The sequence below is a fragment of the Gluconobacter sp. Dm-74 genome, from assembly GCF_018256135.1.
GTDB lineage: Bacteria > Pseudomonadota > Alphaproteobacteria > Acetobacterales > Acetobacteraceae > Gluconobacter > Gluconobacter cadivus.
In genome coordinates this window covers 286,645-398,529 of sequence record NZ_JAERLX010000003.1, presented here as the reverse complement: position 1 = coordinate 398,529, position 111,885 = coordinate 286,645, and the positions used below count along the sequence as shown (strand labels likewise).

112 protein-coding genes, 3 tRNA genes and 1 pseudogene (2 of these 116 cut by a window edge) are annotated in these 111,885 nt (G+C 61.5%); 45 read left to right on the top strand and 71 right to left on the bottom strand.

The annotated features are described in order from the left end of the window. Nucleotides 1–2,140: the 3' portion of a glucans biosynthesis glucosyltransferase MdoH gene (gene mdoH / locus JK208_RS07370; protein WP_211575177.1), read on the top strand. The gene continues 47 nt to the left of window position 1, outside the view; 2,140 of the gene's 2,187 nt are visible here — the last part of the coding sequence; its start codon lies off the left edge, out of view; it ends in the stop codon at nt 2,138–2,140. An 84-nt stretch (nt 2,141–2,224) separates the two neighbouring features. Here the strand turns inward: mdoH and JK208_RS07365 are convergent, their stop codons facing one another. Next, a complete protein-coding gene (locus JK208_RS07365; RefSeq protein ID WP_194266898.1) occupies nt 2,225–2,716 on the bottom strand; it encodes a DUF2501 domain-containing protein in 492 nt (163 codons plus the stop codon). A gap of 196 nt (nt 2,717–2,912) precedes the next feature. Here JK208_RS07365 and JK208_RS07360 point away from each other — a divergent pair, with 196 nt between their 5' ends. Then, nucleotides 2,913–5,024 (top strand): S9 family peptidase, encoded by a 2,112-nt coding sequence (locus JK208_RS07360; RefSeq protein WP_211575176.1) that lies wholly within the window; start codon nt 2,913–2,915, stop codon nt 5,022–5,024. A 133-nt stretch (nt 5,025–5,157) separates the two neighbouring features. On the opposite strand, the gene JK208_RS07355 is transcribed toward JK208_RS07360, so the two are convergent. From JK208_RS07355 to JK208_RS07335, 5 genes are all read right to left on the bottom strand, one after another. Further along, nucleotides 5,158–6,012: a hypothetical protein gene (locus JK208_RS07355; protein WP_211575175.1), complete on the bottom strand. Its 855-nt coding sequence runs from the start codon at nt 6,010–6,012 to the stop codon at nt 5,158–5,160. A gap of 200 nt (nt 6,013–6,212) precedes the next feature. Beyond that, nucleotides 6,213–7,163, bottom strand: a complete 951-nt coding sequence (locus tag JK208_RS07350) for an HlyD family secretion protein (RefSeq protein WP_062027419.1) — start codon at nt 7,161–7,163, stop codon at nt 6,213–6,215. Nucleotides 7,164–7,202: 39 nt separating this feature from the next. Continuing rightward, nucleotides 7,203–7,403 (bottom strand): DUF1656 domain-containing protein, encoded by a 201-nt coding sequence (locus JK208_RS07345; RefSeq protein WP_062027417.1) that lies wholly within the window; start codon nt 7,401–7,403, stop codon nt 7,203–7,205. Beyond that, nucleotides 7,397–9,406 (bottom strand): FUSC family protein, encoded by a 2,010-nt coding sequence (locus JK208_RS07340; RefSeq protein ID WP_211575174.1) that lies wholly within the window; start codon nt 9,404–9,406, stop codon nt 7,397–7,399. The genes JK208_RS07345 and JK208_RS07340 overlap by 7 nt, the downstream gene beginning before the upstream one ends. 167 nt (nt 9,407–9,573) lie before the next feature. After that, nucleotides 9,574–10,011 carry a hypothetical protein gene (locus JK208_RS07335; RefSeq protein WP_211575173.1) on the bottom strand — a complete coding sequence of 146 codons (438 nt, stop codon included), beginning with the start codon at nt 10,009–10,011 and terminating at the stop codon, nt 9,574–9,576. Between the two features lie 215 nt (nt 10,012–10,226). Here JK208_RS07335 and ykgO point away from each other — a divergent pair, with 215 nt between their 5' ends. From ykgO to JK208_RS07320, 3 genes are all read left to right on the top strand, one after another. After that, nucleotides 10,227–10,352: a type B 50S ribosomal protein L36 gene (ykgO, locus tag JK208_RS07330; RefSeq protein ID WP_007281615.1), complete on the top strand. Its 126-nt coding sequence runs from the start codon at nt 10,227–10,229 to the stop codon at nt 10,350–10,352. Nucleotides 10,353–10,369: 17 nt separating this feature from the next. Further along, on the top strand, nt 10,370–11,023 hold the full coding sequence (locus JK208_RS07325) for a tetratricopeptide repeat protein (protein WP_249201991.1): 654 nt from the start codon (nt 10,370–10,372) through the stop codon (nt 11,021–11,023). Between the two features lie 92 nt (nt 11,024–11,115). Continuing rightward, the gene (locus tag JK208_RS07320; protein WP_194266908.1) at nt 11,116–11,358 is read left to right on the top strand and encodes a hypothetical protein; all 243 of its coding nucleotides are present in this window, start codon (nt 11,116–11,118) and stop codon (nt 11,356–11,358) included. An 11-nt stretch (nt 11,359–11,369) separates the two neighbouring features. On the opposite strand, the gene JK208_RS07315 is transcribed toward JK208_RS07320, so the two are convergent. Next, entirely contained in the window at nt 11,370–13,610 is a 2,241-nt protein-coding gene (locus tag JK208_RS07315; protein WP_211575172.1) for a primosomal protein N', read from the bottom strand. Nucleotides 13,611–13,655: 45 nt separating this feature from the next. Between JK208_RS07315 and JK208_RS07310 the strand changes: the two genes are divergently transcribed. Together JK208_RS07310 and JK208_RS07305 are read left to right on the top strand one after the other, a co-directional pair. Next, nucleotides 13,656–14,609, top strand: a complete 954-nt coding sequence (locus tag JK208_RS07310) for a tyrosine recombinase XerC (protein WP_211575285.1) — start codon at nt 13,656–13,658, stop codon at nt 14,607–14,609. Then, a complete protein-coding gene (locus JK208_RS07305) occupies nt 14,606–15,520 on the top strand; it encodes a retroviral-like aspartic protease family protein (RefSeq protein WP_211575171.1) in 915 nt (304 codons plus the stop codon). Before JK208_RS07310 ends, JK208_RS07305 begins: the two co-directional genes overlap by 4 nt. Before the next feature lie 15 nt (nt 15,521–15,535). Here JK208_RS07305 and JK208_RS07300 read toward each other — a convergent pair whose 3' ends face one another. From JK208_RS07300 to JK208_RS07280, 5 genes are all read right to left on the bottom strand, one after another. Continuing rightward, nucleotides 15,536–16,120: an NMCC_0638 family (lipo)protein gene (locus JK208_RS07300; protein ID WP_211575170.1), complete on the bottom strand. Its 585-nt coding sequence runs from the start codon at nt 16,118–16,120 to the stop codon at nt 15,536–15,538. Nucleotides 16,121–16,310: 190 nt separating this feature from the next. Continuing rightward, nucleotides 16,311–16,856, bottom strand: coding sequence for a hypothetical protein (locus JK208_RS07295; protein ID WP_211575169.1), 546 nt, complete (start codon nt 16,854–16,856; stop codon nt 16,311–16,313). 73 nt (nt 16,857–16,929) lie between these two features. Further along, a complete protein-coding gene (locus JK208_RS07290; protein ID WP_194253873.1) occupies nt 16,930–18,204 on the bottom strand; it encodes an ammonium transporter in 1,275 nt (424 codons plus the stop codon). Continuing rightward, nucleotides 18,204–18,542 (bottom strand): P-II family nitrogen regulator, encoded by a 339-nt coding sequence (locus tag JK208_RS07285; protein WP_174694216.1) that lies wholly within the window; start codon nt 18,540–18,542, stop codon nt 18,204–18,206. The genes JK208_RS07290 and JK208_RS07285 overlap by 1 nt, the downstream gene beginning before the upstream one ends. A 138-nt stretch (nt 18,543–18,680) precedes the next feature. Beyond that, a complete protein-coding gene (locus JK208_RS07280; protein WP_194261225.1) occupies nt 18,681–19,904 on the bottom strand; it encodes a mechanosensitive ion channel family protein in 1,224 nt (407 codons plus the stop codon). A 267-nt stretch (nt 19,905–20,171) separates the two neighbouring features. Here JK208_RS07280 and JK208_RS07275 point away from each other — a divergent pair, with 267 nt between their 5' ends. Genes JK208_RS07275 through cysE form a run of 3 tightly spaced genes read left to right on the top strand, consistent with a single transcriptional unit; the run spans nt 20,172 to nt 22,897 of the window. Continuing rightward, nucleotides 20,172–20,849: a hypothetical protein gene (locus tag JK208_RS07275; RefSeq protein WP_211575168.1), complete on the top strand. Its 678-nt coding sequence runs from the start codon at nt 20,172–20,174 to the stop codon at nt 20,847–20,849. A 54-nt stretch (nt 20,850–20,903) separates the two neighbouring features. Further along, complete coding sequence (locus tag JK208_RS07270) at nt 20,904–22,121, top strand: UbiH/UbiF/VisC/COQ6 family ubiquinone biosynthesis hydroxylase (RefSeq protein ID WP_211575167.1); 1,218 nt, start codon at nt 20,904–20,906, stop codon at nt 22,119–22,121. Then, nucleotides 22,118–22,897, top strand: a complete 780-nt coding sequence (cysE, locus tag JK208_RS07265) for a serine O-acetyltransferase (RefSeq protein ID WP_211575166.1) — start codon at nt 22,118–22,120, stop codon at nt 22,895–22,897. Before JK208_RS07270 ends, cysE begins: the two co-directional genes overlap by 4 nt. Nucleotides 22,898–22,940: 43 nt before the next feature. On the opposite strand, the gene JK208_RS07260 is transcribed toward cysE, so the two are convergent. Then, the gene (locus JK208_RS07260) at nt 22,941–24,101 is read right to left on the bottom strand and encodes an aldose epimerase family protein (protein ID WP_211575165.1); all 1,161 of its coding nucleotides are present in this window, start codon (nt 24,099–24,101) and stop codon (nt 22,941–22,943) included. Between the two features lie 316 nt (nt 24,102–24,417). Between JK208_RS07260 and JK208_RS07255 the strand changes: the two genes are divergently transcribed. Together JK208_RS07255 and JK208_RS07250 are read left to right on the top strand one after the other, a co-directional pair. Continuing rightward, entirely contained in the window at nt 24,418–25,236 is an 819-nt protein-coding gene (locus JK208_RS07255; RefSeq protein ID WP_211575164.1) for a VacJ family lipoprotein, read from the top strand. A 10-nt stretch (nt 25,237–25,246) separates the two neighbouring features. Beyond that, on the top strand, nt 25,247–25,840 hold the full coding sequence (locus tag JK208_RS07250) for a phospholipid-binding protein MlaC (protein WP_194261220.1): 594 nt from the start codon (nt 25,247–25,249) through the stop codon (nt 25,838–25,840). 54 nt (nt 25,841–25,894) lie between these two features. Here the strand turns inward: JK208_RS07250 and JK208_RS07245 are convergent, their stop codons facing one another. From JK208_RS07245 to JK208_RS07235, 3 genes are all read right to left on the bottom strand, one after another. Next, nucleotides 25,895–26,392, bottom strand: coding sequence for a GNAT family N-acetyltransferase (locus tag JK208_RS07245; RefSeq protein ID WP_194261219.1), 498 nt, complete (start codon nt 26,390–26,392; stop codon nt 25,895–25,897). A gap of 75 nt (nt 26,393–26,467) precedes the next feature. Next, the gene (gene ettA, locus JK208_RS07240; protein WP_099285702.1) at nt 26,468–28,147 is read right to left on the bottom strand and encodes an energy-dependent translational throttle protein EttA; all 1,680 of its coding nucleotides are present in this window, start codon (nt 28,145–28,147) and stop codon (nt 26,468–26,470) included. Nucleotides 28,148–28,225: 78 nt separating this feature from the next. Beyond that, nucleotides 28,226–28,299: transfer RNA gene (locus JK208_RS07235), tRNA-Ile, on the bottom strand. 218 nt (nt 28,300–28,517) lie between these two features. Here JK208_RS07235 and JK208_RS07230 point away from each other — a divergent pair. The 4 genes from JK208_RS07230 to JK208_RS07215 all read left to right on the top strand — a co-directional run bounded on the left by JK208_RS07230 (nt 28,518) and on the right by JK208_RS07215 (nt 33,742). Next, nucleotides 28,518–30,686 (top strand): FUSC family protein, encoded by a 2,169-nt coding sequence (locus JK208_RS07230; protein ID WP_211575163.1) that lies wholly within the window; start codon nt 28,518–28,520, stop codon nt 30,684–30,686. A 146-nt stretch (nt 30,687–30,832) separates the two neighbouring features. After that, on the top strand, nt 30,833–31,234 hold the full coding sequence (gene adhS, locus JK208_RS07225) for an alcohol dehydrogenase subunit III (protein WP_011252329.1): 402 nt from the start codon (nt 30,833–30,835) through the stop codon (nt 31,232–31,234). A gap of 174 nt (nt 31,235–31,408) precedes the next feature. After that, entirely contained in the window at nt 31,409–31,930 is a 522-nt protein-coding gene (gene ppa, locus JK208_RS07220; protein ID WP_211575162.1) for an inorganic diphosphatase, read from the top strand. A gap of 225 nt (nt 31,931–32,155) precedes the next feature. Further along, complete coding sequence (locus JK208_RS07215) at nt 32,156–33,742, top strand: carbohydrate porin (RefSeq protein WP_194266942.1); 1,587 nt, start codon at nt 32,156–32,158, stop codon at nt 33,740–33,742. A gap of 177 nt (nt 33,743–33,919) precedes the next feature. On the opposite strand, the gene JK208_RS07210 is transcribed toward JK208_RS07215, so the two are convergent. Together JK208_RS07210 and JK208_RS07205 are read right to left on the bottom strand one after the other, a co-directional pair. Next, a tRNA-Gly gene (locus tag JK208_RS07210) sits at nt 33,920–33,994 on the bottom strand. 125 nt (nt 33,995–34,119) lie between these two features. Next, a tRNA-Gly gene (locus JK208_RS07205) sits at nt 34,120–34,194 on the bottom strand. 282 nt (nt 34,195–34,476) lie between these two features. Here JK208_RS07205 and JK208_RS16200 point away from each other — a divergent pair. The 4 genes and pseudogenes from JK208_RS16200 to JK208_RS07190 all read left to right on the top strand — a co-directional run. Next, nucleotides 34,477–34,701 (top strand): annotated as a pseudogene (locus JK208_RS16200) (thioredoxin family protein); the annotation flags it as partial. Between the two features lie 87 nt (nt 34,702–34,788). Continuing rightward, the gene (locus tag JK208_RS16195) at nt 34,789–35,319 is read left to right on the top strand and encodes a tetratricopeptide repeat protein (RefSeq protein ID WP_408872103.1); all 531 of its coding nucleotides are present in this window, start codon (nt 34,789–34,791) and stop codon (nt 35,317–35,319) included. 4 nt (nt 35,320–35,323) lie between these two features. Beyond that, entirely contained in the window at nt 35,324–36,010 is a 687-nt protein-coding gene (locus tag JK208_RS07195) for an LON peptidase substrate-binding domain-containing protein (RefSeq protein ID WP_211575160.1), read from the top strand. Between the two features lie 2 nt (nt 36,011–36,012). Continuing rightward, entirely contained in the window at nt 36,013–36,192 is a 180-nt protein-coding gene (locus tag JK208_RS07190) for a Trm112 family protein (RefSeq protein ID WP_194261215.1), read from the top strand. Nucleotides 36,193–36,194: 2 nt separating this feature from the next. Here the strand turns inward: JK208_RS07190 and JK208_RS07185 are convergent, their stop codons facing one another. Further along, on the bottom strand, nt 36,195–37,763 hold the full coding sequence (locus JK208_RS07185; RefSeq protein WP_194266948.1) for a globin-coupled sensor protein: 1,569 nt from the start codon (nt 37,761–37,763) through the stop codon (nt 36,195–36,197). A gap of 100 nt (nt 37,764–37,863) precedes the next feature. Then, a complete protein-coding gene (locus JK208_RS07180; RefSeq protein WP_211575159.1) occupies nt 37,864–38,232 on the bottom strand; it encodes a hypothetical protein in 369 nt (122 codons plus the stop codon). 106 nt (nt 38,233–38,338) lie between these two features. Here JK208_RS07180 and JK208_RS07175 point away from each other — a divergent pair, with 106 nt between their 5' ends. Next, the gene (locus tag JK208_RS07175; RefSeq protein WP_211575283.1) at nt 38,339–39,001 is read left to right on the top strand and encodes a tyrosine-protein phosphatase; all 663 of its coding nucleotides are present in this window, start codon (nt 38,339–38,341) and stop codon (nt 38,999–39,001) included. 11 nt (nt 39,002–39,012) lie between these two features. Here the strand turns inward: JK208_RS07175 and JK208_RS07170 are convergent, their stop codons facing one another. From JK208_RS07170 to JK208_RS07150, 5 genes are all read right to left on the bottom strand, one after another. Next, nucleotides 39,013–39,495 (bottom strand): helix-turn-helix transcriptional regulator, encoded by a 483-nt coding sequence (locus JK208_RS07170; protein WP_235993316.1) that lies wholly within the window; start codon nt 39,493–39,495, stop codon nt 39,013–39,015. 155 nt (nt 39,496–39,650) lie between these two features. Then, nucleotides 39,651–41,165 carry an apolipoprotein N-acyltransferase gene (lnt, locus tag JK208_RS07165; protein ID WP_211575158.1) on the bottom strand — a complete coding sequence of 505 codons (1,515 nt, stop codon included), beginning with the start codon at nt 41,163–41,165 and terminating at the stop codon, nt 39,651–39,653. Nucleotides 41,166–41,241: 76 nt separating this feature from the next. Further along, nucleotides 41,242–42,072, bottom strand: a complete 831-nt coding sequence (locus JK208_RS07160) for a GNAT family N-acetyltransferase (RefSeq protein WP_174694226.1) — start codon at nt 42,070–42,072, stop codon at nt 41,242–41,244. 71 nt (nt 42,073–42,143) lie between these two features. Beyond that, entirely contained in the window at nt 42,144–42,677 is a 534-nt protein-coding gene (locus JK208_RS07155) for a Fur family transcriptional regulator (protein ID WP_211575157.1), read from the bottom strand. A 105-nt stretch (nt 42,678–42,782) separates the two neighbouring features. Continuing rightward, nucleotides 42,783–43,190, bottom strand: a complete 408-nt coding sequence (locus JK208_RS07150; RefSeq protein WP_062029993.1) for a MucR family transcriptional regulator — start codon at nt 43,188–43,190, stop codon at nt 42,783–42,785. A gap of 87 nt (nt 43,191–43,277) precedes the next feature. Here JK208_RS07150 and JK208_RS07145 point away from each other — a divergent pair, with 87 nt between their 5' ends. Continuing rightward, the gene (locus JK208_RS07145) at nt 43,278–43,520 is read left to right on the top strand and encodes a sulfurtransferase TusA family protein (protein ID WP_211575156.1); all 243 of its coding nucleotides are present in this window, start codon (nt 43,278–43,280) and stop codon (nt 43,518–43,520) included. Here the strand turns inward: JK208_RS07145 and JK208_RS07140 are convergent. The 6 genes from JK208_RS07140 to JK208_RS07115 all read right to left on the bottom strand — a co-directional run bounded on the left by JK208_RS07140 (nt 43,507) and on the right by JK208_RS07115 (nt 48,048). Further along, the gene (locus JK208_RS07140; protein WP_349291967.1) at nt 43,507–43,950 is read right to left on the bottom strand and encodes a GNAT family N-acetyltransferase; all 444 of its coding nucleotides are present in this window, start codon (nt 43,948–43,950) and stop codon (nt 43,507–43,509) included. The two genes, JK208_RS07145 and JK208_RS07140, sit on opposite strands and share 14 nt — an antisense overlap. Beyond that, nucleotides 43,947–44,585, bottom strand: a complete 639-nt coding sequence (tsaB, locus tag JK208_RS07135; RefSeq protein WP_349291966.1) for a tRNA (adenosine(37)-N6)-threonylcarbamoyltransferase complex dimerization subunit type 1 TsaB — start codon at nt 44,583–44,585, stop codon at nt 43,947–43,949. Before tsaB ends, JK208_RS07140 begins: the two co-directional genes overlap by 4 nt. Continuing rightward, complete coding sequence (locus JK208_RS07130; protein WP_211575155.1) at nt 44,576–45,196, bottom strand: malonic semialdehyde reductase; 621 nt, start codon at nt 45,194–45,196, stop codon at nt 44,576–44,578. Before JK208_RS07130 ends, tsaB begins: the two co-directional genes overlap by 10 nt. Nucleotides 45,197–45,199: 3 nt before the next feature. Continuing rightward, nucleotides 45,200–45,763 carry a NifU family protein gene (locus tag JK208_RS07125; protein WP_211575275.1) on the bottom strand — a complete coding sequence of 188 codons (564 nt, stop codon included), beginning with the start codon at nt 45,761–45,763 and terminating at the stop codon, nt 45,200–45,202. 117 nt (nt 45,764–45,880) lie between these two features. Further along, on the bottom strand, nt 45,881–47,257 hold the full coding sequence (locus tag JK208_RS07120) for an ATP-binding protein (protein ID WP_249202017.1): 1,377 nt from the start codon (nt 47,255–47,257) through the stop codon (nt 45,881–45,883). Between the two features lie 20 nt (nt 47,258–47,277). Then, a complete protein-coding gene (locus JK208_RS07115) occupies nt 47,278–48,048 on the bottom strand; it encodes a response regulator (protein ID WP_099285864.1) in 771 nt (256 codons plus the stop codon). Between the two features lie 171 nt (nt 48,049–48,219). On the opposite strand from JK208_RS07115, the gene fbaA reads away from it, so the two are divergent. Then, entirely contained in the window at nt 48,220–49,296 is a 1,077-nt protein-coding gene (fbaA, locus tag JK208_RS07110) for a class II fructose-bisphosphate aldolase (protein ID WP_211575154.1), read from the top strand. Nucleotides 49,297–49,360: 64 nt separating this feature from the next. Here the strand turns inward: fbaA and JK208_RS07105 are convergent, their stop codons facing one another. After that, entirely contained in the window at nt 49,361–50,938 is a 1,578-nt protein-coding gene (locus JK208_RS07105) for an efflux transporter outer membrane subunit (RefSeq protein WP_211575153.1), read from the bottom strand. A 98-nt stretch (nt 50,939–51,036) separates the two neighbouring features. On the opposite strand from JK208_RS07105, the gene JK208_RS07100 reads away from it, so the two are divergent. Then, the gene (locus tag JK208_RS07100; RefSeq protein WP_211575152.1) at nt 51,037–51,705 is read left to right on the top strand and encodes a TetR/AcrR family transcriptional regulator; all 669 of its coding nucleotides are present in this window, start codon (nt 51,037–51,039) and stop codon (nt 51,703–51,705) included. Here JK208_RS07100 and JK208_RS07095 read toward each other — a convergent pair. The 4 genes from JK208_RS07095 to JK208_RS07080 form a co-directional block, all read right to left on the bottom strand. After that, a complete protein-coding gene (locus JK208_RS07095; protein ID WP_211575151.1) occupies nt 51,699–53,276 on the bottom strand; it encodes a DHA2 family efflux MFS transporter permease subunit in 1,578 nt (525 codons plus the stop codon). The two genes, JK208_RS07100 and JK208_RS07095, sit on opposite strands and share 7 nt — an antisense overlap. Beyond that, the gene (locus JK208_RS07090) at nt 53,273–54,379 is read right to left on the bottom strand and encodes an HlyD family secretion protein (protein WP_062029973.1); all 1,107 of its coding nucleotides are present in this window, start codon (nt 54,377–54,379) and stop codon (nt 53,273–53,275) included. The genes JK208_RS07095 and JK208_RS07090 overlap by 4 nt, the downstream gene beginning before the upstream one ends. Nucleotides 54,380–54,539: 160 nt before the next feature. After that, the gene (locus tag JK208_RS07085; RefSeq protein ID WP_211575150.1) at nt 54,540–56,024 is read right to left on the bottom strand and encodes a UdgX family uracil-DNA binding protein; all 1,485 of its coding nucleotides are present in this window, start codon (nt 56,022–56,024) and stop codon (nt 54,540–54,542) included. After that, nucleotides 56,021–57,253 (bottom strand): putative DNA modification/repair radical SAM protein, encoded by a 1,233-nt coding sequence (locus tag JK208_RS07080; protein WP_211575149.1) that lies wholly within the window; start codon nt 57,251–57,253, stop codon nt 56,021–56,023. Before JK208_RS07080 ends, JK208_RS07085 begins: the two co-directional genes overlap by 4 nt. A 178-nt stretch (nt 57,254–57,431) precedes the next feature. Between JK208_RS07080 and JK208_RS16070 the strand changes: the two genes are divergently transcribed. Together JK208_RS16070 and JK208_RS07070 are read left to right on the top strand one after the other, a co-directional pair. After that, complete coding sequence (locus tag JK208_RS16070; RefSeq protein ID WP_211575148.1) at nt 57,432–58,940, top strand: flagellin; 1,509 nt, start codon at nt 57,432–57,434, stop codon at nt 58,938–58,940. 135 nt (nt 58,941–59,075) lie between these two features. Continuing rightward, nucleotides 59,076–59,498, top strand: a complete 423-nt coding sequence (locus tag JK208_RS07070; protein WP_211575147.1) for a flagellar biosynthesis regulator FlaF — start codon at nt 59,076–59,078, stop codon at nt 59,496–59,498. Between the two features lie 116 nt (nt 59,499–59,614). Here JK208_RS07070 and JK208_RS07065 read toward each other — a convergent pair whose 3' ends face one another. Genes JK208_RS07065 through folD form a run of 3 tightly spaced genes read right to left on the bottom strand, consistent with a single transcriptional unit; the run spans nt 59,615 to nt 63,321 of the window. Then, entirely contained in the window at nt 59,615–61,615 is a 2,001-nt protein-coding gene (locus tag JK208_RS07065; protein WP_211575146.1) for a M1 family metallopeptidase, read from the bottom strand. Between the two features lie 33 nt (nt 61,616–61,648). Further along, complete coding sequence (locus tag JK208_RS07060; RefSeq protein ID WP_211575270.1) at nt 61,649–62,353, bottom strand: methylenetetrahydrofolate reductase; 705 nt, start codon at nt 62,351–62,353, stop codon at nt 61,649–61,651. 44 nt (nt 62,354–62,397) lie between these two features. Next, nucleotides 62,398–63,321 carry a bifunctional methylenetetrahydrofolate dehydrogenase/methenyltetrahydrofolate cyclohydrolase FolD gene (folD, locus tag JK208_RS07055; protein ID WP_211575145.1) on the bottom strand — a complete coding sequence of 308 codons (924 nt, stop codon included), beginning with the start codon at nt 63,319–63,321 and terminating at the stop codon, nt 62,398–62,400. Between the two features lie 83 nt (nt 63,322–63,404). Between folD and JK208_RS07050 the strand changes: the two genes are divergently transcribed. After that, nucleotides 63,405–64,469, top strand: a complete 1,065-nt coding sequence (locus JK208_RS07050; RefSeq protein ID WP_349291965.1) for a low specificity L-threonine aldolase — start codon at nt 63,405–63,407, stop codon at nt 64,467–64,469. Beyond that, nucleotides 64,470–65,828: an L-serine ammonia-lyase gene (locus tag JK208_RS07045; protein ID WP_211575143.1), complete on the top strand. Its 1,359-nt coding sequence runs from the start codon at nt 64,470–64,472 to the stop codon at nt 65,826–65,828. A gap of 6 nt (nt 65,829–65,834) precedes the next feature. Here JK208_RS07045 and JK208_RS07040 read toward each other — a convergent pair whose 3' ends face one another. Next, the gene (locus JK208_RS07040) at nt 65,835–66,965 is read right to left on the bottom strand and encodes a CDP-glycerol glycerophosphotransferase family protein (protein WP_211575142.1); all 1,131 of its coding nucleotides are present in this window, start codon (nt 66,963–66,965) and stop codon (nt 65,835–65,837) included. Nucleotides 66,966–67,195: 230 nt separating this feature from the next. Here JK208_RS07040 and JK208_RS07035 point away from each other — a divergent pair, with 230 nt between their 5' ends. Next, nucleotides 67,196–68,506, top strand: a complete 1,311-nt coding sequence (locus JK208_RS07035; protein WP_211575141.1) for a lipopolysaccharide biosynthesis protein — start codon at nt 67,196–67,198, stop codon at nt 68,504–68,506. Between the two features lie 6 nt (nt 68,507–68,512). Here the strand turns inward: JK208_RS07035 and JK208_RS07030 are convergent, their stop codons facing one another. The 3 genes from JK208_RS07030 to JK208_RS07020 form a co-directional block, all read right to left on the bottom strand. After that, entirely contained in the window at nt 68,513–68,827 is a 315-nt protein-coding gene (locus tag JK208_RS07030) for a superinfection immunity protein (protein WP_211575140.1), read from the bottom strand. A gap of 137 nt (nt 68,828–68,964) precedes the next feature. Beyond that, entirely contained in the window at nt 68,965–70,512 is a 1,548-nt protein-coding gene (locus JK208_RS07025; RefSeq protein WP_194267002.1) for a Do family serine endopeptidase, read from the bottom strand. Between the two features lie 134 nt (nt 70,513–70,646). Beyond that, entirely contained in the window at nt 70,647–71,093 is a 447-nt protein-coding gene (locus JK208_RS07020; RefSeq protein ID WP_249201989.1) for a nucleoside deaminase, read from the bottom strand. A 51-nt stretch (nt 71,094–71,144) separates the two neighbouring features. Between JK208_RS07020 and JK208_RS07015 the strand changes: the two genes are divergently transcribed. The 5 genes from JK208_RS07015 (at nt 71,145) to JK208_RS06995 (ending at nt 76,935) form a co-directional block, all read left to right on the top strand. Further along, a complete protein-coding gene (locus tag JK208_RS07015; RefSeq protein WP_211575138.1) occupies nt 71,145–71,879 on the top strand; it encodes a gamma-glutamyl-gamma-aminobutyrate hydrolase family protein in 735 nt (244 codons plus the stop codon). A 32-nt stretch (nt 71,880–71,911) separates the two neighbouring features. After that, nucleotides 71,912–72,712 (top strand): pseudouridine synthase, encoded by an 801-nt coding sequence (locus JK208_RS07010; RefSeq protein WP_206034212.1) that lies wholly within the window; start codon nt 71,912–71,914, stop codon nt 72,710–72,712. Between the two features lie 3 nt (nt 72,713–72,715). Further along, on the top strand, nt 72,716–73,315 hold the full coding sequence (rsmD, locus tag JK208_RS07005; protein ID WP_211575137.1) for a 16S rRNA (guanine(966)-N(2))-methyltransferase RsmD: 600 nt from the start codon (nt 72,716–72,718) through the stop codon (nt 73,313–73,315). Between the two features lie 118 nt (nt 73,316–73,433). Next, on the top strand, nt 73,434–76,154 hold the full coding sequence (locus JK208_RS07000) for a DNA translocase FtsK (protein ID WP_211575136.1): 2,721 nt from the start codon (nt 73,434–73,436) through the stop codon (nt 76,152–76,154). Further along, nucleotides 76,144–76,935, top strand: a complete 792-nt coding sequence (locus tag JK208_RS06995) for an RluA family pseudouridine synthase (protein ID WP_211575135.1) — start codon at nt 76,144–76,146, stop codon at nt 76,933–76,935. The genes JK208_RS07000 and JK208_RS06995 overlap by 11 nt, the downstream gene beginning before the upstream one ends. Here JK208_RS06995 and JK208_RS06990 read toward each other — a convergent pair. The 12 genes from JK208_RS06990 to JK208_RS06935 all read right to left on the bottom strand — a co-directional run bounded on the left by JK208_RS06990 (nt 76,926) and on the right by JK208_RS06935 (nt 86,466). Beyond that, complete coding sequence (locus JK208_RS06990; RefSeq protein ID WP_211575134.1) at nt 76,926–77,663, bottom strand: DUF4097 family beta strand repeat-containing protein; 738 nt, start codon at nt 77,661–77,663, stop codon at nt 76,926–76,928. The two genes, JK208_RS06995 and JK208_RS06990, sit on opposite strands and share 10 nt — an antisense overlap. Nucleotides 77,664–77,682: 19 nt before the next feature. Next, nucleotides 77,683–78,102 (bottom strand): hypothetical protein, encoded by a 420-nt coding sequence (locus JK208_RS06985; RefSeq protein WP_249201987.1) that lies wholly within the window; start codon nt 78,100–78,102, stop codon nt 77,683–77,685. 140 nt (nt 78,103–78,242) lie between these two features. Then, nucleotides 78,243–78,665 (bottom strand): hypothetical protein, encoded by a 423-nt coding sequence (locus tag JK208_RS06980; protein ID WP_211575133.1) that lies wholly within the window; start codon nt 78,663–78,665, stop codon nt 78,243–78,245. An 88-nt stretch (nt 78,666–78,753) separates the two neighbouring features. Further along, complete coding sequence (locus JK208_RS06975) at nt 78,754–80,181, bottom strand: sugar porter family MFS transporter (protein ID WP_249201986.1); 1,428 nt, start codon at nt 80,179–80,181, stop codon at nt 78,754–78,756. Between the two features lie 87 nt (nt 80,182–80,268). After that, nucleotides 80,269–81,288, bottom strand: coding sequence for an asparaginase (locus JK208_RS06970; protein ID WP_211575132.1), 1,020 nt, complete (start codon nt 81,286–81,288; stop codon nt 80,269–80,271). A 19-nt stretch (nt 81,289–81,307) separates the two neighbouring features. Next, nucleotides 81,308–81,763, bottom strand: a complete 456-nt coding sequence (locus tag JK208_RS06965) for a hypothetical protein (protein ID WP_211575131.1) — start codon at nt 81,761–81,763, stop codon at nt 81,308–81,310. Nucleotides 81,764–81,768: 5 nt separating this feature from the next. After that, nucleotides 81,769–82,323 carry a Fur family transcriptional regulator gene (locus JK208_RS06960; protein WP_211566232.1) on the bottom strand — a complete coding sequence of 185 codons (555 nt, stop codon included), beginning with the start codon at nt 82,321–82,323 and terminating at the stop codon, nt 81,769–81,771. A 57-nt stretch (nt 82,324–82,380) separates the two neighbouring features. Further along, entirely contained in the window at nt 82,381–84,243 is a 1,863-nt protein-coding gene (gene ptsP / locus JK208_RS06955) for a phosphoenolpyruvate--protein phosphotransferase (RefSeq protein WP_211575130.1), read from the bottom strand. Continuing rightward, a complete protein-coding gene (locus JK208_RS06950) occupies nt 84,236–84,526 on the bottom strand; it encodes an HPr family phosphocarrier protein (RefSeq protein WP_211563961.1) in 291 nt (96 codons plus the stop codon). The genes ptsP and JK208_RS06950 overlap by 8 nt, the downstream gene beginning before the upstream one ends. Before the next feature lie 14 nt (nt 84,527–84,540). Further along, nucleotides 84,541–84,981, bottom strand: coding sequence for a PTS sugar transporter subunit IIA (locus JK208_RS06945; RefSeq protein WP_099285746.1), 441 nt, complete (start codon nt 84,979–84,981; stop codon nt 84,541–84,543). Further along, nucleotides 84,978–85,958 (bottom strand): RNase adapter RapZ, encoded by a 981-nt coding sequence (gene rapZ, locus JK208_RS06940; RefSeq protein WP_194261177.1) that lies wholly within the window; start codon nt 85,956–85,958, stop codon nt 84,978–84,980. The genes JK208_RS06945 and rapZ overlap by 4 nt, the downstream gene beginning before the upstream one ends. Nucleotides 85,959–85,992: 34 nt before the next feature. Continuing rightward, complete coding sequence (locus JK208_RS06935) at nt 85,993–86,466, bottom strand: HPr kinase/phosphorylase (RefSeq protein WP_211575129.1); 474 nt, start codon at nt 86,464–86,466, stop codon at nt 85,993–85,995. A gap of 92 nt (nt 86,467–86,558) precedes the next feature. On the opposite strand from JK208_RS06935, the gene JK208_RS06930 reads away from it, so the two are divergent. Beyond that, nucleotides 86,559–86,909, top strand: coding sequence for an endoribonuclease L-PSP (locus JK208_RS06930; RefSeq protein WP_194261175.1), 351 nt, complete (start codon nt 86,559–86,561; stop codon nt 86,907–86,909). A 169-nt stretch (nt 86,910–87,078) separates the two neighbouring features. Then, nucleotides 87,079–87,438 carry a UrcA family protein gene (locus tag JK208_RS06925; protein ID WP_211575128.1) on the top strand — a complete coding sequence of 120 codons (360 nt, stop codon included), beginning with the start codon at nt 87,079–87,081 and terminating at the stop codon, nt 87,436–87,438. A 134-nt stretch (nt 87,439–87,572) separates the two neighbouring features. Here the strand turns inward: JK208_RS06925 and JK208_RS06920 are convergent, their stop codons facing one another. Together JK208_RS06920 and JK208_RS06915 are read right to left on the bottom strand one after the other, a co-directional pair. Then, the gene (locus JK208_RS06920; protein WP_211575127.1) at nt 87,573–89,423 is read right to left on the bottom strand and encodes a stimulus-sensing domain-containing protein; all 1,851 of its coding nucleotides are present in this window, start codon (nt 89,421–89,423) and stop codon (nt 87,573–87,575) included. 6 nt (nt 89,424–89,429) lie between these two features. Then, complete coding sequence (locus tag JK208_RS06915) at nt 89,430–90,200, bottom strand: response regulator transcription factor (protein ID WP_062031216.1); 771 nt, start codon at nt 90,198–90,200, stop codon at nt 89,430–89,432. 162 nt (nt 90,201–90,362) lie between these two features. Here JK208_RS06915 and JK208_RS06910 point away from each other — a divergent pair, with 162 nt between their 5' ends. The 5 genes from JK208_RS06910 (at nt 90,363) to infC (ending at nt 95,807) form a co-directional block, all read left to right on the top strand. Beyond that, nucleotides 90,363–91,028 (top strand): nucleotide exchange factor GrpE, encoded by a 666-nt coding sequence (locus JK208_RS06910; protein WP_194261172.1) that lies wholly within the window; start codon nt 90,363–90,365, stop codon nt 91,026–91,028. An 80-nt stretch (nt 91,029–91,108) separates the two neighbouring features. After that, nucleotides 91,109–92,029, top strand: a complete 921-nt coding sequence (locus tag JK208_RS06905) for a glycosyltransferase family 9 protein (RefSeq protein ID WP_211575126.1) — start codon at nt 91,109–91,111, stop codon at nt 92,027–92,029. Then, the gene (locus JK208_RS06900) at nt 92,026–93,081 is read left to right on the top strand and encodes a glycosyltransferase family 2 protein (RefSeq protein ID WP_211575125.1); all 1,056 of its coding nucleotides are present in this window, start codon (nt 92,026–92,028) and stop codon (nt 93,079–93,081) included. Before JK208_RS06905 ends, JK208_RS06900 begins: the two co-directional genes overlap by 4 nt. Nucleotides 93,082–93,194: 113 nt before the next feature. Continuing rightward, nucleotides 93,195–95,132: a threonine--tRNA ligase gene (thrS, locus tag JK208_RS06895; RefSeq protein ID WP_211575124.1), complete on the top strand. Its 1,938-nt coding sequence runs from the start codon at nt 93,195–93,197 to the stop codon at nt 95,130–95,132. A 153-nt stretch (nt 95,133–95,285) separates the two neighbouring features. Beyond that, entirely contained in the window at nt 95,286–95,807 is a 522-nt protein-coding gene (gene infC, locus JK208_RS06890; protein WP_099285755.1) for a translation initiation factor IF-3, read from the top strand. Nucleotides 95,808–95,881: 74 nt separating this feature from the next. Here the strand turns inward: infC and JK208_RS06885 are convergent, their stop codons facing one another. The 13 genes from JK208_RS06885 to JK208_RS06825 form a co-directional block, all read right to left on the bottom strand. Continuing rightward, nucleotides 95,882–97,396 (bottom strand): tetratricopeptide repeat protein, encoded by a 1,515-nt coding sequence (locus JK208_RS06885; RefSeq protein ID WP_211575123.1) that lies wholly within the window; start codon nt 97,394–97,396, stop codon nt 95,882–95,884. Nucleotides 97,397–97,495: 99 nt separating this feature from the next. After that, nucleotides 97,496–98,233, bottom strand: coding sequence for an SIMPL domain-containing protein (locus tag JK208_RS06880; RefSeq protein ID WP_211575122.1), 738 nt, complete (start codon nt 98,231–98,233; stop codon nt 97,496–97,498). 70 nt (nt 98,234–98,303) lie between these two features. Continuing rightward, nucleotides 98,304–98,648 (bottom strand): hypothetical protein, encoded by a 345-nt coding sequence (locus tag JK208_RS06875; RefSeq protein ID WP_211575121.1) that lies wholly within the window; start codon nt 98,646–98,648, stop codon nt 98,304–98,306. A gap of 58 nt (nt 98,649–98,706) precedes the next feature. Beyond that, a complete protein-coding gene (locus tag JK208_RS06870) occupies nt 98,707–100,125 on the bottom strand; it encodes an ATP-binding protein (protein WP_211575120.1) in 1,419 nt (472 codons plus the stop codon). 6 nt (nt 100,126–100,131) lie between these two features. After that, entirely contained in the window at nt 100,132–100,812 is a 681-nt protein-coding gene (locus tag JK208_RS06865; RefSeq protein ID WP_011252400.1) for a response regulator transcription factor, read from the bottom strand. Between the two features lie 101 nt (nt 100,813–100,913). Then, nucleotides 100,914–101,123, bottom strand: coding sequence for a hypothetical protein (locus tag JK208_RS06860; protein WP_194267035.1), 210 nt, complete (start codon nt 101,121–101,123; stop codon nt 100,914–100,916). Further along, nucleotides 101,116–102,372, bottom strand: coding sequence for a S1C family serine protease (locus tag JK208_RS06855; protein WP_211575119.1), 1,257 nt, complete (start codon nt 102,370–102,372; stop codon nt 101,116–101,118). Before JK208_RS06855 ends, JK208_RS06860 begins: the two co-directional genes overlap by 8 nt. Nucleotides 102,373–102,447: 75 nt before the next feature. Beyond that, nucleotides 102,448–104,946, bottom strand: coding sequence for an ATP-dependent helicase HrpB (gene hrpB / locus JK208_RS06850; RefSeq protein WP_283092414.1), 2,499 nt, complete (start codon nt 104,944–104,946; stop codon nt 102,448–102,450). Between the two features lie 129 nt (nt 104,947–105,075). Next, nucleotides 105,076–105,906, bottom strand: a complete 831-nt coding sequence (locus JK208_RS06845) for an NADPH-dependent oxidoreductase (protein ID WP_211575118.1) — start codon at nt 105,904–105,906, stop codon at nt 105,076–105,078. Nucleotides 105,907–105,917: 11 nt separating this feature from the next. Beyond that, entirely contained in the window at nt 105,918–106,457 is a 540-nt protein-coding gene (locus JK208_RS06840) for an adenine phosphoribosyltransferase (protein WP_146861550.1), read from the bottom strand. Between the two features lie 77 nt (nt 106,458–106,534). Next, nucleotides 106,535–106,885, bottom strand: a complete 351-nt coding sequence (locus JK208_RS06835; protein WP_211575117.1) for a response regulator — start codon at nt 106,883–106,885, stop codon at nt 106,535–106,537. A 13-nt stretch (nt 106,886–106,898) separates the two neighbouring features. After that, a complete protein-coding gene (locus tag JK208_RS06830) occupies nt 106,899–108,167 on the bottom strand; it encodes a multidrug effflux MFS transporter (protein WP_211575116.1) in 1,269 nt (422 codons plus the stop codon). A gap of 51 nt (nt 108,168–108,218) precedes the next feature. Next, complete coding sequence (locus JK208_RS06825) at nt 108,219–108,929, bottom strand: TVP38/TMEM64 family protein (protein ID WP_228125296.1); 711 nt, start codon at nt 108,927–108,929, stop codon at nt 108,219–108,221. Between the two features lie 190 nt (nt 108,930–109,119). Here JK208_RS06825 and JK208_RS06820 point away from each other — a divergent pair, with 190 nt between their 5' ends. From JK208_RS06820 to JK208_RS06810, 3 genes are all read left to right on the top strand, one after another. Then, entirely contained in the window at nt 109,120–109,938 is an 819-nt protein-coding gene (locus JK208_RS06820; RefSeq protein WP_249201984.1) for a PadR family transcriptional regulator, read from the top strand. A gap of 51 nt (nt 109,939–109,989) precedes the next feature. After that, on the top strand, nt 109,990–110,367 hold the full coding sequence (locus JK208_RS06815; RefSeq protein ID WP_211575115.1) for a hypothetical protein: 378 nt from the start codon (nt 109,990–109,992) through the stop codon (nt 110,365–110,367). A gap of 81 nt (nt 110,368–110,448) precedes the next feature. Then, nucleotides 110,449–110,742: a putative quinol monooxygenase gene (locus JK208_RS06810; RefSeq protein WP_211575114.1), complete on the top strand. Its 294-nt coding sequence runs from the start codon at nt 110,449–110,451 to the stop codon at nt 110,740–110,742. Nucleotides 110,743–110,764: 22 nt separating this feature from the next. Here JK208_RS06810 and JK208_RS06805 read toward each other — a convergent pair whose 3' ends face one another. Continuing rightward, complete coding sequence (locus JK208_RS06805) at nt 110,765–111,343, bottom strand: NUDIX hydrolase (protein WP_194267044.1); 579 nt, start codon at nt 111,341–111,343, stop codon at nt 110,765–110,767. Between the two features lie 50 nt (nt 111,344–111,393). Between JK208_RS06805 and dinB the strand changes: the two genes are divergently transcribed. Then, a protein-coding gene (gene dinB / locus JK208_RS06800) for a DNA polymerase IV (protein ID WP_249201983.1) crosses the window boundary here: on the top strand, nt 111,394–111,885 show its 5' end (the start). 600 nt of this gene lie beyond the right edge of the window; only the first 492 of its 1,092 coding nucleotides appear in the window; its start codon is at nt 111,394–111,396; its stop codon lies off the right edge, out of view.

Genomic DNA, 111,885 nt, shown 5'->3' with positions numbered 1-111,885 from the left:
CCCGGAAGCCGCCCCCTTCCTGCCGCCTGAAGCGCCGCTGGCAATGAAGCCGCAGAACCTTCAACAGCAGCCGGACCGTCATGGCCGGCCCTTCGATCCGCTGCCGACGACGCCTTCGTTCCTCTGGGCACGCCGTCTGTTCGTCTTCGGTGGCGCGATGCTGCTGACGGGCTATGGCATTTACAGGATCAATCAGGTTTTCAACTCACTGGGCGTCTCGGCGCTCGGTGTCATCATCCTGATCCTGTTCGCCATTCTCGCCTTCTGGATCGCCCTGTCCTTCATGTCCTGCCTCGGCGGCTTCGTCTCGCTGATCCGGCGGGGCGGGCTCGGACTTGGCATCCACCGGACGGGGCCGCTGCCGGAACTGAAAAACCGCACCGCCGTCCTGATGCCGACCTATAACGAGGACCCGACGCGCGTTCTCGCGGGTCTGCGCGCCATTCATGACAGCATTCTGGCGACGGGACAGATCGACGCCTTCGATTTCTTCATCCTGTCCGACACGACCAATCCGGACGTCTGGGTGCAGGAAGAGCGCGCCTTCCTTGAGTTCCGCAAAGCCACGAACGGCGAAAAGCGCGTCTTCTATCGCCGCCGCCACAAGAATACGGACCGCAAAGCGGGCAATCTGGGCGACTGGGTGACGCGGTTCGGCGCCTCCTACCAGCAGATGCTCACCCTCGATGCAGATAGCGTGATGGATGGCAGCCTGATCGTCCGGATCACGGCGGCCATGGAACAGCATGAGGGCGTGGGACTGATCCAGACGCTTCCGGTCATCGTCGGTGGTCGTACGCTTTTTGCCCGGATGCAGCAGTTCGCAGGCCGCGTTTACGGGCCGCTGATCGCGCATGGCATTGCGTGGTGGCACGGCTCGGAAGGCAATTACTGGGGCCATAACGCCATCATCCGCACACAGGCCTTCGCTGAACAGGCCGGGCTGCCGCATCTGAAGGGCCGTCCGCCTTTCGGCGGCCATATCCTGAGCCATGACTTCGTGGAAGCCGCCCTCATGCGCCGTGGCGGCTGGGCCATCCACATGGTGCCGGGACTGTTCGGCTCCTATGAAGAAAGCCCGCCCTCGCTGACAGATGTCGCCATCCGCGACCGCCGCTGGTGTCAGGGCAATCTGCAACACAGCAAGATTCTCGGCACAAAAGGCATGCACTGGGTCAGCCGCGTTCATATGCTGACGGGCATTGGGTCCTACATCATGTCCCCGCTCTGGCTGCTATTCCTGCTGTTCGGCATCCTGATTTCGCTCCAGTCTCATTTCTACCATCCCGAATATTTCGGCTCGACCCCGACGCTCTATCCGCACTGGCCACGTGTTGATCCGGTGCAGGCCAAGCTCGTCTTCATTGGGACGATGGGCATTCTGCTCGCACCGAAAGCTCTGGCCTTCATTGCCATGATGTTCGATCGCGCGGCCCTGAAGGGTTCTGGCGGCGTTTTCCGGCTTGCGGTGTCTATCGTGCTCGAAACCCTGATCGGCGGCCTGATTGCGCCGATTGCCATGCTGATCCAGACATCCGGCGTCATTTCGATCCTGCTGGGTCGGGATTCTGGATGGAACGCACAGAATCGTGACGATGGCCGGGTTTCGCTGAAGGACGTGGCGCACGGCTACTGGATCTACACTGTGTTCGGCCTGCTTCTGGCGATTGCAGCATGGTCGGTCTCACAGGCGCTGTTCCTATGGATGACGCCGGTGCTGCTCGGACTGGTGTTGGCCATCCCGCTGGCCGCGCTGACCGCAAGCCGGGACGTCGGTCTGGGCCTGCGTCGGGCCGGGCTTCTGCTGATCGAGGAGGAAACTGCTCCTCCGCCGATCCTCCAGCTTGCCGCCGCAAATGACGCCGCGCGTGAACGCGCTGCCCATGCTCCCGATGCGCCGCCGGAAGAAGCCTTTGCCGCCCTCCGCCAGAACGCGGCCCTTCTCAACGCCCATGAAGGCGCGCTTCCTCCGGCCCGTAGCCCCGGCAGCCCGATCGACGCCCATCTTCTGGTCGGTCTGCTCAAACTACGGGAAGCTCCGTCACTCCAGATCGCGCTGGAGCGCCTCTCCCGTCAGGAAAAAGCTGCGGTTCTGGGCAGTGCCGAAGGTCTGGCCCTCATGGAAAAGCTTGCAGCCTAAAAACTACAGAACTTCGCAATATAAAAAACGCCCCGGCCATCGTAGCCGGGGCGTTTTTTATTGCAGACCCGTAGGCCGTATCAATTACTTGAAAGACTGGGCTTTCTTAACAAGGTCGTTGCACGTCGTAACGCGCTTGTCCTTGGAGAGGGTGCCGATATCAAAGACGTTACCGTCCGTCATCTGAAGCAGCCCCTTGCCGCCCAGCGAGTAGAACTCGTCACTGTGGACATCCGGGCGCTTGGCGATCTTGCGAGCCGCGACGATCGGTGATGTTCCGAGCACCAGCTTATGATGCGTACAATAGTAGGTCAGACCGGCAATATTGCCAGCCTGCGCGCCCTCGATGGACGGGAGGCCATCAGCACCCAGAACGCCCGGTGACGCAGCACTCAGAACATTCTTGCCACCTGCGACAGCCTGAACATGAGCGCCGGGCAGTCGGGCCTGCGTTCCGGCGGGGATGGTCACCACAGGGCTGCTCTGCGGAACCTGCGGGACGGTCTGGGCGACGGCAGCACCGGAAATGCTCAGGCCAGCAGCGGCAAGAACAGCAAAATACTTGCTTGAAATCATGATACTCTTCTTTCCACATCACAGGATGTTCTGTTTGCACCCCAAAAGGAGAAACAGAATTCATCCGGTCTGGAGCATCTTTGAGAACGCTCCGTTGCCCTGAATAACACTTGAGAGCAGTTACAGTTTCTTGGGAGGCTTCTTTTCCAGTCAAAGTCCGATTGAATGCCGGGCGTTTCTGCGTCACAGTTTGGTCATGTCACAGCGCCCCGATGCCCACTCCGCCGCACCCGTCCCTCCCGTCGCCCGTCGTGAGCCACTGAGCACCACGCAGCTTGGCCGGACCCGCACGGATTCCTATGCTTGGATGAAGGACGAGAACTGGCAGCAGGTGCTGCGGGACCCGTCCGTTCTGCGCGAAGATATCGCCACGCATCTGAAGGCGGAGAACGCCTACGCGGAGGCCGTTCTGGCCGGGATGGAGCCTCTGCGCGAGACGCTGCTTCAGGAAATGATCGGCCGTATTCCGCCTGCGGAATCCTCGGTCCCGGTTCCCGACGGCCCGTGGGAATATTCCGTGCGCTTTGAAGACGGTGCCCAGCATCCGCTGCGGGTGCGTTCCCCACGCGGCGGCGGAGCGGAGCAGGTTTTGCTCGATGCCGATGCGCTGGCCAAACAGCATGACTATTACGCGCTCTCGCAGACGGACCACTCCCCCGATCACCGCTATTTCGTCTATGCGGAAGACATTCAGGGCTCCGAGGTCTACCGTATTCAGGTCGCGGATCTGGAAACCGGCACGCTCTGCGCCGAACCCGTCCCCAGCACGACGGGCAGCTTCGCCATTTCACCGGACAGCCAGTGGCTGTTCTGGATCTACCGCGACGATAATGGCCGTCCTTCGAAAATCTATCGCCGCCCGCTGACGGGGGGCGAGGATGTTCTGGTCTTCGACGAAACCGATCCGGGCTTCTTCCTGAGCATCGGCGTCAGCGCGTCGCGCAAATGGATCGTCATTGAACGCGGCGACCATGATACGAACGAAACGCTGCTCATCCCGGCTTCCGATCCGACGACCCTGCCTGTCGTGGCAGCACCCTTGGTACGGGGCGAGCGCTATTCCCTGACGCACTGGAATGACCGCTTCATCATCCTGACCAATGCCGGTGGCGCCGTGGACTTCCAGTTCATGCAAACACCCGACACGGCCACTGGACGCGAGAACTGGACGCCGTTCGTCCCCTACCGCGAAGGACATTACCTGCTGGGCGCCAGCGCCTCACGCGGGCATCTGGCCTGGGCCGAGCGGCGGGACGGGAACATCCATATTCTCGTGGTCCCCGAAGGCACGCGAGGCGATATCCGCGCGCAGGCCAAGGCCATCGGCATGGACGAAGCGGCCTATGACCTAACGATGCTGGGCACGCTGGAATATGACGCTCCGATCCTGCGCTACATCTACCAGTCCCCCACCAATCCCGCGCACTGGTACGATTACGACATGGCCAGCGGCGCGCGCACCCTCCGCAAAATCCGCGAAGTCCCGTCCGGCCATGATGCAAGCCGCTACGAAACGCGCCGCCTGTTCGCAACATCGCCTGACGGCGCGCAGGTTCCCGTCACGGTCCTGATGCGCAAAGGTCAGGTTCTGGACGGCTCAGCACCCCTGCTTCTGTATGGCTACGGCTCTTACGGCATCGCCATGGATGCCGATTTCTCCACGACCGTGTTCAGCCTGGTGGACCGGGGCTGGATTCACGCCATCGCCCATGTCCGCGGCGGCTCCGAAAAGGGCTGGAACTGGTTTCTGGACGGTCGCGGGACAAAGAAGCCCAACACCTTCATCGACTTCATCGCCTGCGCCCGACATCTCGTGTCGGAAGGCTATGGTTCGGCAGGACGCATCGTCGCGCAGGGCGGGTCGGCCGGTGGTCTGCTAATGGGCGCAATCACGAACATGGCGCCCGAACTGTTCGCAGGCATTGCCGCGCAGGTGCCGTTCGTCGACATGCTCAACACCATGTCCGACGTCTCCCTGCCGCTCACACCGCCGGAATGGCCGGAATGGGGCAATCCGCTGGAAGACGCGGCGGCCTATGACCTGATCGTCAGCTACTCGCCCTATGACAACATCACCGCCAAAACCTATCCACCGGTTCTGGCAATGGGTGGCCTGTCCGACCCGCGCGTGACCTACTGGGAACCCGCGAAATGGATCGCCAAACTGCGCGAAGTCACGTCCGGCGGCCCGTTCCTGTGCCGTATCAACATGGAAGCCGGACATGGCGGTTCGTCAGGCCGCTTTAAACGCCTGGAAGAAGTCGCCCTCGTTCAGGCCTTCGCCATCTGGGCGATAGGTCGCACTTAGTGAGTGACGGTTATTAAGGAAATAATAAAGGTCTTTTTAGGTCCACTCTTAGAGCACGGACCTAAAATACTATATTTGTTATAATATAGTATAAAATAGCTTCGGAAATATTCAAATGCATTCTTTATTTTTATTAAAAATCTATATTTAATATATCATCGCTTAAAAATGGTAACATTCTAGAAAGATAAGATCTATTCGTACGAAAATATTTCTCGCTCCTTCTAGGTGAGGCGGAAAAATCTATTACACTTATGCCAAGAAATTCATCGCTAACAGAGATACTTACGTACTCGTCGGCCTCCGTAAATTGATATCCATTTTTTCTCAATACATAGCAATCATGTAACTGCCGTATACTTATTTCTTTTGTTTTTTTCCAGAAATTTTCTGGTTTTATGTTGTATTTATTTATTATTTCAGTTTCAGAATTTTTAATATTTTCAGATGATTTTTTCTTGATTTTTTCAAGAAATCCCTCAGGCAGCTTTCCGTCCTGTCGAAGATGATTACAATCATGCACTTGGGAAAATGCAACACGTATTTTCTTTCCAAGCGTTGATGGATCAATAGGATGATCGCCATATTGATAAGGAACATCAGGGTCAGTTATACCAACTCCACCGAGCCATGACCGAATAAAAAAACACTTAACTCCAAAGTATATAGTAAGATGTCTATTCTTGGTGAATCCCCTATAATTATGAAATTTATTCAATTCATCGCTGTTATTAGGTCTTTTTACGAAAGTAAAGTTTTTTAACCATTTTCTCCACTTTTCCTCTCTCCATTCCCCGGTTTTTAATTTATATGCAATTATAGCTTCTTCTGAGTCCTGATAATATCCATCAGTTCTTTTTAGAACCAGTGCTGGACGCCGCGCCAAAAAAGATCCGTAAAAAGATCTTCTGAGATGTGGGTTACTACAGTTTCTGATGACTTCTTCTGATGGGCGAATGATGTCACCGACTAATATATTGGTGCACATTTTAATATCCTTGAATTATTCGTTTCCATCGTAGAGGTCAGTCAAAGCGATTCAGAAAAATCTACCGTAGTCACGAGCAAGGCAACGATTGAAAGAGAAACTAGAATAAAAATTCCTGATTTTCGCCTTTTTATAAAAGAGATCAGAACGCCGAAGCTTATTGAAAATAAGCTTCACCAGAAACTTTTATTCCCCAATCCTTATCGATGCCCGAACAGATGCCGGATGTCGTCGCCGAAATGCTGAAAGGCGGCGTGGGTGGAGCGGTGGCGGCGGTTGCCCTCTTCTGACACGACGGTCACGGTCGCCGTCATGCCAGCGGCCAGCGTCAGGTCATCCGGGATCTTGTCGATCTTCACGCGCACCGGAATACGCTGCGCCAGACGCACCCAGGTATAGACCGGGTCCACTTCCGGCAAACCTTGCTTGTTCACCTGCGCGTTGTTGCTGGCAATGCCCCGCGTGATGCTCTCGACATGCCCGAACAACGGGTCGTGGTAACCCATCAGATCCATACGGACGAGATCGCCCTCATCAAGATCATGAACCTTGGTTTCCTCGAAATAGCCGTCCACCCAGTAGGAACTGGTGTCGATGATGTGGATATTCACCACACCGGCGGTGGCGAAATCGCCGGGTCGCATGATGAGGTTAGTCACGATGCCGTCGATGGAACTGCGGACCTGCGTTCGCTCAAGGTTGATTTCGGCCTGATGCTCCGCAGCTTCGGCTGCGGCGTACTGGGCCTGCATCTGCTGCGAAAGCGCCTCGTACTGCCGTTTTTCCTCAACTGAAACGGCAGTACCGGGAATGGCCTTGCGCCATTGGGACTGCACGAGGCGGAATTCCAGATCGGCCTTGCGCTCGGCCACATGGGCCTTGGCCGTCTCCAAGGCCACCTTGAAATCGAACGGGTCGATGACGTAGAGCACCTCCCCTTTGTGAACGAACTGGTTGTCCTTCACCAGAACCTCGATGATCTGTCCCGAAACGCGCGGCGCGATATTGGCGACCTGAGCGCGCACCTGTCCGTTCCGCGTCCAGGGCGAGGCGGTGTAGTAATCCCACAGAATGACGACCACGAGCGCCGCCACTGCAAGAATGCAGAGCGTGATGGTCAGGCGGATCAGGCGATGGGCACTGGAAAGCACGGGACGGTCACCTTGGGTTCGGTTCGAAACAGGAAAAGGTCAGAGGATCAGAGTGTAAAGGCCGATCAGACAGATCAGGATGCCGAACTGGGCCAGAGGCGGATCCCAGACAAAACGCCACAGATCGAACCAGGCCAGAATCCAGCGCAGAACGGCCAGTGTCAGCAGGGCCAGCGCCAGATTGATGACGAAGGCCGACACCAGCACGCCATCAAGGTCAACGACCTGTGTCGTCACCATCGCTTGCGTCCTATTCCATAGTGATGCACGGCTGAGCGGTTCAGACGCACCATGGTCCGCACCGATTCCAGACCGCCGATACAGTTGATGATCATGGACTGCTCCTCGCGGATGCCGTCTGAAAGCCGTTCGTAAAACATGGCCTGAAGCTCGGGAATTTCAGCTTCCAAAAGACCCAGCCTGTCATGCGCCAGCAAACGCCGCACATGCCGAACCATGGGTTTGAGGCCGGGAAGATGCGCGGCCTGATCCAGATAATTCCGGACGCGGGCAATGGTGCTGGAAAAATCCTCCAACGCGACGAAACGGTTGAAAACCCGACGGGAACGCAGCCCCGGATCGTGCAGCCGGTCCGTCCACATCAGGAACTGGCTGAGGCGTTCGTATTTCCGGCTCAGAAGCGGCGGCCCCATCCGCTCGCCGTGCCCGGCAAGCTGCAGTTCCAGATCATGGGCGATGGAGACCGCCAACCGGAATCGGTGCCGTCGCGCGGTCGGTGGCCAGAGCAACACCAGCAATACGAAAGAAAGCACGGCCGCCATCGCATAGAACGTGTTGCGCGTGATGAACGCCAGCGGATCGTAGTTGTGATGGTTGCCGAGCGCGATGAACACCAGAAAGAACACACCATAATTAAAGCCGATGGCGCTGGTTTTCGGGTTCATCAACAGCAGACAGGAAATCACGGTCTGCGGCAGCAGCACCAGCGCAAGACTCAACATGCTGCCCACATGCGGCAGGATCATGAAATCCAGCCACGCCGCCACGAGAATACCGGCGGGCATCCCGATAATAGCGCCCTTGCCGAACTCCGCCGTGTCGATCGCGGTGGAGGCCAGCGTCAGGACCAGCGCCGTCTGGGACAGGGATGTCACGGAGGCCGGGATGCTGGAGGCCAGACACAGAGCGGCCGCAACGCTGAAGCCCAGCAACACGCGCATGGCGTTGATGAAGGCCGTCACGTAATCCGGATTGCTCGCAAGATGCGCCAGCTTCAGCGCATCGCCCGCCGGTGTGGCGCGCAGAAGCGTGTTCATGCCGGTGCGGATATGCAAACGGTTGCTGAGAAGCGTCGAACACCGCTCCAGAAACCATGCCTCCCGCGCCGAAGGCACGAAATCCGGGTCTTCCGCACGGATTTTATCCAGAATCGTATCCATCGTCTCAAGACGGGTCGTGCCGTCCTCGGAGCGCTCGTGCCAGGCCCGAACGTGACGGATCAGCAGGTCGGAAATGCCGCCGGTCTCCAGCAGCCATGCAATCGCACGGCTCGTGGTCAGAACCGTGAGCATGCCAATAATGCCCAGCCGCGCGCCCGCCATCCGCAAACGCCCGCGCTCGACTTCTGTTCTGGCGTAGGAAATCTGGGTCATGAGCGCGAGGATTTCGCCGCTCAACCCGATCATTTCCTCAGGCGTGGCAATCGGATCGCCCATAATGGCGGACTTGCCCGTCTGTCTCACGCGATGCGACAGCGTCTCCATGGCTTTCGAAAGCCTGCGCCAGGCTTCGGGGGACCCGGAGAGAATGTTCACAACCGCAATAGACGCAACGCCGATGGCGATATCAGACGCGCGGGCGATGCTGACGGGATAGATGTTCTGCGGATCATCCATCGTCGGGAGCGCAACCAGTGCGACGGTATACCCCGCCAGCAGCGCGCCATAGGAGCGGAAATCGCGTTCAAGCGACCCCACGAACGCGCAGGCCGCAATCCACAGGGCCGCGCCGCCGAGAAACAGGGCGCGCTCCTGATTGAACATCGCCACCAGAATGATGGAAACGCCGACACCAAGCACGGTCCCGGCCAGACGGTAAAACGCCTTGGACAGCGCCTGTCCCCGCAGAGGCTGCGCGAGGATCATGACCGTCACGCCCGCACTGGCGGGTGAATCAAGCTGGGACCAGAAGGCCGTTCCCAGCGCCAGCACAAGTGCAGACCATGTTCTGAGACTGAACTGGACCCATCCGGGGCGAAAGACTGACTGTAGTGCAGCGGTCAAGAGCGGTGCTCCCCACCCGACACAGACTTCATCAGAAACAGTCCCACGGCCCTCATTACCAGAATCAGACTTCCGACCTTAAGAGCAGCGGGCCGGAAAAGTTAGTCCTCGAATCTTCTGGACATGTTTTGACAGACGGCCCCGATCCCTCTGCCAGAGCGCACCACTCAGTCTTCTTCGGCGGGCAGGGCGTTGCAGGCCGCTGTCAGCTTGGGGTCCGGATGATCGGTGGCCTTGCGGCAGTAGGTCCGTGCATCGGCACCACACATATTCGTGACATCCTCCATTTCAGAGGACAGAACGTCGCGCGCAACGCCGATATCCTGATTGTGTTCGGGGTCATTGCCCTCTTCCTTGCCCAGGGCCGTCTGGGCCTGATGCATTTCCTTGAGCGCGTTGATGCAGGAGTCGCCCGCGGCATCCGGATTGGTCTGGAGCACCCGGAGGATCTTGTTGATGGCGAAACCCTGCTGGTTGATCGTCGGATCGTCGTCGTTGGTCTTGGCTTCTCCGTCATCCGCTCTTGCGGCCACGGGCGCGACAAGGGCGACGGCGAGAGGAAGAAGAGCCAGCAGCAGGGCGGGGCGGGAATGGCGCTTGATCATGAAACTGACGTTAGGAGAAAATCCCGGCTGGACAAAGACCCTGAACAACGCTGTTGCAGGTTGTTGCAAATCGGCAGCATCAAGGAATTCCGCCACACGGATGGCTTGTCAGCTTGACTCTACAGGGCGGGATGGGTAATCGGGGCCATTCTTTCGCGGGCGTTTTGGCCCGCTGTCCGGTCCGCAAGGGCCTTACCCGTCGAGAGCCTGCAACCATGAAGATCCGCAACAGCCTGAAGTCCGCCAAGGTCCGCGACAAGGACTGCCGCGTTGTCCGCCGCCGCGGCCGCGTTTACATCATCAACAAGAAGAACCCGCGCATGAAGGCTCGCCAGGGCTGAACCCCTTGGTCTGCCGGATGACGGACAAACGGCGCTGGCTGATGGCTGGCGCCGTTCTGCTTTGTAGCCCGGCCCTGACTTTTCTGCCAGTTCAGGCCGCACGCGCCGCAAATCCTGCCGCGCCCGGCCCCGCAGTCTCTCCGGCTGCCAAACCGCCCGCCTCCGCGCCCCGCCCACCGCGCAAAACGCTTCATGACCGCCTCATGGACGCGGAAAAAGCGCTCGCCATGGCCGGGAACGAGAAGCAGGCTGGTGAGATTTCCGAACGTGCCGAAGGCCTCCGCAGCCGCGCCCTGACCGGCAGCGTGCAGATGCTCATTACCGATTCGCATGATGCGCTGGAAAAACATGATTTCCAGAAGGCTCAGGACGATCTGACCGCCGCCATCACCATCCAGCCCGATCAGCCTATTCTCTACCGTCAGCGTGCGGCCATCCGGCTGGCGGCGGGCGACAATAATGGCGCAATCACCGATCTGGGCGTCACCCTTCAGGCCGATCCCGGCGATCCCACGGCATGGGGGATGCTCGCGGAAGCCGAACATGACCGGCACGAACCCGAAGCCGCCCTGCGGGCCTTCCACCAGATGCTGCTTCTGAACCCGAAATCGCCCGATTCCGACACGCAGCTTAAAACACTGGAAAAGGCCCGCGACGGCCAGCAGGATTAACGTCTCTGCGCCATGGCTTACACGTGCTGCTCTGGCAACCCCTTGTAATGTTGTGTGTTGATCCCCTGATTCCATTTTTCAGGAGATCCCGTATGACCAAGCCATCCCCCGCCGCCGAAACCGCCATCGCAGACGTCAGCTCCAAGAAAAGCTGTTGCTCCAAAATGAAGACCTGCTGTCAGAAGGCTACGCGCGCCCGTGAAATCGGCCTCGCTGGCATGACGGCCATGGCGACGTTCGGACCCAAGCGTTTCCGCCCGTATTTTCAGCAGATCCTGGCTGTCATCGCAGTCGTGACCGCCACGGTCGAGTTCTTCCGCAAGCGTAAGGGCTGATTTTTCCAGCCCTAAAGGAAGGAAATGGGGTCGATATCGATATCGACCTTTGCTCCGCCCGTGGGTTTGATATCTCCCAGCCACTGACGCAGGATCGGCTGTACGGCAATGCCCCGCATCGTCCGTAGCAGCAGTCTGCGCCGGTGTCGTCCACGCAAGACGGCGAGCGGGGCGGGAGCTGGTCCCAGAACCTGCACCCCTTCCCGTTCCGGCGCAGAGAACGCAATCTCACGCGCCAATGCGTCCGCCGCATCCGCATTCGGCGCGCTCACGATCAATGCGGCCAGCCGTCCGTAGGGCGGCCAGAACGAGGGCCGTCTCTGCTCGGCTTCCTGCTCCATGAAGGTCTGGAAATCGTTAGAGACCAGCGCCGTCATGACCGGATGTTCGCCCACATAACTCTGAAGCAGCACGCGCCCGCGATGCTCCGCACGCCCCGCACGGCCCGCGACCTGATGCAGAAGCTGCACCGTCCGCTCGGCTGCCCGCAGATCCCCACCCCCAAGCCCCAGATCGGCATCCACAACGCCCACGAGTGTCAGTTTCGGAAAATGCCAGCCTTTAGCCACGATCTGCGTGCCGATGATGAGATTGACCTCACCGTCCGAAATCTTCCGCACCGCCTCCGCCGTCGCAGCCGGGGAGCCAAGCGTATCGGACGACATCACCAGCAGTTTCGCGTCCGGAAACCGCAGCTTGGCCTCTTCCGTAATGCGCTCGATTCCCGGCCCGATGGGCACGAGCGAATTCTCGGCATGACATTCAGGGCAGTCTTTGGGAATCCGCTCGTTATGCCCGCAGTGATGGCAGGTCAGGATACCCCGCGCCCGATGTTCCACCAGCCAGGCCGAACAGTTCGGACACTGCATCCGATGCCCGCACGCCCGGCATAGCGTCAGCGGCGCATAGCCGCGCCGGTTGAGGAACAGCATGGCCTGCTCCCCTTTCTCCAACGTCTCATCAATAGCGGTGCAGAGTTTGGGCGACAGAAACAGACCGCGTTCGGGCGGATCGGACCGCATATCCACCAGCGACACATCCGGCAGGGTCGCCCCACCATGCCGCGCGGTCAGAAGTTCATGCCGGTAGCGGCCGCTCTCCACATTCGCGAGCGTTTCAAGCGATGGCGTGGCGGAGACAAGAATGGCGGGTGCATCCGCCAAACGGGCGCGAACAACCGCCATATCCCGCCCATGATACATGACGCCTTCTTCCTGCTTGAAGGCGCTTTCATGCTCTTCGTCCACCACGACGAGACCCAGATCAGCAAACGGCAGGAACAGAGCCGAGCGGGCCCCGACCACGACACGCGCACTCCCTTCCGCCACGGCGCGCCATGTCTCGCGCCGTCGTTTGGCTCCGAGATCGGAATGCCAGACCGCAGGTTCGGCTCCGAAGCGCCGGATGAAGCGGTCCGTCCACTGGGCGGAAAGCGCGATTTCAGGCAGCAGGACCAGAACCTGCTTTCCCTTGGCCAGACAGGAGGCCACGGCCTCGAAATAAACCTCCGTCTTGCCCGATCCGGTCACACCTTCCAATAGCGTGACCTGAAACCGCCCGGCCTCGACGGGGCCGCACAATTCCTGCGCGACCTCAGCCTGCTCTTCGGAGAGTTTCGGCGCCCCATGCGCCGGATCCGGCAGACCGAACGGAGCAGCCGGAGCAATGACGGCCTCCCGCAGCAGACCGGCCGTAGCGAGGCCGCGAATGACGGCCGCACTCGCCCCGCTGCGATCCCCCAGTTCGGCAGTGCTCATGGGTGTGGAAGACGCAAAATTCAGCACGGACCGGCGCGCGGGCGTGATCCGCAGATCGCCTTCCGGCGCTTCCGTCCGCACCCAGCCCAGAGTGGGCTTGGGCGCATCCTTCAGATGAATGCGCGTCGCCATCGCCAGAACCAGCCCCGGCGGCGTGAGCGTATAGGCCGCCACCCAGTCGATGAAGCGGCGCAGGCTCTGCGGGAGCGGGCGCACATCCAGCTTTCCGACAACGGGACGCAGACGTTCGAGCGGGAGTTCACGCCCTACCGGCAGCGCAAAATCTGGCGGCAGGGTGCGATCGGTTTCCCATACGCAGCCCACGGTTTCACGACGCCCCAGCGGGACCGTCACGAGGTCTCCCGGCTCAAGCGGCATGGGTGCGAGATAATCGAGCGGCCCTGGAAACGGCAGCGGCACGAGCACCGAAACGCGCGTTCCGGTGGAAGGTGGCTTTCGCCGGGGATCAGGCTTGGATAGGCTGCTGGATGCCATGACCGTGTCTAACCTCCCCCGCTCCGAAATGCCATGACCGCATCCCTGATGGCGCTCGATGCCCTGCGCGACTGGACCGAATGGCTGACGCATGAAAAGCGTTCCAGCCCGCGCACGGTCGAGGCGTATCGCCACGACATCCTGCTGGCGCTGACGTTTTTCCAGCAGCATCTGAGCGGGGAAGTCACGCTGGCCGATCTGGGAAAGCTGTCCCTCGCCGACCTGCGCGCCTGGCTCGCGCATGAAACGGCCCGCAGCGAAAAACCGACCCGCCGCGCCACCAGTGCCGACTCGCGCGCACGCTCGCGGGCGCGACATGTCTCGGCCCTGCGCTCCTTCTTCCGGTATCTGGCCCTGCGGCACGATCTGTCCAATCCCGCACCATCATTGCTCGCCATGCCGCGCATGAAAAAGCGCCTGCCACGTCCGCTGGGGCAGGAGGCGGCACTAGCGGCCCCGGAAGGCATCTCCGATGACGCCGAGACCAGTCAGGCCGCTCTGCGCGACCGCGCGCTGTTCACGCTGCTTTACGGCACGGGGCTGCGGATCGGCGAGGCGCTGTCACTCGACATCCGGGACCTGACGAATGCGGGACAGAGCATGCTGCGCGTGGTGGGCAAAGGCGGCAAAGAACGGCTCGTGCCGCTGCTTCCGGCAGTCATCGAGGCGCTGGAAAGCTGGAAAGCGGCCCACCCAACTCCCGCGCCCGATGCGCCGCTATTCTGCGGCGTGCGGGGCGGACGTCTCAATCCCGGCGTGGCCCAGCGCGCCATGCGGAACTGGCGCAAAGGCGAAGGTTTGCCCGATTCCGCAACGCCCCATGCCCTGCGCCATTCCTTCGCCACGCATCTGATGGAAGGCGGGGCAGACTTGCGCACCATTCAGGAACTGATGGGCCACGCCAGCCTGTCCACGACGCAGGCCTATACGCTGGCGGACGAAAAACACCTGCTGGATGTCTGGCGCAAAGCCCATCCCCGCGCGGATCAAGAGTCATGAAACGCCTCCTGTCCGCTGCTCTGATTCTGGGTCTTTGCACGACGACCGCCCCGGCGGCGCCGGTCTGCGAGATGAGCCGCGCCGTCGTGCTGCCACTGCGCGATGATGGCGGCTATCTGAGCGTCCCGGTGACAGTGAACGGCCATGATGCCTCGATGATCGTCGATACGGGCTCCGAAGGCAGCCTCATGACTCCGAGGGGCGTCGCAGCCTTCCACCTACCGCCCGATCCCCAGCATCGGACAATGATGCAGGGCCCGAACGGTGCCCCGCGTGTCGTGCCGAACGTCCGGATACAGGATTTGAAACTCGGCACACCCCGTTCGGGAGAACTTGCGCTCGGGGCCGGGACGATGGCGGTTGGTGCCCTCCCCGGCTCTCCCATGATCACGCCGCCCGTTTTCGGGCTGCTCGGCGCGGATGTGCTGGCGGATTACGATCTGGAATTCGACGTCCCGCACCAGCGCCTGACATTATGGCGCGTCCGTCTGGGCTCCCATGCCTGCCAGCCCCCACCCGTCTGGAGCGGCCACTGGAAAAGTGTGCCTGTCCGCCGGATCTCAGGCCGCCTGACAGTGCCTTTCACGCTGGATGGATTGAGCGGAACGGCCCTTCTGGACAGCGGCGCACGCTCGCATATCGTCAGCACGGATTTCGCCCATCGCCTTGACCTGACGGACGAGCAGCTCGCCCTTGATCCCGGCGGCATGACCTCGGGCGTGGATCTGCACGAACGCGCCTATCACTGGCACCATTTCAAACGCTTCGAACTGGGCGGTACCGTCTGGACCCGTCCCGTCCTGACCGTCGCCCCGGTCCACGATCAGGCCGACATGCTGCTGGGCTCCGACTGGTTCGCCCATCACGACGTCTGGCTGTCCTACGCCAGTGGGTGGTTGTTCTTTCGGTAGCTTCTGCCGACGATATTAAGACCCGTTACCGGCTGACGCAGGAGATCGCGCTGGCGGGTCTGAACTCTCGGGAGGCAATGTCGATGTCAGAATAACTTCTGCCACAGGCCCGGAAATTCCATGAGCCGTGATGGAAAGCTGAAGATGCACAGCACCTTGTTCATAGGCAAAAATTTTCTGAGCCGCGCCACGCTGCGGATCCTGCTGCAGGAGAAGGTTGAGCGTGGCATGGCGGGCCAGAAGCTGATCCCGCAATTCCGTCTGAACGTTTGCGACGTTTCCCTGCCGCATCACGACCTGACAATACCCTTTGTCGAGCGACACAAGAGCCATCTGTCCATAGACCGTACTGGCCACATAAACACGTCCCTGATTGCCGTGCAGAAACCCCTCCCGCGTCGGGGGCGGTCCTTCAGGAAGGTGATAGCGTGCAGCCCATTCCCGCAAACCGGAAGGGTTACCCGTGAAGGAAAGACAGCTCTGACCAAACAGACCGACAGCATTCGCCGCGCCCAAATCGCGGGCTGAGGCCGGAACGCAGAACAGAAGAGCGACAAGAACGGAGGTCGGCCCGATTATTCCGCAAAATCGTAATGTCATGGTCCCTCTTTCTTTCCTTCACCACTGACCGACACGTTACACTCCGAAACTGTTCACCAGAAACCCGGAAAACCTTGCGGAAATTCCATAAATCAGCTGGGCATGCCTTGAACTGACCCTCAGAAATAAAAAAAGCTCCTCCCGCAAAGGAGGAGCTTTCAGGCCGATAAGGCTCGACTAAGGTGTCAGATTATTCACCCTTGAGGCGGGAATTGCACTGAGACCAGTAGCCGCCGCCCTTTTGGATCCATTTCAGCGACCCATTGCCGCCATTCGCCTTGTTGGCGTTGTACTGGGCGACGCAGGTTTTCTGGCGGGCACGGCCGGCGGAGAGCTTGCTGAACTCGGGGGAAATGGCGGTCGGGAACACGACATTGCCCGAGGACGCAACGGCAGCCTTCGGAGCAATCGGGGCTTTCGTACCAGCCGGAGACGAGTCCGCAGGCGCGGCGCTTGCAGGAGCGGCTGGGGCCGTCGTGGTTGGTGCCGTTGTTGGGGCAGCAGCGGCAGGCGTTGCGCTGGCTGCGGCAGCCGGAGCAGCGGCCTTGGCCGTATCGCCACAGGAAGCGGCCTTGAATGCCTTATAGGACTGGCCGTTCAGGGAGCCGTTCTGCTTGGCCGTCTTGAACGCGGCGTGGCATTCCTTGGCGGTCAGGGCGTGAGCAGGTGCGACGCTCAGTCCTGCGGCCAGCAAGGCGGCGAGGGAGAGGCCGGAAAAGGCTTTTGTAAACGTCATGCAGAAAGAACCTTCATTCTGAAATCGGCGGGAGATAAAAGCCCCCCGCAGCTTGAGCGTCAGAGAAGCGCGATCAGTTGATGCGCTCACCGTGCAGAACCATGTCGAGACCTTCGCGCTCTTCGTCCGGCGACACCCGCAGGCCCATCACCAGATCCAGAACCTTCAGGATCACGGTTGTCATGATAACACACCAGACAATCGTCACCCCTACGGCCTCGGTCTGCGCGATGACCTGATGAACACTGGCGACCGTTCCTTCCGGGTTGGACGCCGTGGCCGAAAGCGGACCATAGGCAAACGCACCCGTCAGAATGGCGCCGATGATGCCACCTGTTCCATGAACGCCGAACGCATCAAGACTGTCATCGTAGCCAAAACGATGCTTGAGCCATGTGGCGCTCCAGAAACATCCCGCTCCGGCGATCAGGCCGATGACGACCGCACTTCCCGGCAGTACGAACCCCGCCGCAGGGGTGATGGCGACCAGACCGGCCACCGCACCTGAAATGATGCCCAGAGCCGTCGGCTTCCCCGTCCGCGCCCATTCGACAACCATCCAGGCCACACCGCCCGCAGCTGCCGCGACCTGCGTCGTCAGCATCGCCATGCCCGCACGGCCATTGGCGCCCAGAGCAGACCCGGCATTGAAGCCGAACCAGCCCACCCAGAGCAGGGACGCGCCGATAATGGCGTAAGTCAGGTTAAAGGGCGAAAAATCTTCATGCCCCAGACCCTTGCGACGGCCGAGAATGATGGCACAGACCAAACCGGCCACACCGGAATTGATGTGCACGACCGTCCCGCCCGCAAAGTCCACCGCACCAAGCCCGGCGACCCAGCCCGTCGGGCTCCACACCCAGTGCGCGACCGGGGCATAAACGAGCAGAAGCCACGCCACGCTAAACAGGCACATGGCGGAAAACTTCATGCGATCCGCATAGCCACCGGTAATGAGCGCGGGAGTGATGACGGCAAACGTCATCTGGAACATCATGAAGACGCTCTCAGGAATCGTCATCGTCACGGCAGCGGGCGTTCCAGCGCCCAGCGTGAAGGCGGAATCAACGCCTGCACGGAAATTGTCCGCCACGCCATGCAGCATGACGCGCGACAGATCCCCGATCCACGGCGAACCGGTCGAGAACGCAAGGCTGTAACCCGCGACCATCCAGACGAGGCTGGCAATGCAGCAGATCATGAAAGACTGGATCAGCGTCGCCAGCACGTTTTTCTTGCGGACCATGCCGCCATAGAAAAGCGCCAGACCGGGAATGGTCATCATCAGCACGAAAGCCGTACTGACGAGCATCCAGGCCGTATCGCCCGTATCGATGGGCGCGCGCATCAGAGCGCGCCCTCGCCGGTTTCTCCCGTGCGGATACGGATGAGCTGATCGAGGCTGGAGACCATGATCTTGCCGTCACCGATCTTGCCGGTACGGGCTGCGGTCATGATGGCTTCAATCACGTCCTCAACGATCGCGTTGGAAACGGCGACCTCGATCTTGAGCTTGGGCAGGAAGCTGACGTGATACTCGGCGCCACGATAGATTTCGGTCTGGCCTTTCTGGCGACCGAAACCTTTGACTTCGGTAACTGTCAGACCCTGAACACCCAGCGGGGTCAGGGCTTCGCGGACGTCATCAAGCTTGAAGGGTTTGATGATGGCAGTAACGAGCTTCACGAACGGCATATCCTCGTTGCGATCGGGTAATCTTTGTCAGAGTATGCCTCAGATCATGCCAGTCTCATAATGATATTGGCAGCCTGATCATGCCGTTCGTGTTGAAATTCCCATGACGCGTTGCCTGAACGCTTCGCCTCAGGCACGTCCCGGCATTGCGGCGGGTGGCGAGCCCGGCATATCGGGGCCGCGATAGGGACCATCCTGCGGCCGGTTGACCGGCGGGGCGACCAGAGCATCCGGCCAGGCGTTCTGATCCGGCGCACCGGAGACAATGGCCGTGCGACCACGCGGCAGACATTCCGGCATTTCCAGACGCAGGCGACGCAACATGCGCTCGCGAATGTCGCAGGCCAGATTCCACATCGAATCCGCATCCGGTGCCCCTGCGATCAGACGGATGGACATGACCTGCGCATTGCTGTCCGCGATCTGACAGCCGATGGAGGTCTTGTCCTGATCCCAGTCCGGGCATTTGGCCAGTTCCTCGAAATACATCTCCCGCAGGCGGTCCACCGGCGTCTGGTAGTCCAGCCACAGGAACAGCGAGGCGATCAGGGACGGCGAACTGTGCGTCCAGTTCTGGAACGGATTTTCAAGGAAATACGAGATCGGCACGATATAGCGGCGGCGATCCCACGTCCGCAGAACAACATAGGTCGCGTTGATTTCCTCCACCCACGCCCAGTCTCCGTTGAGGATCAGCATGTCTTCCATGCGGATCGGCTGGGTGACGGCAATCTGGATGCCCGCGATCAGGTTCGTCAGGGCCGGGCGGGCCGACAGACCGACGATCAGGGATGCCGCACCAGCAGACGCAAACAGCGACACGCCGAATTTCTGCACCGAGTGAAACACCATCAACGAGGACGCGACCGTCAGCACACCGAAAGAAATCTCGATCAGACGGCGCAGAACTCGGATCTGCGTCTGGTGCGAGCGGACCGAGATATCATCCATATGCTCCTTGGCGCTGATTCGCGTCAGATACTGATCCGTCAGCAGGCGGAACGTCCGGATGATGCCAAAGCCAAGATTGAGAATGAAAAGGCAAATGAAGACCTGTTCCAGAAACGAGGTCGTTGCATCCGTAAAGCCGATCGTGGCCTGAAGGGCGGCACTGGCGGCAATGATCATCAGACCATTGCGGATAGGCGCCCGCAGCCGCGCAATAATGGCATGAATGAACTGGACACGCCGCAGGCCTGGCAGCCGCGGGAGGGCATCCGTAATGATGCGGCTGGACAGCAGCGCGATACCCGCCGCGAACACCAGAATCAGAATCGAGCCCAGCGGAGCCGGAAGCCAGTCCAGCAGATGCCCGATCCGTCTGATGGACCTGACGTAAGAGTTTTCAATCATGCGTTCTGCGGTTCCTTATCTTCTTGCTGTCTGGCGCGGGTCTCCGCAAGACAACATCATCCGCTGCAGATCGTTCCCGAATCGCGTACGCGGATTGAAATCATTCAGGAGCGTGCCTGTCGAATTCCCTTCCATGAAAGCACAGAAGCCTCACATGGAGGACCACAACACCCATTTTTCACATGAAGAAGACAGTTTGACTATGGACCACAAATCCGTTTTCAGTCTGTCTTGAACGTTATAGTTCAGCAATTCAAGGATGCCTCCATGGGGTACAATCTAGAGATTACGCGCAACCCCATCTGGTCTGGTAGGCCCGGCACCCCCCTGTTGCTGGAAGAGTGGTTCGACGTCATCCAGAAGGATGACGAACTCCAGTTCGCCGTATCGAGCGAACCCAGAAAATATCCAACACAGGACGCGGAATGGCTCAATCATCCCACCGCCTCCAAAAAGCCGGAAGACACATTGTTCTACTGGGCAGGAAACGCCATCAGTTGCAAATATCCCGATGAACAGCAGATGGCCAAAATGGTCCAGATCAGCCGTCGCCTCAAAGCCGTTGTCGTTGGCGACAATGGCGAACGCTACGATCTGGACCCGAACGGCAAGGTCGTGGTCGACGAGAAAGCGCCTGCGGACCTTCCGCGACCCATGGTTTACGGCGCAGGGGCGCGGTCCTGCGCGGATTTCACACAGGCCATCACCGACGCGGCATCCCCCAAAAGCGTCATATTCTACAACTGGTATCTCGGGGTAGTAACGGCCGTTAACGCCGCCCGCCACCAGGACGGAAGGAGCGTTATGACACTTGATCTAAACGCCGAAGTGGTGCGCGAGGATCAAACCTTTCTCGCCCAATACTGCCGGGAACACCCCGAACGCAGTTTCCATCAGGCTGCCCTCACGCTGCTTCAGATGCGTCTCGCCCGCTGCCCCCCATAAAGAAAGCGCCCCCTTCCGCTCAAACCCTCGCAGGAGTAGGACAGGGGCAGGGAGATGAGTACGATGAAAAAAACCCATTACGACCTCTGCATCAACGGCGCCGGCCCTGTGGGCGCTACGCTGGCGTGTCGTCTGGCGGCAGAGGGCGTGCGCGTCCTGCTCATCGACCGCAATGCCCTGCCCGGCATGGAAGATCCTGCTCTGGACGGGCGGGCCTATGCCATTGCAGAAGGCTCCCGCCGGATGCTGGCGGACGCAGGCATCTGGGACAATCTGCCCAATGTAGCCCAGCCGATCCACGAAATCCGTGTTGCGGACGGACGCCCGCATGAGGCCCCCTCCCCGCTGACATTGCATTTCGGCCCGGAAGACGCCCCCGAAGGCCAGAGCTTCGGCTGGATGGTCGAGGCGCGGGACCTGCGGCTTGCGATCAACCAGACGCTGAAGCAGTACGACACGCTTGATGTGCACGCGCCGGATCTGGGAACCTTCACGTTCCATCCGGATCATGTCTCCATCCGTCTGGTCTCAGGCAACACCGTGACGGCAAAACTGGCCGTCGCTGCGGAAGGACGCCGTTCCCCGCTTCGCCGTCAGGCGCGGATCGGCCTGACCAAAATTCCGTATAACGAGTATGGCATCGTCGCGACGATCGCGCATGAAAAGCCGCATCATGGCGTGGCGCTCGAACATTTCCTGCCGGAAGGTCCGTTTGCACGCCTGCCCATGCCCGGCACCGCCGAACACCCGCACCGGTCCGCCATCGTCTGGGCCGAAGGCGAAGGCCGCGCCCAGCGTTTCCATGCCCTGCCGGACGAGATTTTCGCGCGCGAAATCAAGGCCCGCATGGCGGACGAGGATCTGGGCGAGATTACCCCGACCGGCCGTCGCTGGATCTATCCGCTCTCCGCGCAATACGCCCACAGCTATATCGGCCCGCGCCTCGCTCTGGCCGGGGACGCCGCGCACGGCATCCATCCGATCGCAGGACAGGGCCTGAACATCGGCTTCCGGGACGTGATTTCGCTCGCAGACCTACTGATCGAGGCGCATCGCACGCGCAAAGACATGGGCAGCCGCGAGCTTCTCGTCCGCTATCAGCGCAACACCCGCCCCGGCAACATGGCAATGCTGGCCGCCACGGACGCGCTCGAACGCCTGTTCGGCAACGACAATCCGGTCCTGCGTCGCCTGCGCGACATCGGCATCGCGGGCGTCCAGCGCTTCCCCGCCCTGCGCCGGGCCTTCGTCCGAAAGGCCATGGGCGTATGACGGAAGCCATCATCGAAACGCCCTTCGAAAGAACATCGGACCTCACAGCCTTCTGGCAGGACATGCAGTCGCAGGCCTGCAGTTGCCATGACCCGCTGATTCAGGACGTGTTTTCCACCAATATCGGAGACCATCCGGATTTTGCATCCGCGCTGGCGTCCCTGCTGGGCACGAAACTCGCGGATCGCTCCATCCCGGCGACAAGTATCACCCGGCTCGTCGCTTCAATCCTGAGCGCCGATCCCGACATCGCCGAAGCGGCCGCCGCCGATATTCTCGCAACCTATGACCGCGACCCGGCCTGCCCGGACCTCGTCACGCCCTTCCTGTTCTTCAAGGGATGGCAGGCGCTTCAGGCCTACCGGATCTCGCATCATCTCTGGACGCGGGGCCGTCAGCATCTGGCCCATCATTTCCAGAGCCGGATCAACGAGCTTTTCGCCATCGATATTCACCCCGCGGCCCGTCTCGGACGGCGGCTGAGCATCGACCACGGAACAGGCATCGTCATTGGCGAAACCTGCATCGTAGAAGATGACGTCTCGCTGTTTCAGGATGTCACGCTGGGCGGCACAGGCAAACTGAGCGGCAACCGTCACCCCATCGTGCGGCGCGGGGCCATGATCGGCGCAGGCGCCAGAATCCTCGGGCGTCTCGTGATCGGGGAATATGCCCGGATCGGCGCGGCTTCGGTGGTTCTGGAAGATATCCCGGCCTATTCCACCGCCGTCGGCAATCCGGCGCGGATCGTGGGCACCACACCCCGCCCGGCATAAAGCACTCAGGGTCCGGAGCCTGCGCCCCGGACCCTGATGTCTCTTACTTGTTCGAGAACTTGAAAATCGTCGTGTAATCGAACGTCTGACCCGGCTTGAGTTCAGTCGTCGGGAAAGACGGATGGTTCGGGCTGTCGGGATAATGCTCGGCCTCGAACGCAATCGCATCGCCCTGACGATAGGCATGACCGGACACCCCGGCATAACCGCCATCCAGCGAGTTGGACGTATAGACCTGAAGCCCCGGCTGGTTCGTCAGGATTTCCATGCTGCGGCCCGAACGCGGATCATAAACCTTACCCGCCAGACGCGGCGCCTGACCGGACGGCCCGTTGACGACCCAGTTCATGTCATAACCACGCGCATACATCATCTGCTGATCGTTGCTGCGCAGACGATCACCGATGACGGTCGGCTTGCTGAAATCGAGCGGCGTCCCGGCAACAGGCGCGATCTGGCCAGTCGGGATGGATGTTGCGTCGGTCGGCGTGAAGCCATCGGCGTTGATCTGAAGAATTTCCGGCTCAATGGAGCCCGAACCCTCGCCGTTCAGATTCCAGTAGCTGTGATTCGTCAGGTTCAGAACCGTCGGCGCATCGGTCGTGGCGACATAATGCAACGACAGGGCGTTGTCCGTGCCCAGCGTATAGGTCACATGCGTCGTCAGCTTGCCCGGAAAGCCCTGATCGCCGTCCGGGCTGACCAGCTTGAGCGTCACATACGCGCCATTGTCGTTGGTGCCGGTCTTCTCGATCGTCCAGACGTTCTTGTCGAAGCCCTTCTTGCCGCCATGCAACGCATTCGGCGGAGCCGTCACGTCCGTGTGATAGATCTTGCCGTCCACGGGAAAGCTGCCGCCGGCGAGACGGTTCGCGTAACGACCGATGATGGCGCCGAAGAACAGACCGCCCTTCGCGCTATCAACCGTATAGCCCTTCAGATTGTCGAACCCGAGAACCACGTCCTGAACATGTCCTTCGCGGTCCGGCGTCTCGACGGACTGGATGATGCCGCCATAGGTGATGATGCGGGCCGTGGTGCCGAAACCGTTCTTCAGGGTCACGATCCGCACGGGCTTGCCATCCGGCGTGTTGCCCCAGGGCTGATTGGCCACGGTGGGGTGCGCCTGCGCCACACCGGCACTCAGGGCCAGAGCTGCGACAGTGGCGAGAAACGTACCCTTCGAGCCGAAGAATCTGGACATTGGAAACCTCCCGGGTGTTGAGTTGAGGCCACACTGATCCCAAAAATCTCGAAGGGTCAAAGGCCCGAAAGCAGCCGGAAAGCATCTGGATCGTTAAAGCATCTGGCCTCTTCAAACGAGCAGCATTTGCAGACATACAGGGATGCACGCTATCGGAGGATACGTTATGACTACGCCCCTCCGCAGTTTTCCGCGACGGACGGCGCGTGGCCGATCGGGGTTCATGGAGTCCTTCAGGGAACGGATTACGAAAATTTCCGTTTTCCGGTGACTTCTTCGTGAGCACTGGGCCGGGAAGGGTATTTTGGGGATGGTTATGGACTTTCGGCAGGACGACAACGCAATCCGGGAGACGCGCTCACGCCGTGTGTCACGTCGCAGCAGAGCTCTTGCAGGTACGCTCGCCCTGCTGGCACTGGGCGCCTGTGGCTCACTCCGCCAGCCGCCCCCGACAGATCCGGATGATCTCGCGGATTACAAGGCCGCAAACGATCCCTACGAGCCCCTGAACCGCAAGATGTACAACGTCCAGATGTGGGCCTATCACAAGGTCCTGCGTCCGGTCGGCAAGGCATGGATCTGGGCCATTCCCAAGCCCGTGCGTCACTCCATTGCGAACATCAACGAAACCTGGCGCGAGCCTGCGGTCTTCTTTTCCGACGTTGGTGCAGGCAAGCCGCGCCGCGCGGGCGATGCCTTCATGCGCTTTGCAATCAACATGAGCGCAGGCGTTGGTGGTTTCTTCGATGTCGCAGGACTTGTCGGCTACAACCAGCATGAAACCGATCCGGGCCTGACAATGGGCACTTGGGGCGTGGCGAGCGGGCCTTACCTGTTCATCCCGTTCGTCGGTCCGTCCAATTTCCGTGATGGTGCCGGTTACGGCATCGGCCAGGGCCTGACGCCGATCAACTATGTGCCGCGCGGCTATGATCTGCTAACCTTCAACTGGGCTTACAACGTGGCCGGGACCATGGAAGGCTATGCCAGCTCCATCGACCAGATCGACCATGTCGAACAGGACAGTCTGGACCCGTACTCCTATATCCGGAGTGCATGGCAGCAGAACCGCCAGAGCCAGATCGACACGATCAAGAACGACGACCGCGCCACGACCCCCGACTGGTACAACTGAGGACAACGACATGTTCAACGTATTTTCGCGCCGCACCATTCTCGGGGCCGTTGTCTCCCTCGCCGTCGCCACCGGAGCTGCACACGCCAACCCGGCGACGGACTTCGTAAACTCTTTCGGGGGCCGTCTGGCAGGCGTGGTCAACTCCAAGGAGCCGCTTGAGCAGAAGAAGAAGGAAGTTCTTCCCCTGCTCAAGGAGAATGTCGATATCGCCGGGATTGGCCGCTACTGCCTCGGCAAATACTGGCGGACCGCAACGCAGGCCCAGCGTGACAAGTACCTCTCCCTGTTCGATCAGGTCTTGGTCAACACCATCACGGACCAGATCGGCAGCTATCAGGGCGTGAGCTTCCGCGTCACATCCACGACGACCACGCCAGAAGGCGAACGCGTCAATGCGCTGATCGACCGTCCGGGCCAGCCGGAAGTCAACATGCAGCTGGTCATCGGCGGTAACCCGCCCAAGGTCATGGACATGTATGGCGAGGGTGCCAGCCTGCGCATGAACCAGCGCGGCGACTACAGCTCCTATCTCGCGCGCCACAACGGCGACGTCGACGCCCTGAACGCCGCTCTCGAACGACAGCTCTCAGCCCACAAGTAAGACATCAGGCAGGGCCGCCCGTCATGGGCGGCTCCTGCTGTTGCGAATAGACCGTCAGTCCGCCGTGATTTCGTAGAGAAACATCGTATCGCCATCGCGGTCGAAAGTGGCCGTATGACGCAGTCCCAGACTGCCGAGCACTGTGCGAGACGCCAGATTGTCTTCCCTAGCCACGGCCACGATACGCTTTTCGCCCGTATCCAGCACATAGCGCAGGGCCGCGGCCGCGGCTTCGCGGGCAATGCCGCGCCCGGCAGCCCATGGAAAAATGGAAAATCTCAGGCCAAGGCCACGCCCGTCAGGGCGTTCGTGTACGCCGGTAATGCCGACGAAGCGGCCATTTTCGCGAATAGCAAAAATTCCCACACCGCACCGTGCCCAGAAACTGACGTCTTCCGCCATTTCCTGTTCGGTCATGGTCCGGTTGCGTACGCCGCCCAACATTTTGGCGAAGGCACCGGCATCGCCCTTGAGCTTGATCATGTCTTCAAGATCCGGCCAGTTGACCGGAGTCAGGACAAGACGGGCGGTTCGGATTTCACGCCCCAGCACGCAGCTCTCCCCAGACCATCAGCAGAAACCTTCAGCGGACAGGGGTGTCCCGTCCACTGAAGGGAAAACGCCGGATCAGCGGGCCAGCGGACGATACTTGATGCGACCCGGCTCGGTTGCATCCGGGCCCAGACGACGGCGCTTGTCAGCTTCGTAGTCCTGGAAGTTGCCCTCGAACCACTCGACATGGCTGTCGCCCTCGAACGCGAGGATATGCGTGGCCAGACGGTCAAGAAACCAGCGATCATGGGTGATGATCACGGCGCAACCGGCAAACTCCGCCAGAGCGTCTTCGAGGGCACGCAGCGTATCGACGTCAAGATCGTTGGTCGGTTCGTCGAGCAGGATGACGTTGCTGTCCTGCTTGAGCATCTTCGCGAGATGGACGCGGTTGCGCTCACCACCCGACAGAATGCCCACGCGCTTCTGCTGATCCGCACCCTTGAAGTTGAATGCGCCCACATAGGCCCGCGACGGCACCGTGCGCTTACCAAGCTGGATGACGTCCGTACCGCCGGAAATTTCTTCCCAGACCGTCTTGTTATCATCGAGCGTGTTGCGGGACTGATCGACGTATCCCAGCTTCACCGTATCGCCGATCTTGAGCGACCCGCCATCCGGCGCATCATCACCCGTGATCATTTTGAACAGCGTGGACTTACCCGCACCGTTCGGTCCGATCACGCCCACGATGCCACCCGGCGGCAGCTTGAAGCTGAGATTGTCGATCAGCAGACGATCGCCAAAGCCCTTGCTGAGATTTTCGGCTTCAATGACCGTGCCACCCAGACGCGGGCCCGGCGTAATTACGATATCCGCCGTGCCGCCTGCCTTTTCAGCATTGGCGGCCAGCATTTCCTCATACTTCGTGATACGCGCCTTGCTCTTGGCCTGACGGGCCTTGGGCGAGCTGGAAATCCATTCCTGCTCGGCAGCAAGAGCACGCTGACGGGAGCTTTCTTCCTTCTCTTCCTGCGCCAGACGCTTGCGCTTCTGAACGAGCCAGGACGAGTAGTTGCCTTCGAACGGATAGCCACGACCACGCTCGAGTTCGAGAATCCAGTTCGTGACGTTGTCGAGGAAGTAACGGTCATGGGTGATGACCATGACGGTGCCCTGATAGTCCCGCAGCGTCTTTTCGAGCCAGCTCACGCTTTCGGCGTCAAGATGGTTGGTCGGTTCGTCAAGCAGCAGGATATCGGGCTTTTCGAGCAGCAGACGGCACAGCGCCACGCGGCGGCGTTCACCACCCGAAAGCTTCGTGACCGGGCTGTCGGCGGGCGGGCAACGCAGCGCATCGAGCGCGATTTCCAGCTTGCGGTCCAGTTCCCAGCCGTCGCCAGCGTCGATCTTTTCCTGAAGATCGGCCTGCTCTGCGAGCAGCGCGGTCATTTCGTCGTCCGACATCGGCTCGGCGAACTTCATCGAAATCTCGTTGAAGCGGTCCACCGCCTTTTTCAGATCCCCGAAGCCCTGCGCGACGTTCTCGCCGACCGTCATGCTCTCGTCGAGCTTGGGCTCCTGTTCGAGATAGCCAATGCGGACGCCCTCGGCAGCCCAGGCCTCGCCGCCATATTCCTTTTCAATGCCCGCCATGACCTTGAGCAGCGTGGACTTACCCGCGCCGTTCACACCCAGCACACCGATCTTCACACCCGGCAGGAAGGACAGCGTGATGCCCTTGAAGACTTCGCGCCCACCCGGATAGGCCTTCGTAAGGTCCTTCATGACATAGACGTACTGGTAGGCGGCCATGGGAGGTCTCCTCAATCGGTGGATGGGCGGGGAAGACGCGGAACACATCCGTTCCACGCAGATCAGATCGGCACACCGTGCGCCCGGAGGGACTCGAACCCCCAACCAAGCCGTTATGAGCGGCCGGCTCTAACCAATTGAGCTACAGGCGCGCGGGTGCAGTCCGCAATCGCCCAACTCGGGTCTTTTTGCAAGGGCTGACATGGTGGAATGTGTCTTTTTAAGTTAGTGTGTCACGCCTTCCCGTTCCCTAAAGGCCGTTCAGGCGACCTTTGCTGCCGTTGCGAGATGGCCTCACTGGTCCGTATTGCCCGAAGGGATGTCCGATGCCTGCAAATATCGCGAAAATACCCAGTAGTACCCCGCAGACATGATACAGACCGGGCCGGTCGCGCTTATCCGCAAACTGCGCTGGCTCTACGCTCCCGATCCGGTCATGGCCGGATATGCGCTCCGGACGACGTTCACGTCGCTTCTCGCACTCGGAATCGCGCTGCGAATGGAGCTTGGCAGCCCACAATGGGCCGCGCTGACCGTCTGGATGGTCGCACAGGGCACACGCGGACGCAGCCTCGCGAAAGCCAAATGGCACCTGTTCGGCATGGTGGTCGGCGTCATCAGCGGAATCATACTGGTCGCCTCTTTTCCGCAGTCGCCGCTGATGTTCATTCTCCTGCTGGCAGGCGGAATCGGCGCGTTCTGCATGATCGGCACGTTCATGCCCGGTCCGGCATCCATGACGAACTACCGCATCCACGGTATGCGGGCTTCGGGCTTCACCTACGCCATCGTCTCCCTCGATGGTATCGCAGACCCGCACCACATCTTCGCCATCGCCATGGCGCGCGCCACCTACATTCTGCTGGGCATCGTGCTGGAAGCCTCGATTTCCGGGCTGTTCCAGCTCGGCCTGACCAAACGCACGCGCCATCAACTCGCCAGCACGTTCGAAGACACGCTCAAACCCGCCCTGACCGCCATCGCGGACATTCTGATCGGCAAGGAAGGGGGCATGCAGAACGTGCAGGGTATCTTCACCCAGATCACGACGCTCGGCGATCAGGTGGAGTTCGCGGAAGTCGAACTGGGCCGCCGCGATCATGCCGGAGACCATGCCCGCGCGGCGCTGGCGGATATCGCCGTCCTCCTCGCCCGCGCCCTCGATCTGGCGACCCTCATGCGCCTGCCGCTCAGTCAGGACGACATGTTCCATCAGGAAGCCGAGGCCATCCGGGACGTGTTTCTCAAACTCCCCGCCCGACTGGATGGGACGGAGCCCATGAGCGTCCTTCTTGCCGATCTGCTGGCCCTGCGCCGCCAATGCCGCCAAAAGGTGGTGATTGATTTCAACACCGCTCAGCCGGATGATGCCGCGCGCGAAGCCGTCCTGCGCCACGGCATGCTTCAGCAGGCTCTCGTCGAACTGATCGACGCACTCCGCATGGCGTTAAGCCAGTTCGAGGCCAGCCGACACCCCGAAGCGCACGACCATTTCCATGCGCCGATCCGCTCCTACCGCGACTGGCAACAGGCCATTACCAACAGCCTGCGCTCCTCCGTCACGGTCTTCGGAGCGGGCCTCATCTGGATCTGCACCGCCTGGCCCAGCGGACTGACCTTCATCATGTTCGTCTGCATCGTGTGCAGCCTGTTCTCGACACTGGAGCGCCCGGCACTGGCCACGCAGGCGTTCCTGCGCGGAGCCTGCTGTGCGGTCGTCGCAGCGGGCATCCTCAATCTGGCCCTGATGGGCAAATCGACGACGTTTGAAATGCTGGGCATGTGGTCGGGCCTTGCGATGATGATTGGCGGTCTGGCTTTTGCCTACCCGCCCCTGACCCTCCCGGCCGTATCGTACAACCTGTTCCTGCCCATTCTGATCGGCCCGTCCAATCAGGCCAAAACCGACGAAATTACCTATTTCAACACGGCCATGCCGCTTGTTCTGGGCCTGCTCTACGCCTCGTGGATGTACCGCGTTTTCCTGCCCTACGACCCCGCCCATCAACGCTGGACCATGCGCGAAAACATCCTGCGTGACCTGCATCGGATCGCGGACGGCAGTGCCCGCGAAACGGTGGACAGCGTGGTCTCGCGCAATGTGGACCGCTTCGTGCGGCTCATGACCAATTCGGGCTCAACGCCCTCGCCCGTTATTCAGGCCTATCTGACAGGAATTCTGTCGGGCATGCGCGTCATGCTCAATCTTCTGCGCCTTCAGGCCATCCGCCGCGATACGCGGCTTGTCGGGGAGGCCAGCAAGGCGCTTTCCCTCGTCATGGGGCGCATGAGCCATTTCAGCGGACGCTATCACGGCCATTACGGCCGTACCCTGCGGGCGACAAAGCTCGCGATCCTGCACTTGCGCACATGCGAGCGCAACGAGTCCCGCCCCCGCGAACGCTTCATCCTGATCGCCGCCCTGACCAGTCTGGACGTCATCGCCACAGAACTGGACACGAACCGCGTTTTCTTCGACGCGAACAGCCCGTATCTGGACCCGTCCGTCCGCTCCGAGGAACTGGAATCGACTGGCTGACACAATTCTCACGAACCGATCACGAAGAAATGTTCTGAAACACACTTCCCTTTTCCGGGAAACGGGGGAATTGTTCGTTTTCAGCCGCGGGATACCGCGGACGACAGGTTTAAGACCTACTGGGTTTCAGAACTAAGGATACCGTGATGTTTCGTCGTATCGTGCCCGTCCTCGGCCTCGCCCTCGGGCTCGGTCTGGCTTCCCAGGCCGCCATGGCACAGGAACAGTCCCCCCCGCCCCCGCCGGCCGTTCAGGGTACGCCCGGCAAGGACTTCACGGGCGTTTCGCCCGCCAATCTCGCTGGCATCATGAACTACTGCGTCGAGCAGCAGTATGTGTCCTATGACGAAGGCAACCCGGTTCTTTACGGGCTGAGCGAGAAGTACAAGGCCACCGAACAGACAGTCGGCAATTTCGACTACGCGCTCGGCACTGCCGGTTACTTCGACAGCAACGGCAAGCGCTTCTATCTCGTGGCCTACACGAACGAAGACGACCGCCGCGCCGCCTGTCACGCCGCCGTCAAGGCCGCACAGCCGATGCTCTGAGCCCTGCCCGCAGGACCCGGATTTTCACAAAAACTCCCCTGCCACACGGCACGGGGAGTTTTTTTATACCCGCTTCCCGCCGTCAGACCGGACTTCCCTCCTTTCCGCTCTGGGCACGGGCCACAGGCGCCGGTAATATCCCCGCCTCTCCAAACAGTTCAGGACATGAACATCATGGACGTTTCCAAGATCTCGCCCGGCAAAGACCTGCCCAACGACATCAACGTCGTCATCGAAATCCCGCAGGGATCGCAGGTGAAGTACGAAGTGGACAAGGACAGTGGCGCCCTCGTCGTTGACCGTTTCCTCTTCACGCCGATGGCCTATCCGGCTGCTTACGGCTTCATTCCGGGCACGCTGGCCGCCGATGGCGATCCGGCTGACGCTCTTGTCCTGACGCCGTCCGCCATCGTGCCGGGTGCCGTGATCCGTGCGCGCCCGATCGGCATGCTGAAGATGGAAGACGAAAGCGGACAGGACGAAAAGATCATCTGCGTCCCGCACGACAAGGTCCACCCGCAGTTCACGAACGTCCATTCCGTGGACGACCTGCCGGAAATCACGAAGAAGGCGATCACGCATTTCTTCGAGCGCTACAAGGATCTGGAACCCAACAAGTGGGTCAAGGTCACGGGCTGGGCTGACAAGGCCGCCGCAGGCGAAGTGATCATGGCTTCGGTCGAAGCCGCCAAGTAAGCCCCCGGCTTCCGTCGGAGGAACGCCCATAGCGTGCCCCCGACGGACACCCTGACGGGTATGCTTTCAAAACCCCCTGCTTCCCCACCGGAGGCAGGGGGTTTTTGTTCGATATCACATATATTTGTGGGAATTTATGATATAAGTAACATTATATTATGTTCTTTAACGGTAAATATATGTTATCTCTGAGACGCTAACCTGCTTTTCCAAGGAATCAGCGGATTGTCTCGAGTTCATCTCCACGCAGCTTTCTGCCTGGCCACAATTCTTCCGTCCTGCGTCATGGCCCAGAGTGCTGGGACCCAGAACACCTCAGGGACCTCCTCAACACCCAGCACGGGATCCGCTTCAGACCGGACGCTCTCGACCTTTCAGGCCTATAGCCCGGACGCAAAAGTCACACAGATCAAGGTCACAGCCCCGCAGCAGGGAATTCCGCCCGTCATCTGGCCGTCCGAAAACTCGGAACTCCCCAGCGAGCGAGTCAACACGCCTCTGAACCAGATCTATTTCGGCAATGAATGGGTTCCTCCCCTTCCAAAACCCGAAGCTCTTCTGACGAACCCGTTCGGCTGGAATACCTGGCTGCGCGATCGCGGCATCGCGTTAACGATGGACACCACCAACGAGTTTTCCGGCGCCATCACCAGCCCGACACCGGGCTATGGCCTGAAACAGGGCAGCAGCAATGCTGGCCAGTACAGCCTTGAGAACGATATCGACTGGGAAAAGCTCGCCAATGTCCGCGGCTTCTCGACCCATGCACTTGTCGTGGGCCGGTACGGTATCCCCGGCAGCCGCATGTTTGGCGATAACCTCAACCCCAGCTCCGAAATCTACGGCGCAGGCGGCAACGTGGTCGTCCATCTCGTCTATGCCTATGCTGAAGAGACAATCGCCAAGGGCCGCGTGGACCTTGCGGCCGGGCGTATCCCGTTCCTGAACGATTTCTCGTCCAACCCGCTGTATTGCACCTTCCAAAACAATGCGTTCTGCGGAAACCCGAAGGCATCGTCAGACAACACGACCCATTCGTCCTACCCGGATGCGGGCTGGGCTTTCCGCGCCCGGACCCGGCCAACCGTCAGCACCTATATCCAGACTGGCGTTTATTTCGCGCAAGCCGGAATTTACGGCAACGTGCAATACCGTACGGGCTTCAAGTTCAATGGCGGTGACATCCACGGCGAAGCAATCCCGGTCGAAGCCGGGTGGGAACCGCTGTTCGGCAAAGACAAGCTGCCCGGTCACTACAAAGTTGGCTACGCCATCGACAACGCGCCCCACAAGGACAACTACTATGACATGAACGGGCAGCCCTATGTCATCAGCGGCCTGCCCGCCCGGACCGTGAACTATTCATGGTCTGCCTGGGTTCTGGCCGATCAGATGGTGCTGCGCCATCACGTCAAGGGCAATGCCGATGCTGGCCTGATCCTGCTGGGCGGTATGTACGCCAACAGCCCGCGCACCCAGCTTCGTGGCCAGCAATATTTCGCGGGCCTGATCGATACCGGATTCTGGGCCTCACGCCCGCTGGATACGATCGGTATCAACTTCTCCTATGTCCGCGTTTCCAAAAACGCGACCGCAACGGAACGGCTTCAGGCCCTGTACGGCGTGCCGCTCATGGCAGGCTCCCTGACACCGCAGACATTCGGCGAAGTTCTGGAAGCCACATACCGCATCCATGTGATGCGCGGCGTCACCTTTGCGCCTGACTTCCAGTATTACTTCCGTCCGGGTGCACAGAAAGCCCTCAAGGACGCCGCAATGCTTGGCTTCAAAAGCCACATCCAGTTCTTCTGAACAACACTTCGTCCGGGAAGCACGATCTCAACAGGCGGCTTCCCGGATAAACCGCCTGCCCGCACGGCGTTTTTCCAGACCATCCTGAGTTGCGAACAGTGTTCGAAAACGCAGCGGAAATTCCCCGCCCGCAACGCGGAAGGGACTGGTTGATCACTTCAATATGCTGGATTTTTCTGGAGCGGGCGATGGGATTCGAACCCACGACCCCAACCTTGGCAAGGTTGTGCTCTACCCCTGAGCTACGCCCGCACTCCGTGGAGGGGCTTATGGCCGAATCAGAGCCCCGGCGCAAGAGAAGAAGAGGCCATCCCAACACCACTTTGGCGACAGAGTGCAGAAACGAAAAAAGGCACCCGAAGGTGCCTTTTTTTCACTGGAGCGGGTGATGGGATTCGAACCCACGACCCCAACCTTGGCAAGGTTGTGCTCTACCCCTGAGCTACACCCGCACTCCGTGGAGGGGCTTATGGCTGAATCAGCAGAACCGCGCAAGAGGGATTTTTCGATTCTGATGCAATATCTGCTTCCCGCCCTCTCCGACAGGGTGTGGACTTGCACCACAGGCACACACATCCGATCTTTCAGGGAAATTGTTTTCCCAGCGAACGGTCCCCGCCCCCATGAGCAGCACATTCGACGAACACATTATCGGCCAATCCCCCAAAACACCCCCGGCAGGCGCAACCGCCACCATCATCGACGCCGATCAGTCCAGCTTCATGGCGGACGTGGTCGACGCCAGCAGCACGATTCCGGTTCTGGTCGATTTCTGGGCGCCGTGGTGCGGCCCATGCAGACAGCTGACGCCTGTTCTGGAAAAAATCGTCCGCGCCGCCGGAGGGCGGGTCAAACTCGTTAAGGTGGACGTGGAAGCCAACAAGGCCCTTGCCGCACAGCTCGAACAGCTCGGCCTGCCGCTTCAGTCCATTCCCGTCGTCGTGGCGTTCTGGAAAGGACAGGTGCTGGATCTTTTTCAGGGTGCCCAGCCGGAAAGCGAAATCCGCCGCTTTGTGGAGTCTCTGCTCAAACTTGCCGGAGACGTCATGCCTGCGACTGAAATTCTGACAGCCGCACGTCAGGCACTGTCAGATGGCCACGCGGATCAGGCGGCTGGTCTGTTTTCGCAGCTTCTGGAAGCAGAGCCGGAAAGCCCCGAAGGCTGGGGCGGCATGATCCGCGCCCTGATTGCCCTGAACGAGCCGGAAGCCGCCGAAGATGCCTCCTCGCAGGTTCCGGCCAAGCTGGACACCCATCCGGAAATCACAGGCGCCCGTGCCGCGCTGGCGCTACATGTGGAAGGCGCCAAAGCCGTCTCGGAACTCGACACGTTGCGCCAGCAAAGCGTCGCGGCACCCGATGATTTCGATCTGCGCCTTAAACTGGCCGCCGCTCTTAATGGAGCGGGTCAGCGCGCACAGGCCGCCGATACGCTGCTGGATATTCTCCGTGCCGACCGGGACTGGAACGACGGCGCAGCAAAAACGGAGCTTCTGCGCTTTTTCGAGGCGTGGGGACACACAGACCCTGCTACGCTGGCCGCAAGACGCAAACTCTCTTCCCTTCTGTTTTCGTGAGCCGATGACCGAAACCCCCGATCTCCCGCCTGACGACGTATCGAACGAGCCCGCCCGGCGCGCTCCGCCCCTGACGGAACTGACGCTGGCCGATATCCCGCCCCGCGTCGGCCTGTTTCCGTTGTCAGGCGCGTTACTACTGCCCGGCGGCCATCTGCCGCTGCTGGTCTTTGAAGCGCCCTATGTGGCGCTGTTGGAAGATGCGCTGGCCGGACGCAGGATGATCGGCGTCATCCAGCCCCTCATGGACCCCGATACGGACGAGCACCCCCTCCTCTATCGGACCGGAACGCTGGGCCGCATCACGGAATTTGCCGAACATACGGATGGCACCTTCACCGTCACCCTGCTCGGAATTTCCCGCTTCCGCCTGATCCGCGAAACCCCGACAGAGAACGGATGGCGCGAAGGCATCATCGATGCCACCCCATTCGTCGCCGATCTGGTCGAAGAAGATCCAATGCCGATCAATCGCGATCTGCTGCTGGAGGGTCTGAAAACCTATCTCGAATCCCGTGACCTTCAGGCAAGTTGGCCGCTGATCGAGGATATGGACGATGAGACGCTGCTGGTTGTCCTGCCGATGCTTGTACCGTTCACACCGGTGGAAAAACAGTCCCTGCTGGAAGCCATGACGCTGGACGAACGCGCCGGGCTCTTGCTGGATCTGCTTGAGAGGGGCATGGAATAATCATGACGACTGAACTTGATCCACGCCTCCTCTCCCTTCTGGTCTGTCCTCTGACCAAGGGGCCGCTGACCTATGACCGTGAGACCCAGGAGCTGATCAGCCCCCGGGCCAAGCTCGCCTTCCCGATCCGGGACGGCATTCCGGTCATGCTGGCTGACGAAGCCCGTTCGATCGAGACCTGAGGTCAAGCTTTTTCCCGGATGCCGTTCTGGGACGGCATTTTTGGCGCGGAGGGGAGCCCTCCTCGCTGTGACGGGCGGGACTGGGCTTTGCGGACCTTGAAGTTCCGCACAACGCGCGTCAGTTCTCCGGCATCGCCGACCAGTTTCTGGCTGGCGCTGCTGGTCTGATGGACGATCGCGGCATTGCTCTTGGTCACGCCCTCAAGCTGCGTCGTGCTGGCGTTGATATCCATGATGCGCTGGGCCTGCGCTTCAGCGCCCGAGGCAATCTGCCCCACAGCCGTTCCCAGACGCTCAACTGACGTGCTGATGTTGCCGAGGGCCGTACCGGTTTCGTCGACCATCTGCACACCGCGCTGCACATCCTGCATACTGCTGGCGATCAGTGATTTGATTTCCTTGGCCGCCGTGGCGGAACGCTGCGCCAGCGCCCGGATTTCCTGTGCGACGACGGCAAAACCACGTCCTGCATCTCCGGCATGGGCGGCTTCCACACCCGCATTGAGCGCCAGCAGATTGGTCTGGAACGCGATTTCGTCGATGACGCCGATGATCTGGACGATCCGGTTGGAGGATGAGGAAATCTTGGCCATCGCCTCGACGGTCTTGCCGACGATTTCACGGCCCTGTTCGGTTTCCTGACAGCAATCGGCCACGGTCGTATCGGCCTGACGGGCTTCGTCGGCCACCGCCTTCACCGAAGACGTCAGTTCCGCAATATTACGGGCGACAGCCGCCAACGCATCGACCTGCTCGGCGATACGGCCGGTGATGTCTTCCGTAGAGCCACTGATTTCGCGGGCTCTCTGTTCCACAGCCCCCGAGGTCTCGCGAACGGCATGAACGATCCGTCCGAGCCCTTCGCAGGCGCGATGAAACGCACCGCCCATCCGGCTTGAGCCGTTTTCCAACGACGGATCGATCTGCTGAACCAAATCACCGCCTGCCATGCGATCCAGTGCATCGGCCAGCGCATCCGACAGGGCTGCGAGGCTCTGAATGCGCTCGTTTTCCGCCCGCGACCGTTCCTGCACGTCCAGATTCTGGGTGTAGGTTTCCAGCCCGAGTTCCATATCGAGGAGGCCGCAGCGGATCAGAAGCCCGATCTGGGAAGCCGCTTCCTCAGCGGAGGTTCCTTTGGCCGGCCGGCGCAGAAGACGATCCAGAACGCTGCGGCGCGGCTGGGGCCAGTGCTGGCGGAGCAGTTCCGTCACCATGCCTTCGATCAGAAGGGCATAACCGCCGACATACCATTGGGGTTTGAGGCCGATCCGGGCATGCGTGTTCCCGATCGCACGCGTGCTCGCAACATAATCTGCGCCGAACTCGCCCTGAAGGATCTGCTTCCAGTGCTTTTCCTGCTGGCTGCGTGCGCCATTGCGATGCTGCTCGCTGGAAAAAAACTTGTTCAGGGCCGGAGTTTTAAGAATCCGGCCATAAAAATGGTCCAGCGCAGATCCCAGAACGCTCAGGGCCTGTGGGCGGATTCTGGCCAGATGGGCTTTCTCAGCCGCGCCGATGCCAAGAAAAAGCAGTCGTTCGGCAATATCTGCCTTGACCTGCTCAGTCATAATCGGAGTCTCCAGAGCGTGGATTTGGCGCATGTTCAAGCCAAAGCCCCTAACACGCCAAGTGTTACGCAATCATGAAGAAACCCCGACAGATCTCCGGTCAGTTGGGCGTATTGTTTTTACCGTAAGACACTTCGGTATCCGGCGTTGCCGGATGCGGTGCGATATCGACGCTTCCACCCTGCCCACCGAAGGACATGCTGCCAGAGGATGGCCCGCTGTCGGTCTCATGGGAGGACGGTGCAGGACTTTCCGCACCCGGCGGCATGGGCATGACCGGAGCGTCATCGGCATAGGACACGCCGCTTCCCTGACGGTGACGGGCGCTGCCATGAGCATGCGATCCGTGACCCGGGCCTGCACCCGGCGGCGGAAGGGGGGCCATGTCCGGGGATGGCCCGCTGAGCATGGAGCCGCAGCCTGTCATGGCAAGAAACGACAGCATAAAGAGGGAAGAGACGAAACGCATGACAGGCAATATAGCACTTTTCAGCGGTTGACGCATCCCTTTGCAGGATGGGACACAGCGCGTTCCCGCCGCGATCAGCGGCCTGTCCAGCAAGGATGCATTTACCATGTTCGAAGGCCGGATCACGACCCCTGCCACACGGCGGCGCGCCTGGTGGGACAGTCTGTTCGTGGACCATTCCATCTTCCGGCTCGGCTGGACCAATCTCGCCCCCGTCGTGCCGGGCAAGGTCTGGCGCTGCAACCATCCGACGCCCGCGCGGCTGCGGAGCCTGAAGCGGCGACTGCATCTGAAGACGCTCGTGAACCTGCGTGGACATCGCAAATGCGGCTCCGATGCGCTGTCACGCGGGGCTAGCGCAAAACTGGGGCTGACGCATCTCGACATGGCATTCGAAAGCCGGGGCGCGCCGCATCGTGACCGTATCCTACGGTTTTACGACATGTATCAGACGTTGGCTTTTCCCATGCTCATGCACTGCAAATCCGGCGCGGACCGCGCGGGTCTGGCATCCGGGCTGGTACTGATGTTCGAAGGCGGCACGGCTCAGGATGCTCTGGGGCAGTTGCACTGGCGGTTCGGGCATTTCAACCGCTCCCGCACCGGGATCCTGGATGCGTTTTTCCTGCGCTATCAGAAAGAAGCCGAGGGACGTCTGCCGTTTATGGACTGGGTGCGGAACGAGTATGACGAGGACCGTCTGCGCGCCGACTTCAAGGCTGGAAAGCTGGCGTCTTTCGTCAATGACAGCATTCTGCGTCGGGAATAAAGGCCCGGCGTTCAGTCCGCTTTCGGATCTGCCGCGCCGAGGGAGCGGATCAGGTCCAGCATCCGTTTACGGACCGCAGGGTCCGGGATGCGGTAATAGGCCCGCACCAGCTCGACCGTCTCGCGGCGGCTGAACAGGGCGGCCTCGTCCACCGGCAGATCGAACAGGCGGGGCGATGCAGCGCTTCGGGCCGGACGATCGCCAAATGCGGCCTGAGTTTCGGCAAACCCCGTAACCGGTCCCTTGAAAGGCTGGGACTGACCAAAGACGGGAGTGAAAGGCCGGGAAGTCTCAGGGAAAGGCCGCGACGCAAAGGTCCGGGATTCCTGAGCCTCTCGCATATCATCGAAAAAGAAGCCGACCGGCACGTCCAGAATCTGCGCCAGATCGTAAAGACGGCTGGCGCCGACGCGGTTGGCGCCCCGTTCGTACTTCTGGATCTGCTGGAAAGTCAGGCCCAGCGCCTCGCCAAGCTTTTCCTGCGACAACCCCATGAGGGTACGGCGCAGCCTGATCCGGTTGCCTACATGGGCGTCTACAGGCCCGGCCGCAGCAGAACTGCGGGTTTCGGAGCGAGTACGATCCGAGGAAGAGGACTGTTTTTCTGGCACGTCCTGATGGTTAATAAAACTACAACAGCTTGTCAATGTTAACCTTTTTGTGTCGTTCTATGTCGCCTGTGAATCGCAGGAAACAGGGCCAGAATCATGCACAGGATCGCAAGCGTAAGGGGCGTCGCGCGCCCGAAGCGGGAGAAAAATGTCGGGGGAAGCGGCGACGGAATATCGCTGACCAGAACATCGGCCAGCCCCCAGCCCAGACGGGCAGTTTCATGTCCGGTCGCATCATAAATGGCGGAAATTCCGGTATTGTTGGCAAACACGACCGGAAGCCCTTCCTCCACGGCTCGCATCCGCCCCGTAGCGAGATGCTGGCGCGGGCCGGCGCTGTTGCCGTACCAGGCGTCATTTGAAATCGTCACCAGCCAGTCCGGGCGGTCGTTGCGGGCCGTGACGGAGCCAGAGAAAATGATTTCATAGCAGACCATCGGCCCCACGCGCCCCAGACCCGGCAGATCCCATGTCTTCAGACCCGGCCCCGGCGTCAGAACACCGGGCAGCACGTTAAACGGCAGAATCCAGGGTTGGTATTCGCCGAACGGCACCAGACGACTCTTGTCGTAAATGGCCGCAATGCTGCCATCGGGAGCAACCGCGATCAGGCTGTTGAACCAGTCCTTGCCAGACTGGCGGTCCGAGCCAACCAGAGCCGGGGCACCGTCTGCCGCACGGGCGATCATCTGTCGGGCGAGCGTATCTTCGTCCAGAAGGCCGGGGAAGCCGGATTCCGGCCAGATCACCACGGGCGACCGACCGCCCTGCGCATAGGCTTTCTGTGCGCCCTGTGCCGTCAGGCTCAGATAGCGGCGGAAATTGCCGACCGCATCCGCATGGCTGATGACTTCCGCTTCCGGCACGTTGCCCTGCACCAGAACGGCCCGGGGATTGGTGATATTCAGGGGCGTTGCAGTGGACAGTCGCCATGCGCCCGCACCGACCCAGAGCACGCAGACGGCCAGTACCGCCAACGCTGCACGTCTGCCGCGAAACAGCGCAAGTGAGCCGAGCACGAGGGCCAGCGATAGCCCATCCACACCTAGAACGGCGGCGGGCTGAATTAGGACGTCTCCAGCGAGGCCCGGTAGTTCAAGGTCGCTGCCGAGCGGGTTCCACGGAAACCCCGAGAACATGAAGACGCGCCCCATATCCATGACGGTCCAGCTTCCCGCGAACATCAGCACCCGTCGCCAGCCGGGCGGCACTACGCGGCACAGCACGGCCGGAACGCAGATGAACGGCGCGATCAGCAGCGAAACGCCGGGAGACGCAAACGGCACGACCCACCAGAATTCGTGAACACGCGTCAGAATCGCGTTCGTCAGCCAGTAGAGCCCGACGGTGTGGAAGCCCATGCCGAACAGAAAACCGCACCATGCCGCCTGCTTCCACGACCGCGCATCCTCCGACACGCGATACAGGACCATCAGTCCGACAGGCAGCAGGAACAGGAGATGGACCGGAGGCAGGGACAGGGCTGCGAGCGCTCCGGCAAGCAGCATCAATCCGGCGAGCCGCCAGCCACGGACAGGGAGCGTCGAAATCATGGGAGAACCGTCCGGCTGACGAAGGGGCTGAAATAAAAAACAGCCGGACCCTGAAGATCCGGCTGCGGGAAGGCTGTCAGTCGAGGGCGTCGCGCAGGCGGCGTTCGTAATGGCGGTAATACTTGTCCGCCAGAAGTTCGCTCTTCACCAGAACGGCGACATCCGTGGTGTTGAATTGCTCGTCCACTACGGCCCCATCACCGACATAACCGCCCAGACGCAGATAGCCCTTGATCAGCGGCGGCAGCTTGTTGAGGCAGGCGCGGTAGTCCAGCACATGCGGATCGGTGCGCTGCATTTCCACATAACGGTCCGGCAGCGCGCGGATACGCAAGGCCGGGGGAGCCAGATGGTTGTGGTGCATGTAGGTGAGCTGGTCGGCCAGAGCGTCCGGGTCGGTTCCCGGCAGACTGCCGCACCCGAACAGTACATCGATCCGGTGCAGGAAGATGTAGGACGCAATACCGCGCCACAGAAGCTGCATGGCGGAACGGCCGCGATATTCCTTCGCCACGCAGGAGCGACCAACTTCAAGCAGACGTCCGGGAAATTCCGTCAGGGTCGAGATGTCGTATTCGGAAGACGTGTAAAAACGCCCCACCTTCTCCGCGGCATCCGAGCGCAGCAGACGATAGGTTCCGACGACACCGGCGGCACCGGGGCCTTTGTCATGATCGATAACCAGAAGGTGATCGGCCGCCTCGTCGAATTCATCAACGTCACGCTTGGTGCGGAAAGCGCGCTCGTCAGGATGGGCGCCGAGTTCTTCGAAGAAGACGCGATAACGCAGGGCCTGAGCAGCGTCGCGCTCCTCCTCCGTCTCGGCGATGCGCACACCCAGCGTGCCACCACGCAGTTCCTGAAACCCGCCTTCGCGGTTCAGGGACAGGGTGGAGAGCGTCTCCATCTGACGCAGGGTTTCTTCGCTGCTGGCCAGCGTATGCGGAGCGGAAATGGGAGTGCCATCCAGTTTGGTGGTCATGATCCGCTCTTGTTCCTGTTTTCGGGAGGAGATTTTTTCCTGTTTTCGGGCTCGGCACGACGGCCGAACAGCTCGATGCGATGGGAGACGAGGTCAAATCCCAGACGCTGAGCCAGCTGCTCCAGAAGACGGACCGGTTCGTCGTCCTCGAATTCAATGACACGGCCGCTATCCACGTCGATCAGGTGGTAGTGGTTGCCGCTGTCACTGGCTTCATAGCGTGCTCGTCCACCGCCGAAATCGCGACGTTCGAGAATGCCTTTCTCCTCAAGGAGACGCACCGTACGATAGACGGTCGCCACGGAGATGCGGCTGTCGATCTCGGAGGCGCGGCGATAGAGTTCTTCGACGTCGGGGTGATCGTCGGCAATGGACAGGACATGTGCGATGACACGTCTCTGGCCGGTCATTTTCAGACCGCTTTCCACACACAGGCGGGCAATGTGCGAATCATCCGGCACGGGGGAAGAGGAGGCCTTCCGATTCCCGGGGCTGCTGCGTCTCTCAGCGGTTTTCGTATTTGCGACCATATCTGCGGCCTAGCCGAAAAACAGGCGTGTTGTCCACTTTATGGAGCCTGTCGAGGTTTTCCCTGTCGCCGGGATGAAGAAACCGGCGACAGGGAAAGGAGGCTCTCAGTCTTCGCGACGACGGCCGAGGCCGATCTTGCGGGCCAGCGAAGAGCGGTGGTTCGCGTAGTTCGGAGCAACCATCGGGTATTCCGGCGGCAGCCCCCAACGCTCGCGATATTCCTGCGGCGTCATGTTGTAGGCTGTCTTGAGGTGACGGCGCAGCAGCTTCAGCTTCTTTCCGTCTTCAAGGCAGATGATGTAGTCCGGGAAAACCGACTTGCGCGGCGAAACGGCCGGGACCAGCTTCTCGGCAGGAGCCTCTTCCGGAACGTTCACCGTTGCAAGAGAGTCATGAACGGACCGGATCAGGGCCGGAAGAGCGTCAGCCGGAATATCGTTGTTTGATACATAGGCCGTAACGATCTGCGCGGTCAGCTGATGCAGTTCGGGAGCATTTGTCTCTTGCGACATATTAGATAAGTCCTTCATCCTTGAGCGAGTGAGCATGTAGCAGTCATAAATTGCTTCGTTCAAGCATAAAAAGAAAGAAACGAGACTGTGACAGAAAATGAAATATTCTTCATAGATATAACAGAGAAAAAATGCCCCATGACGACTGTATATGTTCGGTCCAAACTCGATGCCATGACTTCGGGACAGAGACTTGACGTGTGGCTCCATGGAACAGAAACACGCAAGAACGTCCGGGCATCAGTGCAGGCACTGGGCCATACAATTCTGGCTGATTCGCCTGTTCCAGACAGGGCGGATCTTTACTGCCTGAGTATCAAAAGGCGTTAGAAACAAGGACCTGCGCGTCACTTCCGTCCCTGTAATAGCCGCGACGCAGGCCGGCTTTTACAAAACCGCATTTTTCATACAGTGCAGCAGCCGAATTGTTACAGACTGCTACTTCCAGAAATACTTGTCCTTTGGGCAGAATGGCCTGCACCAAAGACCTTCCGACACCTCTGCGGCGAAAATATGGATGAACCGCAAGTGTCAGAATTTCCGTTTCATCCAGAACTGTCCGCGAGAGAATGAAACCGGCAGGACTATTGTCGATCAGTGCAATGACGACTTCCGTTCCGTGCATGGATAGTAAATCAATAAAGGACGCCGCACTCCAGACTTCTCCGCCATGAAATGCGGCTTCATGAAGCTCCGCCAGAAGCGGCGCACATTCGATCCCCATCGTCCGCAGCTCAAACGCCGGTTCCGGACTGCTCACAGGGGCAAGGGCCTCAGACCGGCTGCGGGCGGCTTGGCTTCGGGCGGATCGACATAAAGCGGCATCAAGGGACCGGGAGAAACGCCCTGTGCAGCCTGAACGATGCCCAGAGCGGTTGGGGCCTCGCAGGACAGCACGGGACACGGCCAGTCCGATTTTTCGGACACGGCATCGCCCGTCACACAGGCCCAGTCTACGGGGTCGAGATCGACGGTCTGGCTGGCCATGACGGGCCCGTGCGGCGGGTCCACAAACACCCGTCCCCGGCGCGCGATACTGACGCAGACAGCGTCCGGACGACTGAGGGTGGCGCGGATGGCCGCACCGAGCGTGACGCCGATCGTGGGGCAGTTCCAGCCTGCCGCCAGACCTGCGGCCAGTGACAGGGACGAGCGCAGTCCGGTGAAGGATCCCGGACCGAGGACGGCCACAACACGATCAGGGGCCGTGGTCCAGTCGTTCTGCGCCAAAAGATCGCGGATGGCGGGAGCGAAATGCTCGGAAGCGCCGCGCCCCGCCATCAATTTTTCCGCAATAACCCGACCGTCCTCAACCAGAGCCACCAGACTGGTCAGACCGGCCCCTGCCCCGGCCCCATTGAAAACGACCGTCCGTGAAGACCCTGTCACAGACACAGACAGGCTTCTCCGAAGTCCAGACGGGGCGCACGCGGCTCGGCATGGTCGGGGGCAGGTTCGTTTTCCGCCGGATAGCCAAGCCCGACGAGGAAGTTCACGCGCCAGCCGGTGGCGTTCAACAGCGTGTCCTCGACCATGAAGCAGTCAAAGCCGGACATCGGCATGGCGGACAGGCCCAGCATCCGGGCGGCCATGATGAGATAGGCACCTTCGAGCGTACCGTTGCGAAAGGCCGTCTCGTCAGACAGGCCCACATCAGCGGCAAACCAGTCGCGCAGGCCCTCCTGCGGGTTCAGACGGGGCAGCGCTTCAAAAAACAACGGATCATGGCACACGACGGCCAGAACCGGGGCCGCCATGGCGCGAGATACGTTTCCCGGCGACAGCGCGGGGCGGATGCGCTCACGGGCGTCCTGCGTCGTCAGGAAAACGAAGCGACCCGGCGAGCAGTTGCCAGAGGTCGGCCCCAGCTTCACCAGATCGTACAGACGGCGCAGGACATCTTCCCCGACCGGACGCGGCAAGAAGCTGCGCGGCGTCCGGGCCTGCGTGAACAGAGCTTCCGCGCCCGGAACCGGGGCGCAATCAGGAGCTGTCTGGCCGTCCATGATTCAGTCCTCGACCTGTTCGACCGAAGCGACTTCGGGAACATAATGCCGCAGCATGTTCTCGACGCCGTGCTTCAGGGTCGCACGCGAAGAGGGGCAGCCGGAGCATGCGCCCTGCATGGCCAGATAGACCACGCCGTCCTTGTAGCCACGGAACGCGATGTCGCCGCCGTCACCGGCCACGGCAGGGCGCACGCGGGTGTCGAGCAGGTCCTGAATGCGGCTGACGACTTCGGCGTCTTCGGGCGCAACATCATGTTCGGGAACGGACTGTGTTCCCGAAAGAACCGGGCGGCCGCTTTCGAAGAAGGTCGTGATCGTGCCCAGCACGACGGGCTTGAGGTCGCCCCAGCTGATGTCGTCGGACTTCGTGACGGAAACGAAATCGCCGCCAAGGAAGACGCGGCGCACATTCGGCTGCCCGAACAGCGCGGTCGCCAGTTCGGAGCGTCCGAGAGCGACATCGGCATCACCGAAATCGACGGGCCGGGCATCGCCGGTCACGCTGCGGCCGGGCAGGAATTTCAGGGTAGCGGGATTGGGGGTGTCTTCGGTCTCGATGAACATCGTGGTCATGTCCTTGCGTTCCAGTCCGCCCTGACATGTGCCACTTCGCCTCAAGGTGCAAGTGTCGGGACTGCATTGGTCCGACTTCGCGTGTTTTTAACGCTGGAACACGCCCGATCAGACCTGTTCGCCCTGCCCCTCGCCTTTTCCCTCATTTTTCCTTGACGGAGACGGGAGTCCCTTCGGCAGGATGATGGTCGCGCACAGCCCGCCATAGCCTTTCGAGGCGTCTCCGCGCCCGAGAACCAGAGTCCCGCCCTCGCGCGAGATTTCGCGCTGCACGATGGCCAGACCCAGCCCGATTCCCCCCGTCGCCCGCGAGCGTGAGCCCTCCAGACGATAGAAGGGGGCGATCACACGTTCGTATTCGCTTTCAGGGATGCCGGGGCCGCTGTCGCTGATGGCGATTTCCAGCGCGCCATCCTCGCGGGTGCGGAGCGTGGCAAGGACGTTGCCGCCATAGTTGATGGCGTTTTCGATCAGGTTCGACAGGACGCGCTTCATGGCGAGCGGACGGACATGGACCAGTGCGCGGTCCGGCCCTTCGTAATGGGCCTCATGGCCACGATCCACATGGTCGTCCACGAGGGTTTCGAGCGTCGCAACGATATTGATGGTGCGGGGGACTTCGGGATCGTCGGCCCCCGCCAGATAGGCGAGGATGCCGTTCACCATGGCTTCCATCTCGTCCAGATCGGCCTCTATGGCGGCCTGTGCTTCGCCGTCATTGAGAAAGCCGCAGCGCAGGCGCAGGCGCGTCAGGGGCGTTCGCAGATCGTGCGAAACCGCCGCCAGAGCCTGTGTTCTGTCGTTGATGAGACTCTGGATGCGCTCCTGCATCGCATTGATGGCACGGGCGAGGCCGCGGACTTCCGGCGGACCACGCTCAGCCAGCGGCACCCATGTTTCGTTAGAGCCGATGCGGTCGGCGACCGAGGCCAGCGCACGGAGCGGCATACTAAGGCCGCGGATTAGCATGGTCGCAGCAATGGCGACCGCGCCAGCCGCAATCGCTGCCGAGGCCAGACCGCGCGTGACACGGTGATGACCGAGCATCCCCGGCACCCGGAAATGGATGTAGCTTCCATCCGGCAGACGCTGGGACCCCAGCACGTCCGCACTCCCCGGTCCGAGTGTATAGAGGTCCAGATGGGCCTGTTCGAGAATGGGATCGTCCGCTTTCAGACGCCGGACGAGCTGTGTGAGCGCGACGGGGGGATGTCCCGGCAATACGGGCGCGATGGAGGCTGGCTGCCAGGCCACGCTGAGTTCGCTGCCCGAGAGCATAACAGCCAGAAACGATCTCTGGCTGACAGGTGCCGCAGCCAGCACCCGCAGATCCGTGCTCAGCGCCTCGCCAAGCTGGGCGATACGCACGTCATCGACGATATAGGTTTCAGCCTGACCGTAGAAAATGGCGTTCGTCAGAAACACCAGTGTCACTGCGACGGTCAGGACAACGCAGACGCGCCCGACCAGCCCCAGCGGCCACAGCAGAATGCGATTCTGAATATTCAGACCCGTTCAACCTCTGCCACGAAGATGTATCCAAGGCCGCGCACGGTCCGGATGAGCTGGTCGGCGTCCGAGCCCAGCTTGCGGCGCAAGCGGCTGACGAGAACATCGATGCTCCGGTCCGACACATCCCCCAGACGGGTCCGCGACAGTTCCAGCAGACGATCACGCGCGATGACACGCTGCGGATTGTCCAGAAAGCTGGTCAGCAGGTCATGTTCCGCGCCGGAGATATCGACGGTCGCGCCCGACGGGTCCGTCAGTTCGCGGCGGCGCAGATCAAGCGTCCAGCCTGCAAAACGCAGCGTCTCACGGCGGACACGCTCCTGCGGGGCGCCGGTGGTGGCGATGCCGCGACGCAGCACGGCCCGCACACGCGCCAGAAGTTCACGCTGTCCGAACGGCTTGGGGACGTAATCATCCGCGCCCGATTCGAGACCGGTCACGCGATCGCGCTCTTCGCCCCGTGCGGAAACCATGATGATCGGCACCTGGGCGGGAGGCGTCTCGTTTTCATGCTGGGCACCCTGCCCGCTGCGAAGCGCGCGGCACAGTTCGATGCCACTTTTGCCCGGCAGCATGATGTCCATGATGATGAGATCGACGGGTGCGACTTCAAGCGCGGCCCACATCTCCTCCCCACAGGCAACACCCCGTGCGCGGAAGCCGCCGCCCTGAAGGGCACGGAGGATGAGGGTCCGCATTCCGGCGTCATCTTCGACGACGAGGATACGGGCGGGAAGATCTGGGTCGGAAAGATTTGGCACCATGTCTTTTTCCATAGTCTCCACAGGGCGGGCATCACAAGCGACAAATCCTGACAATAAATCTTTCAGTGATTTGAAGGCTCATGACGAAAACCGATTGGCATCGTACAGTACAACGCATTACAGCCGCACCCGTTTTGCTGGCCTGTTTCATGCGTTCAGTTGGAGCCGCCAATGTCAAGAGTTTCACCCGGCGTCGTCAGTGGCGCCAGTTATACGGCCCTTATCAAGGCCTGCCATGAAGGGGGCTATGCCCTTCCCGCCATCAATGTCGTCGGCACCGACAGCGTCAATGCCGTTCTGGAAGCGGCGGCCCGGAATGGATCGGACGTCGTCATTCAGGTCTCGAATGGTGGCGCGCGTTTTTATGCCGGCGAAGGCCTGCCCGACGCCCATCGCGCCCGCGTGCTCGGCGCGGCCTCGATGGCACGCCACGTCCATCTTCTGGCGAAGGAATACGGCATCGCCGTCATCCTTCATACCGATCATGCCGACCGTAAGCTGATCCCCTGGCTCGACGACCTCATCACCCTGAGCGAGGAAGAGTTCCGGACGACCGGCAAGCCGCTGTTTACGTCCCACATGCTCGATCTGTCCGCAGAACCTCTTGAAGAGAACCTTGCGACGTCAGTCGCAATGCTCAAGCGGCTTGCCCCTCTGGGAATGGGACTGGAAATCGAACTGGGCGTGACCGGCGGCGAGGAAGATGGCGTGGGCCACGACCTCGAAGATGGTGCGGACAACGCCCATCTCTACACCCAGCCCGAAGATGTTCTGAAAGCGTGGAACCTGCTTTCCCCGATCGGAACCGTGTCGATTGCCGCGTCTTTCGGCAACGTGCATGGCGTTTACAAGCCGGGCAATGTGCAGCTTCGCCCTGAGATTCTGAAGAACTCGCAGGAAGCGGTCGAGCAGGCCACGCAAAGCGGTCCCAAGCCGCTGCCGCTGGTGTTCCACGGCGGTTCAGGCTCGACGCTTGCGGAAATCGACGCCGCAGTGTCCTACGGCGTGTTCAAGATGAACCTCGATACCGACATCCAGTTCGCGTTCGCACAGGGCGTGGGCCACTATGTTCTGGAGCATCCGGTCGCGTTCCAGCACCAGATCGACCCCAGCACCGACAAGCCGATGAAGTCCCTTTACGATCCGCGCAAATGGCTGCGCGTGGGAGAGAAATCCATCGTCGGCCGACTGAACGAAGCCTTCGAGATTCTGGGCTCGAAAGGCCGGTCCGTCGCACATAAAGCCTAACGGATAAGGGCCTGACGGGACCGGCTTGCGGGAGGCTTAAGCCTCCCGTTCAGGAGCTTTCCGTTCAGGGACCGGGCGTTGCGGAGGCGAGCTGTGCTTTCGCCACGTCCGGATTGTTTGGGAGAGCGTCTTCCCAGCCACCGCCGAGCGCATTGTAAAGACGCGTCAGGTTTGTCGCCAGCGTGGCGTCGCTGCTGACCAGGTCAAGCTGGGCGGACTGAAGCTGTGACTGCGCGTTCAGGACGTTCAGATAGTTCGTCAGGCCGCTGCGATACTGGCTCTGCGCCAGCATGAGGGCATGGGTGTTGTCGTTGACAGCCGCCTGAAGGCCCTGACGATGGAGCTGCTCATCCCGATACGCGATCAGCGCATTGTCCACATCATGCCAGGCCTTGATGACGGTCTGCTGATAGGAAATCGCCGCTGCTTTCTGGGCGTATTTCTTCAGCTCAAGTTGTCCGTACAGCCGTCCGCCCTGAAAGATCGGGAGCGAAATGGACGGCCCGACATTCCAGGCGCGCGCATTCCAGAACCCCAGATCGCGGAACGACAGGGTCTGGAACCCGAAATCGGCGTTGATCGTGACCTTCGGATAGAAATCCGCCGTGGCCTCGCCCACCTCGGCCACCGCACCACGCAGATGGGCCTCGGCCTCGCGAATATCCGGACGGCGCTGGGCCAGTTCGGACGGAATACCAACGGGCACCACAGGCGGCACGACCGGCACGCCGGCGTTCTTGTCCAGCTCGGCATTCAGGCTGCCCGGAGGGGCGCCCAGAAGCAGCGCAAGCGCGTTTTCTTCCTGCGCCACAGCCTGTTCAAGCTGCGCTTCCTGACCCTGCGTGTCATGCAGACGGCCCTGAGCGGAGTCCACATCCAGCTCCGTCACCAGACCGCCATGATAGCGCTCCTGCGCGATGGAGGTGATCTGCGTGAGAACCCGCAGATTGTCACGCAGGATCTTCAGACGCTGCTGGTCGCCACGCAGGCCCATATAGCCCCGCGCCATGTCGGCCTGCTGGGCGATGAGAATGGAGCGCCGCTCCTCGTCCGTGGCCTGAAGATCGGCCTTGGCGGCGTCATACTGATGCGCGACACGGCCCCACAGATCGATTTCATAGGTCGCGTCAATCGCGCTGCGCCACTGGTTCAGCAGCGGAACCGTGGCACCATCGGCCCCTCCCTGAAGGAGTGGTCCGACCGAAGATCCGAGGGTGTTACCAGCGGACTTCGCGATATTGCCGCCCACCCGGCTGATGATCTCCTGCATTTCCTTGGTGCTGTACTGGCTGCGCTGATATGAACCCGAGGCGCTCAGGGCCGGGAAGCGCTCGGCCCCCGCCATGATGAGCTGCGCGCGGCTCTGCGCCAGATTGGCGGTCGCAAGGCGGAAGGACAGGTTCTGATTGACCAGACGCGCTTCCAGAGACGTCAGTTCGGGATCATGGAAAACCTGCCACCAGCGACTGTCGGCCTTCATCTCGCTGATGATGCTGTCGGGCGCACCCGCCATATGATCCGTATAGTGGGCGGGCGACCAGGGTTTGGGCGCGTGATATTCAGGCCCCACCATGAGGCAGCCGGACAGGGTGAACAGGGCGCAGCCGCAAAGCAGCGCGCGGGAAGTGAAGGCTGCGCTCACAAAGAAACTCCTGAAGCGGAAATGATCTTGCAGTGACCGACCGGTTCGGTCAGCATGTTAGAGAGACGACCTGACGGACAGAAGGATTTTTCGCTCACATGACGGGCATCACGGACGACGGCCACGCGGACACTCCCGACGGATCGACCAACACCGATCCTGCGGGAAACGCCAAGCGCGAACAGATTCTGAAGGGCGCCGGAACGATCTTTCTGGCGGACGGCTACGAAGGCGCGTCCATGTCCCGCATCGCGCAGATGGCCGGCGTGTCCAAGGGAACGCTCTACAACCATTTCGATGGCAAGGCGTCCCTGTTTTCCGCGTTCTTCGAGGAACAGGCCCGCTGCCATCTGGCGCCCATCGAAGCGCTGTCGCACGGCAGTGAACAATCCATCCGCGTGACGTTGATCCGCTTTGCAGACATGACGGTTCATCTGCTGATTTCGCCGATGGCGCTGGGACTGCATCGCATCATCGTCAGCGAAGTCGAAAAATTTCCCAATCTGGCCGATACGTTCTGGCGCTACGGTTTTGGCCGAACGCTCAGCAACCTGACGGAATATCTTGCGCGCAGCGTGGCCCTCGGGGAACTGGAGATTGCTGATCCGAGCCTCTCGGCCGAGCAGTTCATGCTCATGTGTCAGGCCCGCATCATCCAGCACCGACGCTTCGGACTGCCGGTCGATGACAGCGATGCCGCCATCGCGGAATTCGCCGCCTTTACCGCTGACAGCTTCCTGAAGATCTACGAACCGCGCCATCAGTGACCGCCGCCTGAGGCCTGAGCCGCCTTCTTGCCGTTGGGAGACAGCAGGAAGCACAGCGGCACCACGAACAGCGCAATCACGCCAATCCAGCAGAAGACCTCATTATAAGCCAGCATGGCGACCTGAGAGGTGAATTCCTGAAAGGTCCGGTAGAGGGCGAACTGATGCGCCTGCGCGGCCGGGAACCCGTGCGCCTCCGCGACCTTCTGCGCATTGGCAATATAGGAATTAAGCCCCGGATTGGCCGCCGTCATGTGATCCGTGACATAGGTCTGATGACGCTGCCGGGTCTCGATGATTGCCGCCGTCGCCAGAGAGATGGCGAGGGAGCCGACATAGTTCCGGGCCATCGAGAACAGGGCGGACGCATCGGCATTCAGTTCGCGCGGCAGAGTTGAGTACGCGATTGTCGAAATCGGCACGAACAGGAACGCCAGCGAGGCCGTCTGGCTGATGCGGTAGAGCATCAGATGTCTGAAATCGATCGCGGCATAGAGGTTCGAGGCCTGAAACATGGCCATGCCCATCGCGAAAAATCCGAACGCAATGAGGTAGCGCATCTGGATGAACTTCATCAGGATGCCCACGATCGGGATCAGACAGATCACCGCCACACCGCCCGGCGCCAGAAGCAGACCCGAAGTGGTCGCGGTATAGTCGAGCACCTGCTGGGCAAACTGCGGCACGACAATCGCCGAAGCATAGAGCGTCGCACCGACCATCGAAATCAGGAACGTCCCGACCGCGAAGTTGCGGTCCTTGAAGACCGACAGGCGAACCAGCGGGTTCTTCGCATAGCACAGCCACAGAATGGCCCCGAGGACGCCGATCACACCCAGCACGGCCATGGTCACGATAAAGGGCGAACCGAACCAGTCGTCATCCTCACCACGATCGCACATGACTTCGAGACAGCCGAGGCCGAGCGTAATCAGACTGATGCCGATCACGTCCACCTTCTCGCGCTTCATGCGTTCCCACGGCGGATCTTCGACGAAAGCCGTCACGGCCATCACCGTCAGGATGCCGAAGGGCACGTTGACGAAGAAAATCCAGCGCCAGGAGAAATTATCGGTCAGATAGCCGCCCAGCATCGGACCCAGAACCGGTCCGACGATGGTGGCAATGGCCGTCAGGCCGAACGCCGCCCCGCGCTTTTCAGGCGGGAACGTGTCGAGAATGATGGACTGCTGGCTGGGTTGCAGACCGCCCCCGAAGAAGCCCTGCATGAGCCGGAACACCACCAACATCGGCAGCGATGTCGCCAGTCCGCACAGGAAGGACGAGACGGTGAACATCGTGATGCAGATCAGGAAGTAGCGTTTGCGGCCAAAGAACCGCGACAGCCAGCCCGAAATCGTCAGCACGATGCCGTTCGCCACCAGGTAGGACGTCAGCGCCCAGGTGGCGTCATCATACGAACTGCCGAGCGATCCCGCGATATGCGGCAGCGCCACGTTGACGATGGTGGTGTCCAGCACCTCCATAAAGGCCGCCAGCGTGACCGTGACGGCCACAAGCCACGGATTGTGACTGGGTTTCCAGTCCTGATGCCCGGCAGTATCACTCATTTCACATAAACCGTCGGCTCGACAGACAGGCCAAGGGCCAGCGGAAGGTTCGGGTCAAGTCCACTGTCCACCACGATCTTGACCGGGATGCGCTGGACCGTTTTCACGAAGTTTCCGGTCGCGTTTTCAGGAGGGAAGGCGCTGAAGGATTCACCCGAGCCAAGCTGGATGGAATCCACATGGCCATGCAGTTTGAGCTGCGGGTAGGCATCGACGTCGATATCCACCTTCTGCCCGGGACGCATGTGGGTGAGCTGCGTTTCCTTGTAGTTCGCCACGATCCAGACTTCCGGCTCGACGATGGAGAACATCTCCTGCCCGACCTGCATGTAATCGCCACGCTCAACGTTACGCTGGGAAATCCAGCCGTCATGCGGGGCGCGCACTTCCGTCCATTCGAGGTTCAGGCGGGCCTGCGTCAGCTCTGCATTGGCGGATGCGAGGGAGGCCTGTTCCTGCGTGACGCGGGCATCGGCACTGGCCACGTTTTCCTTGACCGGCTCGGCCTGCGTGAGCTGACCCTGGGCCTGAAGGACGCGGGCCTTCGCCTGGTCCAGCGCAGCACGGGCATAGTCGATATCCTGCTGCGACGTGGCAGCACGGGCCACCGAACGCTGGCGACGGTAATCGGCTTCCGCCTTGATGAGTTCCGCCTGAACGGCAGCGAGGTTGCCCTGCGCCGTGACGAGCTGTCCGGGAAAGTTCTTGTGCGCCACGGCCAGCATGAGCTGATAGGCGTCAATATTGGCCTTCGCCTGAGACACGGCGGCTTCGGCCTTGTTTAGAGAAGCAGCGTAGTCCCGGCTATCGATTCTCACGAGCAGGTCACCGGCGTGGACGAACTGGTTATCATTCACCAGAAGCTGCGTAACGTACCCGTTGACGTGAGGGGCTATGGCGATCTTGCGACCGGCCGTGTAGGCGTCATCCGTCTCGATATTGTTGCGGGTCAGGAAAAGATAGGCCCCGATACCCACGAGAACCAGAACCACCAGCAGGATCAACGCGATCCGGACAAGGGGATTGCGCTTTTTCTGCGGCTTTCCGTTCTTGTCGGATGTCGTGCCATCCTGCGCGTGATCGGCCTGATCGCCTTGCGCCATAATGTTTTTCTCGCTTTGAAAACAGGTCTGTCAGATCGTGACCGGGCTTGCTGTGCGGGGTTTGGAACCCTCCGCTGACCGATCGGTTCGGTCATCCATGACATATCGCCTCGCAGCCTTCAAGCTGGAAAAAACTGATCCGTTTCCAATTTCATATCCCTTACACTTTCGGGCGCCCGCAAAAATCCCGTAGACGCGCAAGGCCCTCTCCGAAGCGCTGCCGTTCGATCTCTCCCTGTGCGCTGTCCCCAAGACGCAGCAGCCAGGACGGGTGAGCCAGCGCCAGACGCTGGACGGCATTTTCGCCCTCTCCCGCCGTCCAGAGCGTTCCGCGCCGCTCCGCCATCGCCCTGCCCGGACCATCCAGCGCCTTCAATGCTGTAGCCCCAAGCGAAACAATAAGTTTGGGCCGAACCAGCGCGATTTCCTGCTCCAGCCAAGGGCGGCAGGCCGCGACATGCGCCTCATCCGGGCTCTGATGGATGCGGCGGCGCCCCTGAAGACGGAAGCGGAAATGCTTGACCGCATTCGTCAGATACAGCGTACGGCGATCGACCCCGACCTTTTCCAGTGCCTCCTGCAAAACCTGTCCCGCCGGACCAACGAAGGGCCGTCCCGCCAGATCTTCCTGATCGCCCGGCTGTTCGCCAACGACCATGATCCGCGCATCGACTGGCCCCTCCCCGACGACGGCCTGCGTGGCCGCACAGTGCAGCGGGCAGGCGGTGCAGGTCCGAATTTTCGCCGCCAGATCTTCAGGCGTGTCCGAAAGAGGTTTGACGGGAAGATTGTCGCGGGAGCGCAGCCGGTCGTGAAAAGTCGGAGCTGGCAGAGGCACCTGTTCGGCCATGGCCCGAACGCGCGCTTCAGCCCCGGCCACAAGCTGAGGGATCAGGCGCGTTTCGGGCAGGTTTTTCCAGTAGCGACCCGGCATCTCACGCCGCATGGCTTTCGTGCGGACGCGGGCCGGATTAAACGTAGAGGCATAATAAGTGTTCCACAGATCCCCGAACCCGTCATCCAGTTCCGGCTGTTCACAGGGTTCGGCAGAACAGGCCAGATCCTTCCCGTCCCAGCGGATGGAGCCGCGAGGGGTCAGGATCATCCAGTCCATGTCCGCAAAGCGCTTGGCAAAGAACGGGGCGACCCGTTCGAGAATATGATGCTGCGGCTCGAACCAGGCGAGGAACCGTCGACGTCCCCCTCCCCCGGCCTGCGCCGGCAGTTCGCGAAAGCGGACAAAGGCCGTCATCTTGTGACAGTCCTGCCGGTTCTGCCGGATCATGATCCGCGCTTTTGCGATATCGGCATCCGTCGCCACATCCAGCAGATGCGGATTGCCCTGAACGCGCCATGCGATCCGATAAGCAAGCGCGAACCGGCCGGGATCGGAATGGCACAGCATGTCCCGCAGCAACGCGATGCAGGACGCGCGCAATGTCACGCTTTTCAGGACGGGCCCCTCCGTCAGCGCCACCATGCCGTCGCTATCATTGGTCTGCTGCACGAACAGATCCGTCTCGCCGCCCCTGATCCGCCAGTCGAGGGCCTCCGGCGGAATCGCACGCTGCAACGCAGAACGCGCCATCTCCCGCCAAGGCTCAAAGGCTGCGTTGTCCTCAAGGGTCAGGACGTAACGTGTCACAAAAGATTCATCTGCCGGGGCGCGGGGCTGAACAGGCTGCGCAGGTCGTGCCGGTCCGTAAGGCGGGCGGGACTCCAACCCGGCGTCTGCACAAAGGGCCGAACCTTGCGGATGGACACGTTCAGCCTGGCCAGATCCTCCAACCGCACGACCTGATGCCGCCGCGCCCTGAGAATAGCAGCCACGGCTTTCACCCCCAGCCCCGGCACCCGCAGCAGCATTTCCTTGGGCGCGCGGTTCAGATCCAACGGAAACAACGCCCGGTTATCCAGAGCCCAGGCCAGTTTGGGGTCCAACTCCAGATCCAGCATCCCGTCCGCACGCCCGGCCGTCAGTTCCCCGAAAGCAAATCCGTAGAACCGGAACAGCCAGTCCGCCTGATAGAGCCTGTGTTCGCGCTGAAGCGGCGGACTTTTCGCAGGCAACAGAGCGGACGCATCGGGGATGGGGCTGAAGGCAGAGTAATAGACGCGCCTCAGACCATAAGAGCCGTAGAGATTGGCGCTGCTGGCCAGAATATCCTGATCGGACGCTGCATCCGCCCCCACGATCATCTGCGTGCTCTGCCCCCCCGGCGAAAACCGTTCGGCCCGGCGTCCGGTATGACTACGGTCCTTGCCCGCATCAATCTTCAGCCGCATCTCCCCCATCGCCTGCCGGATACCGCCCGCTTTTTTCTGCGGCGCATACTGCTCCAGCCCCGCCACGGTCGGCATTTCCACATTGATCGAGAGCCGATCCGCATAGCGCCCCGCCTCTTCCAGCAGACGCGGCGACGCATCGGGAATGGTCTTGAGATGGATATAGCCTCGAAACCCGTGCTTTAGACGCAGGTCCCGCGCCACCTGCACAAGCTGCTCCATCGTGTGATCGGACGACCGGATAATGCCTGAAGACAGAAACAGCCCCTCAATGCAGTTGCGCCGATAGAACTCCAGCGTCAGCCACACGACTTCCTCGGGCGTAAAGCGGGCGCGCTCCACATTCGAGGACGACCGGTTGATGCAGTAGGCGCAGTCATAGACGCAGAAATTGGTCAGCAGGATCTTGAGCAGCGACACGCACCGCCCGTCCGGCGTATAGGAATGGCAGATCCCGTTTCCGGTCGTGGACCCAAGCCCCCCGCTCCTTGCGGAGTCCCGACGCGTCGAACCGCTCGACGCACAGGAGGCATCGTATTTCGCCGCATCGGAGAGAATCGCCAGTCTCTGGGAGAGTGTTTTCTTCATGTCATGTTCTTATTTCGTTCCAGATGACGGAACGCAAGAGAAACCGTGAAATTAACCTGTTGTTTCCCGGTTTTTCGTTATTTTTGAAGGACTTTTTTTAACGGAACCGATTCAGCTTCCGTTAACCACTCCCCCCTATCCTGAGGCCGCAAACCTGCACCGACGGAGAACCGATTCAATGTCATTGTCCATCAATACGAACACCGCGGCAATGGCCGCACTCCAGAGCCTGAACCAGACGACGGCCGACCTGAACAAGACCGAAAACACGGTCTCCACCGGCAAGTCCGTCAACACGGCCTCTGATAATCCTGCGATGTACTCCATCGCCCAGAACATGACCGCCCAGATCTCGACCCTGTCGGGCGTTTCCACGGGCCTCCAGTTCTCCGCTCAGGTGCTGAACACGGCAACGACCGGCCTGTCGAGCATTTCGAGCGCTCTTCAGTCTCTTGCCACCACCATCGGCACGAACACGACAGGCGTCGACAACTCGACCCTGAACGAAGCCATCACCAAGACACTGGCCTCCATCGACTCCGCCGCTACGGGCGCGAAGTTCCAGGGCGTGAACCTGCTCTCCGGCCAGACGGGCAACGGCACGACCTATACGAGCCTGTCGACCGCCATGGACGCGCAGGGTGGCACGTTCACGCAGAACGGCTTTAACGTGACCTCCGCCGGTCTGGGCCTAACGAACCTGAGCATGGAGATGTCCGGTTCTTCGCTGGCTCTGGGCAGCGCCGGAACCAGCAATGCGCTATCGGTTAGCAGTGCTTCTGCCTCGGTTCTTCAGCTAAAGAATACCGTAGCTGCCGCCACCACCCCAGCACCCACCGCAACCAACCCATCTGTCACCTATGATTTCGTAGCGGATGATCAGACAGGCTCAACCAAACAGGGCACCGCCCTGAGCATGGTGAGTGCTGCTATCGGCGGAGACGGAACAACCGTCTCGCTCAACTCCGATGGTACCCTGAACAGCACCGGTACAGACAAGATCACGTCTCAGACAACAGCGTCGGATGGATCGATTACCTACTCCCTGACCGATGGGAAGAGCATCGTTCAGTCCAAGGATGGCAACGGCAATTCTGTTTACACCGTCAACACAGCCTTCGACGCCAACGGAAACGCAACGACCAAATCCGTCATTACGGACGTTGATATGTCTTCCGCAACATCACTGACGGGCGGCTCTCCCGCGAGCGCACAGAGCGTTAAGCAGGTCGATCTGCTGACTGATGCCATGGAATATCAAGGCTTTGGTGTTTCCCGCGATTCCAGCAACAACCTGACGATCGCTGGAAATTCTATCGATGCAACCAGCACGCAGCTGAGCACGTCCACCGCTGGCAAATTTACTGCACCAACCACGACGGGCGTAACCGCAACCGCCGTCACCGGCGCATCCGTTGTCAGTGCCGTCGTCCAGGCTGCGATCTCCAGCGTGACGCGCACGGCGTCTTCGATCGGTTATTCCAGCACGACGATCTCCAACCTCCAGACCACGACGTCCAGCCTGTCCGACGCCCTGACGACGGGTGTTGGCGCGCTGACGGACGCTGATCTGGCTGCCGAAAGCGCCAAGCTGACCTCGCTTCAGACGAAGCAGCAGCTCGCCGTTCAGTCGCTGTCGATTGCGAACTCGCAGTCGTCCACCCTGCTCAGCCTCTTCCGCGGCTGATCAGGTTTCTGAAGGGTGCCGGTTCATCCGGCCCCCTTCAGACTCCCCTGCCAATACGCAGGACTACTTCAGAAGCCCCTTGCTTCCTCCCCCAGAGGCTTTTGAAACAGTCTTTTCCGAAAGGAGTTTGCCGTCGTGACCTATGCAGCCTCACAGTATCAGAAACAGTCCGGAAGCTATCTGTCTTCGCGGGAAGTCGAGGTCATGGCGTTCCGGCACGTCAACACGCTGCTGACGCAGGCAAAAGATCATGACAAGAAGGTCGCGGCGCTGGCCGCCAATCTGAAGCTGTGGAGCATTTTGTCCCTCAGCGTCGAGAGGGTCGATTGCCCCCTTCCGGCCGTTCTGCGCGACGATCTTCTCAAGGTCGGATCGTGGTCCATGCGGTATTCCAACGCGGCCTTTAATGCCCCGAAGGACCTTCAACCCCTCGTCGATATCAACAACGACATGATCGAAGGACTGTCCACCGAGCCCGCGCCTTATATCGCAACGCCCTCCGCGTCTCAGGCCTATGCCGGCTCGGCCGCGAAGTCCTCTCTGGAACTTGTGGGCTGAGAGTTTTCGACCGCAAAGCAGCCCCAACTAAATAAAGGGCGCCGGTTCAGCCGGACGCCCTTTTTTCATGCTCCAAAGTCCGGGCACACGAAACATTCTCGTGTGCCCCGGTGGCCTCAGGGCGTAATGGCCAGTCGGTTGTCGGAACGGTCAATATCCGGGATGACGTGATCGGGGTCCAGCGTTACGGCCTTGAGGCCCTCATGAACCGGCAGCGAGACCACAATATCGCTGCTCTGGCGCCAGGCTTCCGTCGGGATGCGAAGGTCTTCCGATTTTCCGTCCGCATAATCGGCACGCAGAACCACGGGTAGCGGCAGCGCCCCGTAATTGCGGACCTGTACGGTTGCGGGCTTTCCAGCGTCGTGATGGACGGTTCCCAGTGCATAATCCGGGGCGGCATTGGTGAAGTACCAGCCGCGCCAGAACCATCCCAGATCCTCACCCGCTTCGCTGCTCATCAGGCGGAAGAAATCCGACGGAGACGGGTGTTTGTAAGCCCATTCAGCAATATAGCGCCGGAAGGCCGCGTCGAAGCGGACCGGACCGAGGATCTGTTCACGCAGCAATTTCAGACCGTAAGCGCCTTTGAAATACGTCACGCTATGACGATATTTTTCAGACACACCATCGGCGGCGGTCATGAGAACCGGTGCATCCGGATCGGTCAGGACCGGGACGATATCCTGCGCGGGATTGCCGGTTTTGGGAGCGAATTCGGAATCACGCTTTGGAGCGAACTCACCATTATTAAAGTGATCGGACGCATAGACGTCGATGAACGTGTTGAAGCCCTCATCCATAAAGGCATTACGACGTTCGTCCGTCCCCACGATCATCGGGAACCAGCCGTGACCCAGCTCATGGGTCGTGATCCAGAAAAGCTGCGGATCGCGGTCGCTGATGCCGTCAAAAACGATGCCCGGATATTCCATGCCCGCACCATGGCCGCCCAGATTGATGGCGTTCGGCCAAGGGTATTCGAACCACTGCGACGAGAAATATTCGATGGCGTGTTTGACGTAATCCGTTGAGCGGTCCCAGCCATGCGGCCCGATCCCTTCCCGCGGATAGACCGACATCGCAAGCCTCGGCACGGCATGATAGTTCGTCCAGGGCACGACGGGCGGCAGGTTGATGCGCGCAGCATCCCAGACGAACGCTGGTGAAGCGGCAAACGCCACGTCGCGCGTGTTCCGCATCCCGTAATGCCAGGTGACCTCGCCACTCTGCTTCAGATGGCTTTTCGGATCGGTGATGTCATCGAGCGTGCGGATCATGACGCGCGCATCGCTCTGCGCGGCCTGTGCAAGACGGTTCCGCTCGACGGGTGTCAGGACCTGCTCAGGGTTCAACAGTGCGCCGGAGCCTACCAGCGTGTAGTTCCACGGCACCGTTACGCTGTAATCAAAGCTGCCATATTCGAGGAAAAATTCCTGCCCCAGATAGGGCAGCGTGTTCCAGCCCCGACGGTCATCATAGACGCTCAGGCGCGGATACCACTGCGCGACTTCATAGATGTCGCCTTCGCGGGTCGGCGTAACAGCGGTACGGCCACCCCACGGACCGGGGATTGTGTAATGCCAGTCGATTTTCACGAAAGCCACGCCATGCGGATCGATCGTGCGGGGCAGCGTGAGCTGCATCCGCGTGTCGGAAATGAGCGGCGTGACGTCCACTTCGCGGCCACCCTGCACGACCGAAACGTGTTCGATCGTCATGCCGTCGGTATGATCTCCCGTCATCATGTGGCTGCCAGGAATGGCGCCGACAGCAGCGCGCGTGTCGGCGCGGTAAATGTTCTGATCAAGCTGGAGCCACAGGACATCCAGCGCCTCGGGGCTGTTGTTGCTGTAGGTCACGGTTTCGGACCCATGCAGGACATGCGCCTGAGTGTCGATCCGCGAATGGATGACGTAGTCTGTACGGTTCTGCCAGTATTGCGGCCCCGGAAGCCCCGACCCTGAGCGATAGACGTTCGGAGCGTCGGGGAGGGTCAGAGGTGCGAAGACGGCGGCCGGGTCAGCGAGTGTTTTCGCAGTGACGGTCTCGGGCAGCAGGGCGGCGGGCACGAGTACACCTCCCAGCAGGGGAAGCAGAAAAAGGCGCACAGACATCCGGGGCGGGCCCTCCGTTGGGTAAGTTCGATGTTATTCCGTTATAATATCTCCAAGCGCTCCCAGATAGGAGGCAAGATCAACTTTCAGCGGCATCAGATAGGCATTGTCGTTTTTCTGCTTCACGACCCCCAGCATCCGGCGCGCAAAAGCAATGTTACCTTCAAGCGTCCCGTCGTAATCGCGCGGGAAGATAACGTGGTTCATGCGCTCCCAGTACCGGCGGGATTTGTCGCCCAGAACGGGGGAGATACCCCAGAACACCGTGTCGTCCCGCAGCCAGTCCATGCAGCATTCGAGCATCGGAATATCGAAAAGCGGCTGGGTGAAGAAGCCACACGCCCCGGCGTCGCGCTTGCGGGCAATCTCTTCAAGCTCGTGATAGGGCGCGCGACGATAGGGGTCGAACACCGCATAGACCTTCAGATGCGGGGCCTCGCGGCGGTAGCGTTCAATGATCTGCGCGGACGTGTTGGGATAGACCACCCGATCGCTGCCCGCAGGCGGCGGATCTCCGGCGACGACCAGAATGGAAGTCAGCTCCGGCCGGTCCGCACCCGGCAGCGGCGCGTCCGGGGCGATGTCGGTCGCACGGACATGCGCGATCACCTCGAACGGCGTCTGTTTCACAATCAGCGATGCGGCGTCATGGCTGCGCAGATCAAAGCGGATCAGATCCGGGACGTTCAGCATGCTGACCTGCGGCAGAATATCCCGCACGGTCTGCACATCCGCCATCAGGGATTCCGGCGTGCGCGGAACCAGTTCAACAGAAACGCGCGTCACGAGGAGGCATCCGCAAAGGTTGCGGAGGATGTGGCGCGGGCGGCCTGAAGCGTGTTGTGCAGCAGGCAGGCAATCGTCATCGGCCCAACGCCACCCGGAACCGGCGTGATGTGCCCCGCGACCGGAAGTGCTTCGTCAAACACCACGTCCCCGACCAGACGGGTCTTGCCGTTTTCCGCTGCAACGCGGGTGATGCCGACGTCAATCACGGTCGCGCCCGGCTTGATCCAGTCCCCACGGACCAGACCGCTCTTACCGGTCGCAACAACCAGAATATCGGCCTCGCGGGCCAGTTCCTTCGTGTTGCGCGTATGGATATGCGCGACCGTAACCGTGCAGTTTTCCTTAAGCAGAAGCTGCGCCATCGGCTTGCCAACGAGGTTGGATGCGCCGATCACCACGGCATGCTTGCCGGTCATGTCCTTGTGGACGGACTGGAGCAGCATCAGGCAGCCTAGCGGCGTGCAGGGCACGATCCCGTCGATCCCGAGCGACAGACGGCCCGCATTGACTTCGCCCAGACCATCCACGTCCTTGTGCGGTGCGATCGCGTTCGTCACGACAACCGGATCAATCTGCGCTGGCAGGGGAAGCTGGACCAGAATACCGTGAATTTTCGGGTTGGTGTTGAGCTGTGCGATCAGGTCCAGCAGTTCGTCCTGCGACGTGCTCTGTGGGAGCATGTGCATGAAAGAGCGCATCCCCACGCGATGGGTCTGGATTGCCTTGTTCTTCACATAGACTTCCGACGCCGGATCGTTACCCACCAACACCACGGCAAGACCGGGGATCGTGTTGCCCTGCTCGACGAATTTCGCCACTTCACGACCGATCTTATCGGTCAGGGCGCGGGCGATGGCCTTGCCGTCGATGATCCTTGAGGCCAGTTCGGACTGCTTCTCGGGGGACAACATGCTCATGGGCTCTCCGGATGACAACAGGCGGTCGTTTCAGTTACGCTGGCGAATGGGCCGTAACGGCTACAGGAACTGAGGATGGTCTCGTGACCGACGAAATACGCAAGAACTTCGCCAGTGACAATGTTTCTCCCGCATGCCCCGCCGTTATGGACGCCATGATGCGCGCCAACGCGGGCAATGTGGGTTCGTATGGCGACGATGCGCTGAGCCGGTCCCTGAATGCGCGGTTTGGCGAAGTTTTCGAAACGGAGGTTGCGGTCTTTCCGGTTATGACGGGAACGGCGGCCAACAGTCTGGCGCTGTCTTCGCTCGTGGCGCCCTATGGCGCGGTTCTGTGCGACCAGAGCGCGCATATCAACAACGACGAAGGCGGCGCGCCTGAGTTCTTCATGCATGGCGCCAAGCTCGTCACGCTCCCCTCCGCCGACGGCCGCATGAATGCCGAGGCCCTGCGCACGGGACTGCGGGTTAATGCGGAGGGCGGAATCCTCAAGCCCCCCATCCACGCCCTGTCGCTGACGCAGGCCACCGAATGGGGCACGGTCTATGCGCCGAAAGACCTCGCAGCACTTTGTGAGATCGCGCACGACCATGACATCCCCGTCCATCTGGACGGGTCGCGGCTGAGCAACGCCATCGCGCATCTGGGCTGCACACCTGCCGAAGTGACATGGAAAGCCGGGGTCGATGTGCTGTCGTTCGGCGGCACCAAATGCGGAGCCATGGCGGCGGAAGCGGTCGTGTTCTTCGTCAATGACCGCACGCGCCCGGTGCTGAAGGATTTCGAGCGTCGCATCAAACGCAGCGGGCATCTGTGGTCCAAGGCCCGCTTTCTGAGTGCGCAGCTTCTGGCGCTGCTGGAAGACGATCTGTGGCTGAAAAACAGCGCCCATGCCAACGCCATGGCCCAACGCATCGTCGAAGGCCTGCGCCGTCACGCGGGTGCACAGCTTCCGTTCGAGACGCAGGGCAACGAGGTGTTCGTCATCCTGCCGGACCGGCTTGTCGAGGAACTGGAAGCGGCAGGATTTGGCTTCTATCGCTGGCCGACGCCGGAAGGCGTGTCGGGCACGCTCATCCGCCTCGTGCCGAGTTTTCATACGCGCATCGAAGACGTCGATGCGCTGCTGGCCGAGCTTGCCGCCTGAATGATCAGCCTGTTCGACCTGTTCAAGATCGGCATCGGGCCGTCCTCGTCCCATACCGTCGGCCCCATGCGCGCGGCCGCCCGCTTTGCGGAGAGTCTGGGCGATGCGCCAGACGTGGCGCGACTGCGGGTAACGCTTTATGGCTCGCTCGCCTGGACGGCCCGGGGCCATGCGACGGATCGCGCGGTCATTCTCGGGCTGGCGGGAGAAAAGCCCGACACGATGGATCCGACGCTCGCGGACGGCATCGTGCAGTCCGTGACGCAGGCGCATCTCATTGCGTTCAACGGCCATCCCACGCCGTTCAACCCGGACACGGACATCGTACTCGACACGAAGACCGTCCCGCCGGTTCATCCCAACACGCTCCAGTTCGAAGCATTCGATTCCACGGACACCCTGCTCGCCTGCGCGCGGTTCTGTTCGGTCGGCGGCGGCTTCATCGTGCCGGAACAGGCCACCGAAACCGCGACCTACGCCCAGCCCGACATGCCCTATGACTTCACCAGCGGCACGGAGCTTCTGGAGCGCACGCAAAACACGGGGCTCGATATCGCAGGCGTCGTTCTGGCGAACGAAAGCGTGCTGCGACCCCGTGCGGAGGTCGAAGCCTATCTGGACCGGATCGTCTCCGTGATGATGGACTGCGTGGACGCCGGGCTGCACCGTTCCGGCACGCTGCCGGGGCGGCTGAACGTCCGCAGACGGGCCGCCGCACTCTACGAACGGCTCAAGGAGCAGAGCCGCAGCAATCAACCATCCGCACACGGCATCATGGACTGGATCAGCCTGTTCGCCATTGCGGTAAACGAAGAAAATGCTGCCGGAGGGCGCGTTGTCACGGCGCCCACCAATGGCGCTTCGGGAGTAATCCCGGCCGTGCTGCGCTATTATCGGGAGTTCTGCCCCGAATATTCGCTCGACGGACAGCGCCGGTTTCTGCTGACGGCCGCGGCCATCGGCGGACTGTTCAAGCTCAATGCGTCAATTTCAGGCGCGGAAGTCGGCTGTCAGGGCGAGGTCGGCGTCGCGTCCTCAATGGCGGCGGCAGGGCTGGCGGCGGCTCTGGGCGCCACGCCGCTTCAGGTGGAGAACGCTGCCGAAATCGGGATGGAACACCATCTGGGCATGACCTGCGATCCGGTGGCGGGGCTGGTGCAGATCCCGTGCATCGAGCGCAATGCGTTCGGCGCAATCAAGGCCATCAACGCGGCGTCCCTCGCCATGCACGGCGACGGCGCGCATCATGTGTCGCTCGATCAGGTCATCCGCACGATGGCCGAGACGGGACGCGACATGAACCACCGCTACAAGGAAACATCGCTCGGCGGTCTGGCCGTCAATTTCCCCGAATGCTGAAAAGCCTCACGCTGCGGCCATGAACTCCGCAATGGCGTCCGCAGCGCGTTGCGATCCCCCCAGAAGCGGGTTGCCAAAGGTTTCCTGAAACAGGTTTTCCTGAGCCGGACGATACGCCGCATGGCGTTCCTGCGCGCGGGCGATGGCAGGCATCAGATCGTCCAAATCCTCCACCACTTCACCCAGCGTCCAGTGCAGGAAATACGGGTCATCCCGCCAGGGCAGCTTGCGTGGATTGAGGAAAACGCAGGGCCGCGGAATGCCGAGGAACTCGTAAACCTGACTGCTGACATCGCCAATATAAAGTGCCGCCTGAGACGTGTAAGTCATGTCCAGCATGGCGGACGACCCGGTATCGACCATCACTTCAGGGCTTCGCTGCCGCTTGAGCTGGCGTTCGCGAATACCGAACCCCTTGTGGAAGGTCTTGATATGCGGCGCCACGACCAGATTATAGTCGCTCTCTCCGGTCTCGCTTTGGGCCTTGAACCCCCGGATCAGCGGCATCATCCAGCCTGACGCCGATGTCAGCTTGCGCTGGTAATGCGGGTTATACAGCGCAAACGGGCGACCATTGCCGAACGCGATCGTCTTTTCGCGCTGTACGGCCTCGAACACATCGAATTTCGGATACCCCACGACCCGCGTGGTTTCCTGCTTAAGCAGGCCCTTGTCCTGAAAATAACTCTCGACCTTGGGGCCGGGAACAAGCGTCAGATCAAAGTCCCGCACCAGATGTTCGTCATTGACGTAGCGGTCTCCGGCGCCATGCATCAGCAGAATGAGTTTCGGACCACAAAGCCCCATTTCCTTGAGCACACCGGCTGTATATTCCGTCGCCACCACCGCATCATACTGGTTCAGCTCGGCGATATTCTCGCGCAACACCACCAATCGTTCCTGATCGAGGCGTCTTGCGCGCTTCAGAAGACGGGCTTTCAGCGATTTGGGAAAAGCCTTCAGCGGCAGGTCAGGCACGTCCAGCGCACGGCGGATGCGTGCGAGATGCTTCACCGTCTCGGGAAAGCTGTAATATTCCACCACCTCATGACCGGGGATCGCGGCCAGTGCGCTGGCGACGGACGCCGTGTGGTAACACTGATAGGGTTCGGCAATATAGATGAAGGCGATTTTCATTAATCAGAGCGTCCTGCCTGAAAAACAGGCCGGAAACCTGCGCTTTTCGGGATTAAGGCCTTCAGGAGAAGACGGGTCGCCGCAAGATCACGTCCACAGAAATCCTGACACCGAATATGTAACATTTTCTTCATAATCTCTGACCTTTTTGTGTCAAGAAACCTTCCCGAAATGCTACAATTCGTTACCGGCATAGACACTCTGGCGGCTTTGTGGTCAGTAAGGCCCGCATGTCCGGCGAACGCTCCGTTTTCAAATCCATTTTCAAAAATGTCAGTGTTCTCACCCTCGGTCGCATTGCCAATGCGCTGTGCAGCTTTATCTATATTGCCGTAGCCGTCCGGGCGCTTGGGCTGTCCGATTTCGGACTTCTGATCCTGATCCATTCGCTGGCCTCGACCGGCTCCGTCCTGTCGCGGATGCAGTCCTGGCAGACGCTGATCCGCTTCGGCAGCGATAGCTTCAGCAGCAATGACACAGACCTCCTGCACCGGGTGGTCCATTTCTGCATCCGTCTCGACACGCTTTCGGCGGCATTCGCCATCGTGTTCGGCCTCGTGGGCGTGCAGATCTATGGACACACCGCACACTGGTCGGCGCATGTGCGGTTTCTGGCGGATCTGTATGTCTGCGTCAGTCCGCTGATGTATTCAGGCTGGGCGAACGGCATCCTGCGGATGGCAGGGAAATTCCATCTCGTCCCGATCATCGACAGTTGTGCCGCCATCGCCAAGACATTCGGCGTTCTTCTGGGCTATGTGCTGCATCTGAAGCTCGGATATTTCCTGCTCGTCTGGGCCATGACGATCGTTATCGATTATGGCTTCTACATTTATTATGCGCTAAATATCCTGCACCGGAAATTCAAGTTCCGGTATTTCCGGGCGTTTCGGCACTGGCGCTGGCAGCTTCCGGGCATGTGGCAGTTCACACGCGCGGCCAGCATCAACCAGACGCTGGGCAACATCTCGGGCCATGTGGCAACGCTGGTGGTCGGAACGGGTCTGGGACCGGCGGAAGCCGCCGTTTTCCGCGTCTGCCGTCAGATCGCGGACGGAATTGTTACCCCGGCACAGCTCATCTCCCCCGTGCTGTATCCCGAACTGGTCCGGATGCGGGACCGGCAGGACTGGCGCGGCCTCAAGCGCGTGACGTGGAAAATGTTCGGTGTTCTGGGCGCATTATCCTGCGCGCTTCTGCTGCTGTCGGCCTTCTTCGGATCGACGATCTTCCGCTTCCTGCTACATGTTCATGTGCATCACACGTCGCTCTATATTTCCATCATGCTGCTGGCGGCGGTGTTCAGCCTGCTGGTCATCCCACTGGAGCCGTTGCTGATCGTCGTGGGGCATGTGAAGTTCCTCATGAAGAACCGCACCGCCGTCATGGCGATCTATTTCCCGGCGCTCTATGTCCTGACGCGGCATTTCGGTCTGGCAGGGGCCTGCCTGTCGACAGCGGCCTGCAATGCGACGATCCTGCTGTCGCAGATGCTGGGCGTCTGGTTCTTCTACGACCGGATCGGCAAGGCGGAGCGCTGATCCCGATCAGTACAGAAGATGCGTGGCGTGGGAAGAGTGATGGAACACGGCATACCCCGTCACCGCCACTTCCACGAAGACCAGTTCCAAAACGAGCAGGATCTTTTTGCGGGTTGAAAGCGCCCTGAAGCGGGTCTTGATCTTCGCGTCGTCTCCGGTCGCAGCCCATGCGATGGCGGCGAACCAGCCTGCAAATGTAAAAGCAAACGCCAGATTGACCACAAACGCCTCACGCCAGTGAACTTTGCGGGTACAAAGCGCAATGATCGTTGGGAGAAAAGTCAGCGCCAGCAAAGCCAGCGCTCCACCGACGAATTTCATGACAGTAACCAGGTGCACGACAACACAGTCCCGGACGGGTGAAAGCCCGAGAGTATTTCGGATTCGATATAAAAACAAACATAAAAAAAGGCGGGAAGGTCTGACCCTTCCCGCCTTTTTGAGTTCTGACGTGCCTCTTACTGGGCGTCGTCGGAGCTGTCGTCGTCTGAACCGGTCGGGGAGACGGCCACGAAAAGCTGCTGCCCGTCACGCAGGATGCGCAGGAGCGGCGGCTGCTTGCGGCCCAGAGCATCATGCACCTGCGCGACGACGGCCTTGGGCGACGGCGTGACGTGATTGCCAACCGCCACGACAATATCGCCCGGACGGATGCCAGCCTGATCGGCAGGTGAACCCTGCACGACATCAGCCACGACCGCGCCCTGCACGCTGTCGTCCAGACCCAGTTCCTGACGCGCACGCGGCGTCAGAGAGGCCAGCGACACACCCAGCTTACCCGCACCGGACTGCGCGCTGTCGGTCGCATCACCCGAAGCATGATCCTGCGCGGACAGGTTGCCGACCGTGAAGTTCACCGTCATCGGCTTGCTGTCACGCAGCAGCCCCAGCGTCGCCTGCGTGCCCGGTGCAATGGAAACGACCTTCACCGCCAGATCATGACCATTCTTGATCGGCTTGCCGTTCAGCGTGGTGACGACGTCGCCGCTCTTGATGCCAGCCTTCTCGGCCGGGCTGCCCTTGGAGACAGACGCCACCAGCGTTCCGTGCGGCGGCGCGCCCGGCTCGGGGGACTGGAGGTTCAGCGCCTGCGCCATCGTGGGCGAAATGTCCTGCCCTTCAATGCCGAGATAGCCGCGCGTGACATGGCCGGTTTTTTCAAGCTGGCTCACGACGGATCTGACGGTGTCGGACGGGATGGCGAACCCAATACCGATCGAACCACCACCATTGGGCGAAATAATCATGGAATTGATGCCCACGACCTTGCCGTCCTGCGTGAACAGCGGACCGCCAGAGTTACCGTGATTGATCGGCGCATCGACCTGAATGAAGTCGTTATAGGCACCCGAATGCAGGTCACGACCCAGTGCCGAGACGATACCCGCCGTCACCGTGCCGCCCAGACCATACGGGTTGCCCACGGCAATGACCCATTCACCCGGCTGGACCTCGTCGGAATCGCCCAGTTCGATAAATGGCAGCTTGCCGGTCGGCTTAACACGCAGAAGGGCCACGTCCGTCTTCGGGTCGCGACCGATGATCTTGGCCGGAAGCGTCGTGCCGTCATCAAGCGTGACCGTCACTTTGGTCGCACCGTTCACGACGTGGTTGTTCGTCACGACATAGCCGTCAGACGAAATGATGAACCCCGAACCGCGAGCTTCGACCGTCCGGTTGGGCTGCTGCTGTTGCGGCATCATCTGGAACGGGAAGGGAAACGGGAACGGCGAACCCTGTCCCATACCACCGCCGCCACCGCCCGGACCATTTTCCTCTTCTTCCGCCACGTCCGCCTTGATGTGGGACGTGATGGACACGACAGCCGGCTTCACCTGCTTGACGAGCGTGACGAAATTGGGGAGCGCCTGAACGCCCGTCTGGGGCTTGATGGCGCCGCTGGGTGCTGTGGCTGCGGGCGTTGTGTCCGCAAACGCGAAGGGGGCCGCGACCAGCATGGTGGTGGCAGCGAGAGCGGACAGGGACGTGCGAAAGCGTGTGGTCATATCAATCCCGACTTGTTGCGAAACATCGTGGCTTATAGCGCTGAACTATGAACCCCGTTCCCGTTCCACAAGCTGACCGCCGGGTGAAACATCCGTAAGTTCGTGACGGACTGTGAATTTCGCCCTCCACAACGTCATTCTGCGATGGGTTTACGGAGTTTGCGGAAGAAATCTTTCAGCAGCGCCGACGCCTCGCGCTCGCACACCCCGCCGATCACTTCAGGGCGGTGCAGACAGGAAGGGCGCTCGAAAATCCTTGGCCCATGCTCCACGCCGCCGCCTTTGGGATCGTAAGCGCCAAACACGACCCGTCCGATGCGGAAATGCACGATCGCCGCCGCACACATCGGACACGGCTCCAGCGTCACGACCAGCGTACAATCCGTCAGGCGCGGATTTTTCAGACGCGCGGCAGCCTCGCGCATGGCCAGAAGCTCGGCATGGGCCGACGCATCATGCCCGCTCTCCACGTGATTGCGCGCCACTGCCAGAACACGCCCGTCAGGTGCCAGCACAACCGCACCCACCGGCACTTCCCCGCACGACGACGCCTCCCGCGCAGCCTGCAACGCGGTCTGCATCGCCGGACCGATATCCGTGTAAATCCTTGTCTGTCCCTGATTCATGATGCGATGATGCGGCGCATGACCCCTCCCCGTCCATCCCCTTCGCAGCGCGCGCCGCTGATCGGTCTGACGCTGGATCATGAACCGGGCGGGCCGGGGCAGTTCTCTCGCTACCCCTTCCATGCGCTGCGGGAAAACTACCTGACAGCCGTGAGCGATGCGGGGGGAATGCCGGTTTGTCTGGGTTATGGCTGCGATGCCGAAGCCCTGATGGCGCGGCTGGACGGGCTGATCGTCACGGGCGGCGCATTCGACGTCGATCCGGCGCTTTATGGCGAGGCGCCCCATCCGCTGACCAGCCCACGCCCGGCCCGCACCACCGCCGAACTGGCGCTCCTGCGGGCGGCGCTGGCACAGGGCAAGCCGGTTCTGGGCATTTGCGGCGGAATGCAGCTTCTGGCCGTACACGCCGGAGGCACGTTGATCCAGCATCTTCCGGAAGAGCTGCAACACGAACAGCCCAACCCACGCCACGAACCCGGCCATGACATCGACATCGTTCCCGGCACGAAACTCGCGCAGATCGTGGGGGCGGAGCGCATGAGCGTGAACTCCTCACATCATCAGGCCGTGCGCGACCCCGGACGGGCCAAAATCTGCGCTTATGCGCCGGATGGAACGATCGAAGCGATCGAACTTGATGGCCCCGGTTTCGCCATTGGCGTACAGTGGCACCCCGAATTCTCCCTCGACCCCGGCGACCGTCGCCTGTATGCGGCGCTTGTGGAGACTGCACGATGACCGACGACAACACCGAAAACACCGCCCCTGAGATGCCCGAAATCTCTGACCTGCACGAGGACACTGCACCCGAAGCGGACGCAGCAGCCCCGAGAGGCGAGCGCATCGCCAAGGCGCTGGCCCGCGCCGGCGTGGCGAGCCGCCGCGATATCGAGCGTATGATCGAGGACGGGCGCATCAAGCTGGGCGGACAGATCGTCACGCATCCGGCGACATTCGTGCAGCCGGGCGACATCATGCTGGTAGACGGCAAGCCCGTGGATTCCCCCGAGCGCACCCGCCTGTGGCGGTATCACAAGCCCGACGGCCTGATGACGACCCACAAGGACCCCGAAGGCCGCAAAACCGTGTTCGACACGCTGCCCGAAGGCCTGCCGCGCGTCATCAGCGTCGGGCGTCTGGATATCAATTCCGAAGGTCTGCTGCTGCTGACCAATGACGGCGAACTGGCCCGCCGCCTCGAACTTCCGGGCAATGCCTGGGTCCGCCGCTACCGCGTGCGGGTGTTCGGCGTCGTGGACGAGAAGCGTCTGGCCTCACTGATCAATGGTTTCGACTATGACGGCGTGCGCTATGGTTCCATCGAAGCCGCACTGGACTCGAAAAAAGGCGACAATGCCTGGCTCACGGTCAGTCTGCGTGAAGGTAAGAACCGCGAAATCCGCCGCGTCATGGAAGGCCTGAACCTGCATGTCAGCCGCCTGATCCGCCTGTCCTACGGCCCGTTCCAGCTTGGCTCACTCAAGGCGCGCGAGCTGGAGGAAGTTCCCGGCAAAACCCTGCGCGAACAGTTGCCGGACCTCCCGGCTCCAAAGCGTCATCGGACGCGCTGATCCATGCGGATCGTTGGAGGAGACAACAAGGGCCGCGCCCTGACCGCGCCGTCCGGAACCAGCACGCGCCCCACGTCTGACCGCACGCGGCAGGCGATTTTCGACATGCTCGCCCATGCCCCCTGGTACGGGCAGGAGGAGTTGGAAAAGGCCTTCGTGCTGGACTGCTACGCCGGAACCGGCGCGCTGGGGCTCGAAGCCCTGTCGCGTGGGGCGGAAAAAGCCGCATTCATCGAACGGGACCGCAGCGCGCTCGCGGCCCTGCGGATCAATCTGGACATCTGCAAGGCCCGGGATCGCTCCCGCGTGCTGAGTTGCAGCGTCACGCATCCGCCCAAAGCCACGGAACCCTACACGCTGGTTTTCCTCGACCCGCCCTATGGCAAGGGACTTGTCGAATCGGGTCTGCGGGCGTTGGCGCGGAACGGCTGGCTGGCGCAGGGCGCGCTGATCGTGACCGAAACGGGCGCCACGGAAGAATTTACGCCCATCATGCCACCTTCCGAACACTTTATGCCCACACTCACGCCAGAAATCCTCTGTGAGCGTCGTTTTGGGGCAGCAAAGGTGACGATCTGGAAGCATTCCTCCACTTTTCCTTAATTTTCCCTCTGTATTCAGTACCCTGTCGGCTATAGTTCAGAGTGAATTTTACAAGCCGCAATCCAGAAAACCGACGGGGTGACGAGACTTGGCCGCGTTCAGCCGATCGACCAGTACAGTGCGCAACATCGTCCGCGACGCGCATGACCGGCACATGACACCGAAACTGCGAAGCGCCCTGCGCGCGCGCTGCATGGAGCTTCTCGGGCTGGTCCTGCTGATCTTCGCCGTGGCGGTCGGGATCGCGCTGTGGAGCTTCAATCCGCACGATCCGTCTTTCAACACCTCGACAGGAACGCAGCCGACGAACCTTCTGGGCCGTACGGGCGCGACCATTTCGGATGGTCTGATCCAGTGGCTCGGCCTCGGCAGCGGTATGCCAATCGTCATCCTGCTGGCTTGGGCGTGGCGCATGGTCCGCCATCACGGCATGAGCCTGCCGATCCTGCGGATCGTGGCCGCCCTCGCCCTTCTGCCCGCCGCCGCCACCTTCATCGGCACGCTCCAGCTTCTCATCCCCGGCCTTCAGGTCGACTGGCCGACCGCCAGCGGTCTGGGCGGTGAAATGGGCGTTTCTTTTGCCCATCGCCTGTTGGATGCCGCCCATGCCGAAGCCGGGGCCGCCGGAAACGCCATTGCCGTTCTTCTCGTCCTGCTGCTGATGGGCCTACTTCTGCCGTTGGCAATGGGTCTCGAAGCCCGCGAATGGCGCGCTCTGGGCAAGACGGCCGTGGTGCTGGGTCGCCAGCCCTTCTCACTCGCCAAGCGTATGAATGGCCCGCAGACATCCGATCATCGTCCCGCGCCCGATCCGCGCCTGTATGAATTCCAGCCCAGCCCAGCCGGTGGCGCTCCAGCAGCGGATGCAGCCCCCCTGTCCTTCCTACGCCGCAGCTTCGGTAAGAGCGATCCGCGCTCCCGCCCCGAGCCGTTCGTGCCGCAGAATACCGGCTGGATGCAGCCCCCCATGGACACGCAGGACGATCCCTACAGCCAGCCAGCCGCCGAGACGCGCCCGGTCAGCCGGACGGAAGCCGCGGCTGCCCGCGCTCGCCAGACTGCTACGCCGGAAGAGGAAGACGCGCCCTCCAACCCCTATGCCGAGCGTTTGGCCCAGATCGCCCGCCAGCGCGATACGCCGCTGCCGCCCGTGCGTCGTCAGATCGACGACGAAATGGACGAGGACCTGCCCCAGAGCAGCATCGACACACCGCCCGAACCCGAACCGCAGAAGCGCGGCCTGTTCGGAATGCGCCGTCCCGAACGTCCGCCCGAACCTGTCGCCCCACGTCCCGCCGCGCCGCGCAATGCCGTGACGACGGGCTGGGAACTGCCCCCGCTCGCCCTGCTGAACCCACCGCCGCCGCATGCCGTAACGGGACCTTCGCAGGAGACATTGCAATCCAATGCCCGCCTGCTGGAGAGCGTTCTGGCCGATTACGGCGTGCAGGGTACGATCGGCGACATCCATGCCGGTCCGGTCGTCACGCTGTACGAACTCGAACCCGCACCAGGCATCCGCTCGTCCCGCGTGATCGGACTTGCCGACGACGTGGCCCGCTCGCTTTCGGTTCTGAGCGTGCGGATCGCGACCGTACCCGGACGCAACGTCATCGGCATCGAGGTGCCCAACGCCAAGCGCGAGACGGTCTATTTCTCCGAATTGCTCCGCACGCCGGAATGGATAAACGGAAACGGCCGTCTTCAGATCGCGCTCGGCAAGGACATCGCCGGCGTTCCGGTCTATACCGACCTTGCGAAAATGCCGCATCTGCTCGTCGCAGGTACGACGGGTTCGGGTAAGTCGGTCGGCGTGAATGCCATGATCCTGTCGCTGCTCTACCGGCTCAGCCCGGAAGAGTGCCGCCTGATCATGATCGACCCCAAGATCCTCGAACTGTCGATCTATGACGGCATCCCGCATCTCCTGACGCCGGTGGTGACGGAACCGACCAAGGCCGTCAGCGCGCTCAAATGGACCGTGCAGGAAATGGACCGCCGCTATCGCCTGATGGCGCAGCTTCAGGTCCGCAATATCAACGGCTACAACGAGCGCGTGAACCAGCTCCGCTCTTCGGGCGAGATGGTCACCAAACGCGTCCAGACCGGCTTTGACCCCGAAACGGGCCGCCCAGTGTTCGACGAACAGCAGGTCGCCACGGAAAACCTGCCTTATATCGTCGTCGTCATCGACGAGATGGCTGACCTGATGATGGTCGCGGGCAAGGAAATCGAAACGGCCGTGCAGCGTCTAGCCCAGAAGGCCCGTGCCGCCGGCATTCACGTCATCATGGCGACGCAGCGGCCGTCCGTGGACGTCATCACCGGCACCATCAAGGCCAACTTCCCGACCCGGATTTCCTTTCAGGTCATCAGCAAGTTCGACAGCCGCACCATTCTTCAGGAACAGGGCGCCGAACAGCTTCTGGGTCAGGGCGACATGCTGTTCATGCAGGGCGGTGGCCGCATCACGCGTGTCCATGGACCGTTCGTGGCGGATGAGGAAGTCGAGGCCGTCGTGGCGGATCTGCGCTCCAAGGGCGACCCGATCTACAACGACGACGTGGTCTCGGGGCAGGACGACGACAGCGCGGGCGGCCTGACGGCAGGGTCCGGCTCGGGCGGTGACGGTGAAGGTACCCTGTTCGATCAGGCCGTGGACATCGTGATGCGTGAAGGCCGCGCCTCCACGAGCTTCATCCAGCGCCACCTCTCCATCGGATATAACCGCGCGGCCAAGCTGATCGACCAGATGGAAAAAGAAGGCATCATCGGTGCCGCGAACCATGTGGGCAAACGCGAGATCCTTGTCCGCCGCAAGGAAGAGCATGAAGACTGACCGCAAGGAGCGGATCCGACGGGCCAAAGCCTCGCGCAACGCCCACAAGCCACGCCGCCTGCCCGCGCAGGAGGACTCCCCCGCCTCCGAAGGCCCGCGCACCCCGTTTTATCCGGGAATGGAGATTCCCGTCCTGCTGGAAACGCCCCGATTCCTGATTCTGGACAAGCCAGCCGGACTGGCGGTGCATCCCGGCCCTTCCACGCAGGATTCCGTAGAAACCCGCCTGCTGCCGCATCCGCGCGGAGGGCCTTGGCTGGCGCACCGACTGGATACGGACACATCCGGCTGCCTGCTGGTTGCACGGCGCAAAACGGCGCTGATCGAGGCGCAGGCAGCGTTTCAGGACCGACAGGTTCGCAAACTCTACTGGGCGGTTGTGATGGGGACTCTGCCGCAGGACAGCGGCGAGATTGACGCGCCGCTTCTGCGGAAGTCCGGTCCCTCGGGCTGGCGCATGGTTGTGGATGCGAAAGGCGATGAGGCCCGGACGCGCTGGCGTGTGCTGGGACGCGGGAAGAGTCTGTGCTGGGTAGAGCTGGAACTGCTCACGGGACGGACTCATCAGGCCCGCATCCATTGCGCGGAACTGGGAACGCCGATCCTTGGCGATACGGTTTACGGTGCTTCGGCAGGGTCATCTTTGCCGGGGCTGCATCTGCTCGCCCGCAGTCTGGAACTGAACCTGCCGTCAGACACACTCGCCGCAGAAGCCTCCCCGCCGGACTTCATGGCGGAGACGCTGCAACGGATGGGTTGCGAGGGCGTGGTTCAGTCCTGAACAAGTTTCAGCGTACCGACCACGCTGTGGATGATGACGTGATCGCGGCCATCGCCAACCTTCCCGGTGGCCGTGATCGTCCGGACCTCTACTGACCCACCGGATTCTTTTTCCCAGTTCCCGATCTGCACCGTCAGGCCGAGAGACTGCTGGAGAGGCAGCGTCTTGTCTGAGCGGCGCTGTTTCAGGTGAATGTCGAAGGTTCCACCAAATCCATGAGGCAGGTGGATCGTCATGTCGCCGCTGACCGTGCCGATATCAATCATGCGCATCTGCGGCGCGGCATCAAGCGTAAGGTTTGTATCCCCGCTAACACTGCGGATCATGACATTATGGGTCGCATGATCGATCGTGCTGTCACCATTCATGGTACGGATCGAGACTGCACCGTCGGAATGATCGAGCGTGATATCGCCGCTGGCACTGCGGATTTCCACAGCGGCTACCGCATGATCCACATCCAGCGCGCCATTGACCGTATGGACCTCGAGCGGCCCTCTGGACTGCTTGATATGAATGTCGCCGCTGACGGTCCGGACAGACAGCGGACCGTCTGACGTCCCGATACTGACATCTCCGTTGATGCTGGAGAGTTTTCCACCCTCGGGCAGAGTGGACAGGGACATATCGTCCGAAATTGAGGACTGGCTTAGGGGCGCAGCGCAGACCGGAAAGGCCAGGGCTGTGCCGAGGGCGAGGACAGGAAGGGAAAGCACGAAACGGTTCATGATATGGGCCTTTCGGGCTTCAGCGACCTGCGACGGAACGATTGAGCAGAGCGGCATGGACGCCACGGGCAATGGCCCAGGCCGTGAGAATGCCCCAAGCCAGAGTCAGCCCCCAGGGCACCACCATGAACACCAGCCCAAGCCCGCCCGTAATAGCGCCCAGACCCGCGACCATGAGATGGATCGTCCCGATGACGGTGAGGGCGAGCGCGCCATACCAGAACATCCGCACCTGCCAGTCGAGCTGCGTCCGCGTCAGGCCCGTGGCGGAGCGGCGGCTTTTATGCGCGATCATTACGCCGATCAGGGCCGTCACACCGGTGAAAAATCCGGCGACGTACAGCGCGTAAATCAGCAGAACCAGATCACGGCCGCTCCGGGCATCATCTCCGCGACCGTAGCGGTTGGCAGGTTCGTAAGGGGCGTAGGATGCGTACATGAGGGAAACATTCCTCTGAGAAAAACTCGACAGCAACCTTGATGCACAAACCGTGCCAGATAGAGATTCCCGGCATTCCGACGCATTAACCTCGTCGGAAACTCTGAAGAAATGGCGTATTGCGCCAGTTCCCGGCGAGCTTATTCCGCCAATGCCCGGAAGCGTTCAGGAAGCGGGCCATCTCCGGCGAGAATACCACGCACACCCACGATCAAAGCCACCAGCAGGACGATATTCCAGACTGCGAAAATACCGATCGGCAGCAGGAAAAGAAGCTGGCCGGGGCCGGAACTTCCGGGCGGTTCCGTCAGGAAACACGCCAGAAACAGAGCGGCGGAACCGACGATGAAGGCAACATCATACCAGAACAGGCGCACCAGCCAGTTCAGATGCATCCGCTCTATCCCGACGCTCGGTCGGCGCAGGAGATAGGCGACGATGACACCCGCCAGAAGGCTGATTCCCGTGAAGAAACGGGCGATATACAGCGCGTAAACAATCAGCACGCCGCTTCTGCCGACGACGGGGCTGGAAGCTCGGGGAGATCTGGAAAATTCGCTCAAGCGCGTCTCCTGATGGAATGTTCAAACGAAAACGCCCGACCAGAGAGGCCGGGCGCAAGATCACGCGATGGTGATGCCCCGGAAAATATCAGCGGCCCAGTTTGCGGAGTTTTACACCCGACATGAGCCGTTTTTCGATGACGGCGAGGGACATTCCCCGCGTCTCGGGGACGAACAGGATCGTCAACAGCAGGAACAGCGCGTTCAGCCCGGCGAAGAGCCAGAACGTACCTGACGTGCCGAGGGTTTGCATGAGGGTGAGGAAGCTCACACCGACCAGAAGATTGGTCATCCAGTTGGTGAAGGTTGAGATGGCAATGCCGAAATCACGCCCGCCGAGCGGCTGGATTTCGGAACACAGCACCCACATCAGCGGCCCCGCCGACATGGCAAATCCGGCGCAGAAGATCATGAGCAGGAACACCGCCGCGATCTGGGAGGACTGCGTGGTCATGCCGGTCTGAAGCAGAATGGCCAGAATACCCATGCCGAACGCCATGACCGTAAAGCCCGCATACAGGATCGGCTTGCGGCCCCACCGGTCGACCAGTCCCAGCGCTACGAAAGTCGCCAGCATGTTCACCAGACCGATGATGGCCGTGCACCACATCTGCGACTGTGCATCGAAATGCGCTGCCGCAAGAATGTTGGGCGCGTAATACATGACGATGTTGATGCCCGCGAGCTGCTGCATCATCTGGAGCATCACGCCCAGCGCCACGGAGCGGCGGAAGTTGGGATTGGTGCGGAAGAGCTTGAAACCCTCCTGCTTCGTCTCAAGCTGCTCGCGGATGGCGCGGATTTCCTTGGCAGCCGTCAGCGGGTCATCGCGCAGATCCAGTAGGATCTGCCGCGCTTCCTTGTGGCGCCCCTGCGCCATCAGCCAGCGCGGACTGTAGGGCAGGAACAGCACGCCGATCAGGAACAGAATGGCCGGAATGCCCGCCACGCCGAACATCCAGCGCCAGTTGCCGCTATAGGAAAAATACGTGTCGGACAGGAACGCGATGAAAATGCCGACCGTCACCATGAGCTGATAGGTCGAAACCATCGCCCCGCGCGCATCCTCGCTGGCGATTTCCGACAGGTACAGCGGGGCGGTGAAGGCGGAAATGCCGACCGCGACACCCATGACAATCCGAAAGGAAATCATGGACGCGACCGACCAGCTCATGGCGCAACCAAGCGTGCCAATAACGAAGATCGCACCACCCACGATCAGGGAATGTTTGCGCCCCAGCGTCTTAGACATCCAGCCCGCACTCAGAGCACCCGCCGCTGCCCCCGCCATCATGGAACTGACGACCCATTCCAGCGCAATGGTGGAGGCGTGGTATTCCTTGCCGAACAAGTCCAGCGCTCCTGCCACTACCCCAATATCAAGCCCGGACATGAGACCCGCCAGCGCCGCGATCACGCCAATGGCGATGATCTTGAAACGCGTTGCGTCGAAAATGGATGTGCCGCTGTCATCCTGCGGCGAAATGGTCCCTGTCATTCCGGGCTGATCGTTCATAGGCCAGTGCGTTCCTCTTGCTCAGTCATAAAATGACACCAATCTTTCATGCGGATGTCATATCCGTAACCTATAACACAAAACCGTTTACAGCGTGAGCGCACTGCGGAGTTCGCCAACGGTGAACCCGTTCCAGTTCCGCATGGTCTGCGTGGCGGTTGCGTCCAGAATGTCGCGGTCTGCGGCGTCCCGACACAGCGTTTCGCCACCGAAGCGACGCAGCAGGGCGGACATTGCGACTTCCGCAGCGCGATTGGCGCCATCATCAGTCTTGATGGCCAGACCCAACCCCAGTTCCGGCAAAGACGCGATCATCACGCCTTCCGCGCCCATCTTCACAAAGGCCCGCGTACCGAACCAGTCCATGATTTTCGTGTCATAGCGCCCCGTCCCGGCGACCATGAACGGATTGGCCGCCACGGCCTCACGAAGACGTGTTGCCGCACGGAAACGCCCTTCGGACAATCCGGTTCCCGCGCCAAATCTTGCAAAACCTTTCGCAAGTGCCTTCAGCGGGACGGCATAGGTCGGCATGGAACAGCCATCCATACCCCGGTTTGCGTCGTCATGCGGCGTGTCCATCATGGCGGCCAGCACATCCGTCACGCGGCGCTGGATCTCGTGGGACGGGTCGATATAGCCGGTCGGATCAACGCCCTGATCGCAGGACAGGCACACCATGCCCGCGTGTTTGCCCGAACAGTTGTTATGCAGCGGACAGGCCTCCTGATGGGCAGCAGCAAGCGCGCGGCCAGCCGGTTCATAGGTCGGCCAGTGCGTTCCACATTCCAGAGACCCGACATCGCGGCCGACCGTTCCCAGCATCGTGGCCGCCATGTCAGCATGGGCTTTCTCGCCGCCATGCGAGGCGCAGGCCAGCGCCAGCGCATCGCTGCTCAGACCGAGACGGTCCGCAGCGCCACTTTCCACAAGCTCGATCGCCAGCAGGGATTTGACGGTCGAACGCGGAAACACCGCTGCCTCCACATCCCCGCAGGACCAGACCACACCACCATCGGCATCCACCACAACCGCCCGACCCAGATGATGGGATTCGACGCGTCCGCCACGCGTGACTTCGGCCAGAAGGCCCGACTGTGCTGCCATATGATACTCTCCCTGCCTCTCATGATGTTTCCGGACCGAGCACATAGCACGGACGGCCGTCCTGACGATCCGCCGTCAGCCAGGGCTGGATCAGACGCCGCCGGACACGCACGATCCCCAGATCTTCCGTCACCGGAGCATCCGCAAGATCCTGCGCCAGATGCGCGGCCGTGCGGAACCTGATTCCGTCCGTCAGAGACAGGCCATTTTCCACAATCATCCGGGCGCTGACGATATCCGTCAGATGATACACAAACGCCTCCCCGGACGGAGGGCGGAACCCGACAGGAGACAGGAAACAGGCTTCGACCTCTCCCGCATCCAGATGCGTCAGCGGTGGCTTCCAGCCCAGAAGATCCGGTTGGTCAGTCGGGGCCACAGAAACGCGGGGCAGCGGATTTTCCGGGCGCGGACGGCGGGACTGGGGCAGCGTTTCAAACAGCGGCGCCGACGACGGGGAACGACGACGGCCCATGCGTTTCAGCCTGCCGTGGTTTTCGGTCGGCGGACCGGCAGGGCACCGGCTTTTTGGCAGGCCACGCACAGGCCTTCGATTTCGACGGTCGCGGACTCGGCTTTAAAGCCCATGCTTTGCGCGGCACGGGTCAGAACCGGCGCGATGGCCTCCTGCTCCAGTTCCCACGCCCGGTCACAGCCCCGGCAGATCAGAAACTGCGCCCGGTGCATTCCGCCTTCGTCATGGTGGTTGCAGCCATGCGGACATTCCACGGCATGGGAACAGCCCACGAAGGCGCTCAACCGCTCCAGACGGTGAATCAGGCTATTTTCCAGCAGGAAATCCAGCGCCCGGTACACGGTGGGCGGGGCGGCTTTCGGGTGGGCGGGGCGCAGTCTGGCCAGAAGATCATAAGCCCCGGACGGCTTCTCGCTGGACAGGATCAGCCCCAGCACCTGACGCCGTGTTTCGGTCAGGCGCTGCCCGTTGCGCTGGCACCACTCTGCCGTGAGGTCGAGGCGCTGTGTGACCTCAGGCGAGAAAACGAGCGTATCAGCAGTAGCAGAAGAATCCGGCATGGACGTCAATATGGCATCCCCGCCCCGCTTTGCCGAGAGACCCACGCACAAACAGTGTCAGGTTGCGAACTGCCGCACCAGATCCTGGATCAGGTCCGGATCGCTTTCCAGCATGACCTGTCGGCGGAGTTGGTCGCAGTCTTCGAGCGTCAGGGTCCGGATCAGGCGCTTTACGCGTGGCAGGGAGGCGGAATTCATGGAAAAAGAACGCAGACCCAGACCGATCAGCAGCGCCACCACCCGCGGATCAGACGCCATTTCTCCACAGACCGAAATCGGACGGCGCGCCTTCAGGGCCGAATCCGCCGCCGCCTCAATCAGCCGCAGCACACCCGGATGAAGCGGGCTGTAGCGGTCCGCCACCATGGAATCCGAACGGTCCACGGCGAGCGTGTACATCGTCAGGTCATTGGTGCCGAGCGCCATGAAATCAGCGTGCCGGGCCAGCGTATCCACCGTCAGAGCGGCAGCGGGAGTTTCGATCATGATCCCCAACGGCGGCAGCGGATCGGGCAACGTATGGCCTTTGCGTTTGAGGCGTCGGACCACCCGGTCATAGATCTCCCGCGCCGCAACGATTTCGTCTGCGGACGTCACCATCGGCAGCAAAATCCGCACCCGACCGATGGCTGCGCCTTCTTCAGACTCGGCGGCCCGCAGGATCGCGGCGAACTGCGTTTCCAGCACCTCCGGCACCCGCAGGAGCAGACGCACGCCTCTCAGGCCCAACGCAGGATTGCCACCATCCGCCACCTGCTCCGCCAGCCCCAGCCGACGCATACAGGCCCGACCTTTCTCGCCGCCCCAGTCCAGCACGCGGATCGTGACGGGACGGCCATCCATGGCCTGCACGATGGCGCGATAGGCGTCGGTCTGACCATCTTCGTCCGGCAGGTCTTCGCGCTCACCGAACAGGAACTCGCTGCGCAGAAGACCTATGCCCTTCGCACCATTGCGCAGCAGCATCGGCATTTCCGCCGGCAGTTCCAGATTGGCCGAAAGCTCGATGTCCTCGCCACTCTGAAGCTGGGCAGGCAAGCGCTTGAGCCGTCCGAAGGCCCGCTTTTCCCTGACCTCACGCTGTGCGGACTCCGCCGCCAGACGCAGTTCGGTGTCGTTTGGCGACAGCGTGACGGTCCCGAGATGCCCGTCCACGACCAGCATCTCGCCTTCCTGAACCTGCGCCATAAGGTTCGGCACGGCGAGAATGGCAGGAATATCGAGCGCGCGCAGCAGAATCGCGGTGTGGTCCGCCCCGCCCCCGCCCTGCGTGACGACCGCCGCGATGCGTGCGGGATCGATCATGGCAACATCGGCTGGACGCAGCTGCTCCGCCACCAGAACGGAGCCGGAAGGCAGGCTGGAAAAGGCACGATAGGAGATGCCGGTCAGGTTCCGCATCAGGCGACGCCCGACTTCCTCGAACTCCCCCGCAAGACGCAGATTGGCGTCAGCGTCCTGTGCGCTGTTTTCCCGTGCAACGGCATCGGCCATGCGCGAAACCTGCGCCGCCAGCTCCTGCGTGACGTCCGAAACGGCTGCCTCCGCACAAAGCCCCTCACCCGCGATCCGCTCCCGCACCTGACGCACCAGCCGCGACGGGCCGAGCATCCGTTCATAGACCGTCAGGAGGGAGGCGATTTCCGCCCGGCCCTCTTCCGGCAAGCCAACCAGCCGGTCGCGCATCTTCTCGATCTGGTGGAACGCCCGGGCGATGGCTTCGTCCAGACGGACGTTCTCTGCCTCCGGCCCAATGGCGCTGTAGCGTTCAGTGATGTCGGGCAGCGGGAGGGCTTCAACCCGTCCGGCAGGGCCGAGTGCCATACCGGGCGTGATGGCCTTGCCCTGAAGAAACGTACTGGAGGACGCGCTGCGGCGGGGCTGTCGGGAAGAGCGGCGACGGGGCGGCGTTTCAGTCACGCTCGCCAAATCCGTCCGCAATCAGAGCCTCCAGAGCGTCGAGCACCTCGACCGCCTGAGGCCCGTGGGCACGGAGCGTCACGCTCTGCCCCTCCCCGGCTCCCAGCATCATTAGTCCCATGATCGACAGGGCGGAGACGACATTTGAGCCGTGAGCAATCGTGGCTTCAGCGTCGAAGCGCTCGGCAGTCGTCACGATCTTGGCGGCGGGGCGGGCATGAAGGCCCAGATGATTGACAATGCTGACAGTACGCGGCGGAACGGACAGGGTCGTATCACTCATTCAGCGAACTCGATTCAATGAACCGGCAGCGTACAGGCACGCGGCCCGCCATGGAGACAGGGGGCAGGAAGTTGTGACGCCACGGCGATATACTTCCGCCCCGCCATTGTGGCCTTTTCCACGCAGCCCGCAAGGTCCAGATCGCGACGTGTTTTCGCCAGCTTGACCAGCATCGGCACATTTACGCCTGACACGACTTCGACATGCCCCGGCTCGCGCAGGGACAGCGCCAGATTGGAAGGCGAACTCCCAAAAATATCCGTCAGCACCAGAACGCCATCGCCGGTATCGAGGCGCTGGAGCAGGCGTTCGGCCGCAGGACGCAGCACGGCGGGATCGTCATCATCCGCAACGCCGACCACGCCCACCTGAGTCTGCGGACCCACGACGTGAACCAGCGTTTCCAGCAGGACATCGCCAAGACGTCCGTGCGTAATCAGCATGAGTCCGATCATACTGTTCTGTCCTGTAAAGAAAGATCCTGTGGCGGGTCCTGTGGAGGGACGGCCCAGCGCCGGGGGGCCACCCCTTTGCGGGCGAGTTCGCGGTGCAGAACCATCATCGGCCCGACCGGCATGGCTTTGGGGAGAATACGGGCCAGTTCTTCCACGATCGTTACCGAGCGATGGCGTCCGCCGCTGCATCCGATAGCGATGGTGGCATATTTCTTGCCTTCCGCGACAAAACGGGGAAGCACCAGTTCCAGAAGGCTCTGGATATGGCCGAAAAAGGCGGGATAGGCCGGGTCCGACTTCACGTACTGCACAACTGCCTCATCCAGACCGGTCATGGGCTGGAGGAACGGATCATAATGCGGATTACGCAGGAAACGCGCATCGAAAACCATGTCGGCTTCGCGCGGCAGACCTGACGGATAGGCAAAGGACATCAGCGCAACCGTCAGCCCGTCCCCACCCGAGCAGCCAAAGCGCGTTTCGATCAGCTGACGCAGCTCCGGCGAAGGCAGGTCGGACGTGTCGATCACCAGATCCGCATTGGCGCGCAGCGGAGCCAGAAGAGCAGTTTCCTGCTCGATTCCGGGAAGAATGGTGCCACTTGTCACTAGCGGATGGCGGCGGCGCGTGGCGGTGAAGCGACGCAGAAGGATTTCAGGTTCGGCAGTGGCGTAGAGGAGCTGCACCACACAGTCCGGCAGGAGGCGAAGACGTTCCAGCTCTTCAAGAACGCGAGAGGCTTCGAACCCGCGACTGCGGACGTCGATTCCGATGGCCAGATTCTGTCCGGCCCGTGACGCGAGCGCCTGGATCAGGTTCAGAGGTGGGTTGTCCACGACCTCATGACCCAGATCTTCCAGAACCCGCAATATGGATGATTTTCCCGCCCCGGACAGACCCGTTACAATCAGGATCCGACGGGACCCGTGACCATAGCCGGATAAGGAGCCAGACTCGGGATGGTTCGCCGATGCCATGCCACACTCTAGCCTTTTTTCTTTTGGTACGGAACTATTTCAAACCTTCACGTTTTTTTAGCGTTTCTCCGGCCCCTGCAACCCATTCATAAGAACCGCAACAAGCTTTGAGCGCCGCCCTGATCCGGGCCACTGTTCCCGGAAAACCGGGCTCCAGACACAACATCACCGCACCCGTCCAGGGGTCCCGACGCGATTCGGGCAGGCGGGGTTGCCCCTGCCCCAGACAGACCCGCAGGTGGACCGTCGCTTTCGCAACAAAAGATGTCCGCAGGATTCCTACCCCCCGGACCTCGATCAGCCCCGCAAGTCGCGCCGGGGCCGAAGCCACCGCTCCCTCCAAAAGCACACGATCATCTGCCACCAAATCAAAACCCGCATCCATCAGCCGCAGAGCCAGTTCCGATTTCCCCGCGCCCGATGGCCCTGAAATCAGGACAGCTGCCCCGTTCCACGCCACACAACTTGCATGGACCGAACCTTCAGGCAGGGATGTCGGGACAGACATGACGGATTGCGACCTCCTCAGGAGCAGACTAAGACCTTGGGCCGGACAGGGGCATGACGGCCCCCTGACATGGATCAGGACTCAGAACCACCATGGGCACATCCTTCCCCTCCCCGACCGTCACCGTACATGGAGACGAGGTTACCTGCACGGATTTCAGCGGTTTCAGCCCGGATGGGGATCGCCCCGGACGGCTGACGGATGAATGTCAGGCAGCACTGTCGGCCATTTCTCTGGCGCTGGCCGATCATGGCCTCACGCTGAACCATACCCGGCATGTCGCGGCCATGATCCGCGAGGGACAGACGTTCAACCAGTGTCAGACAGCCCTGAACGAGGCTCTGGGCGCAGCAAAACCGGCCCTGACCTTGCGGATCGTGCAGCGTTTCCCCCTTCCCGAACAGCGCATCGCCCTCAGCCTGACCGCCACACCTCACGGATAGTGAAAAAATACGCCACTTCATGGCGGATTTTATGATTTTACCTAAATAATCCATTTTCAGCCTGCTGAAGATCGAATTTTTCTGACTGAAAATAAAAACTGGCACGCTTCCTGCATTGAAGATTTCCAGACGCAATCAGCGTCGGAACCGACTTCAGGAATGTCGTGCCATGACCCGTTTTTCCACTCTGCTGCTCTGCGCTCTCTCCACCGCCAGCCTCGCCCTGCCGCTTCAGGCCGCCCATGCCGCTCCCAGCGGGATCGGGACGACCAGTACGGAAATCGACCTCTCGTCGCTGGATCTCAGGACTACGCGCGACTGGACCATCGCCAACCAGAAAATTGCCCAGGCATCCCACGCCGTCTGCCAGAAACTCATTCAGGACAACTGGCTGGTGGACAGCGATGGCGCCGACTGCGAGCAGGACGCGTTCTCCCGCGCCCATGAGGATCTTTACGTCCTGCGGGACCAGCAGCGCGCGCGCCACCAGACCGGTCATGTGCTCCTCGCCCTTTCCTCCGGGAAATGACGGCCATGTCCCGGCCTGCTTTTGCGGCCCTGCTTCTGGCGCTGCCTGTCGCGGCAGCCCTTGTTCCGGGCGCAATCGCGGGTCTGTTCCCGGAGCCCGCCATTACGGTGCAGGGAACGGGCCAGATGGCAGCGTCAGGACGCGCGGGGGAGCCGCACCACGAAACAGGCACCCCTGATCGCACCGGACGCATCCATCCGGTTCTCGGCGAACAGGTTGCCGCGCAAGGCGTGAATGATCTGCCGGCTGATCGCGAGCCCGAGGCCGGAATGCTGGCCGAAATTCTCGGTCTGGGGGCGCTCTGAATAGAAGCGGTCGAAAATGCTTTCCAGCTTGCCGGGCGGAATCCCGGGGCCCTGATCGGTGATGGTGATTTCCACCACACTCCCCGTTCCCGGCCCGCTGCCCGCGATGTCCCGCGCGCTGGCATGGAGCGCGATGATGCCCTTGGGCGGCGAGAACGAGACTGCATTTCCGATCAGGTTCCGCAGCACCTGAACCAGACGGTCCTCCACGGCCAACGCCTTGAGCGGCGGATCCTGATCGCGAACATCCAGACGCAGCACGGGATCGTTTTCCCGGCGGGTGGTCTGGTGCATTTCCGCGAGAATGGCGAGGAGGGCGACGACCGAAACGGGTTCGGGACGCACGCGGGAGAGTTCGGCATCAATCCGGCTGGCGTCGGAAATGTCGGTAATCAGACGGTCCAGCCGTTTGACGTCGCTGTTGATGATCCCCATCAGCCGGTCGCGACGCTCGGCAATCTGGATGCGCGGCAGAGTCTCGACCGCGGAGCGGATAGAGGAAAGCGGGTTCTTGATTTCGTGGCTGACATCAGCGGCGAAGCGTTCGATGTCATCCATCCGAGCCCAGAGCGCCAGCGCACTACCCCGAAGCGAACGGGCCAGAACGCCGATCTCGTCCCGGCGGACCAGTAGCCGTTCAGGCACCAGATCCTTGCGCCCATCCGCCTCGCGCATGTCGTTGGACGCCCGCGCCAGCGTCAGCAACGGGCGGGCGATTGTGAGCGACAGATACCACGACAGCAACACCGTCACGACAAGCGCCGCCAGCACCAGCGACAGGATCGAGGACCGGACGGCAAACAGCGTCCGGTCCACTTCCGGCGCATGGCGCGTTAGCTGGATTTCGCCCACCGTCACGCCGTCGCGGACAACGGGCTCCACCACCGTCACGACAAGCTGATGGTCCTTGGTGCGGCGGATGAAGGGGGGCAGTTCAGCCTGCGACTGGAGAGGCCGGGCATCATGCGGGCCGTCCATGGCGGTATCGTTGGTGTCGAGCGTGACTTCCTCGCTGGAGGTCAGCGGCAGGAGCGACAGCAGCCAGTCATAGAAACTTTCCAAAATATTGTTGCGCGGTGGCTGCCACGGCGTGCCGTCGGCAGGATCGGGGAGCGCATGGTCCTGTTTGCGGCGCGATGCCGTGCGGCTGTCCACGACAAGCTTGCCATCCGGATCGAACAGCAAAGCATGGGCGTTCGGACTCGGCTCGGTGAGGCTGGCCAGAAGCGGGCGGGCCTGCGCGACGTCCAGTTCCAGATTGCCTCCGGGCACGGGGTGGCCCGGCCCGTGCGCGTTCACACGGACAGCGGACTGGCCGAGGGCGCCAGCATAGATATGGGCCTGTTCGCGCAGGGCGTTGACGTCGGTTTCCAGCAGCCCGTTCTGGAACTGGTCCAGAAACAACAGTGTGACGGCCAGAAGGGCGAGCGGCAGAGCGTTAAGCAGCAGAATTCGCACCAGAAGCGGGGAAGCCAGACGCCGCCGCGATAGCGAGATTTCCGAAGCCCGGGGCGGGCGCAGGCGCTTCAGGATCTTTGCGCCGATCCTCCGCAAAGACTCGCCCAGCCCTGCCCGCAGACCAGCCCGGGCCGATTCGGCACGCCGCCGGTCCCGGCCCTGTTCCAGCCGTTCAGCATCGAGAATATGGCCTGTCGGAAAAGCCCCCGAATCATCGTCCACGCGCGCTTACTCGTCCCGGTAGCGGTAGCCGATGCCGTACAGCGTCTCGATCTGGTTGAACTCGTCGTCCACCTGCCGGAACTTCTTGCGGACGCGCTTGATGTGGCTGTCGATCGTGCGGTCATCGACATAGATGTTGTCCCCATAGGCAGCATCAATGAGCTGATCGCGCGACTTCACCATCCCCGGACGCAGGGCCAGAGCCTTGACCAGCAGAAACTCCGTGACCGTGAGCGCAATGTCCTGCCCGTCCCACAGGCACTGATGACGCGTCTCGTCCAGCGAAAGCTTGCCGCGAACGATGGCGGAGCCGACGGCTGCCACCCCCGTGGCCTCGGCCCGGCTGGCATCCTGACGGCGCAGCAAAGCGCGGATACGCTCGATCAGCAGGCGCTGAGAGAACGGCTTGGTGATGTAATCGTCAGCGCCCAGACGCAGGCCCATGAGCTGGTCCAGTTCCTCGTCCTTGGACGTCAGGAAAATGACCGGCAGGTTCGAGCGCGAGCGCAGGCGCTGGAGCAGTTCCATGCCGTCCATGCGCGGCATCTTCACGTCCAGAACGGCGAGGCTGACCGGGCGCGACGTGATGCCCTGCAGCGCGCTTTCGCCGTCGGTATAGGTGTGAACGGTAAATCCTTCGGCTTCGAGCGTCATCTGAACCGACGCGAGAATGTTCCGGTCATCGTCCACCAGCGCGATAATCGGCGCGGCGGAAGCTCCGGGCGGCGTCTGCGAGGCAGGCGCGGGCGGCGCGTAGGGGGTTCGGGGCGTCTCCATAAGGGGTCCGTCTGCTGAGAACTGTTGCGGCTTTTTACCTATAACCCATGATCCATGATGGCGGAAAATAGGCTTTTCAATGACATGATGCGTCGTTATGCGACGGCGCAACCCTTGTCTTTAGGACAATCAGCGTTATCTCCTGAAGAAGAACGGGGCCGCATGATGGCCCGTCCCACCAAAGAAGGTCGTGACATGACAGACCACAACGCCTCGCCGGAAACGGCCCATGACGTGCCTGAACAGGGCGTCGAGACCTCCGGACACGAGACCCCGGGCATGAACGAAACCGGCGGTGAAACGCTGGAAGAGACGACTCCCGAAGCCCGCATCGAGGCTCTTGAAGCCGAGGTTGCGGAACTCAAGGACCGCTGGGTTCGGTCGGAAGCCGAAAGCCAGAACATCCGCGCCCGCGCCAAGCGCGACATCGAGGATGCGCGCCAGTACGCCATCCAGAAATTCGCCCGCGACGTGGTGGAAGCCGCTGACAATCTTGAGCGCGGTCTGGCCTCCCTGCCCGCGAAGACGGAAGGTGAGGACGTCCTCATCACGAAGCTGCGTGAGGGAATCGAGGGCACACAGCGCTCGTTCCTCGGCATTCTCGAACGCAACGGCATCACCTGCGAAGACCCGACCGGCAAGCCGTTCGACGCCAACCTGCATCAGGCGATGGCGGAACAGCCATCCGACCAGCATCCGTCTGGCCATGTCATGCAGGCCTGGACGCCGGCATGGCTGCTCAAGGGCCGCCTGCTGAAGCCCGCCATGGTCGTGGTCGCCAAGGGCGAACCGGCTGCGGCACCGCAGGGCGTCGACACCACGGCCTAATCGGCCACAGGGCAGATTTTCTTTGCGGAACGGCGGCTGGGAATGGTTGGCGTTCCGCAACACCCTGCTAAAGTCGGCTCATGAGTCGCATACTTGTTATAAAGCTCGGCGCGCTGGGCGATTTCGTTCAGGCTTTCGGCGCTTTCGCGTCCATTCGGGCCGCCTTCCCCGACGCCACGCTGACCCTTCTGACGACCGCGCCTTTCGTGGATCTGGCCCGCGCCGCGCCGTGGTTCGACGAGATCCTGACGGATGACCGCCCGTCGATGCGGAATCTGCCGGGGCTGTGGCACCTGTCGCGAAAACTGCGCGGCTATGACCGGGTGTTCGACCTTCAGACCTCCGGTCGCTCCAAAACCTATTTCCGCCTCGCAGGACAGCCAGAAAACTGGTCCGGCATTTCCGATGGTTGCTGCCATCCGCACGGCAATCCGTCGCGCAACGCCATGCACACCCTTGCTCGGCTGGACGATCAGCTCCATGACGCCGGGGTCACGCCCCTGCCGCGCAGTGTTCCGCGCTGGCTTCAGGGCCATGGACCGGAGATTGCTACCCCCTATGCCGTTCTGGTGCCGGGCGCAGCCCCTCACCGCCCTCAGAAACGCTGGCCCAGCGCCCGCTTCGCCGAAATCGCAAAATCCCTTGCCGCGAAGGGCATCCGTCCGGTCATCGTGGGAACCCGGACCGAAGCGCCTCTGGCTCAGGATATCCTGCGCGTCTGCCCAGCGGCCCTCGACCTGACGGGCCAGACCACGATGGTTGAACTCGCAGGCGTGCTCGACCGTGCCTCCCTCGTGATCGGCAACGACACCGGCCCGATGCATCTGGCTGCCGCGATGGACACACCCTGCCTCACGCTGTTTGGCCCGGACAGCGATCCGCGCCTGACAGCCCCCCTCACCCTCACGTCCGGCAGAACAGAGCTGATCGTGGTGCCCGATCTGGCGATGCTGCCCGTGGAACGGGTCGAGGCCTGCATGAACGCCTTGCTGTCCCGATGACCCGAATCCGCTGCGTCATGATGCAGAAGAACGAGGCGACCCTGCTGGAGCCGTGGATTCTGTGGCACGCGGCGATTTTCGGTTTTCCCAGCCTGACCGTGATCGACAATGGGTCGACCGATCCCGCCGCTCTGGAGATCCAGCGCCGCTATGAAGAAAAAGGCGTGCGGATCATCCGCGATCATACATCGCCCAGTGATTTCCTGCATAAGGGCGAGGTCATCGCGAGCATCATCCGCCAGTGGGATGCAGAAGAGTCCTACGATTTTGCCGTCCCGCTGGATTGCGACGAGTTCCTGACGGTTTTTCTGGACCAGCTTTCGCTCGATCCTGACGTTATCCGCCGACAGTTCGACTATCTGGAGCAGGAAAACGCGACCTTCATTACCGAACGCCTACTGCTGAACGTGCCAGAGGCGCCGGATTATTACCTGCCCCAGATCGTCCGGCGCAGTCTGTTCAAAGCACGAACGATCGTCAGTCTGGACCGCGGCTTCCACAATCCCCAAAGCCTTTATCCCGAACGCTATGTCCGCACGCCTTTCGTGCATCTCCATCTGCACAACCGCCCCGATTATGAAGATATCCGCCGCTTTGCGCGCCAAAAACTGACCGCCACAGACACCGGCGAGACACTGGAGCACCCTGCAGACGGGACACATCTTCACTTTTATTTCCATACGGACGCCGAGGATTTTGCTGCCGGTTACCGGCCTGTTCCGAATATTTATGCCCCCATAGTCGCGCAGCGCTTCCGCGATCTGGGCATCGATCCGGGCATTCTGCTGGGCACGGAAGAGAGCGTTCCGCACCCTCCACTCAGCATCCCGTCTGGCTTTGTGGCCCATCGGGCGCAGCATGACGGGCAGCAGCACGAGTATCGAGTGTTCGATCCGCTATATTATGCCCGGAGCAATCCGGACGTGACGCAGGATGCCTATTACGGGATCTGGCCGCTCCTTCATTATGTCACGCTCGGATGGGACGAAGGACGCTCGTCCGATCCTTATGATGGGCCGTCTCTGGTGATCCAGACGGACAAAGCAACCTGAAAACGGTTCGACTGTTCGTCTGGGGGTTGCGGCGGGACGGGGATTGAGGCCATTTACCCGTTCATTTTTCGGCAGAGCGATCTGCCGGCCCCACTCGCACAGGAGCGATCTCCATGCCCGCCATCACACTCCCCGACGGAAGCGTCCGCACATTCGACGGGACGGTGACGGGCACGACGATCGCCGCCTCCATCGGACCAGGCCTCGCCAAGGCCGCCATGGCGATGGAAGTAGACGGCAAGCCCGTCGATATCAGCACCGAAATCAGCAGCGACGCGTCCGTCAAGTTCGTCACCCGCAAGGATGAGGACGCGCTGGAAATGATCCGCCATGACGCGGCGCATGTTCTGGCCGAAGCGGTGCAGTCCCTGTGGCCTGAAACGCAGGTCACGATCGGGCCGAGCATCAAGGACGGGTTCTATTACGATTTCTCCCGCGAGAAGCCGTTCACCCCGGAAGATTTCCCGGCCATCGAAGAAAAGATGCGCGAGATCGTAGCGGCCAACACACCGTTCGTCCGCGAGGTCTGGGATCGTGACGAGGCCATCCGCTTCTTCGAAGAGAAGGGCGAAGACTTCAAGGCCCAGCTGATTCAGGACCTGCCGGAAGACGAGCAGATCTCGATCTACCGTCAGGGCGAATGGCTCGATCTGTGCCGCGGCCCGCATCTGCGCACCACCGGCGATGTCGGCACGGCGTTCAAGCTGATGCGCGTGGCCGGGGCCTACTGGCGCGGCGACCATCGCAACCCCATGCTGACCCGCATCTACGGCACCGCCTGGCGCGACAAGAAGGAGCTGGACGCCCATCTCCTGCGCCTTGAGGAAGCCGAAAAGCGCGACCATCGCCGCATCGGCCGCGAGATGGACCTCTTCCATATTCAGGAAGAAGCCGTCGGACAGATCTTCTGGCACCGCAAGGGTTGGCGTCTCTACACGGTCCTTCAGGACTACATGCGCCGCGCGCAGGAGCGGAACAACTACGAGGAAGTCCGCACCCCGCAGCTCGTGGACCGTGCACTCTGGGAGGCTTCGGGCCACTGGGACAAGTATCGCGAGAACATGTTCATCGCGAGCGTCGAGGACGAAGACAAAACCCTCGCGCTGAAGCCCATGAACTGCCCGTGCCACGTGCAGATCTTCCGCCACGGCCTGCGTTCCTATCGTGAGCTGCCGCTGCGGATGGCGGAATTCGGCGCGTGCCACCGTTACGAGCCGTCGGGCGCGCTGCACGGCATCATGCGCGTTCGCGGCTTCACGCAGGACGACGCGCATATTTTCTGCACGGATGACCAGATCGCGGACGAAACCGCCAAGTTCGTGGCAATGCTGGCCGAGGTTTACACCGACCTCGGATTCGAGAGCTTCCGCGTGAAGTTCTCGGACCGTCCGGAAACGCGGGCGGGTTCGGACGAGGTCTGGGATCGGGCGGAAGGCGCGCTCAAGAAAGCCTGCGAAATCGCGGGCGTCGAGTACGAATACAATCCGGGCGAAGGCGCGTTCTACGGCCCGAAGCTCGAATTCGTGCTGACGGACGCCATCGGCCGTGACTGGCAGTGCGGTACGCTTCAGGTGGACTATGTCCTGCCGGAACGTCTGGACGCCTCTTACATCGGCGAGGACAGCAACCGTCATCGTCCGGTTATGCTGCACCGCGCGATTCTCGGCAGTTTCGAGCGCTTCATCGGCATCCTGATCGAGCAGTATGCCGGCAAGTTCCCACTCTGGCTGGCACCGACGCAGGTTGTCGTAGCGTCCATCGTCTCCGATGCCGGCGATTATGCCAACGAAGTCGCCGCGACGCTGAAGGCAGCGGGACTCCAGGTCGAAACCGACATCCGTAGCGACAAGATCAACGCCAAGATCCGCGAACACAGCCTCGCGCGCGTTCCGGTCATTCTGGTCGTTGGTCGTCGCGAAGCCGAGGAACGCAAGGTCGCCATGCGGCGTCTGGGCGGCGCGACGCAGGAAATCCTGTCGCTCGACGAGGCCGTTGCGGCCCTCGCGAAAGAAGCTCAGGCCCCCGACATCGCACGCGCGACACAGGATTGAACGTAATCCCCTTGCACCGGGCGTAAGGCGGGACTATGTGCAGAAGGAACGGGATCGGGACTGGCCGTATCCCGCCTTTCCTCGTGAAGGCGGATGCAGGCTTCCGGGCCCGAACGAAACTGATGACAGGAGCTGACCATAGCTAGACCGCCGATGCAGGCCGCGCCCACCCGTGAAGGACCGCGCGTCAACGAGGAAATCCGTGTTCCGCAGGTTCGTCTGATTGACGAAGAAGGCGAAATGCAGGGCATCATGACGACCCGGGATGCCATGATGCGCGCTTTTTCGGTGGGTCTCGATCTGCTGGAAATCAGCCCGACCGCTGTTCCTCCTGTCGTGAAGATTCTCGACTACGGCAAGTTCAAGTATGAGCAGCAGAAGAAGAAGAACGAAGCCCGCAAGAAGCAGAAGGTCGTTGAGATCAAGGAAGTGAAGGTCCGTCCGGGTACGGGCGAGCATGACTTCCAGACGAAGCTCAAGGCCATTCACAGCTTTCTTGACGAAGGCGACAAGGTCAAGATTTCCCTGCGCTTCAAGGGCCGTGAAATGGCCCATCAGGAGCTCGGCATCAAGATGCTTGAGCGTATCCGGCTGGAAGTCGAAGAAAAGGCGAAGGTGGAGCAGATGCCCCGCCTTGAAAACCGCCAGATGCTGATGGTGATCGCTCCACGCTAAGGGAGAGGTCATCCAGAGACTGAAAAACCGGCCTCTCCTGGAAAGGAGGCGGCCGGTTTTTTATGATCTGCGTCTTAAGCCGCTTCGGCCGCGAGATTCGTCCGATACAGCGCGACGAACTGCCGCAACAGACCCGCAATTTCGGCCACGGGGGTATCCCAGTCTCCTGAACGTGGCTGACGGAAAATCCGCATACTGGGATACCACGGCGTCGTGGACGCGGTTTCACCCCAGCGCCAGCAGGCGTCACTCCGCGAAATCATCCAGACCGGCAAACCGAGTCCACCCGCCAGATGCACCATAGACGTATCAACGCTGATCAGCAGATCCACGCCGTACAGCCGGGCCGCAGTATCGGCGAAATCCACAATACCGTCCGTGACGTCAATCACGGGCAGTCCGGTTTCAGCAATCTGGTTTTTCGCGGCACCAAGCTGAAAACTGACGAACCGGATTCCCTCCACACCCATCAGAGGGGCAAGCTTCTCCAGAGGCACACTTCGGCGGCGGTCCACCTGCGTGGCGACGGAATCATGAGGGCGCGGATCACCATTCCAGACCAGCCCAACGATCAGCTCGGGCTGGTCTGGCGTCTGCGCCACGCTCTGCCGCAGCCCACCACCAATGCGCTCCTGTTCTTCAACAGGCACGGACAGATACGGACAGTCTGGAGCCGTGTCTGGTGTCAGACCCAGACGCATCGGCAGACCGACCAGCGGACAATGCAGATCCAGAGGCAATGATGATTCAAGAACCGAGATGACCCTGTCAATGCCGTCCATCCGCTCCAGAAGCCGAACCAGCGTAGGCGGAACCTGCACTATGGTCGTCGCTCCAAGCGCCTTGAGCAGGGGCACGAAACGGATGAACTGAAGCGTATCGCCATAGCCCTGTTCGTGATGGATCAGGATGGTTTTGCCTGTCAGATCCTCTCCTTCCCAATGCGGGACGGAAAGATCCGTGCGCGGCGTCTGGCTGCACCGCCAGCGCCATTCATATTCCCGCCATCCAGCCTCGAAATTTCCGATTTTCAGAAGACTGACAGCCCGTCCGAAACGACAGACGCCGTTTTCCGGCGCCAGAGCAATGGCGCGGTCATAATAAGGAAGCGACTCTTCACTCCGGCCAAGGCACTGGAGCGCGTGAGCAATATTATTGATGGCCGGGACATGATCCGGACAGAGGGAATCGCCGATTATGGCGTTCTCCAGAGCCTCGTCGAACACGCCTTTACGAGCCTGAACCAGACTCAGATCGACGTAATAAGGCGCTTCGGACGGTTTTTGCTGAATGGCGACCTTCAGAGCCCGTTCCGCCCCATCCAGATCGCCCCCTTCCAGACAGACAATTCCCAGACGGTGCCAGATCCGCGGGGCATTGACGTCCAGATGCAGGCTCTGGAGATAGAAGCGCCGCGCCTGCTGCCAGTCCTTGAGGCGTTCATACAGACATCCCGCCAAGAATGCGGAATGCGGTTCCTCAGGGAGGGTCTGAACGCCCTCGTTCAGCTTTTCGAATGCAGCAGATACGTCGCCCGCATCCGCCAGAGCGAGAATATCCTGTGCCAGCAAACGGAAAGAATTGGGCATGAGGGCTCCTTTTTTTCCGTGGTAGCGAAAGCCCCCTAAGAAACCCTTAAAATCCTTCTCTTTTGCGCCCTGACAAATGCCCTACCGGCAGACAAGCCATTACTGCGACAGCTCTGCCTTGACGAAGACATTCACACGAACAGTCTGTTCATCAGGGCTGCGCTGCGGGGGCGCGGAATCGGCCATGCGGGCCGCCATGAGCATGACGGGGCGCGGACCCGGCTCCTGCGAGGAAATACGGATTTCACTCAGACGCACAAGGTGCAGACCGAGCGTCTGTGCGCTCTGCTCCGCCTGATCGCGGACCTGTTTGAGGGCCGCCGTCCGGGCATCTTTGAGAAGCTGTTCGCGGGTGGCATCGTCCAAGGACCAGTCCATCCCCTCCAGCATCAGGGACTGCGACTGGAGCTGCCCGGCCAGAGCGAGAAGCTGCACGGAATCCTTGCCGCTTAACTCAAGCTCCTGTTGGGCCGTCCAGCTTTTCGGCGCGTGTTCGGGCGTGTTCTCGTAAATGGAGTATCCCCCCGCCTTCGCTTCGATTCCCGCCTGACCGCCCGCGAGTTTGAGGGCTGCGGCCATCCGGGTATTCACGTCCTTCTGCGCGGTCGCGGCAGACGGGCTGTCGGCACGGACGGACAGGCGGATCGTTAGTTCCGTTGGCGCCGCATGAGCGGTGCCGGTCACGTTGAAATCAAGCTGGGTTGTAGCTTGAGTTGTCGTCTGGGGCATGTCAGCGGCCTGTGCTGTGGAGAACATCCCGGAAAGGGGAAGCGGAGACACGGCCAGAGCGGCCACCAGAAGCGGGGCTGGCCGGATCAGGGAGGAAAGACGGGTCATCGGATCTCCTGAAGACAGGTATCGTGTGGAACGCCCCGAAAAGGCAGCAAAGCACGTCAACGCGGCTCGATCAGCGCGGCTCCGGGGCATGTTTCAGCAGGACCAACGCCCGACGCAGGCGTTCGATCCCTGCCCGGACATGCCCCTGTGTGCACAGCAGGTTTCCCTGCGCACGCAAATGACGCGCATCTTCCATCATCCCCAGCGCAATCGCACCGGAAGGAGCGGTCAGTTCGGCATCCACGCTTTTACGCAGCCGCGCGCAGTATTCTGCCGTTTCGGACGTGACCGAAATCGCGTCGTCCGAACGCCCGGACGGCTGGTGCTGCGCCGGATGCAGGACCGGCGACGCAGCCAGACAGCCGAGCAGACAGAAAGCCGGGAGGATCACCGGCGAAGGGAGGGAAAGGCGCATTCAGGACTGTCTAACCCATTACAGCTAAGCGCAGAGTGGGGCTGGCATGAAACTTCCGTCATGCAGCCTTGGCGGCGGGAGGCACAACCGGCAGAAGCAGCGTCGCGGACAGACCCTGATCCCCGTTTTTCAGTTCAAGCGCACCGCCATGCAGGCTCATGACAGCCTGGACAAGCGACAGGCCAAGCCCGGCCCCCGGCGTGTTGCGAGCCGCTTCAGCACGGAAGAAGCGCTCGGAAGCGCGGCCAAGATCGTCCTCGCTCATTCCCGGCCCCTGATCCGCAACGGTAATGGCCAGCCGATCATCCCGCATGTCCACCGACAGGGTAATGGCCGTGTCGGGCGGTGCGAACTTGATGGCATTGTCCAGCAGATTGGCGACGGCCTGTTGCAGCAGATGCGGGTCGCCATTGACCGGCCGCACACTCCCGGCCCTGAAGACAAGTCGTAATCCGGCATCCTCGACGGATGCCTCATAAAGCTCGCTCAGCCCTTCCAGAAGGGCACGGGCATCCAGAATCGTGAAGGCCGCCCGTCTCGCCCCCGCCTCAAGCTGCGCGATTCGCAGCAGAGCCTCGAAAATCGACGTGACCCGGTCGAGATCGACAACCGCGCGGTCGATCGCGGCATGAAGTTCTTCGGCGGAGGTGGCGGTGCGGTTGGCATCCTCAAGCCGGGCACGAGCGCGAGCGATGGGGGTTCGCAGGTCATGAGCGATGGCGTTGGAGACCTGTTTGACGCCGTCCATTAGACGGTTGATCCGCTCCAGCATGGTGTTGACGGTCTGCGCCACCAGATCGGTTTCGTTACCGGTCAGAGGGATACGCTGGCTCAGGTCGCCCTGCGCCACCGCCGCCGTCGTACGCGCGATAGAGCGGACGACCTGCCGGAAGATCCTACGGATCGCCAGCGCCCCGCCCGCCGCCAGAAGCGACACCATGACCCAGGCCCAGATCAGCGTGTCGGTCAGAACGTGCCGGACGAGCGGACGCCCGCGCACATCGCGCCCCACGATCATCCGAAACCCCTGCGTCAGGGCATAGGCGTGCATCTTGGCATTGGTGCGAAAGCCGTCGCGCTTGATGGCCAGCTCATAAAACTGGTCCATCTGGCTGATGACGACCGGCCATCCGGGCAGATTTCCGGCATATTTACGCCCGTCAGGACCGACCAGAAGATACAGCTCGTCATCATCGACATTCTGGTCCAGCCGGTCCTGAATGGCGAGACTGAGCGCGGGCGGTCCACCCTGTGCCCAGCGATGGGAGAGATCAGCCGCATCGACCTGCACCGCCAGTTCTACCTGACGGTCGAGCTGGCCGGTCGTGTTCCACCAGATGAAGGACAGAAACGCCCCGGCCGAAATCACGAACACCAGCCCGTAAGCCAGAGCAAAGTTCAGCCCGGCCGAGCGCACCGGCCAGCGCAGGCGCCGTTTCAGGAGCAGCCAGAAACAGCGGGCCTTACGCAGGAGCATTCCCAATCAGTCCGCCCGCAGGATGTAGCCCGCATTGCGGATCGTGTGGATCATGGGCTTGTCGAACGGCTTGTCCACCTTCTGGCGCAGGCGCGAAACATGCACGTCGATCACGTTGGTCTGCGGGTCGAAATGATAGTCCCACACGCGCTCGAGCAACATGGTGCGGGTCACGACCTGCCCGGCATGACGGATCAGGAATTCCAGCAGACGGAACTCGCGCGGCTGAAGATCAATCTTCTCGCCGCCCCGTTTGACCGTCCGCGACAGCAGATCCATCTCCAGATCACCCACGACCAGCCGCGTCTGCGGCGCACTTTCGGGGCGGCCACGACGGCCCAGCGCCTCGACACGGGCCAAAAGTTCGGAGAAGGCAAAGGGTTTGGTCATGTAGTCGTCGCCGCCGGCCTTGAGGCCCGCAACGCGCTCGTCCACATCCGCCAGCGCTGACAGCAGCAGGACCGGCGTTGCATTCTTCTGACCACGCAGCGTTTCAAGAATCCGCAGACCATCAATGCCACCCGGCAGCATCCGGTCCAGAATTACGACGTCATAGTTTTCGCTGACGGCCAGAAACAGGCCGTCCTTGCCGTTATCCGCTTCGTCAACGACATGCCCGGCTTCCCGAAGCCCCTTGAGCACAAAAGCACGAACCGTCGGATCATCCTCGACCAGCAGGATACGCATCGTTGTCTCTCTTCCTTCCGAACGCAGTCTCGCCGTTCCTTGCCAGAAAGAATACCGGCTTGAAGGGCGCCGTCAAACGCCGTTGTTACAGAACAGACTGCCTAGCGGGGAATTGCGTTGTCAAACGCATCCTGCTGCGCGTCGCGCAGGGATGAGGCGCTGATCGGGCCCCATGAGAACGGGGAAGCCTCCGAAAGCCCGTCGCGATAACCGCTCTGCCCCCGCGACGGCGGCACGGCACTGCACCCGGCAAGCCCGGCCATCAGGACCAGAGCCCAAAGACTGACTGAACTGCGGGATGGCTCAGTCATCCGCATCCTGCGGACGCGGACCGATATGGATGGGCAGCGTCAAAGACTGTTTGCCGCGTCGGATGCGAAAACTCAGGACCACACCCGGACGCGCCGCCGCGATACTCCGCAGAAGCATCCGCGCGCTGGTGACGGGAACATTGTCCACCTGCGTCACGATATCGCCCCGCCGAAGGCCGCCCTTCTGGGCCGGCCCGCCATTATCGACACCGGCAATCCCAATCGCCGTGTCGCCATCATCAAGCGTGATGCCGAGCCAGCCATGTTCGGCATGGCCCGTCGCCTCGATTTCCGCGACGATCGGGGCCACGATTTCGGACGGAATGCCGAACCCGATCCCGACCGAACCGCCCGCAGGCGTCACGATGGCGGCATTCACGGCCACGACCTGTCCGCGCATGTTGAAGGCCGGACCGCCCGAATTTCCCGGATTGATCGGGGCATCAAGCTGAATGAAGTCATCGAGCGACCCAATCCCCAGATCCCGCCCGACCGCCGAGACAATCCCCGCCGTGACGGACGACCCGAACCCGAAAGGATTGCCCGCGACGAGAATCCAGTCCCCGATATCGGTCTGCTGGCTGTCACCCCACGTGACATGCGGAAGCGGCTCGGGACTATCAACCTTGATGACGGCAATATCCGTCAGCGGATCGGCCCCCAGCAGGCGCGCTGGCATTTCATGCCCGTTGGACAGAGAGACCACAACCTTGTCCGCCCCGCCCACGACATGGCGGTTGGTCACGATAATCCCGGACGGATCGACGATGAAGCCCGATCCCGCGCCGACCATTTCTTCCTGCTGACGCTTCATGCGGTCCCGGTAGCGCTTTTCCAGCGGGGTGCCGCGGATCTGGGGCGGAATATGATCGTGGCCGTCAGGGCTGTTCTGGGTGATGGCGATATTGACCACGGCCGGGATCACCTGCCGCACCAGCGGTGCGAAACTTAAGGGGCCATATTTAACCAGAAGCGGTGGCAAAGCCGGGGCCGGAGCCGGGACCACGGCGGGCTGTGTCGGGATGCCATGCGCGTCCGTGTTTTCGCCTGCGACGGTGCGGTCAGGGATGATGGTCGGGAGCAGTTTCGGCGCAGGAGCCGGCATGACCGCCGACTTCTGCGGCTGTTCCACGGGATGTGCAACGCTCTGCGGGCTGTTGCCATGACCGCGCAGGGCCAGCATCAGCCCCACCGTCACCACAGTGGCCGTTCCGGCACCGATCGCAGCAGCCTGCAGGGTGCGGTTCATGGGAAACAGGACAAGAACATCGTCATACCGAATCTGCTAACACAGAATTGTTCCACATCCCAAGATCCTGACGATTCAGCGCCCCTGCTGAGATTTCGAACGCGGTTTTGGCGGCTCTGCCGTTGCGGGGTCCTCAGGCCAGTCATGGCGCGGATAACGCCCCCGCATGTCCCGGCGCATATCGGCCCAGCTGCCTTTCCAGAAGCCTTCCAGATCGGCCGTGATCGCCTGCGGACGTCCGGCGGGGGACAGCAGCGCGCATTGCAGGGCAACCTGTCCATCCGCGAGTTCCGGCGTCCGGGCCGTCCCGTAAAAAGCCTGCGCGCGGGCGGAAACCGTAGGAATCGCGCCGGTATAGTCAATATCGTGCGTGCTGGCCTTCAGCGTCAGGCGCGGCGGGAGCTTGCGGTCCAGCGCGGACAGATCGGCATAGTCCAGTCGCGCACGCAGGATGGACAGCAGGTCCAGCGCCCGAACCTGCGCGAGACGGTCACATCCCGCAAGATACGGCTCCAGCCACTCCAGAGACGCCGCCAGCCTGCCGTCGGACAGATCCGGCAGATGCGGCGCATAGGTCGCGCGGGCATGGGCCACGCGGGCCTGAAACTGACGCCCGGCCTCCGTCCATGTCAGAGCCTGCGCCGGAGTCGCGGCGATCTGCTGCAAGAGAAGGCTCTGCGCCTCCTCGGGGCTAATCTCGCCGTTGCGGTCACGCAGGACCAACGCGCCCAGACGGAGCCTGCGACGGGCGATGATGCGGCCCGAAGTGCCGTCCAGTGTTGTTTCGACCTGCTCGCGGGTGCGTTCCAGAAGGGTCTGGGGCAGATTTTCGGCGTCCAACGGGGCTGCAAGCGTGATTTCCGTTGAAGTTCGCGTGTGAAACGCCGCCCCGGCTAGCAGTTTCTCGCGCGCCAGCGGATCATTGGCCGAAACGCGGGCACTTCCCCCGCCTGCCAGACGGAAACGCCCAAGCTCGCCCGCCGCCTGCGCCACACGATCCGGAAAACCGGCGGCCAGCAGCGCGCCCGCATGGTCCGGCAAGGGAATAAGCGGTACGTCCCGCTCTCCCATCCGGCGCAGGAAGCGTTTGGCGGACTGACGCATATGGAACAGGCTGGCCCGGTCCGCGCGCGGGTCGTCATGCTCGAACAGGGCGAAGCGAAGGCGGATATCAGCGCCCGGCGCGGGGCCGGAAGGGCGGTTCGGGCGTGGACGGAGCGGATCGCGTTCTTCCAGCAACGCCGCCAGACAGGCCGCCGTTACGCGCTCGGGCAGGGTCCGGGCCGCGCACAGCATCGCGGCCAGACGCGGATGCGTGCCGAGGGACGCCATGCGTTTGCCAAGCGCCGTAATGCGGTTGGCATCATCCAGCGCGCCAAGTTCCCGCAACAATTCGCGTCCGCCCGCCAGAACACCGGAGGGCGGCGTGTCCAGCAGTGGCAGACTATCCGGAGCCGTGCCCATGACCTCCTGCCAAGCGGCGGTGACGAGTGCGAAATCCGTCAGATCGGCCACGAGAATTTCCGGCGCATCCTGCGGGCGCAGGCTGCGCTGCGTCATCTCCGACCACAGGCGGATGGCAATGCCCGGAGACTGCCGCCCCGCACGGCCTGCGCGCTGGGTAGCGGTGGCACGCGATATTTTCAGCGTTTCCAGCCGCGACAGGCCCGTATTCGGATCCAGCCGCGGAGCCCGTCGCAGGCCACCATCCACTACAATCCGCACACCGGAGACCGTGACGGACGTCTCGGCAATGGACGTCGCCAGCACGACGCGACGCGTGTCGGACGGTGCAATGGCGCGATCCTGATCTTCGGTCGTCTGTTCGCCGTGCAGCGGGAAGACCGGAACCGTACCGTCCAGCAGCGCCTGAGTGCGGCGGATTTCACCGACGCCGGGCAGGAACGCGAGAATGTCGCCGTCTTCTTCCGCCAGCGCCTGACGGATCGCGCGGGCACAGGCTTCGGGCAGGTCCCGCATGTGGGGAATGTCGCGGGTATGGCGGATGTCGATGGGGAACTGACGGCCTTCGCTCTCGATCAGCGGGGCGTTCATCAGCGTCGTGAACGCCCGGCCATCGGGCGTGGCCGACATGGCCAGAATCCGCAGATCGGGCCGCATTTCGCGCTGCATGTCCAGACAGAACGCCAGCGCCGCATCCAGATCGAGCGAGCGTTCATGCACTTCATCGAACAGCACCGCGCCCACACCATCCAGCAGCGGATCGGTCAGCAGACGGCGCAGGAGCAAACCCTCGGTCACCACTTCGATGCGCGTTCTGGCGGACATGGCGGAATCAGTGCGCGTCCGGAACCCCACGATCCCGCCCGGCTTCTCACCCAGCGACGACGCCATGCGCGAGGCCGCCCCACGCACCGCCACACGACGTGGCTCCACGAGGATCAGGCGCTGCGTGCCGAGCCATGGCGCGTCCAGAAGCGCAAGCGGCGTCAGCGTCGTCTTACCCGCACCCGGAGGCGCGACGAGAACGGCGTTGGGCTGCGTCTGCAACGTCACCAGAAGCTCCGGCAGAATCGCCGTAACGGGAAGTTCGGGAGGAAGAATGAAGGTCAGAACGCAGCCCCCGCACCGGCAACACCAGCCAGCAGTTTGAAAGTTTTTGGTGAAGCTTTTTTCAAAAAGCTTCGACGCTCTCCGCCTTTTTGAAAAAAGGCGGAACCCAAAAACTTCTCTCTGTATTTTTTACCGCAACGGAAAACCGAGTTTGTGCAGCACTGTGCGCATGACGTGCCGTCCGCTCAGGCCCTTGAAGCTGTCCACACGACTGGCGACCGTTTCCGACCAGGCGCGCGACGACAGGCCCTGTTCCTTCTGGTAGTCGTCCGCGATCCGGTCATAGGCCGCGATGCCTGCAGCTTCGTTTTCAGTGCTATAGCGCTCGCGGTGCAGGACCACATCCTGACCCAGACGCGGTTTGTGGCCGTTCTGGGCTGCGGGATCGGGTTGACCAACGCACAGGCCCACAACCGCAACAGACCGCGGCGGCAGGGACAGGAGGCGTGCCACCTCTTCAGGATGGTTCCGCAAGCCGCCGATATAGACCGTGCCCAGCCCGAGGGACTCGAAGGCGGTGACGGCGTTCTGGGCCGCAATACCGGTATCGAGCGTCGCCATGAGGAAGATTTCTTCATAGTCGAGCGCTTCGTGTCCCGTCCCTGCCCGCTCGGCGATCCGCTCCAGCCGGGACAGATCCACGATCCATGCGAGGAACAGCGGGGCGACTTCGATATGCTTCTGGCCGCCGCACAGTTCGGCAAGTCTGGCCCGCGTTTCCGGGTTTTCGACGGCAACGACGGACCAGACTTGAAGATTGCTGGAGGTCGCAGCCGAGGACGCGGCCGCAATCCCGGCCTCCAGCGTCCCTTCAGGCAGGGCATCCGGCAGATAGGCCCGGACCGAATGGTGCGACAGCAGCAGGTCGAGCACCGCATTGTCCGGCAGGGTTTCCGGCGCCGTCGTGCGGTACCGTGTCTGCCACAGTGCGGAAATCCGTTCGGAAGAGGTGCCCGACATAAAGTTTTTCCTTACTCGTCGTACGTCATCAGAGCGTTCAGCGGAACGTCCAGTTTGTCACGGCCCTTCAGATCCGCAAGCTCGATCAGCACGGACGCACCCACGACCTCGGCGCCCACCTTGCGCAGCAGGTCGATGGACGCAGCGAGCGTGCCACCCGTCGCCAGCAGATCGTCCAGCACCACAACGCGCTGGCCCGGCTTGATGGCGTCTGCCTGAATGTGCAGTTCGTCTTCGCCGTATTCGAGGCCGTATTTCAGGGAAATGGTCTTGCCCGGCAGCTTGCCCGGCTTACGCAGCATCGTGAAGCCACAGCCCAGACGCAGCGCGAGCGGAGCGGCGGTCAGGAAGCCGCGGCTCTCGATTCCGGCCAGCATATCGGGCTGCCAGGCGGCGATCGCACGGGCCAGACGGGCGGTGGCGACCTGCCAGGCGTCGGGCGAGCGGATCAGCGTCGAGATGTCATAGAACAGGATGCCCGGCTTCGGAAAATCCGGAATTTCGCGGATGTAACTCTTGAGATCGAGCGGCTGGGGATCCTGAAACGACATGGTGGCACGGCTTTCATCTGGTCATGGCAAACAGCGCGGCATGTAGGGGAGTCTCCCCCCCAACTCAAGTCCCGGGCTCAAGTCCGGATCACGGCTGCCGCCTGTTCGATGGCTGCGAGGAGCCCGGCCCTGCGGAACGGTTTGGGCAGAACGGCCATACCATGCGGAGCGGTATCGCGGTCTTCATAATCGCCGGACATGAGCACGACGGCCATCTGCGGATGACGCTCGCGCAGCAGATGCGCGATCTCCAGCCCGTTGCGCGAACCCGGCAGGTTGAGATCCGTCACCAGAAGATCAGGGACGTCCTCCCCCTCCAGCGCGGCCTCCCCGTCCAGCACATGCCGGACACTCCAGCCCTCCCGCTGGAGAACCGTCTCCACCACCAGCGCAATGGCGGCGTCATCTTCGACAAGCAGAGCTTTCATGACGGATGTTTCCTCAGGAATGGCGCGGAGGTTCCGCAATGACCGGCAGGCGGGGCCGCAGCAGGGCGAAGCCCATGGCAGCAACGAAAGCAAACGCCATGAAAAGCGCCATCGGAACGGCCGTCCCGGACGGCATCAGCCCGAACAGCGCGCTCGCCACGGCACCGAAAAGATACTGCATCGTGCCCGCCAATGCCGAGGCCGAACCGGCGCGATCGGATTGTTCGGACAGCGCGCCGACCATGGAGTTCGGTCCGATAACGCCCGTGGGCGCCATGGTGATGACGAGGGCAATAATGAGCGGCCACAGGAACATCGCCTTGATATGGCCCTGCGCGTCGAGATCGTAGTTCGACACCAGCGCCAGCAGAAGCAGGACCGCACACCCCGCCAGACTGACACCCAGCGCGGAAAACAGCATCCTGCCCGTACTGACGCGCCCCACAAGCTGCCCGTTAAGAGCAGACGCGCCGATCATGCAGATCGCGAACAGACCAAACAGCATGCCGTAATGGAACGGCGACATCCCGAACACGTCCTCGAACAGCATGGGCGCTGCGGTCAGGTAGGTGAAGGTTACGAAGCCCAGAAAACTCCAGACCAGACCATTCGTGATGAAGCTGCGCGTCCGCAAAATATAGGTGTAGCGTTCGATGATGGAGATGGGTCGCAGATCCCGGCGGTCCTGCGGAGCGAGCGTTTCTGGAAAGACCGTCATCAGCAAAAGGGTACAGAGCCCGCCATAAACGGCCGTGGCCCAGAAGATCATGCGCCAGTCCACGAATTTCAGCGCAAAACCGCCCAGCATGGGCGCGAGGATCGGCACGGTACCCTGAATGACAATCAGCCGGGACATCATTTTCGACGACTCGTCCCCTTCCGTCAGATCGCGGATGCACGCATTCGGCACCACGAGCCCGGCGGACGCCATGATGGCGGAAAAGACGCGACAGATGCACAGAAACGTCATGCTCGGTGCCATCGCGCAGCCGATTTCACCCAGCGTATAGCCCAGCATCCCGATCAGCAGCGGCCAGCGACGGCCGAAGCGGTCCGAGATCGGGCCGATACTGATCTGCCCGATGGCCAGCCCGATCACCCAGGCCGCCATCGTCGCACTGCCCGCACCAGGTGAGGTGTGAAGCTGGCGCTCCATTTCGGGGAGAGCCGGAAGATAGACATCCGTCGAAACCGGCCCGACAGCCGTGAAAATTCCCAGCAGAACCGGAAGCCATGCGGGCAGGGAATCTCCCCGTCTGAATCTCATGGTCTGGTCTGTCATGCGCGTCTGCCTGTTCACTTCAGGTTGCGGATTGATAGTCTGATGACGTGGTCAGGGGGCGTCCCGTTCCCGTGCATCCTGTCCTCGGCCATGCTGACGCAGCAGGACAGCGCCCAGCACACCCGACACGACGAACAGGATTCCCGCAAGCCCCAACTGAAGGACATGCCCGATCCGCGTCCCGGAGCCGACCAGAACGAAAATCAGCGTCTGCGGCAATCCGCCCAGAAAGGTCGCGACCGAGAAAGGCAGCAGCGGCAGTTCAAACAGCCCCGCCGCCGTTGAAACCAGCAGGGCGGACCCCACGGGCATCAGCCGCAGCGTCAGAACCGCGCGGAAAGGCTTTACGTGGAGCGTGCGGGCCAGAGCGGCATAATCCGCTTCCAGCCTGTCATGCAGCCGCGCCCGGAACGCTGCCGGGGCCAGAAGCCGCGCCCAGCCATACGCCAGAACCGCCCCCAGCATATAGGCCAGCGAACACAGGACAAGCCCGCCCCATAATCCAAAAGCCAGCCCCGCCGCCACGCATAGCGCCTGACGCGGCAGACCGCACGCGCTGTAGGGCACAGCCAATAGCAGGAACCACAGCGGCGCGCCCGGCGTCTCATGCCAGTGCGGAGCGTTTTCCAGCAGATGATGGATGAACGGCAGCCGCTGGAGTGCTGCCACCAGCACCAGCATCGCGCCGATCGTCAGCGCGGCACGCCACGGCACGATCTGCCGCAATGTGCGGCGCAGGTCCGGATCGGGGGGGAGAGACATCGGGCTACCCATTCCTGCCCGATACCAGCAGCAGGCCGCCGCGGCTATGGGCCGGACCGTAAACACGTGTTCATGCTGGCGCGCTTACCGTTGAAGGATGGGAATCCGAAAAAATCATCCGGCCATATTTTCCTCTTGAAGATATATCGTAAGATACTATATCGTTCGATATATCGAATAGGAGAACATCATGTTCAGACGTAAAATGGATTTTTTTAACACGGACCGTCATGGCCATCATCATCGCGGCGGTTTCTTCGGCAGGGGTCGCCCCGTCGCGGAAGGCGATGACCAGAAAGAGGGTCGCAATAGTGAAAGCCGAGGCGGCGAAAATCGGAGCGGTCGTCACCGGGGCATGGGCCGCGGCGAAGGCGGCTTCGGGCACCGGCATGGCGGCCGTGGTGGCGGGATGGGCGGCGGCATGGGAGGTGGACGTTTTGGCGGGCGCTTCGGAAGAGGCTTTGGCGGCGATCTCGGCGGCGAAGACTTCACACGCGGTCGCAAGCTGACGGCCGATGAGCTTCAGCTCGTTATCCTCGCGTTGCTCGCGGAAGCCCCGGCCCATGGCTATGAGCTGATCCGGCGCCTCGAAGAGCGTTCGGGCGGATTCTACAAGCCCAGCCCCGGCGTGATCTACCCCTCCCTCACCTATCTTGAGGAAACCGGCCTCGCCGCCGTCACACAGGAAGGCAACCGCAAGCTCTACAGCCTGACGGAAGAAGGAAAAGCCAACCACGAAACCCGCAGTGAGGAAGCAGCCCGCATCCTCGACGTCCTGAGCCGTATCGGTGCCCGTATGGCGGATGTCCGCGAGGCTTTCACCGGCGTCAACGACCTTGATCCCACCCTGGGGCAAGCTTTTCACGATGCGCGTTTTGCCCTGAAATCCGCTCTGAAATCCCGCCGAGGCGCGGGTGCAGACGAACTGCGGCGGATCGTGGCGATCCTCAACCGTGCGGCAGCAGAGATCGCAAACCCGGCTTCCGATCAAAAGACATCGGACGAATAAGGCAGAACGCGCCTCTCCCAACGCCTGCACCGATGCCGTAAAGGATGGTCCATGATCGTTCAGGACCATCCCAATTTCTGCAACATGCCCGAGGACATGCGTTATTATCGACCGGAGCAGTTCGGGGCAGGATTCATCGAAAAATCGATGGTGTTCCTGCTGCCGGAACGGCTGAGGAAGTTCCGTCGCAATCTGTGGCATGTGCGGCGCAATCCCGGTGACGATGCGGTCTATATGCCGTTGTTCCGCGTCAATTGCGTCCTGCCGTCGGAACCTGCTCCCGTTGGGCTTCAGGGACCGTTCGACGTCTATCCCTTCTATACCCGCACCACGAAAACCCGCAGCCGCGAGCTGGATTATTACGTCCTGTTCGTCTTCCGGGACCGCATGTCGTGGATGCGCTGCAAGGCGCTGCTCGAAAAGCCCTGACCCTCACGCAGCTTTGCCTTTGCGGACAGGCTCCGGCGGGTCAATGATGCACCATTCTCAACCACCACAAGGCTCTCCGCCATGCCCAAGACCCTTTACGCCACGCTCAAGGCCCTTCCCGGACAGCGCGAAACCCTGCGCGGCCTGCTAACGGCACTGGCAAACGACGTCCGCGCCGAACCCGGCTGCGAACGTTTCAAGGTCTATACGCTCGCCTCCGACCCCGACCTGTTCCATGTGGAAGAAACCTACCGGGACGACGCGGCCTTTGCCGCCCATATGGCCACCGAACACGGTAAGGTGTTCAACCAGACGATCACGCCGCTGGTCGAAGGCGGCGGATCGGAGGTTGTTTTTCTGGACGCGGTGATCTGATCTCCCGTTCAGGGACGTCTTTTCAGATCAGACCTTTCGCCCGGATCAGGGCGAAAGCGGCCAGCGAGACCATGCATTTCAGTTCGCCTTCACGGATCATGGTCTCGAATGCCTCCAGCGTCATGTCATGGCTGGTGATGTCTTCTTCCGTGGCTTCAAGTTCCACTTCACCACGCGTCAGATTGCGGGCCAGAAAGACATGTCCCTTCTGGTTCGAGTACCCGGCGCCCTGATACATCGTACCGACATGGATCATCTCGCCAGCGCGCAGTCCGGTTTCCTCGCGCAACTCGCCTAGGGCGAGTTCAACCGGATCGACGTTCTCTTTCGTCTCCCACATGCCCATCGGCAGCTCCAAAAGCCGCTCGCCCACCGGGTAGCGGAACTGCTGGATCAGCGTGACCTTCCCGTCAGCATGCAGCGGCAGGATCACAACGAACTCGCCCCGCTCCACGATGCCATAAAGACCCTGCTTTCCGTTGGGATGGACGATGATGTCCTCACGCAACGCGGTCCAGGGATTGCTGTAGGCCAACCGGGTCGAAAGCGTCTGGAAACCGGCGTCCCTGCGGGCGTCTTCGATGGTCTTATCGGTGCTCATGGACGGCTCCTGATCTTGTTTCGTTCTTTCGAATCGGCGACACTCACATCATGGAGCAACGCCGGATCGTGCATATCGACATGGACGCATTTTACGCGTCTGTCGAACAGCGGGACGACCCCTCCCTGCGTGGCCGTCCGCTCGCGGTTGGGCGGGGCGAAGCGCGGGGCGTGGTCGCAGCCGCAAGCTATGAGGCAAGGCGCTTCGGCGTCCGATCGGCCATGCCATCGGTTACGGCCAAACGCCTGTGTCCGGAGCTTGTGTTCGTCCCGGGACGCTTTGATGTCTATCGGTCAGTGTCCGCCCAGATCCATGACATTTTCTCCCGCTACACCCCTCTGATCCAGCCGCTGTCGCTGGATGAGGCCTATCTGGACCTGACGGACCATTTGGGCGCCTATGGCTCCGCCACGCTGGTCGCGGATCGCATCCGCGCGGATATCCATGCCGAAACCGGCCTGACCGCCTCGGCTGGCGTGTCCTACAACCGGTTTCTGGCCAAGCTGGCCTCGGATTATCGCAAGCCCGACGGGCTGTTCGTG

What these genes read in the sequence shown, in the direction of transcription:
- JK208_RS07230 (WP_211575163.1), top strand. Translation starts at nt 28,518, where the DNA reads ATGATACAGACCGGGCCGGTCGCGCTTATCCGCAAACTGCGCTGGCTC.
- JK208_RS07365 (WP_194266898.1), bottom strand. Translation starts at nt 2,716, where the DNA reads ATGATTTCAAGCAAGTATTTTGCTGTTCTTGCCGCTGCTGGCCTGAGC.
- JK208_RS06830 (WP_211575116.1), bottom strand. Translation starts at nt 108,167, where the DNA reads ATGACAGACCAGACCATGAGATTCAGACGGGGAGATTCCCTGCCCGCA.
- JK208_RS07100 (WP_211575152.1), top strand. Translation starts at nt 51,037, where the DNA reads ATGACGGGCATCACGGACGACGGCCACGCGGACACTCCCGACGGATCG.
- cysE (WP_211575166.1), top strand. Translation starts at nt 22,118, where the DNA reads ATGACGGAAGCCATCATCGAAACGCCCTTCGAAAGAACATCGGACCTC.
- JK208_RS07155 (WP_211575157.1), bottom strand. Translation starts at nt 42,677, where the DNA reads ATGGTCGCAAATACGAAAACCGCTGAGAGACGCAGCAGCCCCGGGAAT.
- JK208_RS07270 (WP_211575167.1), top strand. Translation starts at nt 20,904, where the DNA reads ATGAGTACGATGAAAAAAACCCATTACGACCTCTGCATCAACGGCGCC.
- JK208_RS06810 (WP_211575114.1), top strand. Translation starts at nt 110,449, where the DNA reads ATGCCCAAGACCCTTTACGCCACGCTCAAGGCCCTTCCCGGACAGCGC.
- JK208_RS07040 (WP_211575142.1), bottom strand. Translation starts at nt 66,965, where the DNA reads ATGAAAATCGCCTTCATCTATATTGCCGAACCCTATCAGTGTTACCAC.
- JK208_RS07025 (WP_194267002.1), bottom strand. Translation starts at nt 70,512, where the DNA reads ATGACCACACGCTTTCGCACGTCCCTGTCCGCTCTCGCTGCCACCACC.
- JK208_RS06965 (WP_211575131.1), bottom strand. Translation starts at nt 81,763, where the DNA reads ATGGGCCGTCGTCGTTCCCCGTCGTCGGCGCCGCTGTTTGAAACGCTG.
- JK208_RS07190 (WP_194261215.1), top strand. Translation starts at nt 36,013, where the DNA reads ATGACGACTGAACTTGATCCACGCCTCCTCTCCCTTCTGGTCTGTCCT.
- JK208_RS07030 (WP_211575140.1), bottom strand. Translation starts at nt 68,827, where the DNA reads ATGAAATTCGTCGGTGGAGCGCTGGCTTTGCTGGCGCTGACTTTTCTC.
- JK208_RS07095 (WP_211575151.1), bottom strand. Translation starts at nt 53,276, where the DNA reads ATGAGTGATACTGCCGGGCATCAGGACTGGAAACCCAGTCACAATCCG.
- JK208_RS07345 (WP_062027417.1), bottom strand. Translation starts at nt 7,403, where the DNA reads ATGGTGACGACACAGGTCGTTGACCTTGATGGCGTGCTGGTGTCGGCC.
- JK208_RS07130 (WP_211575155.1), bottom strand. Translation starts at nt 45,196, where the DNA reads ATGGACGGCCAGACAGCTCCTGATTGCGCCCCGGTTCCGGGCGCGGAA.
- JK208_RS07115 (WP_099285864.1), bottom strand. Translation starts at nt 48,048, where the DNA reads ATGGTGCCAAATCTTTCCGACCCAGATCTTCCCGCCCGTATCCTCGTC.
- JK208_RS07185 (WP_194266948.1), bottom strand. Translation starts at nt 37,763, where the DNA reads ATGACTGAGCAGGTCAAGGCAGATATTGCCGAACGACTGCTTTTTCTT.
- JK208_RS07060 (WP_211575270.1), bottom strand. Translation starts at nt 62,353, where the DNA reads ATGGCGGATGTGCAGACCGTGCGGGATATTCTGCCGCAGGTCAGCATG.
- JK208_RS07315 (WP_211575172.1), bottom strand. Translation starts at nt 13,610, where the DNA reads ATGGCATCCAGCAGCCTATCCAAGCCTGATCCCCGGCGAAAGCCACCT.
- JK208_RS07300 (WP_211575170.1), bottom strand. Translation starts at nt 16,120, where the DNA reads ATGACATTACGATTTTGCGGAATAATCGGGCCGACCTCCGTTCTTGTC.
- ykgO (WP_007281615.1), top strand. Translation starts at nt 10,227, where the DNA reads ATGAAGATCCGCAACAGCCTGAAGTCCGCCAAGGTCCGCGACAAGGAC.
- JK208_RS07360 (WP_211575176.1), top strand. Translation starts at nt 2,913, where the DNA reads ATGTCACAGCGCCCCGATGCCCACTCCGCCGCACCCGTCCCTCCCGTC.
- JK208_RS06935 (WP_211575129.1), bottom strand. Translation starts at nt 86,466, where the DNA reads ATGTCTGTCCCGACATCCCTGCCTGAAGGTTCGGTCCATGCAAGTTGT.
- JK208_RS06885 (WP_211575123.1), bottom strand. Translation starts at nt 97,396, where the DNA reads ATGCCCAATTCTTTCCGTTTGCTGGCACAGGATATTCTCGCTCTGGCG.
- JK208_RS06860 (WP_194267035.1), bottom strand. Translation starts at nt 101,123, where the DNA reads ATGACTGAGCCATCCCGCAGTTCAGTCAGTCTTTGGGCTCTGGTCCTG.
- JK208_RS07080 (WP_211575149.1), bottom strand. Translation starts at nt 57,253, where the DNA reads ATGAAGAAAACACTCTCCCAGAGACTGGCGATTCTCTCCGATGCGGCG.
- JK208_RS06825 (WP_228125296.1), bottom strand. Translation starts at nt 108,929, where the DNA reads ATGTCTCTCCCCCCCGATCCGGACCTGCGCCGCACATTGCGGCAGATC.
- JK208_RS07090 (WP_062029973.1), bottom strand. Translation starts at nt 54,379, where the DNA reads ATGGCGCAAGGCGATCAGGCCGATCACGCGCAGGATGGCACGACATCC.
- JK208_RS07335 (WP_211575173.1), bottom strand. Translation starts at nt 10,011, where the DNA reads ATGATCAAGCGCCATTCCCGCCCCGCCCTGCTGCTGGCTCTTCTTCCT.
- JK208_RS16070 (WP_211575148.1), top strand. Translation starts at nt 57,432, where the DNA reads ATGTCATTGTCCATCAATACGAACACCGCGGCAATGGCCGCACTCCAG.
- JK208_RS07175 (WP_211575283.1), top strand. Translation starts at nt 38,339, where the DNA reads ATGTTCGAAGGCCGGATCACGACCCCTGCCACACGGCGGCGCGCCTGG.
- JK208_RS07355 (WP_211575175.1), bottom strand. Translation starts at nt 6,012, where the DNA reads ATGTGCACCAATATATTAGTCGGTGACATCATTCGCCCATCAGAAGAA.
- JK208_RS06855 (WP_211575119.1), bottom strand. Translation starts at nt 102,372, where the DNA reads ATGAACCGCACCCTGCAGGCTGCTGCGATCGGTGCCGGAACGGCCACT.
- ppa (WP_211575162.1), top strand. Translation starts at nt 31,409, where the DNA reads ATGGACGTTTCCAAGATCTCGCCCGGCAAAGACCTGCCCAACGACATC.
- JK208_RS07275 (WP_211575168.1), top strand. Translation starts at nt 20,172, where the DNA reads ATGGGGTACAATCTAGAGATTACGCGCAACCCCATCTGGTCTGGTAGG.
- folD (WP_211575145.1), bottom strand. Translation starts at nt 63,321, where the DNA reads ATGAGCATGTTGTCCCCCGAGAAGCAGTCCGAACTGGCCTCAAGGATC.
- JK208_RS07295 (WP_211575169.1), bottom strand. Translation starts at nt 16,856, where the DNA reads ATGACGTTTACAAAAGCCTTTTCCGGCCTCTCCCTCGCCGCCTTGCTG.
- JK208_RS07045 (WP_211575143.1), top strand. Translation starts at nt 64,470, where the DNA reads ATGATCAGCCTGTTCGACCTGTTCAAGATCGGCATCGGGCCGTCCTCG.
- JK208_RS06945 (WP_099285746.1), bottom strand. Translation starts at nt 84,981, where the DNA reads ATGATCGGACTCATGCTGATTACGCACGGACGTCTTGGCGATGTCCTG.
- ettA (WP_099285702.1), bottom strand. Translation starts at nt 28,147, where the DNA reads ATGGCCGCCTACCAGTACGTCTATGTCATGAAGGACCTTACGAAGGCC.
- JK208_RS06840 (WP_146861550.1), bottom strand. Translation starts at nt 106,457, where the DNA reads ATGTCGTTTCAGGATCCCCAGCCGCTCGATCTCAAGAGTTACATCCGC.
- fbaA (WP_211575154.1), top strand. Translation starts at nt 48,220, where the DNA reads ATGTCAAGAGTTTCACCCGGCGTCGTCAGTGGCGCCAGTTATACGGCC.
- thrS (WP_211575124.1), top strand. Translation starts at nt 93,195, where the DNA reads ATGCCCGCCATCACACTCCCCGACGGAAGCGTCCGCACATTCGACGGG.
- adhS (WP_011252329.1), top strand. Translation starts at nt 30,833, where the DNA reads ATGTTTCGTCGTATCGTGCCCGTCCTCGGCCTCGCCCTCGGGCTCGGT.
- JK208_RS07180 (WP_211575159.1), bottom strand. Translation starts at nt 38,232, where the DNA reads ATGCGTTTCGTCTCTTCCCTCTTTATGCTGTCGTTTCTTGCCATGACA.
- JK208_RS07010 (WP_206034212.1), top strand. Translation starts at nt 71,912, where the DNA reads ATGCCCGAAATCTCTGACCTGCACGAGGACACTGCACCCGAAGCGGAC.
- JK208_RS06905 (WP_211575126.1), top strand. Translation starts at nt 91,109, where the DNA reads ATGAGTCGCATACTTGTTATAAAGCTCGGCGCGCTGGGCGATTTCGTT.
- lnt (WP_211575158.1), bottom strand. Translation starts at nt 41,165, where the DNA reads ATGATTTCGACGCTCCCTGTCCGTGGCTGGCGGCTCGCCGGATTGATG.
- JK208_RS06900 (WP_211575125.1), top strand. Translation starts at nt 92,026, where the DNA reads ATGACCCGAATCCGCTGCGTCATGATGCAGAAGAACGAGGCGACCCTG.
- JK208_RS07150 (WP_062029993.1), bottom strand. Translation starts at nt 43,190, where the DNA reads ATGTCGCAAGAGACAAATGCTCCCGAACTGCATCAGCTGACCGCGCAG.
- JK208_RS06870 (WP_211575120.1), bottom strand. Translation starts at nt 100,125, where the DNA reads ATGCTCCTGCGTAAGGCCCGCTGTTTCTGGCTGCTCCTGAAACGGCGC.
- JK208_RS06970 (WP_211575132.1), bottom strand. Translation starts at nt 81,288, where the DNA reads ATGGCAGCACAGTCGGGCCTTCTGGCCGAAGTCACGCGTGGCGGACGC.
- JK208_RS06950 (WP_211563961.1), bottom strand. Translation starts at nt 84,526, where the DNA reads ATGAGTGATACGACCCTGTCCGTTCCGCCGCGTACTGTCAGCATTGTC.
- JK208_RS07160 (WP_174694226.1), bottom strand. Translation starts at nt 42,072, where the DNA reads ATGGAGACGCTCTCCACCCTGTCCCTGAACCGCGAAGGCGGGTTTCAG.
- JK208_RS06960 (WP_211566232.1), bottom strand. Translation starts at nt 82,323, where the DNA reads ATGCCGGATTCTTCTGCTACTGCTGATACGCTCGTTTTCTCGCCTGAG.
- JK208_RS06990 (WP_211575134.1), bottom strand. Translation starts at nt 77,663, where the DNA reads ATGAACCGTTTCGTGCTTTCCCTTCCTGTCCTCGCCCTCGGCACAGCC.
- JK208_RS07305 (WP_211575171.1), top strand. Translation starts at nt 14,606, where the DNA reads ATGAAACGCCTCCTGTCCGCTGCTCTGATTCTGGGTCTTTGCACGACG.
- JK208_RS06915 (WP_062031216.1), bottom strand. Translation starts at nt 90,200, where the DNA reads ATGGAGACGCCCCGAACCCCCTACGCGCCGCCCGCGCCTGCCTCGCAG.
- JK208_RS06865 (WP_011252400.1), bottom strand. Translation starts at nt 100,812, where the DNA reads ATGCGTATCCTGCTGGTCGAGGATGATCCGACGGTTCGTGCTTTTGTG.
- JK208_RS06820 (WP_249201984.1), top strand. Translation starts at nt 109,120, where the DNA reads ATGTTCAGACGTAAAATGGATTTTTTTAACACGGACCGTCATGGCCAT.
- JK208_RS07020 (WP_249201989.1), bottom strand. Translation starts at nt 71,093, where the DNA reads ATGCAGACCGCGTTGCAGGCTGCGCGGGAGGCGTCGTCGTGCGGGGAA.
- rsmD (WP_211575137.1), top strand. Translation starts at nt 72,716, where the DNA reads ATGCGGATCGTTGGAGGAGACAACAAGGGCCGCGCCCTGACCGCGCCG.
- JK208_RS06805 (WP_194267044.1), bottom strand. Translation starts at nt 111,343, where the DNA reads ATGAGCACCGATAAGACCATCGAAGACGCCCGCAGGGACGCCGGTTTC.
- JK208_RS16195 (WP_408872103.1), top strand. Translation starts at nt 34,789, where the DNA reads ATGCCTGCGACTGAAATTCTGACAGCCGCACGTCAGGCACTGTCAGAT.
- JK208_RS06880 (WP_211575122.1), bottom strand. Translation starts at nt 98,233, where the DNA reads ATGACCCGTCTTTCCTCCCTGATCCGGCCAGCCCCGCTTCTGGTGGCC.
- rapZ (WP_194261177.1), bottom strand. Translation starts at nt 85,958, where the DNA reads ATGGCATCGGCGAACCATCCCGAGTCTGGCTCCTTATCCGGCTATGGT.
- infC (WP_099285755.1), top strand. Translation starts at nt 95,286, where the DNA reads ATGCAGGCCGCGCCCACCCGTGAAGGACCGCGCGTCAACGAGGAAATC.
- JK208_RS07195 (WP_211575160.1), top strand. Translation starts at nt 35,324, where the DNA reads ATGACCGAAACCCCCGATCTCCCGCCTGACGACGTATCGAACGAGCCC.
- JK208_RS07260 (WP_211575165.1), bottom strand. Translation starts at nt 24,101, where the DNA reads ATGTCCAGATTCTTCGGCTCGAAGGGTACGTTTCTCGCCACTGTCGCA.
- JK208_RS07255 (WP_211575164.1), top strand. Translation starts at nt 24,418, where the DNA reads ATGGACTTTCGGCAGGACGACAACGCAATCCGGGAGACGCGCTCACGC.
- JK208_RS07035 (WP_211575141.1), top strand. Translation starts at nt 67,196, where the DNA reads ATGTCCGGCGAACGCTCCGTTTTCAAATCCATTTTCAAAAATGTCAGT.
- JK208_RS06925 (WP_211575128.1), top strand. Translation starts at nt 87,079, where the DNA reads ATGACCCGTTTTTCCACTCTGCTGCTCTGCGCTCTCTCCACCGCCAGC.
- JK208_RS07065 (WP_211575146.1), bottom strand. Translation starts at nt 61,615, where the DNA reads ATGTCTGTGCGCCTTTTTCTGCTTCCCCTGCTGGGAGGTGTACTCGTG.
- JK208_RS06910 (WP_194261172.1), top strand. Translation starts at nt 90,363, where the DNA reads ATGATGGCCCGTCCCACCAAAGAAGGTCGTGACATGACAGACCACAAC.
- JK208_RS07125 (WP_211575275.1), bottom strand. Translation starts at nt 45,763, where the DNA reads ATGTTCATCGAGACCGAAGACACCCCCAATCCCGCTACCCTGAAATTC.
- JK208_RS06835 (WP_211575117.1), bottom strand. Translation starts at nt 106,885, where the DNA reads ATGAAAGCTCTGCTTGTCGAAGATGACGCCGCCATTGCGCTGGTGGTG.
- JK208_RS07170 (WP_235993316.1), bottom strand. Translation starts at nt 39,495, where the DNA reads ATGGGGTTGTCGCAGGAAAAGCTTGGCGAGGCGCTGGGCCTGACTTTC.
- JK208_RS07015 (WP_211575138.1), top strand. Translation starts at nt 71,145, where the DNA reads ATGATGCGGCGCATGACCCCTCCCCGTCCATCCCCTTCGCAGCGCGCG.
- JK208_RS06815 (WP_211575115.1), top strand. Translation starts at nt 109,990, where the DNA reads ATGATCGTTCAGGACCATCCCAATTTCTGCAACATGCCCGAGGACATG.
- JK208_RS07290 (WP_194253873.1), bottom strand. Translation starts at nt 18,204, where the DNA reads ATGCGCGCGCCCATCGATACGGGCGATACGGCCTGGATGCTCGTCAGT.
- JK208_RS06985 (WP_249201987.1), bottom strand. Translation starts at nt 78,102, where the DNA reads ATGTACGCATCCTACGCCCCTTACGAACCTGCCAACCGCTACGGTCGC.
- JK208_RS06975 (WP_249201986.1), bottom strand. Translation starts at nt 80,181, where the DNA reads ATGAACGATCAGCCCGGAATGACAGGGACCATTTCGCCGCAGGATGAC.
- JK208_RS07320 (WP_194266908.1), top strand. Translation starts at nt 11,116, where the DNA reads ATGACCAAGCCATCCCCCGCCGCCGAAACCGCCATCGCAGACGTCAGC.
- JK208_RS07280 (WP_194261225.1), bottom strand. Translation starts at nt 19,904, where the DNA reads ATGATTGAAAACTCTTACGTCAGGTCCATCAGACGGATCGGGCATCTG.
- JK208_RS06845 (WP_211575118.1), bottom strand. Translation starts at nt 105,906, where the DNA reads ATGTCGGGCACCTCTTCCGAACGGATTTCCGCACTGTGGCAGACACGG.
- JK208_RS06930 (WP_194261175.1), top strand. Translation starts at nt 86,559, where the DNA reads ATGGGCACATCCTTCCCCTCCCCGACCGTCACCGTACATGGAGACGAG.
- JK208_RS06995 (WP_211575135.1), top strand. Translation starts at nt 76,144, where the DNA reads ATGAAGACTGACCGCAAGGAGCGGATCCGACGGGCCAAAGCCTCGCGC.
- JK208_RS07250 (WP_194261220.1), top strand. Translation starts at nt 25,247, where the DNA reads ATGTTCAACGTATTTTCGCGCCGCACCATTCTCGGGGCCGTTGTCTCC.
- JK208_RS07325 (WP_249201991.1), top strand. Translation starts at nt 10,370, where the DNA reads ATGACGGACAAACGGCGCTGGCTGATGGCTGGCGCCGTTCTGCTTTGT.
- JK208_RS06875 (WP_211575121.1), bottom strand. Translation starts at nt 98,648, where the DNA reads ATGCGCCTTTCCCTCCCTTCGCCGGTGATCCTCCCGGCTTTCTGTCTG.